General features: G+C 61.2%; 90 protein-coding genes, 2 tRNA genes and 5 rRNA genes (2 of these 97 cut by a window edge). 63 read left to right on the plus strand and 34 right to left on the minus strand.

Annotated elements, in window-relative coordinates:
• On the minus strand, window positions 1–379 hold the 5' portion of the coding sequence (locus GYH29_RS02395) for a type IV pilin protein (protein ID WP_052052272.1). The gene continues 53 nt to the left of window position 1, outside the view; only the first 379 of its 432 coding nucleotides appear in the window; the start codon lies at window positions 377–379; the stop codon falls past the left edge of the window.
• Between the two features lie 212 nt (window positions 380–591).
• Between GYH29_RS02395 and recC the strand changes: the two genes are divergently transcribed.
• On the plus strand, window positions 592–3801 hold the full coding sequence (gene recC, locus GYH29_RS02400) for an exodeoxyribonuclease V subunit gamma (protein WP_161523124.1): 3210 nt from the start codon (window positions 592–594) through the stop codon (window positions 3799–3801).
• A 16-nt stretch (window positions 3802–3817) separates the two neighbouring features.
• On the opposite strand, the gene GYH29_RS02405 is transcribed toward recC, so the two are convergent.
• The 4 genes from GYH29_RS02405 to GYH29_RS02420 all read right to left on the minus strand — a co-directional run bounded on the left by GYH29_RS02405 (window position 3818) and on the right by GYH29_RS02420 (window position 6305).
• Window positions 3818–4645, minus strand: a complete 828-nt coding sequence (locus GYH29_RS02405; RefSeq protein WP_019102697.1) for a substrate-binding periplasmic protein — start codon at window positions 4643–4645, stop codon at window positions 3818–3820.
• Between the two features lie 234 nt (window positions 4646–4879).
• Window positions 4880–4956, minus strand: a tRNA-Met gene (locus GYH29_RS02410).
• A gap of 35 nt (window positions 4957–4991) precedes the next feature.
• Window positions 4992–5068 (minus strand) — tRNA-Met (locus GYH29_RS02415).
• Between the two features lie 85 nt (window positions 5069–5153).
• The gene (locus GYH29_RS02420; protein ID WP_161523125.1) at window positions 5154–6305 is read right to left on the minus strand and encodes a class I SAM-dependent methyltransferase; all 1152 of its coding nucleotides are present in this window, start codon (window positions 6303–6305) and stop codon (window positions 5154–5156) included.
• 61 nt (window positions 6306–6366) lie between these two features.
• On the opposite strand from GYH29_RS02420, the gene GYH29_RS02425 reads away from it, so the two are divergent.
• The 19 genes from GYH29_RS02425 to GYH29_RS02515 all read left to right on the plus strand — a co-directional run bounded on the left by GYH29_RS02425 (window position 6367) and on the right by GYH29_RS02515 (window position 24975).
• The gene (locus GYH29_RS02425) at window positions 6367–6915 is read left to right on the plus strand and encodes a hypothetical protein (RefSeq protein WP_157222119.1); all 549 of its coding nucleotides are present in this window, start codon (window positions 6367–6369) and stop codon (window positions 6913–6915) included.
• Window positions 6916–6993: 78 nt separating this feature from the next.
• The gene (locus GYH29_RS02430) at window positions 6994–7755 is read left to right on the plus strand and encodes a pteridine reductase (RefSeq protein ID WP_114154907.1); all 762 of its coding nucleotides are present in this window, start codon (window positions 6994–6996) and stop codon (window positions 7753–7755) included.
• 102 nt (window positions 7756–7857) lie between these two features.
• Window positions 7858–8835 carry a tRNA 2-thiocytidine(32) synthetase TtcA gene (gene ttcA / locus GYH29_RS02435; RefSeq protein WP_019102701.1) on the plus strand — a complete coding sequence of 326 codons (978 nt, stop codon included), beginning with the start codon at window positions 7858–7860 and terminating at the stop codon, window positions 8833–8835.
• On the plus strand, window positions 8825–9625 hold the full coding sequence (locus GYH29_RS02440; protein ID WP_039755638.1) for a polyamine aminopropyltransferase: 801 nt from the start codon (window positions 8825–8827) through the stop codon (window positions 9623–9625). The genes ttcA and GYH29_RS02440 overlap by 11 nt, the downstream gene beginning before the upstream one ends.
• Before the next feature lie 350 nt (window positions 9626–9975).
• The gene (locus GYH29_RS02445; RefSeq protein WP_161524546.1) at window positions 9976–11280 is read left to right on the plus strand and encodes a nucleotide sugar dehydrogenase; all 1305 of its coding nucleotides are present in this window, start codon (window positions 9976–9978) and stop codon (window positions 11278–11280) included.
• A gap of 116 nt (window positions 11281–11396) precedes the next feature.
• Window positions 11397–12461: a Gfo/Idh/MocA family protein gene (locus tag GYH29_RS02450; RefSeq protein ID WP_019102704.1), complete on the plus strand. Its 1065-nt coding sequence runs from the start codon at window positions 11397–11399 to the stop codon at window positions 12459–12461.
• Window positions 12462–12470: 9 nt separating this feature from the next.
• A complete protein-coding gene (locus tag GYH29_RS02455; protein WP_019102705.1) occupies window positions 12471–12737 on the plus strand; it encodes a hypothetical protein in 267 nt (88 codons plus the stop codon).
• Complete coding sequence (locus GYH29_RS02460; protein WP_161523126.1) at window positions 12734–13312, plus strand: acyltransferase; 579 nt, start codon at window positions 12734–12736, stop codon at window positions 13310–13312. Before GYH29_RS02455 ends, GYH29_RS02460 begins: the two co-directional genes overlap by 4 nt.
• 103 nt (window positions 13313–13415) lie before the next feature.
• Complete coding sequence (locus tag GYH29_RS02465) at window positions 13416–14513, plus strand: DegT/DnrJ/EryC1/StrS family aminotransferase (protein ID WP_161523127.1); 1098 nt, start codon at window positions 13416–13418, stop codon at window positions 14511–14513.
• 4 nt (window positions 14514–14517) lie between these two features.
• Entirely contained in the window at window positions 14518–15786 is a 1269-nt protein-coding gene (locus GYH29_RS02470) for a lipopolysaccharide biosynthesis protein (protein WP_161523128.1), read from the plus strand.
• The gene (locus GYH29_RS02475; RefSeq protein ID WP_161523129.1) at window positions 15783–16364 is read left to right on the plus strand and encodes an acyltransferase; all 582 of its coding nucleotides are present in this window, start codon (window positions 15783–15785) and stop codon (window positions 16362–16364) included. Before GYH29_RS02470 ends, GYH29_RS02475 begins: the two co-directional genes overlap by 4 nt.
• The gene (locus GYH29_RS02480; protein WP_161523130.1) at window positions 16357–17451 is read left to right on the plus strand and encodes a glycosyltransferase family 4 protein; all 1095 of its coding nucleotides are present in this window, start codon (window positions 16357–16359) and stop codon (window positions 17449–17451) included. The genes GYH29_RS02475 and GYH29_RS02480 overlap by 8 nt, the downstream gene beginning before the upstream one ends.
• A 58-nt stretch (window positions 17452–17509) precedes the next feature.
• Window positions 17510–18604: a glycosyltransferase family 4 protein gene (locus GYH29_RS02485; RefSeq protein WP_161523131.1), complete on the plus strand. Its 1095-nt coding sequence runs from the start codon at window positions 17510–17512 to the stop codon at window positions 18602–18604.
• A 3-nt stretch (window positions 18605–18607) separates the two neighbouring features.
• A complete protein-coding gene (locus GYH29_RS02490) occupies window positions 18608–19837 on the plus strand; it encodes a glycosyltransferase family 4 protein (protein WP_043594542.1) in 1230 nt (409 codons plus the stop codon).
• Between the two features lie 70 nt (window positions 19838–19907).
• A complete protein-coding gene (locus GYH29_RS02495; RefSeq protein ID WP_081576315.1) occupies window positions 19908–20717 on the plus strand; it encodes a lysozyme inhibitor LprI family protein in 810 nt (269 codons plus the stop codon).
• Between the two features lie 76 nt (window positions 20718–20793).
• Entirely contained in the window at window positions 20794–21957 is a 1164-nt protein-coding gene (locus GYH29_RS02500; protein ID WP_161523132.1) for a DegT/DnrJ/EryC1/StrS family aminotransferase, read from the plus strand.
• Complete coding sequence (locus tag GYH29_RS02505; RefSeq protein ID WP_019103664.1) at window positions 21954–22619, plus strand: sugar transferase; 666 nt, start codon at window positions 21954–21956, stop codon at window positions 22617–22619. The genes GYH29_RS02500 and GYH29_RS02505 overlap by 4 nt, the downstream gene beginning before the upstream one ends.
• Window positions 22616–23083 carry a GNAT family N-acetyltransferase gene (locus GYH29_RS02510; protein ID WP_161523133.1) on the plus strand — a complete coding sequence of 156 codons (468 nt, stop codon included), beginning with the start codon at window positions 22616–22618 and terminating at the stop codon, window positions 23081–23083. Before GYH29_RS02505 ends, GYH29_RS02510 begins: the two co-directional genes overlap by 4 nt.
• The gene (locus tag GYH29_RS02515; RefSeq protein WP_373454782.1) at window positions 23080–24975 is read left to right on the plus strand and encodes a polysaccharide biosynthesis protein; all 1896 of its coding nucleotides are present in this window, start codon (window positions 23080–23082) and stop codon (window positions 24973–24975) included. The genes GYH29_RS02510 and GYH29_RS02515 overlap by 4 nt, the downstream gene beginning before the upstream one ends.
• A gap of 10 nt (window positions 24976–24985) precedes the next feature.
• Here the strand turns inward: GYH29_RS02515 and GYH29_RS02520 are convergent, their stop codons facing one another.
• Window positions 24986–25549 carry a hypothetical protein gene (locus tag GYH29_RS02520; RefSeq protein WP_146176157.1) on the minus strand — a complete coding sequence of 188 codons (564 nt, stop codon included), beginning with the start codon at window positions 25547–25549 and terminating at the stop codon, window positions 24986–24988.
• 39 nt (window positions 25550–25588) lie between these two features.
• Complete coding sequence (locus GYH29_RS02525; protein ID WP_107732916.1) at window positions 25589–26740, minus strand: GGDEF domain-containing protein; 1152 nt, start codon at window positions 26738–26740, stop codon at window positions 25589–25591.
• Window positions 26741–26872: 132 nt separating this feature from the next.
• On the opposite strand from GYH29_RS02525, the gene GYH29_RS02530 reads away from it, so the two are divergent.
• From GYH29_RS02530 to GYH29_RS02550, 5 genes are all read left to right on the plus strand, one after another.
• Window positions 26873–27781 (plus strand): LysR substrate-binding domain-containing protein, encoded by a 909-nt coding sequence (locus tag GYH29_RS02530; RefSeq protein WP_019103659.1) that lies wholly within the window; start codon window positions 26873–26875, stop codon window positions 27779–27781.
• Window positions 27782–27938: 157 nt separating this feature from the next.
• Window positions 27939–29342 carry an aspartate ammonia-lyase gene (gene aspA / locus GYH29_RS02535; RefSeq protein WP_019103658.1) on the plus strand — a complete coding sequence of 468 codons (1404 nt, stop codon included), beginning with the start codon at window positions 27939–27941 and terminating at the stop codon, window positions 29340–29342.
• Window positions 29343–29495: 153 nt separating this feature from the next.
• On the plus strand, window positions 29496–29852 hold the full coding sequence (locus tag GYH29_RS02540; protein ID WP_019103657.1) for a hypothetical protein: 357 nt from the start codon (window positions 29496–29498) through the stop codon (window positions 29850–29852).
• Between the two features lie 79 nt (window positions 29853–29931).
• Entirely contained in the window at window positions 29932–30171 is a 240-nt protein-coding gene (locus GYH29_RS02545; RefSeq protein ID WP_019103656.1) for a DUF2164 domain-containing protein, read from the plus strand.
• A gap of 77 nt (window positions 30172–30248) precedes the next feature.
• The gene (locus GYH29_RS02550) at window positions 30249–30848 is read left to right on the plus strand and encodes a YdcF family protein (protein WP_019103655.1); all 600 of its coding nucleotides are present in this window, start codon (window positions 30249–30251) and stop codon (window positions 30846–30848) included.
• 81 nt (window positions 30849–30929) lie between these two features.
• On the opposite strand, the gene GYH29_RS02555 is transcribed toward GYH29_RS02550, so the two are convergent.
• Window positions 30930–31286, minus strand: coding sequence for a 50S ribosome-binding protein YggL (locus tag GYH29_RS02555; RefSeq protein ID WP_019103654.1), 357 nt, complete (start codon window positions 31284–31286; stop codon window positions 30930–30932).
• A gap of 195 nt (window positions 31287–31481) precedes the next feature.
• On the opposite strand from GYH29_RS02555, the gene GYH29_RS02560 reads away from it, so the two are divergent.
• Window positions 31482–33224, plus strand: coding sequence for a M30 family metallopeptidase (locus tag GYH29_RS02560; RefSeq protein ID WP_161523134.1), 1743 nt, complete (start codon window positions 31482–31484; stop codon window positions 33222–33224).
• On the plus strand, window positions 33224–33535 hold the full coding sequence (locus GYH29_RS02565) for a hypothetical protein (RefSeq protein ID WP_019103651.1): 312 nt from the start codon (window positions 33224–33226) through the stop codon (window positions 33533–33535). Before GYH29_RS02560 ends, GYH29_RS02565 begins: the two co-directional genes overlap by 1 nt.
• A 52-nt stretch (window positions 33536–33587) precedes the next feature.
• Here GYH29_RS02565 and ubiD read toward each other — a convergent pair whose 3' ends face one another.
• Window positions 33588–35063 (minus strand): 4-hydroxy-3-polyprenylbenzoate decarboxylase, encoded by a 1476-nt coding sequence (ubiD, locus tag GYH29_RS02570; RefSeq protein ID WP_161523135.1) that lies wholly within the window; start codon window positions 35061–35063, stop codon window positions 33588–33590.
• Window positions 35064–35213: 150 nt separating this feature from the next.
• Between ubiD and GYH29_RS02575 the strand changes: the two genes are divergently transcribed.
• The 6 genes from GYH29_RS02575 (at window position 35214) to GYH29_RS02600 (ending at window position 41315) form a co-directional block, all read left to right on the plus strand.
• Entirely contained in the window at window positions 35214–35834 is a 621-nt protein-coding gene (locus GYH29_RS02575; RefSeq protein WP_043594562.1) for an OmpW/AlkL family protein, read from the plus strand.
• Between the two features lie 101 nt (window positions 35835–35935).
• A complete protein-coding gene (locus tag GYH29_RS02580) occupies window positions 35936–36991 on the plus strand; it encodes a PLP-dependent cysteine synthase family protein (protein ID WP_081556576.1) in 1056 nt (351 codons plus the stop codon).
• Window positions 36992–37264: 273 nt separating this feature from the next.
• On the plus strand, window positions 37265–38350 hold the full coding sequence (locus GYH29_RS02585; RefSeq protein WP_043636108.1) for an ABC transporter ATP-binding protein: 1086 nt from the start codon (window positions 37265–37267) through the stop codon (window positions 38348–38350).
• Window positions 38351–38356: 6 nt separating this feature from the next.
• Complete coding sequence (locus GYH29_RS02590) at window positions 38357–39250, plus strand: ABC transporter permease (RefSeq protein WP_174243631.1); 894 nt, start codon at window positions 38357–38359, stop codon at window positions 39248–39250.
• Window positions 39243–40037, plus strand: coding sequence for an ABC transporter permease (locus tag GYH29_RS02595; protein WP_039755527.1), 795 nt, complete (start codon window positions 39243–39245; stop codon window positions 40035–40037). Before GYH29_RS02590 ends, GYH29_RS02595 begins: the two co-directional genes overlap by 8 nt.
• Before the next feature lie 213 nt (window positions 40038–40250).
• Complete coding sequence (locus tag GYH29_RS02600; RefSeq protein WP_043594567.1) at window positions 40251–41315, plus strand: ABC transporter substrate-binding protein; 1065 nt, start codon at window positions 40251–40253, stop codon at window positions 41313–41315.
• Window positions 41316–41365: 50 nt separating this feature from the next.
• Here GYH29_RS02600 and GYH29_RS02605 read toward each other — a convergent pair whose 3' ends face one another.
• Window positions 41366–42001 (minus strand): pyrimidine 5'-nucleotidase, encoded by a 636-nt coding sequence (locus tag GYH29_RS02605; protein WP_161523136.1) that lies wholly within the window; start codon window positions 41999–42001, stop codon window positions 41366–41368.
• Between the two features lie 386 nt (window positions 42002–42387).
• On the opposite strand from GYH29_RS02605, the gene GYH29_RS02610 reads away from it, so the two are divergent.
• From GYH29_RS02610 to rrf, 3 genes are all read left to right on the plus strand, one after another.
• A 16S ribosomal RNA gene (locus tag GYH29_RS02610) occupies window positions 42388–43923 on the plus strand.
• A 302-nt stretch (window positions 43924–44225) separates the two neighbouring features.
• A 23S ribosomal RNA gene (locus tag GYH29_RS02615) occupies window positions 44226–47114 on the plus strand.
• Between the two features lie 126 nt (window positions 47115–47240).
• A 5S ribosomal RNA gene (gene rrf / locus GYH29_RS02620) occupies window positions 47241–47355 on the plus strand.
• Together the 16S, 23S and 5S rRNA genes form the textbook arrangement of a ribosomal RNA operon.
• 105 nt (window positions 47356–47460) lie before the next feature.
• On the opposite strand, the gene GYH29_RS02625 is transcribed toward rrf, so the two are convergent.
• On the minus strand, window positions 47461–47904 hold the full coding sequence (locus GYH29_RS02625) for a GNAT family N-acetyltransferase (RefSeq protein WP_043594288.1): 444 nt from the start codon (window positions 47902–47904) through the stop codon (window positions 47461–47463).
• Between the two features lie 121 nt (window positions 47905–48025).
• Complete coding sequence (dnaE, locus tag GYH29_RS02630; RefSeq protein WP_081576386.1) at window positions 48026–51475, minus strand: DNA polymerase III subunit alpha; 3450 nt, start codon at window positions 51473–51475, stop codon at window positions 48026–48028.
• 110 nt (window positions 51476–51585) lie between these two features.
• Here dnaE and GYH29_RS02635 point away from each other — a divergent pair, with 110 nt between their 5' ends.
• Window positions 51586–52194, plus strand: coding sequence for a flavin reductase family protein (locus GYH29_RS02635; RefSeq protein WP_043594292.1), 609 nt, complete (start codon window positions 51586–51588; stop codon window positions 52192–52194).
• Here the strand turns inward: GYH29_RS02635 and GYH29_RS02640 are convergent.
• From GYH29_RS02640 to GYH29_RS02670, 7 genes are all read right to left on the minus strand, one after another.
• Window positions 52169–53092, minus strand: a complete 924-nt coding sequence (locus tag GYH29_RS02640; protein WP_019104591.1) for a VirK/YbjX family protein — start codon at window positions 53090–53092, stop codon at window positions 52169–52171. The two genes, GYH29_RS02635 and GYH29_RS02640, sit on opposite strands and share 26 nt — an antisense overlap.
• A gap of 120 nt (window positions 53093–53212) precedes the next feature.
• Window positions 53213–54916 (minus strand): ArnT family glycosyltransferase, encoded by a 1704-nt coding sequence (locus GYH29_RS02645; protein WP_161523137.1) that lies wholly within the window; start codon window positions 54914–54916, stop codon window positions 53213–53215.
• A 176-nt stretch (window positions 54917–55092) separates the two neighbouring features.
• On the minus strand, window positions 55093–55347 hold the full coding sequence (locus tag GYH29_RS02650) for a PhaM family polyhydroxyalkanoate granule multifunctional regulatory protein (RefSeq protein ID WP_043594294.1): 255 nt from the start codon (window positions 55345–55347) through the stop codon (window positions 55093–55095).
• Between the two features lie 79 nt (window positions 55348–55426).
• Window positions 55427–57703, minus strand: coding sequence for an NADP-dependent malic enzyme (locus GYH29_RS02655; RefSeq protein ID WP_161523138.1), 2277 nt, complete (start codon window positions 57701–57703; stop codon window positions 55427–55429).
• A gap of 154 nt (window positions 57704–57857) precedes the next feature.
• Window positions 57858–59144, minus strand: a complete 1287-nt coding sequence (locus tag GYH29_RS02660) for a TRAP transporter large permease (RefSeq protein WP_043594299.1) — start codon at window positions 59142–59144, stop codon at window positions 57858–57860.
• Window positions 59141–59755, minus strand: a complete 615-nt coding sequence (locus GYH29_RS02665) for a TRAP transporter small permease (protein ID WP_043594301.1) — start codon at window positions 59753–59755, stop codon at window positions 59141–59143. Before GYH29_RS02665 ends, GYH29_RS02660 begins: the two co-directional genes overlap by 4 nt.
• 100 nt (window positions 59756–59855) lie before the next feature.
• Window positions 59856–60854: a TRAP transporter substrate-binding protein gene (locus GYH29_RS02670; RefSeq protein ID WP_019103477.1), complete on the minus strand. Its 999-nt coding sequence runs from the start codon at window positions 60852–60854 to the stop codon at window positions 59856–59858.
• A gap of 228 nt (window positions 60855–61082) precedes the next feature.
• Here GYH29_RS02670 and GYH29_RS02675 point away from each other — a divergent pair, with 228 nt between their 5' ends.
• The 3 genes from GYH29_RS02675 (at window position 61083) to GYH29_RS02685 (ending at window position 64486) form a co-directional block, all read left to right on the plus strand.
• Window positions 61083–63329: a PAS domain S-box protein gene (locus GYH29_RS02675; RefSeq protein WP_232060498.1), complete on the plus strand. Its 2247-nt coding sequence runs from the start codon at window positions 61083–61085 to the stop codon at window positions 63327–63329.
• A gap of 149 nt (window positions 63330–63478) precedes the next feature.
• A complete protein-coding gene (locus GYH29_RS02680) occupies window positions 63479–63811 on the plus strand; it encodes a hypothetical protein (protein WP_141113311.1) in 333 nt (110 codons plus the stop codon).
• Between the two features lie 168 nt (window positions 63812–63979).
• A complete protein-coding gene (locus GYH29_RS02685) occupies window positions 63980–64486 on the plus strand; it encodes a DUF1993 domain-containing protein (protein WP_043594305.1) in 507 nt (168 codons plus the stop codon).
• 12 nt (window positions 64487–64498) lie between these two features.
• On the opposite strand, the gene nadB is transcribed toward GYH29_RS02685, so the two are convergent.
• Both nadB and GYH29_RS02695 read right to left on the minus strand, forming a co-directional pair.
• The gene (nadB, locus tag GYH29_RS02690) at window positions 64499–66091 is read right to left on the minus strand and encodes an L-aspartate oxidase (RefSeq protein ID WP_043594307.1); all 1593 of its coding nucleotides are present in this window, start codon (window positions 66089–66091) and stop codon (window positions 64499–64501) included.
• Window positions 66092–66388: 297 nt separating this feature from the next.
• Complete coding sequence (locus GYH29_RS02695; RefSeq protein ID WP_043594308.1) at window positions 66389–66601, minus strand: hypothetical protein; 213 nt, start codon at window positions 66599–66601, stop codon at window positions 66389–66391.
• A 449-nt stretch (window positions 66602–67050) separates the two neighbouring features.
• Between GYH29_RS02695 and GYH29_RS02700 the strand changes: the two genes are divergently transcribed.
• The gene (locus GYH29_RS02700; protein WP_156187861.1) at window positions 67051–67374 is read left to right on the plus strand and encodes a hypothetical protein; all 324 of its coding nucleotides are present in this window, start codon (window positions 67051–67053) and stop codon (window positions 67372–67374) included.
• 344 nt (window positions 67375–67718) lie between these two features.
• Here GYH29_RS02700 and GYH29_RS02705 read toward each other — a convergent pair whose 3' ends face one another.
• From GYH29_RS02705 to tssJ, 13 genes are all read right to left on the minus strand, one after another.
• Window positions 67719–67973: a hypothetical protein gene (locus tag GYH29_RS02705; RefSeq protein ID WP_043594310.1), complete on the minus strand. Its 255-nt coding sequence runs from the start codon at window positions 67971–67973 to the stop codon at window positions 67719–67721.
• Window positions 67974–68812: 839 nt separating this feature from the next.
• Window positions 68813–69118: a hypothetical protein gene (locus GYH29_RS02710; RefSeq protein WP_043594312.1), complete on the minus strand. Its 306-nt coding sequence runs from the start codon at window positions 69116–69118 to the stop codon at window positions 68813–68815.
• 114 nt (window positions 69119–69232) lie between these two features.
• Complete coding sequence (locus GYH29_RS02715) at window positions 69233–69925, minus strand: hypothetical protein (RefSeq protein WP_161523139.1); 693 nt, start codon at window positions 69923–69925, stop codon at window positions 69233–69235.
• Complete coding sequence (locus tag GYH29_RS24960; RefSeq protein WP_267882023.1) at window positions 69922–70053, minus strand: hypothetical protein; 132 nt, start codon at window positions 70051–70053, stop codon at window positions 69922–69924. The genes GYH29_RS02715 and GYH29_RS24960 overlap by 4 nt, the downstream gene beginning before the upstream one ends.
• Window positions 70054–70215: 162 nt before the next feature.
• Window positions 70216–70632, minus strand: a complete 417-nt coding sequence (locus tag GYH29_RS02720; RefSeq protein ID WP_161523140.1) for an NTF2 fold immunity protein — start codon at window positions 70630–70632, stop codon at window positions 70216–70218.
• 340 nt (window positions 70633–70972) lie between these two features.
• Complete coding sequence (locus GYH29_RS02725) at window positions 70973–71836, minus strand: hypothetical protein (protein WP_161523141.1); 864 nt, start codon at window positions 71834–71836, stop codon at window positions 70973–70975.
• Between the two features lie 126 nt (window positions 71837–71962).
• Window positions 71963–72589 carry a hypothetical protein gene (locus tag GYH29_RS02730; RefSeq protein ID WP_161523142.1) on the minus strand — a complete coding sequence of 209 codons (627 nt, stop codon included), beginning with the start codon at window positions 72587–72589 and terminating at the stop codon, window positions 71963–71965.
• Complete coding sequence (locus GYH29_RS02735) at window positions 72586–77103, minus strand: RHS repeat-associated core domain-containing protein (RefSeq protein WP_161523143.1); 4518 nt, start codon at window positions 77101–77103, stop codon at window positions 72586–72588. The genes GYH29_RS02730 and GYH29_RS02735 overlap by 4 nt, the downstream gene beginning before the upstream one ends.
• A gap of 15 nt (window positions 77104–77118) precedes the next feature.
• Window positions 77119–80148, minus strand: a complete 3030-nt coding sequence (locus tag GYH29_RS02740) for a type VI secretion system Vgr family protein (protein WP_161523144.1) — start codon at window positions 80146–80148, stop codon at window positions 77119–77121.
• 19 nt (window positions 80149–80167) lie between these two features.
• Window positions 80168–80647, minus strand: coding sequence for a type VI secretion system baseplate subunit TssE (gene tssE / locus GYH29_RS02745; RefSeq protein ID WP_043594323.1), 480 nt, complete (start codon window positions 80645–80647; stop codon window positions 80168–80170).
• Between the two features lie 3 nt (window positions 80648–80650).
• Window positions 80651–81352, minus strand: a complete 702-nt coding sequence (icmH, locus tag GYH29_RS02750) for a type IVB secretion system protein IcmH/DotU (RefSeq protein ID WP_043594325.1) — start codon at window positions 81350–81352, stop codon at window positions 80651–80653.
• 7 nt (window positions 81353–81359) lie between these two features.
• A complete protein-coding gene (gene tssK, locus GYH29_RS02755) occupies window positions 81360–82706 on the minus strand; it encodes a type VI secretion system baseplate subunit TssK (protein WP_043594327.1) in 1347 nt (448 codons plus the stop codon).
• A 268-nt stretch (window positions 82707–82974) separates the two neighbouring features.
• Window positions 82975–83514 (minus strand): type VI secretion system lipoprotein TssJ, encoded by a 540-nt coding sequence (gene tssJ, locus GYH29_RS02760; protein ID WP_019101085.1) that lies wholly within the window; start codon window positions 83512–83514, stop codon window positions 82975–82977.
• Between the two features lie 390 nt (window positions 83515–83904).
• On the opposite strand from tssJ, the gene GYH29_RS02765 reads away from it, so the two are divergent.
• From GYH29_RS02765 to GYH29_RS02870, 22 genes are all read left to right on the plus strand, one after another.
• On the plus strand, window positions 83905–84561 hold the full coding sequence (locus tag GYH29_RS02765) for a M15 family metallopeptidase (RefSeq protein ID WP_019101084.1): 657 nt from the start codon (window positions 83905–83907) through the stop codon (window positions 84559–84561).
• 27 nt (window positions 84562–84588) lie between these two features.
• Window positions 84589–88356 (plus strand): type VI secretion system membrane subunit TssM, encoded by a 3768-nt coding sequence (tssM, locus tag GYH29_RS02770; RefSeq protein WP_019101083.1) that lies wholly within the window; start codon window positions 84589–84591, stop codon window positions 88354–88356.
• A 13-nt stretch (window positions 88357–88369) separates the two neighbouring features.
• A complete protein-coding gene (tagF, locus tag GYH29_RS02775) occupies window positions 88370–89389 on the plus strand; it encodes a type VI secretion system-associated protein TagF (protein ID WP_081576465.1) in 1020 nt (339 codons plus the stop codon).
• A gap of 81 nt (window positions 89390–89470) precedes the next feature.
• Window positions 89471–89983, plus strand: coding sequence for a type VI secretion system contractile sheath small subunit (tssB, locus tag GYH29_RS02780; RefSeq protein ID WP_043594331.1), 513 nt, complete (start codon window positions 89471–89473; stop codon window positions 89981–89983).
• A gap of 3 nt (window positions 89984–89986) precedes the next feature.
• Window positions 89987–91471, plus strand: coding sequence for a type VI secretion system contractile sheath large subunit (gene tssC / locus GYH29_RS02785; protein ID WP_081576466.1), 1485 nt, complete (start codon window positions 89987–89989; stop codon window positions 91469–91471).
• A 113-nt stretch (window positions 91472–91584) separates the two neighbouring features.
• Window positions 91585–92082, plus strand: a complete 498-nt coding sequence (locus GYH29_RS02790) for an Hcp family type VI secretion system effector (protein WP_019100067.1) — start codon at window positions 91585–91587, stop codon at window positions 92080–92082.
• Between the two features lie 142 nt (window positions 92083–92224).
• The gene (locus GYH29_RS02795; protein WP_019100066.1) at window positions 92225–92659 is read left to right on the plus strand and encodes an OmpA family protein; all 435 of its coding nucleotides are present in this window, start codon (window positions 92225–92227) and stop codon (window positions 92657–92659) included.
• A gap of 133 nt (window positions 92660–92792) precedes the next feature.
• The gene (locus GYH29_RS02800; protein WP_161523145.1) at window positions 92793–95411 is read left to right on the plus strand and encodes a type VI secretion system Vgr family protein; all 2619 of its coding nucleotides are present in this window, start codon (window positions 92793–92795) and stop codon (window positions 95409–95411) included.
• Window positions 95412–95441: 30 nt separating this feature from the next.
• Window positions 95442–96356: a DUF4123 domain-containing protein gene (locus GYH29_RS02805; protein WP_161523146.1), complete on the plus strand. Its 915-nt coding sequence runs from the start codon at window positions 95442–95444 to the stop codon at window positions 96354–96356.
• Window positions 96357–96435: 79 nt separating this feature from the next.
• Window positions 96436–99003 (plus strand): T6SS effector BTH_I2691 family protein, encoded by a 2568-nt coding sequence (locus GYH29_RS02810; protein ID WP_161523147.1) that lies wholly within the window; start codon window positions 96436–96438, stop codon window positions 99001–99003.
• 1 nt (window position 99004) lies between these two features.
• The gene (locus GYH29_RS02815; protein ID WP_161523148.1) at window positions 99005–100168 is read left to right on the plus strand and encodes a DUF6708 domain-containing protein; all 1164 of its coding nucleotides are present in this window, start codon (window positions 99005–99007) and stop codon (window positions 100166–100168) included.
• A 46-nt stretch (window positions 100169–100214) separates the two neighbouring features.
• A complete protein-coding gene (locus GYH29_RS02820; protein WP_161523149.1) occupies window positions 100215–101378 on the plus strand; it encodes a DUF6708 domain-containing protein in 1164 nt (387 codons plus the stop codon).
• A gap of 103 nt (window positions 101379–101481) precedes the next feature.
• Window positions 101482–102624: a DUF6708 domain-containing protein gene (locus GYH29_RS02825; protein ID WP_232060593.1), complete on the plus strand. Its 1143-nt coding sequence runs from the start codon at window positions 101482–101484 to the stop codon at window positions 102622–102624.
• Between the two features lie 514 nt (window positions 102625–103138).
• Window positions 103139–103834 carry a DUF6708 domain-containing protein gene (locus GYH29_RS24735; RefSeq protein WP_332087003.1) on the plus strand — a complete coding sequence of 232 codons (696 nt, stop codon included), beginning with the start codon at window positions 103139–103141 and terminating at the stop codon, window positions 103832–103834.
• Between the two features lie 86 nt (window positions 103835–103920).
• Entirely contained in the window at window positions 103921–105780 is a 1860-nt protein-coding gene (gene tssF / locus GYH29_RS02835) for a type VI secretion system baseplate subunit TssF (RefSeq protein WP_081548597.1), read from the plus strand.
• Complete coding sequence (gene tssG, locus GYH29_RS02840; protein WP_019103378.1) at window positions 105744–106769, plus strand: type VI secretion system baseplate subunit TssG; 1026 nt, start codon at window positions 105744–105746, stop codon at window positions 106767–106769. The genes tssF and tssG overlap by 37 nt, the downstream gene beginning before the upstream one ends.
• A 47-nt stretch (window positions 106770–106816) precedes the next feature.
• Window positions 106817–109450 carry a type VI secretion system ATPase TssH gene (tssH, locus tag GYH29_RS02845; protein WP_161523152.1) on the plus strand — a complete coding sequence of 878 codons (2634 nt, stop codon included), beginning with the start codon at window positions 106817–106819 and terminating at the stop codon, window positions 109448–109450.
• Window positions 109451–109462: 12 nt separating this feature from the next.
• Window positions 109463–110902 (plus strand): hypothetical protein, encoded by a 1440-nt coding sequence (locus GYH29_RS02850; protein ID WP_161523153.1) that lies wholly within the window; start codon window positions 109463–109465, stop codon window positions 110900–110902.
• The gene (locus tag GYH29_RS02855; protein WP_019103381.1) at window positions 110899–111162 is read left to right on the plus strand and encodes a PAAR domain-containing protein; all 264 of its coding nucleotides are present in this window, start codon (window positions 110899–110901) and stop codon (window positions 111160–111162) included. The genes GYH29_RS02850 and GYH29_RS02855 overlap by 4 nt, the downstream gene beginning before the upstream one ends.
• Window positions 111163–111196: 34 nt before the next feature.
• On the plus strand, window positions 111197–112288 hold the full coding sequence (tssA, locus tag GYH29_RS02860) for a type VI secretion system protein TssA (RefSeq protein WP_019103382.1): 1092 nt from the start codon (window positions 111197–111199) through the stop codon (window positions 112286–112288).
• Between the two features lie 380 nt (window positions 112289–112668).
• Window positions 112669–114204, plus strand: a 16S ribosomal RNA gene (locus GYH29_RS02865).
• 302 nt (window positions 114205–114506) lie between these two features.
• Window positions 114507–115343: ribosomal RNA gene (locus tag GYH29_RS02870) — 23S ribosomal RNA — on the plus strand (it continues 2052 nt past the right edge of the window).

Genomic DNA, 115343 nt, shown 5'->3' on the forward strand with positions numbered 1-115343 from the left:
CGCTGAGTTTCAGCACGCAGCCGGACAGCTGCGGGCCGACGCCGCTGGCGGTGAGCAGGAAGCTGCCGCTCTGCGGTTGGTAACCGTAGTTGAATTCCGTTTGAGCGGGTTGCCAGCTGTTGTTGCCCAGCGCGGCGCGGATGGCGCTGGCGCTGTCCGCGCTGGCGGCGGGATAAGCCAAGTGCAGAAGTTTGTGGTTTTCCAAGGCCAGACTCAAGGCCATCAGGTCGCTCTTGGCGGTATTGGCCTTGGCCGCCTGCACGTGGCGCTGGTAGGACGGCACCGCCACCAAGAGCAGGATGCCGACGATGGCGGCCACCACCATCATCTCGATCAGGGTGAAGCCGGAATGGCCTTGAGGCCGGACGAATGCGCTCACGACATCGCCTTGTTAAATAAATGTCATATTTTAGCGTTATTGGATCCATATTGGTATTGATTGGCATCAATATGCTTTGTAAATATCCTGTCGAGAAGCAAGCCGCCGCCGATGCGCCGCGGCTCGGCATAATCTGCCGCGCGCGGCGCATGCGGCCGATCCGGGCCGCGGATGCTACACTTGGCCTGATTTCACCACCCGTCGATTCCCTCATGCTGCTTCTTTACCAGTCCAACCGCTTGGAGCAATTGGGCCAGCTGTTTTGCGGCATGAGCCAGAGCTTGCCGTTGTCCGACCCGTTCGCGCCGGAAACCGTGATCGTGCAGAGTCGCGGCATGGGGCGATGGATCACGCTGGACCTGGCGCGCAGCAACGGCGTGGCCGCTAATCTGGACTTCGTGTTGCCGGCGGCCTTCGCTTGGAGGCTGATGCAGCGGGTGATGCCGGAGCTGCCGCGCAAGTCCTCGTTTGCGCCGGAAGTGCTGAGCTGGAGGCTGATGGAGCTGCTGCCAACCTTGGAGGGCGAGCCTTTTCTCGCTTTGTCGCGTTATCTTGAGGGAGGCGAGGCGGCCTGTTTCGAACTGGCCGGCAAAGTGGCGGACATCTTCGACCAATATCTGGTGTTTCGGCCGGACTGGATCCGCGCCTGGGAGGCCGGTCAGTTGCAGGACTTGGGCGAGGACGAAGCCTGGCAGGCCGCGCTGTGGCGGCGGCTGGCCGACAGCGATTCCAGCCGCCATCGCGTGCGCATGCTGGACGAGTTCTTCGCCGAACTGAAGGCCGAGCACTTGCCGGAACGAGTGACGCTGTTCGGCATCGCCAGCCTGGCGCCCATGTATCTGGCCCTGGTCAAGCGGCTGTCCCAACTCACCGACGTCTGCCTGTTCACCCTCAACCCCTGCGAGGCGTATTGGGGCGACATCGTCGACGCGCGCCGCAAGCTCAAGCTGCGGCAAAAGGGCGATTTGTTCGCCACCGAGGGCCATCCTTTATTGGCCTCCTTGGGCAAGCAGGGGCGTGATTTTTTCGAGTTGATCGCCGAAGACAGCGAACTGGATGCGCGCCCCTTGTTCGACGCTCCGCGCGGCGATGCGCTGCTGGCGCGGCTGCAACGCGACATCCTGCAATTGAACGACCCCAAGGACGCGCCGCGGCCGCTGGCGGCGGACGATGATTCGGTGCAGATCCACGCCGCTCACGGGCCGATGCGCGAATTGGAGGTGTTGAAAGACCGCTTGCTGGCGATGTTCCGCGACGACCCGGGGCTCAATCCCGCAGACGTGGCGGTGCTGACCCCGGACATCAATAGCTACGCGCCTTATATCGACGCGGTGTTCGGCGCCCGTCCGCAGGAGGACGCGGCGCCGGATATCCCTTACAGCATCGCCGACCGCCGCATTGCGCGGGAAGAGCCGTTGCTGGCCAGCTACGCCGCCTTGCTGGATCTGGCGGACTCCCGCTTCGCCGCCGATCAGGTGCTGGCCTTGCTGGACGCGCCGGCGCTGCTGCGCCGCTTTGGCTTGGACGACGCCGAGGTGCCCTTTGTGCGTCAATGGGCGCGTGAAGCCGGCATCCGCTGGGGGCGGGACGCCGCGCACAAGGCGGCGCTGGGCTTGCCGGCGGATCCTTTGTTTACCTGGCGCTGGGGGTTGGACCGGCTGTTGCTGGGCGCGGTGTTGCCGCCGGCCTTGGCCGGAGACGACAGCGGTCTGTACGCCGGCCTGCTGCCGCACAGCAGCGCTCAGGGCCAGCTGGCGGAAGCGCTGGGGCGTTTCGCCGCTTGCTACCGCGAACTGGAATGCACGGCGGAGGAGTGGGCGCGCCCGGCCAGCCCGGCGCGGTGGGCGGAGCGGCTGCAGCAAGCTTGCGAGCGTTTGTTCGACGCCGACGCCGACGACGAGAAAGCGTTGGAAGTACTGCGCGGCGCGCTGGCGGAATTGGCGGAGGACGCGGAGCTGGCCGGTTTTGAACAGCCGGTGGGCTTGCCGGTGGTGCGGGATTGGCTCAAGCGCAAGCTCACGCTGGCCTCTCCGCTGGGCTTTCTTTCCGGCGGGGTCACCTTCTGCGCGATGGTGCCGATGCGCTCCATTCCCTTCCGCGTGCTGTGTCTGATCGGCATGAACGACGGCGCTTATCCGCGCGACGAACGCCCGGTCAGCTTTGATCTGGTGGCGCGCCATCCGCGCCGCGGCGACCGCTCGCGCCGCTTCGACGACCGCTATCTGTTTCTGGAGGCCATCCTCTCCGCGCGCGAAAAACTGTACTTGTCCTATGTGGGGCAGTCCGCCCGCAGCGGAGAGACCCTGCCGCCGTCGCCGTTGATCGCCGAGTTGCTGGACTGCTTCTCCGCCATGTGCGGCCAGGATCTCGGCCGGACGTTGACGGTGCGCCATCCGCTGCAGCCATTTTCGCCCGCCGCCTACGACGGCACGGACCCGCGGCTGGCCAGTTTCGAGCCCACCTTCGCCGCGGCCTTGTCGCAGCCGGAGGCCGCGCCGCGCTCCTTCGCCGGCGTTTTGCCGCCGGCGGCGCCCAGCGGCGTGGTCAATCTGCATGACTTCATCCGGTTCTGGCGCAATCCGGTGCGCGCCTGGTTGGCGGACCGGCTTGCCATCCGTCTGTTTGGCGGCGACGAGGAATTGCCGGTGCGCGAGCCCTTCGCCGTGGACGGCGACGCCAGCCAGGCGGTGCGCAGGCAGTTGGTGGACGCCATGTTGCACCGCCGTCCACAAGCGCCGGTGCGAGAGCGCGTCGCCGCCGCCGGCCTTTTGCCGCCAGCCGCGCTGGGCCGGGCCTGGCTGGTGGAGGAGGCGCGTTCCAGCGTCAAGCTGGCGGCGCGGCTGCCGGCCGCTCTGAGCCGGGACGTTCTGCCGCCGCAGCCGGTCCATCTGCACGCGGCCGGTCTCACCCTGGTGGGCGAACTCACCGGGCTGCGTCCCGAAGGTCAGCTGGACTTTGTCGTCGGCAAGATCAACGCCGCCCAGCGCGTGGCCCTGTGGCTGAGCCACCTGATTCTGTGCGCGGCGCGGCCGCCGGGCGTGGCTTGCCGCACCGTCTGCTACGACGACACCGGCAGCCTGCTGCTGGAGGACGAGCCGGAGGCTCTGGCCTTGCTAGAGCCTTGGTTGGCGCGCTGGCGCCAGGGCCAGGATCAGCCCTTACCTTGGTTCGGCCGCACCAGTTGGGCTTACGCCGAGACCTTGGCGGCGGAGCCGGAGCGGCGCGACAAGGCGATGCAGAAGGCGCTGGAGAAGTGGGATCCAAGCTTTGTTCGCGAAGGCGGCATGGCGCAAAAGGACGAGGCCGCGATCGCATTGGCCTTTCGCAATCAGCAGCCGCTGGACGACCCTCTGTTCGCCCAATTGGCGGAAACACTGCTGCTGCCGCTGGCGGAACGGCTGCAGGGCGGCGGCGAGGATTGAGGCGGCCGACGCCGGCTTATTCCTCCGGATACGGCGCTTCGAAGTGCTGCTGGTACAGGGCCTGGATCGACCCGTCCCGCCACATGCCGGTCAAGGCCTGCTGAAAGGCCTCCACCACCGGCCGCGGCACGCTGCTTTTGCTGAAGATGAAATAAGCGCCTCCGGTATTCCAGACCGGAGCGAGCGGCACGATCTCCGGTTCCGTAGCCTGGGCCTGCAGCGCCGCGCGCATGGTGGCGCTATTGGCCAGCAACAGGTCTAGCCGCTTGGCCCGCAGTTTTTGGACATTGATGTCCAGCGTCGGCCCGATATCCACGCTGACCGTGGGCGGCGGCTGTTTCAGCCAAGCGTCTATATTCGTCCCGTAGCTATCGCCGCGGGTGACGCCGAGGATGAGCTTGCCGTGCTTGCCCAGGTCCTCCAGCCGGTGCGTCGGCCATTGCGCGACGCGGCTGCGCAGGCCCCACAAACGCACGGTAGTGGGGCTGTAGGCCCAGACGAAGCGGGCGAAAGACTCGCGTTCCGGCGTTTTCAGCGCTTCCATCGCCAGGTCCACCAATCCGTTTTTCAGGCTCAGCAAGGTCCGCGGCCAGGGCATTTGCTGATAGTTGAGCCGGCAGCCGGTCCGGCGAGCGGCTTCGTTGAGCACGGCGACGGAGTAGCCGTCCAGCTGTTGGCGCGCGGACAGGTAGTGGTATGGGGGCCAACTGTCCCACCCTACGCTCAGGCTGCAGACGCTCGGTGTTAGTGGAGGCGCGGCCAGGGCTGGGCCGGCACATAGCGCCGCGGCGCAGATCAATCCGTGGACAGCGGCGCGGAGAGTTCCGGCTTGCAGGCGGCGCATGGTTAGGCTCCAGCGGGAAATGCTTCACTATAGCTGGGCGGTTGGGGATAACTTGACGCTCTCGCTTCATCCTGTGGATAAGGCTCGCTCATAACACCCCTGACCCTGCGTTGCGCCTCCTGGGGGGAAGACTTGTACTGTTTGCGAGGCTCTCTGCGAGGTGCGGCTCTAGGCGGGGAGGGGGAAGGCGGCGGAAATGCGAAAAGGGTCAGCTTGCGCTGACCCTTTTCATTTTGGTGGCGAATCAGGGACTCGAACCCCGGACCTGCGGATTATGATTCCGTCGCTCTAACCGACTGAGCTAATTCGCCATGAAGACTTGTCGAAAACAATTCTTCGCAAACTGTGGTGGCGAATCAGGGACTCGAACCCCGGACCTGCGGATTATGATTCCGTCGCTCTAACCGACTGAGCTAATTCGCCACGTTTTTCGATGCACGAGTGCACCGAGACGCGAAATATACGCAGCCGAAAGCCGGCTGTCAACAAGATTCTCGCGGCGGCCGTCTCACAGTGTGTAGCAGCGATCGCCGCGCAGAAACCCGCTCCAGTCTATGCTCACGCCCTTGCCGAAGCCTATGGCTTTGAACAGCTCGCCCATTTCCGACGGAGACAGTAGTTTTTGGATCGCTGCGGCATGCGGCAGATAAGCGGCGGCGTCCGCCGGGTCCAGTTGCTCCAGCAATTGAGTGATGCCGGCGTTGATCAGGAACTGGGCTTGGGTGGTGTAGCCGATCAGGTCCAGGCCGGCGTCTATGCCGGCTTGGGCCGCCGCGCTGAAATCAACGTGGCAGGTCAGGTCCATCAGGCCGGGAAGGAAGAAGGGATCGTCCACGGTATGGTGGCGGTAATGGCCTATCAGCGTGCCCATATGGCGCTGCGGGTGATAGTACTCGGCGGCGGGGAAGCCGTAATCCAGCAGCAGCACGGCGCCGCGCGCCAGCTTCTGCGCCAGGGTGTGGATGAAACCGATATTGGCCGGGCTGATTTCCGACAGATAGTCGTTGTGACGCGGCTCAATGGCCTGGGCCAGTTGCAGTAGTTGCGGGTCTTCGATGGCGCGGTCCGCCCAGACGAAGCGTTCGCCGTCCAGCGCCACGCCGCGCTGTTGTGGTTCGGGGGTCCAGTGGATCAGCTCGCAGGGCATGGCGTCCAGCACTTCGTTGCCGATGATCACGCCGTCCAACTGCTCCGGCAACTGGTCCAGCCACTGCACGCGCTCGGCCAGATGGGGCAGAGCTTGGCGGATATTATGTTGCTGGCGCTCGATCAGGTCCGGGGACAGGTCGACGATGCAATAGCGTTCCGGCAGCGCGTTCAGCGCTTGCAGTTCGCTGAGAATGTCGATGGCGAGCTTGCCGGTGCCGGCGCCGAACTCGTAGAGAATATTGGCGGTTTGCGGCAGCAACTCCGCCAGTTGACGCGCCAGCGCGCGGCCGAACAAGGCGCTCATTTCCGGCGCGGTGGTGAAGTCGCCGGCCGCGCCCAGTTTACGGCTGCCGGCGGCGTAGTAGCCGAGGCCGGGCGCGTACAGCGCTAGTTCCATGTAATGGGAGAACGGCATCCAGCCGCCGCGCTGGCGGATTTCCGCCTGGATGGCGTGGACGAGGCGTTGGCTGATGGCCAGCGCGTCGGCGCTGGCGGCGGGTAAGGTGGTCATGGCGGGCATCCTGCTACAATGTGCCGCGATTGTGGTGGAAACTGGCGGACAGGAGAAGAGGGTGACGCTATTTTACCGTTGGATGGCCGGCTGCGCGGGCGGCCTGATGCTGGGACCGGCGCTGGCTGCGCCGCAGTGGACGGTGAGCAAGCCGTATCCGGACAAGCCCTTGCAGGTGGCCAGCCTGGACGGCGAGGCGACGGTGGGGCGCAGTCGTTTTCCAGCGATGCTGGAGCTGGCCTGCCGAGCCGACAGCCCGCCACTGCGGATGTCGCTGCATGTGTCCGACCAACTGGGCGGTTGGGACGTGCGCCCGTTCGAGGGGCCGGGCGGTCTGGGCGAGCGCCGCAAGCTCAAGCTGGGCATGGCGGGTTTGCGCCGCGGCACGGACAGCCATTTCGCGGGTTGGTACGAGGCGGACGGGCGCTTTGTCTTCGAGTGGCCGTCGCAGGGAGAATTCTTCGCCTGGCAGTCCTCCACGCACAAGGAACTGCTGGTGACGATAGACGGAGCTAGCCGCAAGCACGGCAAATTGGAGGCGCGCTTCACGCTGCCGCCGTCCAGCCAGGCGGCTTTGGCGGTGGCCCTGCCTTGCATGGGCAAGAAGTAGGCGTTGCGGCCGGCGTCATCGCGGCGCAACGCGTGTATGGGAGCCTGCGGCGGCAGGCGGAGATTCAGAGGAGCGGGAATGGCGGACCAGGGGACGACAGGGGAACAGAGAGTGGCGCTGATCAGCGGCGCGGCGCGGCGCGTGGGCGCGGGCATCGCCCGCCATTTGCATGCGCGCGGCCTGCGGGTGGTGCTGCACTATCGCGGTTCGCTCGGCGAGGCGGAGGCCTTGGCGGCGGAGTTGAACGCGGCGCGGCCGGACTCCGCGCGGCTGTTGCAGGGAGACTTGCTGGACACGGCGGCCTTGCCGGCGCTGGCGGCGCGGGCGGTGGCGGCGTTTGGGCGGCTGGACGGTCTGGTCAACAACGCATCCAGTTTCTTCCCCACTGAGGTGGGCCGGATCGACGAGGCGGCCTGGCATGATCTGATGGGCAGCAATTTGAAGGCGCCATTATTCCTGTCCCAGGCGCTGGCTCCCGAGCTGGCCAAGCGTCGCGGGGCCATCGTCGGCATCGCCGATATCCATGTGGAGCGGCCAATGGCTCGGCACGTGGTCTACAACCTGGCCAAGGCCGGCCATGCCCAACTGATTCGCAGCCTGGCGATAGAGCTGGCGCCGTCGGTGCGGGTCAACGGCGTCTCGCCCGGGGTGAATCTGTGGCCGGAGGACGACGCGTCTTTCGATGCGGCGGAGCGCGCGGCGATAGAGGCCAGTATTCCCTTGCGGCGCACCGGGGTGCCGGAAGACATCGCTCAGGCAGTGGCCTTCTTGTTGTTGGACGCCGGCTACGTCACTGGCCAGATTCTGGCGGTGGACGGCGGCCGCAGCGTGGTGTTGTAGCCGCGGGAGGGATCGGCCGCGCCCGCGCCATATTCGTCGTCATGGATTTCGCCGCGGAAAAACAGTAAAATCGCCTGTTTTTCAATTTCTTAGCCGTACTCCATGTCCGAAGCAAGCAGCGTCCTCGACGACAAGGCCAAAAAGGCCGTGTTTGAAGGCAATAAACTGGCCAAGCGCCTGCGCCACCATGTGGGTGACGCCATCAATGACTTCAATATGATAGAAGAGGGCGACCGCGTGATGGTCTGCCTGTCCGGGGGCAAGGACAGTTATACCTTGCTGGACATTCTGCGCGGCTTGCAGAAGTCCGCGCCTATCGATTTCTCCATCGTGGCGGTCAATCTGGACCAGAAACAGCCGGGCTTCCCCGAGCATGTGCTGCCGGAATATCTGGACTCCATCGGCGTGGAGTACCGCATCGTCGAAGAAGACACTTATTCCATCGTCAAGCGGCTGGTGCCCGAAGGCAAGACCACTTGCAGCCTGTGTTCGCGGCTGCGCCGCGGCATTCTCTACCGCGTGGCCGACGAATTGGGCGCGACCAAGATCGCGCTGGGTCATCACCGCGACGACATCCTGCACACTCTGTTCCTGAATATGTTCTACGGCGGCAAGCTGAAATCCATGCCGCCCAAACTGGTGTCCGACGATGGCCGCCACATGGTGATCCGCCCGCTGGCTTATTGCCGCGAGAAGGATATTGAACGCTACGCCGCGCTGCGCGAATTCCCCATCATTCCATGCAATCTGTGCGGCTCGCAGCCCAATCTGCAGCGCCAAGTGGTCAAGGAAATGGTCAACGACTGGGACCGTCGCTTCCCCGGCCGGCTGGAGAGCATGTTCCGCTCGCTGCAAAATGTGGTGCCGTCCCACCTGGCCGACACCGCGTTGTTCGACTTTGCCGGCCTGAAGACCGGCGACGCGCCGTTCGAAGGCGGCGACACTGCTTTCGACAAGGAAGAATTCCGCGATCCGCCGCCGCCTAGGGACGACGAGGCCGAAGCGGCGCCGAAGAAGCGCACCATCAGCATTCTGGATTCGCGTAATCCAGCGGGCGAGGGCTCCGGCTGTGGCGCGTAGGGCCTTGCATCCGTTCCGCCGCCGCGTGCGCGCCGCTGTGGATGAAATGCCGGAGGTCGAGATATCGGAGGCCGGCAATATCCGCTCGCTGCATCTGGGTTCGGAAACCATACAGAGTTCTATGGATCTGGATGACCCCGCCGAACTGGTGTTGTCGTATAGCCGGGCGATGATGGGTTTCCTGTTGTGGAACGACGAACCGCAGCACATTTTGCAGATTGGGCTGGGCGGTGGTTCGCTGGCGCGCTTCATCGATGAATATCTGCCGGACACGGTCAGCGTGGCGGTGGATATCAACCCTCAGGTGATCGCGGTGGCGCGGGCTTTTTTCCAGCTGCCGGAGGAAGGCGACTTTTTCGAGATCATCGAGGCCGACGGCGCGGACTACGTGAAAATTTTCCGCGGTTCCACCGATGCCATCCTGGTGGATGGTTTCGATGGCTTGCAGATTGTTGACGAGTTGACCACCGAGGACTTCTTTGAGGACTGCAAGCGCGCTTTGAGTCCCAAGGGGGTGTTCGTCACCAATTGGTGGAGCGGCGACAAACGCTATCAAAGCTTCGTCGAACGTTTGCTTAATGTATTCGAGGGCAGGGTGCTGGAGCTGCCTTCCGCCAGTCATGGCAATGTGGCGGTCATGGCTTTCCGTCAAAGCCCGACGCTGACTCAATGGGAGGCCTTGAAGGAGCGGGCCGACCGGATGGAGTGCCGTTTCGGGTTGGAGTTCGGAGAGTTCGTCAATCGCTTGAAGTTGACTAATCAGCACACAGCGGGCCATCTGCTGATTTGAACGATGTCGCCCGGCGTACATTTGCTTACTCAATGGCTGTGGGTAAGCGGCGTATAATGCCGGCATACATGCCGTCAGCGGGCGGTTAACTGCGGCCAAGGGTGTTTGCGGGATGGTTTGCACCCTCGCCTCAACTGCGAAGAGAATCCGCTTGAGCGGTTTCTGAGGCAGATCAGTACGGACAGAAACGGAAGGCGGCAAGCTGGCTTGCCGTTGAATGAACTTTATGGCGGTGGATCGGACAGTTTAGGGCAGGCACGGCGCGGGCGGTTTCGCTTTCGCGCCGCTTGTCGTGAACGTCGTCGGATCCGCCGCTATCGTATTTACATACTGTTGGGACTTATACCGTGATCAAGCAGCAACTGCTCAATCGGATTGCAGACAAATCCGCCGTCATCGGCATCGTGGGCCTGGGCTATGTCGGCCTGCCGCTGATGCTGCGCTTCGCCGAAGTCGGCTACAAAGTGCTGGGCTTCGATATCGACCAGGGCAAGGTGGACGCCCTGATGGCAGGCCAAAGCTATATCGAACACATCGGCGCGGACAGCATCGCCACCGCGCTGAGCCGCGGCTTCGAAGCCACCACCGACTTCTCCCGCGCGGGCGAAGCCGACACGCTGATTTTGTGCGTGCCGACGCCGTTGAACAAATACCGCGAGCCGGATCTGTCCTTCGTGCTGAACACCATAGACAGCCTGGTGCCCTATCTGCGCGAAGGCCACCTGGTGTCGCTGGAGTCCACCACCTATCCGGGCACCACCGACGAAGAACTGTTACCGCGCATGGAATCGCGCGGGTTGAAGGTGGGCGACAACGCCTTCCTGGTGTTCTCGCCGGAGCGCGAAGATCCGGGCAATCCGGACTTCACCACCCGCACCATTCCCAAGGTGTGCGGCGGTGTGACCCCGGCCTGCCAGGAAATCGGCGTGGCGCTGTACAGCGCGGTGATCGACAAGGTGGTGCCGGTGTCCTCCACCCGCGCCGCGGAAATGACCAAGCTGCTGGAAAACATCCACCGCGCGGTGAACATCGGCCTGGTCAACGAGATGAAGATCGTCGCCGACAAGATGGGCATCGACATCCACGAAGTGATCCGCGCGGCGGCCACCAAGCCGTTCGGCTTCGTGCCCTACTATCCGGGTCCGGGGCTGGGCGGCCACTGCATTCCGATCGACCCGTTCTACCTGACCTGGAAAGCGCGCGAATACGGCGTCAACACCCGTTTCATCGAGCTGGCCGGCGAAGTGAACAGCAATATGCCCGACTACGTGGTGTCCAAAGTGGCGGCCGCGCTGAACCTGCGCAAGAAGTCCATCAACGGCAGCCGCGTGCTGGTGCTGGGTATCGCCTATAAGAAGAACGTCGACGACATGCGCGAAAGCCCGTCGGTGTTCCTGATGGAGAAGCTGCGCGATCTGGGCGCGGAAGTGGCCTACAGCGACCCGCACGTGCCGGTGTTCCCCAAGATGCGCGAGCATCATTTCGAGCTGTCCAGCGTGGCCTTGAGCGCGGAGAGCCTGGCCGGCTACGACTGCGTGCTGCTGGCCACCGACCACGACAAGTTCGACTACGCGCAGATCAAGGCGCACGCGCAACTGGTGGTGGACAGCCGCGGCAAGTATCTGGAGCCGGCGGACAACATCGTCAAGGCCTAAGCCGCAACGCCGCGCGTCTTGTCCCTGCGCTTGCCGGGCGTGGTGAGACAAGTGCCCAAGCGGGTGCATCGTTAAGCGATGCGCCCGCGTGTTTTGAAGGAATTTGAGGCAGAACCATGCAAACATTGCACCTTCCCCCGATTACCGACCGCAAGATCCGCTTCGCGCTGGTGGGCTGCGGCCGCATCGCCCAGAACCACTTCGGCGCGCTGGAGCAGCACGCCGACCGCGCCGAGCTGGTCGACGTTTGCGACATCGACCCGGCCGCCCTGACGGCGGCGGTGGCGCGCACCGGTGCGCGCGGCCACGCCAGCCTGGCCGAGATGCTGGGCAAGACCGACGCGGACATCGTTATCCTGACCACGCCCTCCGGCTTGCATCCGAGCCAGAGCATCGCCTGCTCGGAAGCCGGTTTCCACGTGATGACGGAAAAGCCGATGGCGACCCGATGGGAAGACGGCCTGGAAATGGTCAAGGCCGCCGACCGCGCCAACAAGCATCTGTTCGTGGTCAAGCAAAACCGCCGCAACGCCACCTTGCAGCTCTTGAAGCGTGCGATGCGGGAGAAGCGCTTTGGCCGTATCTACATGGTCAACGTCAATGTGTTCTGGACCCGTCCGCAGGAGTACTACGACGCGGCCGGCTGGCGCGGCACCTGGGAGTTCGACGGCGGCGCCTTCATGAACCAGGCCAGTCATTACGTGGATCTGCTGGACTGGCTGATCGGCCCGGTGGAAAGCGTGCAGGCTTACACCGCGACGCTGGCGCGCAATATCGAGGTGGAGGACACCGGGACCGTCAGCGTCAAATGGCGCAGCGGCGCGCTGGGCAGCATGAACGTGACCATGCTGACCTACCCGAAGAACCTGGAAGGCAGCATCACCATCCTGGGCGAGAAGGGCTCGGTGCGCGTGGGCGGCATGGCGGTCAATGAAATCCAGCATTGGGAATTCGCCGAGCCGCATGCGATGGACGAAGACATCAAGCAGGCCAGCTACGCCACCACCAGCGTTTACGGTTTCGGCCACCCCTTGTACTACGACAATGTGATCAAGACCATGCGCGGCGAAGCCGAGCCGGAGACGGACGGCCGCGAAGGGTTGAAGTCGCTTGAGCTGCTTATCGCGATGTACCTGTCCGCGCGCGACGGCCGCCGTGTCAGCCTGCCGCTGGATTATTGAGACCTAGGCATGATGCGGAAGATTCTGGACGGCGTGCTGTGGGGCTTGGGGTTCTGGTTGGTCGGCGGCGGTTTGATGCTGATGTTCTCGTCCTTCAACAGCCATCAGCAGGCAGGACGCCAGTCTGACGCCCGAGCGGTCCAATCCGGCGACGTGGAAGATCAATGGTCGCGCAGCGAGAAATTACTGGAGCGCCAGGAGCACTCCATGGCGCACTCCGAACAACAACTAATCCGCCTGGATAAGATTTTGGACAAATGGGAGCGGCAAAAATGAGCCAGGTTCACATCCACCCCAGCGCCATCGTCGACGACGGCGCGCAGATCGGTGAGAACACCCGCGTCTGGCACTGGGTCCATATTTGCGGCGGCGCTCAGATCGGCGCCGGCTGTTCCTTCGGCCAGAACGTGTTCGTGGGCAACGACGTGCTGATCGGCGACAACGTCAAGGTGCAGAACAATGTGTCCATCTACGATGCGGTGACGCTGGAGGACGATGTGTTTTGCGGCCCGTCCATGGTGTTCACCAATGTCAACAATCCGCGCAGCCATGTCGCGCGCAAGAATGAGTACCGCCGCACCCTGGTGAAACGAGGGGCGTCCATCGGGGCCAACGCCACCGTGGTGTGCGGCCACACCATAGGCGAGTACGCCTTCGTCGGCGCCGGGGCGGTGGTGACCCGCGATGTGCCGGCCTACGCGCTGATGGTGGGCACGCCGGCCAAACGCATCGGCTGGATGTGTTCCTGCGGCGAGAGGCTGGCCAACGACATCGGCACCTACAGCTGCCCGGCCTGCGGCAAGCATTACGAGGTGGGCGGCAATCACTGCTCGCCGCTCAAGAACGACTGACAAGCCTTCCTGATGCGGCTTTGCTTCAGGGCGCTGCTCAGTTGTTCTACGTGTCGCTATTGATGCGATATCTTTCAAAAATTGATTTGGGGTTGATCCCGTTATGTCCATCCAGTTCATTGATCTGAAAGCGCAGTACCAGCACCTGAAAGCCGACATCGACGTCCGCATCCACGCGGTGCTGGACCACGGCCAGTACATCATGGGGCCGGAGGTGAAGGAGGTGGAGCAGGGGCTGGCGGAATACACCGGCGCCAAGCACGCCATCGGCGTCTGCGACGGGACCAAGGCGCTGCTGATCGCGATGATGGCTTTGGACATTGGTCCCGGCGACGAAGTGATCACCACCCCGTTCACCTTCATCGCCACCGGCGAGATGATCGCCTTGCTGGGGGCCAAGCCGGTGTTCGTCGACATCGATCCCGTCAGCTACAACCTGGACCCGGCGCTGTTGGAAGCGGCGATTACGCCCCGCACCCGGGCCATCATGCCGGTGAGCCTGTACGGTCAGTGCGCTGATTTCGACGCTATCAACGCCATCGCCGCCAAACACGGCGTCGCGGTGATCGAGGACGGCGCGCAGAGCTTCGGCGCCAGCCAGAACGGCAAGAAGTCCGGCAACCTGTCCACCATAGGCTGCACCAGCTTCTTCCCCAGCAAGCCGCTGGGCTGCTACGGCGACGGCGGAGCCTGCTTCACCAGCGACGACGCGCTGGCCAAGAAAATGCGCGAGATCCGCGTGCACGGCCAGGACCGCCGCTATCACCATCCCATCATCGGCCTGAACGGCCGCTTGGACACCATACAGGCGGCGGTGCTGCTGGCCAAGCTGCCCAGCTTCGCGGACGAAGTGGCGGCGCGCGAACGTATTGGCGCGCGCTACAGCGCGCTGCTGCGCGACGTGGCGCGGGTGCCGGTGATCGCCGAAGGCAACAGCCATGTTTACGCGCAGTACACCATTGAGGTGGATGATCGCGAAGCGGTGCAGGCCAAGTTGAAGGAGCTGGGCGTGCCCACCGCCGTGCATTACCCGATTCCGCTGCATCTGCAGCCGGCTTTCGCTCACCTGAACCTGCCGGAAGGCAGCTTCCCGCTGTCGGAGGCCGCCGGCCGCCGGGTGATGAGTCTGCCGATGCATCCCTTCCTGGACGAGGCGACGCAAGACGCCATCGTCGCCGCGGTCAAACAGGCGCTGGCCTGAGCGCATGAGCTTGTTGCTGTCCCGCCTGCCCAAGAGCGGCTTCATCCGTCACATCATCACCCTGGTCACCGGGGCGGCGGTGGCGCAGGTGATTCCGTTGCTGGTGTCGCCGCTGATCACCCGTTTGTATAACCCGCACGAGGTGGGGGTGCAGGCGGTCTACGTCTCATGGCTGTCCACGCTGGCGGTGCTGGCCACCGCGCGTTACGAGATGGCCATCGTGCTGCCGGCGGAGGAGAGGCGGGCCAGCAATCTGATGGGCTTGTCCATCGCCTGCGCATTGGCTCTGTCTTTGCTGGTGGGCGTGGTGGTGGCCTTTGACGGCCACGCCCATATCGCCCGCCATCTGGGCGCGCCGGAACTGGAGCCCTGGTTGCTGCTGTTGCCGTTGTCCGTGGCGCTGGCGGGCTTGATGCAAGCCTGGACCAACTGGAACAACCGTCATCGACGCTACCAGGCCAACGCGAACGGCCGCATGTTGCAGTCCTTGAGCATGGCGGCCACTCAAGTGGGGCTGGGCTGGATAGGAGCCGGCGCCGCCGGCCTAATTCTGGGCCAATTGGCCGGCCAGCTAGGCTCCCTGCTGGCGCAAACCTGGCAAGACATCAAGGCTCGTTTCGCTTGGCGTCATGAGCTCAGCCGCGTCGACATGCGCGAGGTGGCGCGCGCTTATATCGAGTTTCCCAAGATCAACGCGCCGCACGCCTTGAGCACCGCCTTGCTGGATTCAGCGACCTTGGTGGCGCTGACCATGCTGGCGGGCACCGCCTCCGTGGGCTTCTACGGCCTGATGATGCGTGTGTTGAAGCTGCCGGCGGCGCTGATCGGCCAGGCGGTGGCGCAAGTGGCCTATCGCGAGCTGGCCGACGCCCGCAATCAGCGCCAGCCGCTGCGGCCCATTTTGCGCAAGATGATGCTGACGCTGGGCGGTATGGCCTTGCTGCCCTTTCTGGTGATACAACTGGCCGGGGAACCCTTGTTCTCGCTGGTGTTCGGACAGAACTGGGCTACCGCCGGACGTTATGCGGAGGCGATGTCGCTCTATATCCTGTTCCACTTCGTCGCCTCGCCGTTGGGCATGGTGCCGCCGGTGATCAATCGCCAGCGCCAGGCTTTTCTGTGGTCCTTGCTGCAGGCTGTGTTGTTTCTGGGCACGATGTGGGCCGGTTTCATGCTGTGGAACGACGCGGTGGCCACCTTCCAACTGGTGTCGGTGGTGATGGCCGCGTACTTCCTGGCTTATTTTTCATGGCTTTACAAGGCAGCCCGATGAATTGGCACGCTCTATTCCGCCGCATCCGTTTCCGCCTGTCGGCATGGGTGCAGCCCAGAATGGTGTATGGATTCACCCGCGGCGACGGGGTGTTCCTCAAACGCACCCGGGTGTCCAACATGACCCGCATCGAACATGTCGGCAAGCTGATGGTGGACGACAACGTCTACATCGGCCATTTCAATCTGATCGACGCCTCCGGCGGGCTGTATATCGGCGAAGGTTGTCAGATCACCAACTATGTTTCGCTGTTGACCCACTCCAGCCATGTGGCCATTCGCCTGTATGGCGACCGCTACCTGGAGAGCAGCAATCATGTCGGCTATCTGAAAAAGCCCACCAAGCTGGGCCCGTACAGTTTCGTCGGCCCGCACTCCGTGCTGATGCCGGGCGTGGAGCTGGGCAAGGGCAGCATGGTGTCGGCTTACAGTTATGTGCCGGCCGGCGTTTATCCCGATTTCGCCATCCTGGCCGGCAATCCGGCGCGGGTAGTGGGCGATACCCGCGAGATGGACGCCAAATGGCTGGACGAGCATCCGGAATTGCTGTCCTTGTACGAGGCCTGGGCGCATGACTGAGCCTGTGAGAAGCAAGATCGCCAGCGTTGCGGTGGTGGGGTCCGCCTCGGTGCATACCTGGCGTTTCTTGCGCGGCATCGCGCCGCATGTGGATCAATTATTCCTGGCCTGCAACGGCGAGATTCCGGCGGACGTGGCCGCCTTGCTGGCCGGCAGCCTGAAAGTGGATTTCCGCCTGGCGGCGCTGGGCACGGCGGGGCGTTTGCGCGCTTGGCTGCGCGAGACGCGGCCGCGGCTGCTGCATATCCACCAGGCCAATAGCGTGGCCTGGCACGGCAGCCGCGCGGCCGCCAGCCTGGGCTTGCCCATGGTGTTGACCGCCTGGGGTTCCGATGTGCTGTTGCTGCCGGACAGCAACCCGCTGATGCGGGCGATGGTGCGCGCCAATCTGGCCGCCGCCGACGCGATGACCTCGGATTCGCTGCACATGGCGGCGAAGATCCGCGAGCTGGCCGGCGAGGACTGCCGTATCCGCCTGCTCAATTACGGCATGGACGCCATGCCGGCGCCGGCGGCCAGCGCGGGCAAGGGCAAGACAGTGCTGTCCTGCCGGCTGCACAAGCCCTTGTACCGCATCGACGCCATTCTGCGCGCCTGGGGGCGGGTGGAACGCGGCGATCGCTTTGGCGATTGGCGCTTGACCGTGGCTGCCAGCGGCAGCGAAACCGACTCGCTGCGGCGCCTGGCCGCCGAGCTGGGGCTGCAACGTGTCGACTTCGCGGGCTTCGTCGACAGCGCGACGCTGGGGCGGATGTACGCGGAGTCCAGAGTCTTCGTCAGCGTGCCGCGCTCGGACGCCACCAGCATCAGCCTGCTGGAAGCGATGGGCCACGGCTGCTTGCCCTTGCTGTCCAATCTGCCGGCCAATGGCGAATGGGTGATAGACGGCCTCAACGGCGTGATCGCCGAGGACGTGGGGCGTTTGGACGAGGCCTTGCTGCGCGCGATGGAATGGGCCGGCGAGGACGCGAAGCTGGACGAGGCCGCCGCGCTCAACCGCCGGCTGGTGGCCGACAAGGGGCTGCATCAGCCGAATATGGCCGGCTTTGCCCGGCTGTACCGGGAACTGCTGGGTTCCGACAACTAGGATTTTGCCGCGGGCCCGAGATCGTTGCGGGCCGGGCGGCCGCAAAACAGAGCTTAATATGAAAATTGCCCATCTCACTTCCGCTCATCCCCGTCACGACATCCGCATCTTCGTCAAGGAGTGCGCGAGCCTGGCCGCGGCAGGGCATGAGGTGACGCTGATCGTGGCCGACGGCCAGGGCGAGGAGATCAACCGCGGCGTGCGCTTTCACGATGTGGGCCCCAAATCCGGCGGCCGGCTGGCGCGGATGACCGGCACCGTCAAGCGCGTCTACCAGGCTGCGCTGAAGCTGCGCCCGGACGTGGTCCACTTTCACGACCCGGAGCTGATCCCCGCCGCGCTGCGCCTTAAGCAGGCCGGCATCAAGGTGGTCTACGACGTGCACGAGGACGTGCCGCGCCAAATCCTGGCCAAGCACTGGATACCCGGCGCGGTGCGGCCCCTGGTGTCCAGCGGCTTTGAAACGCTGGAGGACTGGGCGGCGCGCCGCTTCGACGCGGTGGTGACTTCGACGCCGCACATCCGCAAGCGCTTCGAGGAACTGGGCGCGCGCGCACTGGATGTGTGCAACTTCCCCATCCTGGAAGAACTGGTGCGAGACACGCCGTGGGAACAGCGCCGCAACGAATTGTGCTATATCGGCGGCATCTCGCGCATCCGCGGCATCGAACCCATCGTCGAGGCGCTGCCGGATACCGCGACGCGCTTGAACCTGGCCGGGCCGTGGAGCGAGAGTGACCTGAAGGCCCGGGTGTCGGCCCGGCCCGGCTGGGCACGGGTCAATGACCTGGGCGTGTTGGACCGCAAGGGCGTGGCCGAGGTGCTGGCCAAGAGCAAGATCGGCCTGGTGACGCTGTTTCCGACGCCGAATTATGTCGATGCCTTGCCGATCAAGTTGTTCGAATACATGGCCGCCGGCATGCCGGTGATCGCGTCGGATTTTCCGGTGTGGCGCGAAATCGTGGCCGACGCCGGCTGCGGCCTGCTGGTGGACCCGCAGGACCCGGCGGCCATCGCCGCCGCCGTCAACGAACTGATGGCTGACGAAGCGCGCATGCGCGCGCTGGGCGAAGCCGGCAAGCAGGCGGTATTGAACAAATACAGTTGGGCGGCGGAGGCCGACAAGTTGGTCAAGCTGTACGCGACCTTGTAAATCATGAAAATTCTCTACATCAACCACTATGCCGGCAGCCCCCGGCATGGCATGGAATTCCGCCCCTATTATCTGGCGCGGGAATGGGTGAAGGCCGGCCACGAAGTCAATATGCTGGCCGCCGATGTGTCCCATCTGCGTCAGACCCATCCGCAAGTGGACGGCAAATACCGCGACGAGGATATCGACGGCATCCGTTACACCTGGTGCCGCACGCGTCCTTACGAGGGCAACGGCGTGGGCCGCGTGCTCAATATCTTCAGCTTCCTGGCTCGGGTAATGGGCTTGTCCGGCCGCTATCGGAAACACTGGAAGCCGGACGTGGTGATCGCTTCGTCCACCTATCCGCTGGATACGGTGCCGGCGGCCTGGATCGCCGCCAAGACCGGCGCGCGCTTGGTGTACGAGGTGCATGATCTGTGGCCGCTGACGCCGGTGGAGGTGGGCGGCATGTCGCCCAAGCATCCCTTCATCCGTCTGCTGCAGTGGGCCGAGGATTTCGGCTACCGCAAGGCCGACACCGTGGTGTCCATGCTGCCCTGCGCCAAGGACTATATGGTGGCGCACGGCATGGACCCGGCCAAGTACGTGGTGATTCCCAACGGCGTCGATGTCGGGGAATGGCGGGGAGAGGCTGAGGCGCTGCCGGCCGAGCACCGGATGCGGCTGGCGGAACTGAAAGCGCAGGGGCGTTTCCTGATCGGCTATGCCGGCGGGCATGGCTTGGCCAATGCGTTGGATTACCTGCTGGAAGCGGCGGCGCTGATGCGGGACGCGCCGGTGACTTTCGTTCTGGTCGGCGACGGCCCGGACAAGGAGGCCTTGGCGGCACGCGCCGCCGAACTGGGGCTGGACAATGTGATGTTGCTGCCGGCCATCGCCAAGCGCGCGGTCCCGGGCTTCCTCGCTGAAATGGACGCCTTGTTCATAGGCTGGCGCAAACTGCGGATCTATCGCTTTGGCATCAACCCCAATAAACTGTTCGACTACCTGATGGCCGGCAAGCCGGTGATCCATTCGGTGGAGGCCGGCAACGATATGGTGAAGGACGCCGGCGCCGGCATCAGCGTGGGCGCCGAGGATCCGGCCGCGATCGCCGACGCGGCGCGGTGGATGGCGGCGCTGCCGGCCGAGGAGCGCGGGCGCATGGGCGCGGCGGGCAAGGCCTATGTGCTGGAACACCATGATTACGCGGTGCTGGCGCGGCGCTTCCTGGCGGCGGTGACGCGGTAACCGAACTGTAGCCAGGAAGCCTGTTTTCGGGCGTTCCGCTAGATGTGGCGATAAGAAGAAAGAGAACAATATGATGAAGAAAATCTGGATGGCAGGGGTGACCGTCTGCATAGGCTTGGTTACGCTGCCAGCCCAGTCTGCCGGCTTCAACTGCGCTTACGCCAAGCTGGAGGTGGAGAAAATGATCTGTGCCGACGCCGAGCTGTCGTCGCTGGATTCGGAACTGGCCAAGCGCTTCACCTTGATTCAGGGTGAGACTCAAGGCATAGACGGCGATACCGGCAAACGGCTTGATCCTTACGGCAAAGAGCAAGCGCACTGGCTGAAGCAGGTGCGCAACAAGTGTGAGGATGCCTTGTGCGTACGCGACGCCTACAAGAAGCGGCTGCAGTACTTTGGCAAGGTGGAAAAGGATCTAGGCTTGCTGGTCGCCGCATGCGTGACTCCGGCTTGTGCCGATGGTTTGGTGAAACAGAAAGTGGAGGGTAGCCAATATTTCTATTCCGGCTCGGTGCAGCTGGAGGGGGAATACGCTTACGCCCGTGGCGCAAGCGATATGGACATGGTGGGTGATCAATTCTGTTTCACGCCGACGAAATCGTCCGCGAAGCGGATTCCGCGAGAGCGAGGCGATGATAGAAGTCGTTGGTTCTGTTTTGAGAATACCGCTCAGGCCAAACGCATGTTTAATGTCTTACCCTTGCTGAAGCTGAAACAGACCTGCGAACTGAGGGGCAAAGCGACGGTACAGGTGGATCGTTATATCGCCGACTTGATGCCTAGCGACGTGAACGACACGGCGCGTTTGTTGAAAGTCGTGCGCTTGGGGGCTCCGCGAGTGTTGCCGTATGACGGCGATTCTGGAGATTGCCGACGCTAAGGCGCCGGGCGGGGCTAAAAGATTTCATATGACGGCAGGCGAGGCCCGCCGTGCTTACGATAGCGGAAAGAATGATATGAGCGAACAAAAATTCCTGCCGTTCGCCTTGCCGGACATCGGCGAGGAAGAGATCAACGAAGTGGTCGACGCGCTGCGTTCCGGTTGGGTCACCACCGGTCCCAAGACCAAGCAGTTCGAGTCCGACTTCGCGCAATTCATCGGCGACGGCGTCGAGGCGATCGCCGTCAACTCGGCCACCGCCGGCCTGCATCTGGCGCTGGAAGCGATAGGCATCGGCCCTGGCGACGAGGTCATCGTGCCCAGCTACACCTTCACCGCCACCGCCGAAGTGGTGCGCTATCTGGGCGCGCATCCGGTATGCGTGGACGTGGATGCGGCTACCTTCAACATCAGCCCGGATGCGATCCGCGCCGCGATCACCGCCAAGACCAAGGCGATCATGCCGGTGCACTTCGCCGGGCTAGCCTGCGAGATGGACGAGATCATCGCCATTGCCCGCGAGCATGGGTTGAAGGTTGTTGAAGACGCCGCTCATGCGCTGCCTACTTATTACAAGGGCAAGCTGGTGGGCACCTTGGACTCCGACGTCACCGTGTTCAGCTTCTACGCCAACAAGACCATGACCACCGGCGAAGGCGGCATGGTGGTGTCCAAGAATAAGGACTTGATCGCGCGTTGCAAAGTGATGCGTCTGCACGGCATCAGCCGCGACGCCTTCGACCGCTATGTGTCCAAGACCCCGGCCTGGTTTTACGAAGTGGTGGCGCCCGGCTTCAAATACAATATGCCGGACACCGCCGCGGCAATGGGTATCCACCAGTTGAAGAAGATCCGCCGCTTCCAGGAGTTGCGCGAGGGGATGGCCCGGCGCTTCGACCGCGAGCTGGCCGATCTGCCGCTGATCCTGCCGGCGCGGCCGAAGGACGCGGGCAGCAACCACGCCTGGCATCTGTATCCGGTGCGTATCAAGCCGGAAGCCGGCGTCAGCCGTGATGATTTCATCGCTCGGATGGCGGAAAAGGGCATCGGTTGCTCGGTGCACTTCATTCCCTTGCATCGCCAGCCGGTGTGGCGCGATGGCTATCAGCTGACGCGCGAGCAGTTCCCGGTGGCCGACGCCGCCTTCGAGGCCGAAGTGACTTTGCCGCTGTACACCCGGATGACGGATGATGACCAGACCCGGGTCATCGCCGCGGTGCGCGAGATTCTGAGCGCATGAGCGAGCGTGGTTCAGACCGCGGCGGCTTGCTGCCGCCGTGCTGCCGTCCGCGCCGCCACGGTTCGCGGCTGCTGAAGCGAGGTTTCGACATCGTCGCGGCGGGTCTGGGTCTGGCTGTGCTGGCGCTGCCGCTGCTCGCGGTGGCGCTGTGGGTGAAGCTGGATTCGCCAGGACCGGTGTTTTTCCGCCAGGTACGCGTGGGGCGGAACGGCACATTGTTCCGTATCCACAAATTCCGCACCATGCAGGTGGACACCGAGCGACACGGCCAGCTGACCGTCGGCGCGGACGCGCGCGTCACCGGCGCCGGCCGCTTGTTGCGCAAGACCAAGCTGGATGAACTGCCACAGTTGATCGACGTGCTGTTCGGCGATATGAGCTTGGTCGGCCCGCGGCCCGAGGTGCCCAAGTACGTCGCCCACTATCCGGACGAAGTCCGCGACATCGTGTTGTCGGTGCGCCCCGGCATCACTGACTGGGCGTCGATCAAGATGATAGACGAGAACGAAATCCTGGGCCGGGCGGAGGATCCGGAGCGCGCTTACATTGAGCAGGTATTGCCGGAGAAACTGGCGTATTACGTGCGCTACGCCGAAAGCCACAGCTTGTTTGAAGATGTCCGCATCATCGTCGCCACGCTGATGAAGATCGTCAGCCGATGACGGTTTCCATCCGCTTGGCCGGACCCGCCGATGCGGTCGCTTTAACGGACATTTATCTGGCCTGCCGTCGCGAGATGAATTACGCGCCGCTGGCGCATGCCGAGGCGGAGGTGAGGGCCTGGTTCGCCGGCACGCTGTTGCCGTCCGGCGGAGCATGGTTGGCGGAACGGAACGGCGATATCGCCGGCTTCGCCGCCGCGTCGCTGCAAGACGATGTGCTATGGCTGGATCAGCTATATGTCGACGCCGGGCATCGCGGCGCGGGCGTCGGCGGAATGTTGCTGCAACAGTTGTTGTCGCCCCCGGCGCCGGCCTGCCGGCTGTTCGTGTTCCAGGCCAATCTAAGCGCGCGCCGCTTCTACGAGACGCATGGCTTTGCGCTGCTAAGCCTGAGCGATGGCCAAGATAACGAGGAATGTTGCCCGGATGCGCTGTATCAACGGCCGCCGGACGCGAAAGAATGACCATGTTTGAAAAACTGCTCGCCTTCTCCCGCCACAACAAGATGGCGATGCTGGCGCTGATGGACGCGCTGCTGTTGCCGCTGGCGCTGTGGAGCGCGGTCTTCCTCCGCCTGGGCGGTTATTGGGACCCCAAGCTCAATCCGCATTTGTGGATTTTCATCGTGCCGCCGCTGTGGGCGATTCCCATCTTCATCAAGCTGGGCCTGTACCGCGCGGTGCTCAAATACCTGGACGACAAAATCATCCTGACCGTGTTCTCCGGGGTGACCTTGTCGGTGCTGGTGTTGCAGGCGGTGCTGCAGATGGCCCATATCTGGGCGATGCCGCGCACCTCGGTGATCATCTTCTGGGTGTTCGCCATGGCCTATATCGGCGGCAGCCGTTTTCTGCTGCGCGGCCTGGTGCGTCGCATCGACGCGGTGGACGCGCCGCGCGAGCACGTGATCATCTACGGCGCCGGTCGTGCCGGCGTGCAGTTGATGTTGGCCTTGCAAGCCGGCCGCGAATATCGGCCGATGGCCTTTGTCGACGACAATCCCGAGCTGCATCGCCGCACTTTCCGAGGCGTGGCGGTGCATCCGCCGCGCGATCTGCCGCAGTTGGTCAAAGATCTGGAGGCCAAGTGCATTCTGTTGGCGATGCCTTCGGTCAGCCGCAGCCGCCAGCGCGAGATACTGGAAACCCTGGAACTGCTGCGAGTGCCGATCAAGCGTTTGCCGGGCATGGCCGATCTGGTGTCCGGCGAGGCGCGGGTGGAGGAGTTGAAAGAGGTCGAGATCGAAGACCTGCTGGGCCGCGACCCGGTGCCGCCCAAGCAGGAACTGCTGGCGCGCAATATCCGCGGCAAGGTGGTGATGGTCACCGGCGCCGGCGGCTCCATCGGCTCCGAACTGGTGCGCCAGATCGCCAAGAACCAGCCGGCGCGCATCATCCTGTTCGAGCAGTCCGAATACGCGCTGTACGCGATAGACCAGGAACTGGGCCGCGTCGCCGCGCCGCCGGAGCGCACGCCGGTCCTGGGCTCGGTCACCGACTACCAGCGGCTGGTCCAGGTGATGCGCGCCTTCAAGGTGGACACCGTCTATCACGCCGCCGCCTACAAGCATGTGCCGATGGTGGAGCACAATCCCGTAGCCGGCATCGTCAACAATGTGTTTGGCACCGACACCACCGCGCGCGCGGCCGAGGATTGCGGCGTGGACACCTTTGTGCTGATTTCCACCGACAAGGCGGTGCGGCCCACCAATGTGATGGGCGCCACCAAGCGCATGGCGGAGCTGACGCTGCAGACCCGGCACGCGCGCGGCAGCGCCACCCGCTTCGTGATGGTGCGTTTCGGCAATGTGCTGGGCAGCTCCGGCTCGGTGGTGCCCTTGTTCCGCGCCCAGATCAAGGCAGGCGGACCGATCACGCTGACCCACGCCGACATCACCCGTTATTTCATGACGATTCCGGAAGCGGCGCAGCTGGTGATACAGGCCGGCGCGATGGGCGACGGCGGCGACGTGTTCGTGCTGGATATGGGGCAGCCGGTGCGCATCATCGACTTGGCGCGGCGCATGGTCCATCTGTCCGGCCTGGAGTTGAAGGACGCGAGCCGGCCCGGCGGCGACATCGAGATCCGCATCACCGGCCTGAGGCCGGGGGAGAAGCTGTACGAGGAGCTGTTGATCGGCGACAACGTGCTGGCCACGGATCACGAGCGCATCATGCGCGCTCAGGAATACTGTCTGCCGGAAGCGGAAATGCGGGATGTGCTGGCGAACATGGACGAGGCTTGCCGGCGTCTTGACGCGCCCGCGGCGTTTGCCTTGCTGCAAAAAGCGGTACGCGAGTTCCACGCCGCCAAGGCCACTCAGGATTGGGTGACGCTGGCGAACGCGGCTTCGTGAGGCTAGCGGCCTACCATTTGCAGCCGTCCTCGCGCGCGCTTTGCACTGCCAAAATAGGGATCGCCAGCAGGCCAAATGAGGAGTAACGGGTCTTGCAGTCCGGTTTTTCGGCCCGCTCAATAGAGCGGGCCAATTTCGTTTTGGCGGGGTCGGCCTGCAGCGGGCTGATTTTTTCTGGCGCGGCGGCCGCTTGTTCGCGCACTTGCTGGCGCAGGCCTCCCAAGGTTAAGCCCGGGCTCGGGGCCGAAGCTTCGCCTTGGTTTCGCTCGAGCCTGCCTTGATTGCGACCCTTGCCGGGGACGGGCGCGTGTATCCGCGCCGCAGCCGGCGGATGCCTCGGCGCCACAGCAGGTTTTCGGGAAGGGGACTCGGACCCGACGGCGCGCGCCGGGGGTGGAACAATGGCTGGAGCTGGCGGATTCAGTTGTATTCGTAGCGGCGGGGCCGCATCGGCGTTCGGGCCGCCGCTGGGCTTGGCCAGCCACAGCAGCGCGCCATGGGCCAACAGGCTGAGCAGCAGCGCGGCGGCGACGCCGCGAGGGCGGGGACGGGACGAGGCGGTAAGAACGGTCATGCCGTCAACGATAAGCAAACTCGCCGGGTGGGTAAAGCCTCAGTCGGAGATCACGACCTGGTTGCGGCCGGCTTGCTTCGCGCGGTACATGCGGGTATCAGCCAGATCCACCAGCGCGCGCCAGTCGGCGCAGCTGTCTTGAAACAACTCCGCCACGCCGATGCTGGCGGTCAGCGGCAGGCCTTCAGGCCGCTCGCCCAGGCCCTGGGCGCGCAGCCGGGCGATGACCTGGGCCGCGTGGGCCAGTTGCGCGCCGGGCATCAGCAGCACGAACTCCTCGCCGCCCCAACGCACCAGCACGTCGCTGCGTCGCAGCCTTCCTTCCATCAGCTCGGCGAAATGGCGCAAGACCTGATCGCCGGCCAGGTGGCCGTAGTGGTCGTTGATCGCCTTGAAGTGATCCAGATCGATAAAGGCCAAGCTCAGCGGCTGCCGGCTGCGTTGAGCTTGCAATTCCAGCAAGCCCAGCATCTCCTCGCCGCTGCGGCGCGAGAAGACTCCGGTCAGCGGGTCGCGTATTGCCTGGTGGACCAACACGATGATGAAGGCCAATTGGCTGACGCTGGCAATGGCGGAGACGCCGGCCAGCAGAGACAACAACCAGAATTCGCCGCCGAAGCCGGGCAGGTTGTCGCCGTTCAGGTCCAGCAGGCTGGTCAGCACGAAACCGAGCAAGGCCGGGCTGGCGAAAGCCAGGCTCTCCAGCAGCGTCAGCGGAAAGATCGCCAGCCCGGCCAGCAGCACGAAGGGGAGGAAGGCGTAGCCGGCGCCGATGGCGGCGGACAAGCCCTCCAGATGATAACGGCGCAGCATCAAGTGAGAGGCGATGTAAAACAGGGTGGGGATGGCGAACAAGAGCGCGATGCCGCGATAGGCCGCAGGCAGGCGGCCGTCCATCGGCTGCCAAACCGCCAGTGCGACGAAGGCGGCGGAGACCAGCAAGCGCAGCGCCGCCAGCTGCAGCGATAGCGGATAGGGCAGGGTCAGCAAGTCGATCACCGCCCAAGCCGGGGTGAGCGCGGAGAACAGGATGGCAAACAGCCGGCAGCGGTTGACCAGCATCAGTGCGCGTCGCTGGGTCAGCAAGGGCATGTGCTGGCGAGGGCTCAGCAGCCAGAGCGTGTCGCCGCTCTGGATCTCGCCGGGTGCCAGGCCCAGCAGCTTTTGCCAGATGAAGTGAGTAATATGCATGCGGATGGTGCCAGATAGTTGCGTTATTCTACTCCGGTTTATGACTTTGGGTTTGCAGCAGGTCAAAGTCGCCGGCTTGCGCTGCGTTTGCGCTACTATCGCAACTCCTGATCAACCTAGCGGAACAGCGCGATGGAAACCCGGTGGCTTGAAGACTTCCTGGTGCTGGCGGAAACCGGCAGCTTTACCCGCGCGGCGGAACTGCGCCATCTGACCCAACCGGCGTTCTCGCGGCGGATCAAGTCGCTGGAGAGCTGGCTTGGAGCCGACCTGATCGACCGCACCACTTATCCTACGCGTTTGACCGAGGCCGGCGCGCTGTTTCGCGAACAGGCGGTGGCCATGCTGTCCCAGCTCAACACCAGCCGCGCCCTGCTGCGCGGTTTGCAGCCCCTGGCTGACGGCACGCTGGAGTTCGCGGTGCCGCACACGCTGTCCTTCTCCTTCTTCCCCAAATGGCTGTCTCAGGCGCAGAGCGGTTACGGCGCCTTGCCCTGTAGGCTGCAGGCCAGCAATGTGCACGACGCGCTGCTGGCTTTCGTGGAAGGCGGCAGCGACCTATTGATGTGCTACCACCACCCCAAGCAGCCGGTGGAGTTGACCGACGCCCGCTATCAGGGACTAAAGCTGGGCGTTGAGCGGCTGAGGCCGTTCTCGATCGCAGACGCCGGTCGGCCGCGCTATCCGCTGCCCGGCAGCGCGCAGCAGCCGTTGCCCTTTCTAGGCTATGCCAGCAACGCCTATTTCCGGCTGATGAGCGATCTGATCCTGGAGTCCGCTCCACAGCCAGCCAAGCTGGCGCTGCGCTATGAAACCGATATGGCGGAAGGCCTCAAGCACATGGTGCTGGAAGGGCATGGCCTGGCTTTCTTGCCGGAAAGCTCTGCGCGCAGGGAGACGCAGGAGGGTTTGTTGGCGGCCGCCGGCGACGAGTCCTGGCAGGTGGAGATGGAAATTCGCCTTTACGTGGATCAGAAGCGTCAGCGCCCGGCTTTGCAGGCGTTTTGGCATTACCTGACGCGCCAATACCAGGCTTGTTGAGAAGGGGAGTCTGGCCGGTTCGGCCGCCGGCAAGGTTATGCGTTTCCTGCATGACCCCATCGGCATTTCGAATTGGCCAGCCGTCGCGGCATGGCATAAAGTGCGCAGCTTCAAGCCACGCGAGCGCGTGGCGCCATCCGTATCAGGAGAAGCATCCATGACGACTCGCATAGAACATGATCTGTTAGGCGATCGTGAAGTGCCCGCCGATGTCTACTGGGGCGTGCACACCTTGCGCGCAGTCGAAAACTTTCCCATCACCGGCCAGACCATCGCCGGCTACGGCGACCTGATCCGCGCCTTGGCCTGCATCAAGCAGGCCGCTGCCCAGGCCAACCGCGATCTGGGGCTGCTGCCGGCGCCCATCGCCCAGGCCATCATCGCCGCTTGCGAGGAAATCCGCGCCGGCCGCTGGCATGAGCAGTTTGTGGTGGATGCGATCCAGGGCGGGGCAGGCACCTCAACCAATATGAACGCCAATGAGGTGATCGCCAACCGCGCCTTGGAACTGATGGGGCACGCCAAGGGCGAGTATCAGCATCTGCATCCCAACGAGCATGTCAACCTGTGTCAGAGCACCAACGATGTTTACCCGACCGCCTTGCGGCTGGCGGCGTTCTGGGGCGCCAACAAGCTGCTGACCCGGATGGCGGCGTTGCGCGAGGCCTTCGCCGTCAAGGCCGACGAGTTCAAGGACTACCTGAAGATGGGGCGCACCCAACTGCAGGACGCGGTGCCGATGACGCTGGGCCAGGAGTTCATGACCTACGCGGTGATGCTGCAAGAGGACGAGCAGCGTTTAATGGAAGCCAGCGCGCTGATGCTGGAGAACAATCTGGGCGCCACCGCCATCGGTACCGGCATTACCGCGCACCCGGATTACGCGCGTCTGGCTTGCCTGCATTTGTCCGAGCTGAGCGGCCACACCTTGCTGACCGCGCCCAATCTGATCGAAGCCACTCAGGACTGCGGCGCCTTTGTGCAGCTGTCCGGCGTGCTCAAGCGCATCGCGGTCAAACTGTCCAAGACCTGCAACGACTTGCGTCTGCTATCGTCCGGCCCGCGCGCCGGCTTCGGCGAGATCAACCTGCCGGCGCGGCAGGCCGGTTCGTCCATCATGCCGGGCAAGGTGAATCCTGTGATTCCGGAAGTGGTGAGCCAAGTGGCCTACGAGGTGATAGGCAACGATGTCACCATCACCATGGCGGCGGAGGCCGGGCAGTTGCAACTCAACGCTTTCGAGCCGGTGATCGCCTACAGTCTGTTCCGCAGCATGGGCCATCTGGCCGCCGCCTGCGCCACGCTGACCGATAACTGCGTCAAAGGCATTACCGCGAATCGCGAACGCCTGCACGCCAGCGTGGAGAACTCCATTGGTCTGGTGACCGCGCTCAACCCCATCATCGGCTACGCCGCGGCCACTAATGTGGCGGCCCAGGCGCACGCCACTGGCGGCAGCGTGGCAGACATTGTGCTGGAACAAGGCCTGCTGAGCCGCGAGCAGCTGGATTTGCTGCTGAAGCCGGAAGAGCTGACCCGGCCGCGCTGGGTGACCGTGTAATTGATTTCCCTTGTATGACTTATCGTTGTGAGCGTTTCAACTTGATCAGGCCGCCTTTCGCGGCCTGTTTTTTTATCGGCGCCGGCGGCGCTTGCGGCGGGAGCGGAATGCGGGTATAAAAAATTGTGCACCGCACAATCGAAAGGGCGAAATATGCAAGCTGCGCTATGGTGGAGCTTGGAGTTTCCTCGCGGCCTGTGCGCGCTGAGCGCCGAACAGTGGCGTGTCAGGCGGCAATGGCTGCGCTCAGGCTGTTTTCACGGCGCCGCGGTGTGGCGCGGCAGAGCGCCGTGGCCGGATAAGCTGCGCCGCGTACTGACGCGCGCGGGGGCGGATTGGCTGACGCTGTGTTTCGACGACAGCCAGGCCGCGGAGGCCTTGCTCAGCGAGATGTGGGCGCATCCGCTGTGGCGCAGCGAGACTGGCGACCTGCTGCTGGCCTGGCAATTGGACGGCCAGCGGCAGTGGCGGGCGGGCCTGCTGCGATGGGGGCGGACGCTGTCCGCTTAGCCGTGGGCGGGGAAAGCGCTTCCAGCATCGGCGATTAGCCGCCATAATCGCGGCTTTCAATCGCACAGGGCGGTACGCCATGGCCAATCATTCGATGTTGACCCCCGCTCAGCTGCAAGCGCTGGCTCCTCAATTGCAACAGTATGCGCAAGATCAGTTCGGCATCGAGCTGGGGCAGTTCGACGCGCAATTTCTGCTGGACTTTGTTGCGGATAAAATCGGCAGAGACATTTACAACAAGGCGTTGGACGATGCGCAACTGGCGCTCACCGCGCGGATGGAGTCCTTGCAGGCGGCGATTTGGGAATTGGAGAAGTAGACGCAGCGCGCGCGGCCTTGCCGCTTGCCTACGGTTTGCGGGTACAATCGGCGTTCCACCCCTCTCTTGCGGTACCCATGCTCTACTTGCGTTTGATGTTGAAAGGCTTTGTGCTGGCGATTTTGCTGGTGGTGCTGGGCTTTAGCTACGTAGCCTGGAGCATTGTCGATTTCGGCGGCAGCGCAAATGAACCGCAAGCCGACGCGGCGCTGGTGTTGGGGGCGGCGGCCTGGGGCAAGCGCCCATCACCGGTGTTCCGCGAGCGCATCAACCACGCGGTCAAACTGTATAAATCCGGCAAGGTGCGCTGGATCGTGTTCACCGGCGGGACGCCGGAGCCGGGATATCCATCGGAAGCCGATGTGGGCCGCGACTTTGCCGCCAAGCAGGGCGTGCCGATGACGGCGATGCTGGCGGAAAACCAGTCGCGCACCACTTGGCAAAACCTGGAGAACGCGCGCGAGTTGAGCAGCCAGTTCGGCATCCGTTCCTTCCTCTTGGTCAGCGATCCGCTGCATATGCGCCGCTCGGTGCTGATGGCCACCGACATTGGCCTGACCGCCTATCCCGCGCCCACTCAATCCAGCCGCTACCGCACCCTGTCCAGCTGGTCCCGCTTCCTGGCCAGGGAAACATGGCTTTATATCGGCTACCGGGTGTTCCGTAAGCTGTCCTGACCTTGTTGGATAGATGCTCCATTGGACGCGGCATAAAAAAAACCGGCGATAAGCCGGTTTTTTCACGTTGGGCGGGGTGGATCAGTGGTTGTGCCACAGATCGATCAATTCTCCGCCTTCCACAGATTTCACTTCGGCGCGCGCTTGCAGCCAGGACAGCAGTTGCAGGCGCAGCTCGTCGCTGATCTTGACCTCGCCCACCGGGAAGGCCACGCCTTCCAGCTTGCCGGCGCCGTCGAAATGGCCGCCGAAGCTGATGCCGGCCTCGTCCACCTTGATCAGCCAGGCGTCCAGCAGCGCCTCGGAGTCCGCGCCGTCGTGCAGCAGGGCGATCAGATGGAAGCCCAGCTCGCGGAATTCGCCTACGCGCATTTTCTTGCGTTGGCGGGATTTCAGACGGCTCAGGCGGTGGGGGGAGTTGGGGTTGCGCAGGGACATGACTGCTCCTTATTCAAAGACCCGGCGATGATAGCAGGCTTGCCGGCTTTGCGCTGCGCCGGCTGTGCGTAGGTTTCTGTCACTCTAACTAAACAAATATCATATAAAAAGGTAATTATTTGCCGTAGTCATTGCCATTGGAATGGAATTAGTATTTTTTCTCATTCTCAATACATGAAATGGATGACTACAGGGATGAAAAGCACAAAAACAATATTGGCGGTATCCGTGATTTCGGCGCTGTTGAGCGCCTGCGGCGGAGGTGGCGGCGGCAGCGCCGGCAACAGCAGCAGCGGCACGGCCGTTGGAGCGTCGGCATCTGGCAGGATACTGGCGACGGACGGCGCGGAAGTGGCGGCGCTGCAGTGCTCGGGCAATGCGTGCCGTTTGCCGGCCTCGGCCGGCAGGGCGCAATCGGGCTCCGCCTACCAATACACCAATACCGGCGTATTGGCGCAAACGGTGTCGATCAGCGGCGCAGCCTTGAGCACGGGCTGGCAGATGGTGGTGTCGCGCGTCAGCAGCGGCGACACCTCCAGCCAGGCCAAGCTGGGCGCTTCCGGCCTGCGCGGCGGATCGGACGCCGCCGCGGAGCGTCTGGAGGCGGAAAGCCGGGCGGTGATGGCCGCGGTGGGCGCAGCGGCCCGCTCCGGCGCCTTGTCGCTGCGGGCCGTCGGTTCGCACCGGTTGCTGGCGGAGCAGGCCAAGCTACAGGCGAGCAGCTACGCGATCGGCGACAAGCGGGTCTGGCACGATATGGACAAGGACAGCGCCACCAGCCTGCAAGCGATGCGCGACCTGCCCAACGGCGGCGGCAAGGTCTATGTGTGGGCGCAGGACGGGCTGGACGTCAGCGTAGGCAGCGACCAAGCCGACGCGCTGGCCGAGCGCTTCGCCAACAGCGTATATCCACTGGAGGCCTCGGTGGTCAGCGAGCCCTGGGGCGACGACATCGATCCGGGCTGGCGCGCGCTGGCCCTGCCCGGCGACACCAAGGACGTGCATCTGGTGCTGAGCCGGTTGAACGATCCGAACCAGGCCGGCGGCGGCCGTCTGCTCGGTTATGTGCGCTGGACCAACGCCTTGCTGGCGTCGGCCGCGCCGACCGTGTGCGGCGCCGACCAAGAGTGCCGCGACGTGGTGGGCAAGAGCAACCAGGCGCTGGCCACCTTCGTGGACCTGGACACCTTCGCCCAGGCCGATCCGGGCCGCAACTGGACCATGAAGGGCAACGGCCCCAGCCTGGCCTTGTCCACGCTGGCGCATGAATACCTGCATGTGCTTTACGCCTACAACAAAATCCTGCGCAAGCCGCCGAGCTCCGGCAATCCCACAGTGTGGGAAAACGAGCTGGCGGCCCAGACCATGGGCTATCTGGTGTCGGCGGACACCTTCACCGGCGGTCGCGGCAGCGACGCCAACTCCCATCCGGACCTGCGCCGCGGCGGCGACTTCGAAAGCTTCCTGCGCCGGCCGGCTTGCAATCTGAAGGGCTGGAGCGTGGCGGCGTCGAACTACACTTGCTACCCGAAAGCGCTGGCGGCGGGCATGCAGATGCTGCACCAGTTCGGCGCGGGGGTGATGAAGCCGTGGGTGACCGGAGGCAATACCGGCGAGCGGGCCTTGAACGACGGCTTGCGCGCGGTGGGCGGCGGCGATTACAGCAGTCTGATGCTGCGCCTCAACACCACGCTGGCGCTGGGCGGCAATCCGGCCAGCGGCTACGGTTTCCCGGCCAAGACGCTGAACTTGCCGGCCAACCAGTACTTTCCCCAGGGCAAGAGCCTGCTGCTGCCGGCGGTGCCGTTCCAGGCGCAGGAAATCGGCTGGAGCGCGTTGGCCACGGCGGAAACCTATAAGCAGAGCCTACCGCTGTCCCGCGGCGTGGCGCGGGTGACGGTGCCGGCCAACAGCCACCTGATCCTGGTCAAGCCGTGATGCGCGGGCTGCTACTGTGGCTGGGCCTTTGCGCCGGCGTCGGCGCCATGGGGTTGCCGCCGTGGGAGGAGGGGACCCTGGTGGCTGTGGGCGCGCCGCCGCTGGTGCGCCTGGGCGTGGAGAAGGGGGATGGCGGCACCTTCGTCATCCAGCCCGCCGCCGACGGCAAGGGCTTGGGGGCCGCGGAAGTGGCCGCGTTGAAAAAGCGGACCGGTTCGCGCATTCGCTATCGGGCCGGGCCGTTCAAGACCCATCCGCTGTTGGGGCGCGAGGCCGTGTTGCTGCAGGCGGAAGTGCTTGAGCCGCGTTGAGTCGTGAAAACCGCCTGGCGTCTTGACGACGCCAGGCGCTTGTCTTCCGGGCCTACAGGCCCAAATCCCGCCACATCGAGTCGACGCGCTGTTTGACCATTTCGTCCATCACGATGGGCACGCCCCATTCGCGATTGGTTTCGCCGGGCATCTTGTTGGTGGCGTCCAGGCCCATCTTGCCGCCCAGGCCGGACACTGGGCTGGCGAAGTCCAGATAGTCGATAGGCGTGTGCTCGATCAAGGTGGTGTCGCGTACCGGGTCCATGCGGGTGGTGATCGCCCAGATCACCTCTTTCCAGTCCCGGGTGTTGACATCGTCGTCCACCACCACGATGAACTTGGTGTACATGAATTGGCGCAAGAAACTCCAGCAGCCCATCATCACCCGCTTGGCGTGGCCGGGGTACTGCTTTTTGATGCTGACCACGGCTATTCGGTAGCTGCAGCCTTCCGGCGGCAGGTAGAAATCGACGATCTCCGGAAACTGCTTTTGCAGGATGGGCACGAACACCTCGTTCAAGGCCACGCCCAGCACCGCTGGCTCGTCTGGCGGCTTGCCGGTGTAGGTGCTGTGATAGATCGCGTTTTCACGCATGCTGACGCGGTCCACGGTCAGAACCGGGAAGCGGTCCTGCTCGTTGTAATAGCCGGTATGGTCGCCGTAAGGGCCTTCCATCGCGGTGTCGTCGGGGTGGATATGGCCTTCCAGCACGATTTCGGCGCGCGCCGGCACTTGCAGGTCCGAACCCAGGCATTTCACCAACTCTGTGCGGCTGCCGCGCAGCAGACCGGCGAACTGGTATTCGGACAGGGTGTCCGGCACCGGCGTCACCGCGCCCAGTATCGTCGCCGGATCGCAACCCAGCACTACCGCCACCGGATAGGGGCGATCCGGGAATTGCTGGCGGAACTCGCGGTAATCCAGCGCGCCGCCGCGGTGGGCCAGCCAGCGCATGATGACGCGGTTGCGGCCAATCACCTGTTGGCGATAGATACCCAGATTCTGGCGTTTCTTGTTGGGGCCGCGGGTCACGGTCAGGCCCCAGGTGATCAGCGGCGCCACGTCGCCGGGCCAGCAGTGCTGGATCGGCAAGCGCTCCAGATCGACTTCCTTGCCTTCCCAGACGATTTGCTGGCAGGGCGCCTTGCTGACTTCCTTGGGCGCCATCGACAGCAGCTGTTTCAACAGCGGGAGTTTGTCCCAGGCGTCTTTCAGGCCTTTGGGCGGCTCCGGCTCCTTCAGGTAGGCCAGGGTCTTGCCGATCTCGCGCAGCTGCATCACATCGCTGGCGCCCATGCCCAGCGCCACCCGCTCCGGGGTGCCGAACAAATTGGCCAGCACCGGGTAATCGAAACGCTTGCCGTCCTTGACTGGCTGTTCGAACAGCAGCGCGGGACCGCCGGCTTTCAGTACCCTGTCGCCAATCTCGGTCATCTCCAGGCGCGGGGAGACCGGGGCTGCAATTCGCTTCAGCAGGCCTTGTTGTTCCAATTGGGAGACAAACTCCCGTAAATCTGCATATTTCATGACCATCTCATGATCTGGCGCAAAGTTTGATATTAGGTGCTTGGATAATCTGCCACCGGACGCCGAACGCTACTGCTGCCCGCAGTCAAAGTCAACGATGGCGGCAAGCGCAAGGCCTGCATTCGACCAAACATGACAGGAGAACCCTATATGAAAAAGCTCGCTCTCGCCGCAATGATCGGCCTGGTTTCCGCTAGCGCCTTTGCCGCCCAAGGCGACATTCTGGCGCGCTTCCGCGTGATCAATGTTAACCCGGACGCCAGCTGGAGCAACTCCGGCGCGGTGGCGGGCTTGAATGTCGACGCCAAAGATTCTTGGGCGCCGGAAGTCGACTTCACCTACATGATCACCAACAACATCGGCGCGGAGCTGATTCTGGGCACCACTCGCCACGAAATCACCACTAACGCTTTCGGTTCCGTCGGCAAAGTATCGGTGCTGCCGCCGACCCTGACCCTGCAATACCATTTTGCTCCGGACGCTACCTTCCGTCCGTATGTGGGCGCCGGCATCAATTACACCCGTTTCTACAATGATGGTTTGCGTGCGGCAGCCGCCAATACCAATTTGAGCGTGAAGAAAAATAGCTGGGGCCCGGCGCTGCAACTGGGCGCGGACTACGCGATCAACAAGAACTGGTTCGTCAACCTGGATGTTAAGAAAATCTGGATCAAGACCGACGTGACCGCCGATCAACTGGGCGGCGCCAAACTGGGCGAACTGAAGATCGACCCGTGGGTATTCGGCATCGGCTTCGGCACCAAGTTCTGATCGTAAAACCTTTACGAGCCCAAAACGCCCTACGGGGCGTTTTTTCTTGCTTGTCGCGTTAGAATGGCCGATTGAGAACTTTCCGACACTGGAGAAGCAAGATGACTGATTGGGTTGCCCAGGCAGTGCGCAAGATCGAGGCCGATTTCAATCGCTCCAGCGACACGCATCTGATTCCGTTGCCCATCCCCGGCGCGCCGGAGATACAGCTCTATTTCAAGGACGAATCCACTCACCCCACCGGCAGCCTCAAGCACAGGCTGGCGCGCTCCTTGTTTCTGTACGGTTTGTGCAATGGCTGGATACGCGAAGGCAGCACCATCATCGAGGCATCCAGCGGTAGCACCGCTGTGTCCGAGGCCTATTTTTCCCGCTTGTTGGGCTTGCCCTTCATCGCGGTGATGCCCAAGAGCACCTCTCAGGAAAAAATTCGCGCCATCGAATTCTATGGCGGGCGCAGCCACTTGGTGGACGATCCTGCCACCATTTACGACGAATCCAAGCGTCTGGCGCAGGAGCTGAATGGTCATTACATGGACCAGTTCACCTATGCCGAGCGCGCCACAGACTGGCGCGGCAACAATAATATCGCCGACACTATTTTCACCCAAATGGCGTACGAACCCAATCCGGTGCCGGACTGGATCGTCTGCGGCGCCGGTACCGGCGGCACTTCGGCCACTTTTGGCCGCTACGTGCGCTACCAGAAGTTGCCGACCAAGGTTTGCGTGGTGGACCCGGAAAACTCGGTGTTCTACGACAGTTTCCATACCGGCAGCATGGATTGCCGCTGTGAGGGCGGCTCCGGGGTGGAAGGCATTGGTCGGCCTCGGGTGGAACCCTCTTTCATTCCAACAGTCATCGACAGTGTGATCCGGGTGCCCAATGTCGCCAGCTACGCCGCCATCCACTTTCTGGAAGAAGTGCTGGGTCGTCGTTGCGGCGGTTCCACCGGCACTAATTTTTACGGCGTTTGCGAACTGGTGGGGCAGATGCGCAGTCAGGGCCGCAGCGGCTCCATCGTCACGCTGATCTGCGATGACGGCAACCGCTACCTGGGCAGCTACTACGACCACGACTGGCTAAAGGCCAACGGTTTTGACATCTCGAGCTGGGTGGAGCGCTATCGCCGTTTCTTTAATGAAGGGCAGTGGTAAGCATCGTTTGGCGGCTCGTAGACGGCGAGATGCCGACCGTTGTTGTCAAAAAGCATCAATTATTTGAATTGGAACCATGTTGCGCCGCACCGAAAACCAGCGGGCGGCGCGCGGTTTTCTGCTGAGAAAATAGCAACTTACCGCCCCAGTTCGAACGCTTGGCACGCACAATGGAAAAAATGCGCTGAGGTCTTGAATTTTCAAGGGATTTCAACGGCCCCAGCTTTATCTTTTTTGTTAAACTGGCGCCCTTTTTCTTGGGCGGGGAAGATAATGGCTCTCCTTGAAATCAAAAATGTCGTCAAGCGCTTCGGCGACTACACGGCGGTCAACAATGTCAGCTTGTCGGTAGAAGCCGGCGAGTTCTTCACCCTGCTCGGGCCCTCCGGTTGCGGCAAGACCACCTTGCTGCGCATGTTGGCCGGTTTCGAGCAGCCGGATTCCGGCCAGATTCTGTTGGACGGTCAAGACATGTCGCAGGTGCAGCCGGAAAAACGTCCGGTGCACACCGTGTTTCAAAGCTATGCCTTGTTCCCGCATATGACAGTGCGCGAGAACATCGCTTTCCCGCTCAAAATGGCCAAGTGGGACAAAGACAAGATCGCCGCCCAGGTGGATGAGTTGCTGGAAGACGTACGTCTGACCCAGTTCGGCGACCGCTACCCGCATGAGATGTCTGGCGGCCAGCGTCAGCGCGTGGCCATCGCCCGAGCGCTGGTGGACCGCCCGCGGCTGCTGTTGTTGGACGAGCCCTTGTCCGCGCTGGACGCCAAGCTGCGCGAAGAAATGCAGCTCGAACTGATCAATCTGCAAAAAGAAGTGGGCATCACCTTCGTTTACGTCACCCACGACCAGGGCGAAGCGCTGGCGCTCAGCCATCGCATCGCGGTGATGAGCCATGGTCAGGTGGAGCAATTGGACGCGCCGGAAACCATTTACAGCAAGCCCAAGAACCGCTTCGTCGCGGACTTCCTCGGCCAGTGCAATGTGCTGGAGGGCAAGGTCAAGAGCGTGGATGGCGACACGATGCTGGTAGACCTGAAAGGTTGCGGCGAAGTGCGCTGTCTGACCGTGCCGGACGTGCGCGAAGGGCAGACCGGCTGGCTGGCGTTGCGGCCGGAGAAGGTCAAACTGGACAAAAGCCTGCCCGCTCACAACGACGAGGCTTATTTCAAGGGTCGCGTCCATGACTGTCTGTACCTGGGCGACGTCACGCTCTACGTGGTGGAAGTGGGCGAAGGCGTGATGGTGGAAGCGATGCTGCCCAACAGCATCCCGGGCGTCGCCAAATTCTTTGACGACAACGACATCGTGGAACTGGCCTGGCGCTTCGACGCCGGCAGCTTCCTGACGGAGTAAACGCGCATGGCGATTCGAGATCGATTCGGCAAGTGGGCGCTGTCGTGGCCGCCGCTGGTCTACCTGATCCTGTTTTTCCTGGTGCCGTCGCTGATCATGGTGGTGGCGGCTTTCCGCAATCCGGGCGATTACGGCGGCCTCGCGCCGTTGTATTACCTTGAGGAAGGCAAGCTGGTCTGGGATCTCACCCTGGACAACTTCTACCGGCTGGTGGAGGAACCGCTCTATATTGAGCTGTTCATCAAATCCGCCGGCTACGCGGGAATCACCACCGTGGTCTGCCTGCTGATGGCTTACCCGCTGGCCTGGCTGATTGCCCGCTCCGGCAAGAAATACCGCGACCTGATGCTGCTGTTGGTGATCCTGCCGTTCTGGTCCAACTTTCTGATCCGCATCTACGCTTGGATGATTATCCTGGGTCCGCAGTCGGCGTTCACCAAGATGCTCAACGTGGCGGTAACTTCGCTGGGCTTCGAGCCGGTGCGCCTGCTGTTCACCCCGTTCGCCGTCATCGTCGGCCTGGTTTACGTGCACCTGCCCTTCATGGTGCTGCCGCTGTACGCCAATCTGGAAAAGCACGATATGGCCTTGCTGGACGCGGCTCAGGATTTGGGCGCCAACGCCTGGCAGCGCTTCTGGCGCGTGACCTGGCCGCTGTCGCTGCCCGGCGTGTTCGCGGGCTCCGCGCTGGTGTTCATCCCCGCGCTCGGCATGTTCGCCATCCCTGACATCCTGGGCGGCACCGATTCCATCATGATCGGCAACCTGATCAAGCAGCAGATTCTGGACACTCGCGATTGGCCGTTCGGCTCGGTGCTGTCCATCATGTTGACGGGCGGCGTGCTGCTGATCGCGGCCTTGGGCGCGATGGTGGGCAGAGGAGGTAAGAAACGTGGCTAAGAAACAATCCCGTTGGTTGTGGGCGTCGGCGCTGCTGACCTATCTTTTCCTCTACCTGCCGCTGGTCATTGTGGTGCTGTACTCGTTCAACGACTCCAGGCTCAACGCGGAATGGGTGGGTTTCACTCTCAAGTGGTACGACAAGCTGTTCCACAACGAGAAGATGCTGAGCGCGGCGGCCAACTCGCTGATCATCGGCATCATCGCCAGCGCGTGCTCCACCGTGCTGGGCACGCTGGCCGGTATCGCCATGCATCGTTACAAGCTGCGCCTGCTGCCCTTCCTGGTGCTGACGCCCATCGCCATTCCGGAACTGCTGATGGGGGTGTCGCTGGTGATCTTCTTCGTCATCGTCAACCAGCTGATCGGCATTCTGGAACTGGGCATGATCACCATCCTGCTGTCCCACGTAGCCTTCTGCATCGGCTTCGTCGCCATCGTGGTGCGGGCGCGGATGCAGGGCATGGACGACAGCCTAGTGGAAGCCGCGCGCGATCTGGGTGCGACGCCGTTCCAGGCCTTCCGTCTGATCACTCTACCGGTGATCAAGCCTGGCATCATTGCCGGCGCGTTGATGGCTTTCACCCTGTCCATCGACGACTTCGTGATCACTTTCTTCACCGCCGGCGCCGGCGCAAGCATGCTGCCGCTGGAAATCTACTCGATGATCAAGATCGCGGTGACGCCGGAGGTGAACGCGGTTTCCAGTTTGCTGATGTTGTTGACCTTGGTGCTGATCGTCATTGCTTCGCGCGTGTCGCCCAGCGCATTGCGGGCCAATGGCTAAAAGCCTGTTTTAAGAGCCGCAAACAAAACCGCGCAGCATACCTGAGCCAAGGCGCGCCGATGCAGACAGTACTCGTCGTACGACAAGTCGGCGCACGCAGGACCAGGGGTTTTGTTGGCGGGTCTAAGTAGTAGGGCCCCGGCCGGGCACAAGGGAGCCGGCCGGTTTTTCATGTAGTCGCAACGCACTCGTGCGAATAGAAGGAAAAACGCAATGAAAAAAGTCCTCGTGACGCTTGCCCTGGCCGTATCTGCTCAGGCGTACGCAGCGGAAGAACTGCACCTCTACAACTGGAACAACTACCTGTCGGAAAGCACCGCCAAGAGCTTCGAAGCCTACTGCAAGTGCAAGCTGGTGCAGGACTTCTACGGCGACAACGAAGAAATGCTGGCCAAGCTGGCCGCCGGCGCCAAGGGCTACGACATCGTGGTGCCTACCGGCTTCGCGGTGGAAGCGCTGATCAAGCAGGGTAAGGCTCAGCCGCTGGATAAAAAGCAGCTGCCCAATTTCAAGAACCTGAACGCAGGCTATCTGAACAGCTTCTTCGACAAGGGCAACCAGTATTCCGTACCCTACGCCTTCACCACCACGCTGCTGGGCTACAACGAAACCAAGCTGAAAGAGCTGGGCTTGCAGGACAAGGCCAATAGCTGGGCCTTGATCTTCGATCCAGCCGTATTGGCCAAGCTCAAGGGCAAGATCACTGTGCTGGATTCCCAGCGCGAACTGGTGTCCGCCGCCTTGATGTATCTGGGCAAGCCGGCCAATTCCACCAACCCAGCGGACTGGAAAGCCGCGCGCGACGTGATCCTGAAAGCCAAGCCTTACTGGGCGGCTTTCAACAACCAGAGCTATATCAAGGAGCTGACCGTGGGCAACATTTATGTTGCGCTGGGCTATTCCAACGATATGTACCAGGCACAGCAGGACGCCAAGAAGGCCGGCCGCAAGTTTGGCGTCAATTTTGGTTTGCAGAAAGAAGGCAACACCCTGTCGCTGGACAACTTCGTGATATTGAAGGATGCGCCGCGCAAGGACCTGGCTTACAAGTTCATCAACTTCATGCTGGACGGCAAGAACGCTTCCGGTCTGACCAACGAGATGGGCTCGGGCAATCCCAACGCCGCTGCTGGCAAGTTCGTCAAACCGGAACTGACCAAGGTGCATGCGATCTTCCCGACCGCCAGCGAACTGCCGCGTCTGCAGCAGCTGAAAGACCTGAACGCCAAGGACCGCCGCGAGCTGAACAAGGTGTGGTCCGAGATCAAGTTGAAGTAAGCGGGATACTCTCTATATAGGAAAGGCCGGGAAACCGGCCTTTTTTCATTTCAGTCCCAGCGTCGGCGCGCCAGTTCTCCAATGGAGGAGATGCGGATATCCACATGCGCTGGTCGCCGAACCTGCTTGCTGACCCAGATTGTTTTCATGCCCAGCTTCTTCGCCGTCAGCAGATTGGGCAGCGAGTCTTCCACCATGATGCAGTGCCGCGGATCCAGCTTCTCTCTGGCCAGCACTTTACGGAAGGCGCTCACGTGAGGCTTGGGTACATAGTCCAGTTGCTCGACGCCGTAAATGGAATGGAAATGCCGTTCTATCGCCAAACGCTGCAAGATGCCTTCCACATAGTGATGCGGCCCGTTGGAGAAAATCACCTTGCGACCGGGCAGGGCGCGCAGCGACTCAGCCAGATTGTGTTCGGCGAACAACCACTGCTCCAGCTCCTCCAATTTGTGGGTTTCCAATAGAAAGTCGTGCGGATCGATGTTGTGATGGGTCACCAGGCCGTGCATGGTGGCGCCGTACTGCGCCCAGTAACGCTCCCGCAACAAGCGCGCTTCCACGGCGTCCACCTGCAGATGTTTCATCATATAGGCTGACATCGCATGGCTGATGTGGGCAAAAATGCCGCCGCTGGCGTGGTGCAGCGTGTCGTCCAGGTCGAAAATCCAGGCTTTGTTGCGCATTATCGTGCTTCTAGAAGGGCGGACGAGGGGAGGAATTATCGTTTTTTCAATCCGAAAGCGACAGTCCTTATCAGTGCCGGCGGCGAGGCTCAAGTTTGTTTGCGCAGATGATTCAATATAAATCATGGAGATAGCTTACATGGGGCGGCTTTCGTCAAAAAACTTTCACAAAAGGTGTTGACGGGTGTGGGGGCGTGACGTATAGTTCGCCTCCTCAGCAGACAACGCAGCGACGGAAACGAAACGCAGCGATCTGCACTGATCTTTAACAGAACGAATAACCGATAGGTGTAAGTGCTCGGTCGATGACCAAACACTTGCACTGCAAGACGAGAAATGTCTCGATGTTTCTTTGATCTTGCGTGCCAGAAAATTTGCTTGGAATTGAACTGAAGAGTTTGATCCTGGCTCAGATTGAACGCTGGCGGCATGCTTTACACATGCAAGTCGAACGGTAACAGGGTGCTTGCACCGCTGACGAGTGGCGAACGGGTGAGTAATGCATCGGAATGTACCGTGTAATGGGGGATAGCTCGGCGAAAGCCGGATTAATACCGCATACGCCCTGAGGGGGAAAGTGGGGGACCGTAAGGCCTCACGTTATACGAGCAGCCGATGTCTGATTAGCTAGTTGGTGGGGTAAAGGCTCACCAAGGCTTCGATCAGTAGCGGGTCTGAGAGGATGATCCGCCACACTGGGACTGAGACACGGCCCAGACTCCTACGGGAGGCAGCAGTGGGGAATTTTGGACAATGGGCGCAAGCCTGATCCAGCCATGCCGCGTGTCTGAAGAAGGCCTTCGGGTTGTAAAGGACTTTTGTCCGGGAGCAAATCCCAGTGGTTAATACCTACTGGGGCTGAGAGTACCGGAAGAATAAGCACCGGCTAACTACGTGCCAGCAGCCGCGGTAATACGTAGGGTGCAAGCGTTAATCGGAATTACTGGGCGTAAAGCGTGCGCAGGCGGTTGTGCAAGTCTGATGTGAAAGCCCCGGGCTTAACCTGGGAACGGCATTGGAGACTGCACGACTAGAGTGCGTCAGAGGGGGGTAGAATTCCGCGTGTAGCAGTGAAATGCGTAGAGATGCGGAGGAATACCGATGGCGAAGGCAGCCCCCTGGGATGACACTGACGCTCATGCACGAAAGCGTGGGGAGCAAACAGGATTAGATACCCTGGTAGTCCACGCCCTAAACGATGTCAACTAGCTGTTGGGGGTTTGAATCCTTGGTAGCGAAGCTAACGCGAGAAGTTGACCGCCTGGGGAGTACGGCCGCAAGGTTAAAACTCAAAGGAATTGACGGGGACCCGCACAAGCGGTGGATGATGTGGATTAATTCGATGCAACGCGAAAAACCTTACCTGGTCTTGACATGTAACGAACGCCGCAGAGATGTGGTGGTGCCCGAAAGGGAGCGTTAACACAGGTGCTGCATGGCTGTCGTCAGCTCGTGTCGTGAGATGTTGGGTTAAGTCCCGCAACGAGCGCAACCCTTGCCATTAGTTGCCATCATTAAGTTGGGCACTCTAATGGGACTGCCGGTGACAAACCGGAGGAAGGTGGGGATGACGTCAAGTCCTCATGGCCCTTATGACCAGGGCTTCACACGTCATACAATGGTCGGTACAGAGGGTCGCGAAGCCGCGAGGTGGAGCCAATCTCATAAAACCGATCGTAGTCCGGATCGCACTCTGCAACTCGAGTGCGTGAAGTCGGAATCGCTAGTAATCGCAGATCAGCATGCTGCGGTGAATACGTTCCCGGGTCTTGTACACACCGCCCGTCACACCATGGGAGTGAGTTTCACCAGAAGTGGGTAGGCTAACCGTAAGGAGGCCGCTTACCACGGTGGGATTCATGACTGGGGTGAAGTCGTAACAAGGTAGCCGTAGGGGAACCTGCGGCTGGATCACCTCCTTTCTAGAGAAGGTTGTTGATCGAGTACTTACAGCCTATCGGTTATTCGCGAGTTTGAGTGTCGCGATCAGAGTGCTTAATGAGTACTGTGATCGCGTTGTTTAAACGCACTGATCTTTAACAAACTGAAGAAGCCGAATATATAAAGACGGCGAGAAGGACGATGGAGTTAACTCTTCATTGGCTGGATCGTCATCTTGGGTATTTGATTGTATCTAGGCTACGTCGCCATATCAAAAGGGGCGGTGTAGTCGTCGCACAAACACAACTTGTTGTTTTAGTGATCCAGGTTACTGAAATGATAGGGTCAAGCGACTAAGTGCATCTGGTGGATGCCTTGGCGATCATAGGCGAAGAAGGACGTGTAAGCCTGCGAAAAGCGCGGGGGAGCTGGCAATAGAGCTTTGATCCCGCGATGTCCGAATGGGGAAACCCCTCCGCAAGGAGATCCCGTGCTGAATACATAGGCACGAGGAGGCGAACGCAGCGAACTGAAACATCTAAGTAGCTGCAGGAAAAGAAATCAACCGAGATTCCGTTAGTAGTGGCGAGCGAACGCGGAAGAGCCTGTACGTGTTATGGATTGTGTTAGTGGAAGGTTCATGGAAAGGACCGCCATAGTGGGTGATAGCCCCGTACACGAAAACACATTCCAAGGACTAGGCGTACGATAAGTAGGGCGGGACACGAGAAATCCTGTCTGAAGATGGGGGGACCATCCTCCAAGGCTAAATACTCATGATCGACCGATAGTGAACCAGTACCGTGAGGGAAAGGCGAAAAGAACCCCGGGAGGGGAGTGAAATAGAACCTGAAACCGGATGCATACAAACAGTGGGAGCGGACTTGTTCCGTGACTGCGTACCTTTTGTATAATGGGTCAGCGACTTACGTTCAGTAGCGAGCTTAACCGAATAGGGGAGGCGTAGGGAAACCGAGTCCGAATAGGGCGTTTTAGTTGCTGGGCGTAGACCCGAAACCGAGTGATCTATCCATGGCCAGGATGAAGGTGCGGTAACACGCACTGGAGGTCCGAACCCACTAGTGTTGCAAAACTAGGGGATGAGCTGTGGATAGGGGTGAAAGGCTAAACAAACTCGGAGATAGCTGGTTCTCCCCGAAAACTATTTAGGTAGTGCCTCATGTATCACTTCCGGGGGTAAAGCACTGTTATGGCTAGGGGGTCATTGCGATTTACCAAACCATGGCAAACTCTGAATACCGGAAAGTGCGAGCATGGGAGACAGACGGTGGGTGCTAACGTCCATCGTCAAGAGGGAAACAACCCAGACCGCCAGCTAAGGTCCCAAATGATCAGTTAAGTGGTAAACGAAGTGGGAAGGCCTAGACAGCCAGGATGTTGGCTTAGAAGCAGCCATCATTTAAAGAAAGCGTAATAGCTCACTGGTCGAGTCGTCCTGCGCGGAAGATGTAACGGGGCTCAAACTGATAACCGAAGCTGCGGATTTGCACGTAAGTGCAGATGGTAGGGGAGCGTTCTGTAGGTCTGAGAAGGTGTCTCGTAAGGGATGCTGGAGATATCAGAAGTGCGAATGCTGACATGAGTAGCGATAAAGCGGGTGAAAAGCCCGCTCGCCGAAAGCCCAAGGTTTCCTACGCAACGTTCATCGGCGTAGGGTGAGTCGGCCCCTAAGGCGAGGCTGAAAAGCGTAGTCGATGGGAAACGGGTTAAAATTCCCGTACTTTTATGCAGTGCGATGTGGGGACGGAGAAGGTTAGGTCATCAGACTGTTGGAATAGTCTGTTTAAGCCGGTAGGCTGGGGAGGTAGGCAAATCCGCCTTCCCTTAAGGCCGAGACGTGATGACGAGGGTCTACGGACCTGAAGTGACTGATACCACGCTTCCAGGAAAAGCCACTAAGCTTCAGCTGCATAAGAACCGTACCGCAAACCGACACAGGTGGGCAGGATGAGAATTCTAAGGCGCTTGAGAGAACTCAGGAGAAGGAACTCGGCAAATTGATACCGTAACTTCGGGAGAAGGTATGCCTCTTAGAGTGAATCCCCCGCGGGAGGAGCTTTGAGAGGTCGCAGAGAATCGGTGGCTGCGACTGTTTAACAAAAACACAGCACTGTGCCAACACGAAAGTGGACGTATACGGTGTGACGCCTGCCCGGTGCTGGAAGGTTAAGTGATGGGGTGCAAGCTCTTGATCGAAGCCCCAGTAAACGGCGGCCGTAACTATAACGGTCCTAAGGTAGCGAAATTCCTTGTCGGGTAAGTTCCGACCCGCACGAATGGCGTAACGATGGCCACACTGTCTCCTCCTGAGACTCAGCGAAGTTGAAGTGTTTGTGAAGATGCAATCTCCCCGCTGCTAGACGGAAAGACCCCGTGAACCTTTACTGTAGCTTTGCATTGGACTTTGAACAGACTTGTGTAGGATAGGTGGGAGGCTATGAAGTGGGAACGCTAGTTCTCATGGAGCCGTCCTTGAAATACCACCCTGGTGTGTTTGAGGTTCTAACCTTGGTCCGTGATCCGGATTGGGGACAGTGCATGGTAGGCAGTTTGACTGGGGCGGTCTCCTCCCAAAGTGTAACGGAGGAGTTCGAAGGTTACCTAGGTACGGTCGGAAATCGTGCTGATAGTGCAATGGCAAAAGGTAGCTTAACTGCGAGACCGACAAGTCGAGCAGGTGCGAAAGCAGGACATAGTGATCCGGTGGTTCTGAATGGAAGGGCCATCGCTCAACGGATAAAAGGTACTCCGGGGATAACAGGCTGATACCGCCCAAGAGTTCACATCGACGGCGGTGTTTGGCACCTCGATGTCGGCTCATCACATCCTGGGGCTGTAGCCGGTCCCAAGGGTATGGCTGTTCGCCATTTAAAGTGGTACGTGAGCTGGGTTCAAAACGTCGTGAGACAGTTTGGTCCCTATCTGCAGTGGGCGTTGGAAGTTTGACGGGGGCTGCTCCTAGTACGAGAGGACCGGAGTGGACGCACCTCTGGTGTACCGGTTGTGACGCCAGTCGCATTGCCGGGTAGCTAAGTGCGGAAGAGATAACCGCTGAAAGCATCTAAGCGGGAAACTCGCCTGAAGATGAGACTTCCCTGAGGGCTTGACCCTCCTGAAGAGTCGTTCGAGACCAGGACGTTGATAGGTCGGGTGTGGAAGCGCTGTGAGGCGTTAAGCTAACCGATACTAATTGCTCGTGAGGCTTGATCCTATCATTTGAGTGTCTTGGGTAACCGAGAGACGATGAGATAGTGGTTGTGCGACACAATTGAATACCGAATATATGTGGGTTGATGAAACATCAACTCAGGCTTCTTCTAGTTTGTACCAGTTTATGTCTGGTGGCCATAGCGAGGTGGTCCCACGCCTTCCCATCCCGAACAGGACCGTGAAACGCCTTAGCGCCGATGATAGTGTGGCATTCGCCATGTGAAAGTAGGACACCGCCAGACGCCCGATTGCGAAGCCCAGCTCATACGAGCTGGGCTTTTGCGTTGGTGCTGCTGAGACGGCGCTACAACAAGCCTCCCCATGGGAGGCTTTCGCGCGTCTGGAAACTAGAAATCCACGCGCATGACCAGGCGTGGATCGCTGTGGCCGAAGTAATGAGGCTGATGTTCGATAACGGAGAAGCCCTGGCTTTGGTACAGCCTGACCGCGGAGTTGTCGGGGTGGACCGTCAGTTTCGCGTGGCTGGCCTGGCGCGCCCGCAGCGCCTGCAGCAAGGCCTGCAGCAGTTGCTTGCCGAGGCCCTGTCCGCGGCAATGCTCATGGACCGCCAGCGACATAATCCAGAATTCTCCTTGCCCGCTGCCTGGAGCGCCGATGATGTAGCCGCCCAGTTCTCCGTCTTGAGCGCCTGGCGCGACGAAGAATAGGTCCGGCCACAGGTCGTGAGCCTGGCGGAAGAAAAAGTCCGGGTAGACGTGATGACCGAATACCGCTTGTTCGATCTGGAAGACCGGGGCGATGTCTTGGAGTTGCGCCGGGCGTGCCGTCATCTGAAAACATCCTTTTGCGTGTGCGTTTGAGCGGGGAAGCCTACTGCAATGTCCGGCGCTTGCAAAGGCGCGGGACAAGAAAAAAGCCGCGCTGGGCGCGGCTTGCAGCGAGCGCGGCGGCTCACCACATCACTTTGACCTTGTCGTTGCCCAGCCAGTCCTGCAGCGCCAGCAAGAGGCCGTCGTCCAAGCGGACGCCCCAGGGCGGGGGCAGCATCAGATCGCCGCTGGCCGCGCCGTTGTTGTAATGGATGCGCACCGGGCAGCCGGCGTCCTCGCTGCGGAACGGATGCAGTTGGGACTTGAGCTTGCTAACGTCCACCTTGCCGGCAAGCTTCAGCGACAGGCTGCGTGCGTAGCGGCTGCGCGCCTCGCCCAATTCATAGACTTTATCGGCGACGATGCGCAGGCCGCCGGAGAAGTTGTCCTCGCTTACTTTGCCTTCTATCACCAGTACTACGTCGTCTTTCAACCGGCTGCGGTTGGCTTCGAAGCTTTCAGCGAACAGGCTGACTTCCAGCTTGGCGCTGCCGTCATCCAACTGGACGAAGGCCATTTTGCCGCGGTTGCCCACTTTGACTCGGATGCCAGTGACGAAACCGGCCAGGAGTTGCGGCTCTTTACGCGGGCTGAGCCGGGACAGCGGGGTTTTGATGAAGCCGCGAATTTCCTTGGCGTACGCGGCGAAGGGATGGCCTGACAGATAGAAGCCGATGGCCAGCTTTTCCTCCGCCAGTTTGACTGCGTCGCTCCACGGCTTGATTTCCACCATTTCCACGCTGGGGGCGACATCGTCGCCGAACATGTCGAACAGGCCGCCCTGATTGGCGTTGGCGTGTTCTTGCTCGGCGGCGTTCATCGCCAGGCCGACATTGCCGAACAACTTGGCCCGGTTGGGTTCGATGCTGTCGAAGGCGCCGGCGCGGATCAGCGCCTCGATCACGCGCTTGTTGACGATTTTTTTATCGGTGCGGCGGCAGAAGTCGAACAGGTCCTTGAACGGGCCGGATTCCGCGCGTACCGCGACGATGTGGTCGACAGCCGCTTCGCCGGTGCCTTTGATCGCGCCCAAGGCGTAGCGGATGTGTTTGCGGTCTACCGGCACGAAGCGGTAGTAGCTCTGGTTGACGTCCGGCGGCAGGAAGATCAGGCCGTTTTTGCTGTCCACGCTGTCGTCGTAGAACACCTTGAGCTGGTCGGTGTTGTCCAATTCAGAGGACATGGTGGCCGCCATGAAGGCCGCGGTGTGATGGGCCTTGAGCCAGGCGGTCTGGTAGGACACCACGGCGTAGGCGGCGGTGTGCGACTTGTTGAAGCCGTACTCGGCGAACTTGGCCATCAGGTCGAACAGCATCTCGGCCAACTTGGGATCGTAGCCCTTGGTGGCCGCGCCCTGGGCGATCTTGCCGCGGTGTTCGGCCATTTCCTCGGGCTTTTTCTTGCCCATCGCGCGCCGCAGCATGTCGGCGCCGCCCAGGGTGTAGCCGCCGATGATCTGCGAGATCTGCATCACTTGTTCCTGATACACGATCACGCCGTAAGTCGGGTCCAGGCAGGCCTGCAGGTCCGGGTGGTAGTAATCGACCTCCTGCTTGCCGGCTTTGCGCAGGATGAAGTCGTCCACCATGCCGGAGCCGAGCGGGCCGGGTCGATACAGGGCCAGCACAGCGATGATGTCTTCGAAACGGTCTGGCTTCAGTTTTTCCAGCAGCCGTTTCATGCCGTCCGATTCAAGCTGGAATACGGCGGTAGTGTTGGCCTGTTGCAGTACTTTGTAGGCGGCGGGGTCGGTGAACTCGAGCAGGTTGAGATTGGTGTCGAAACTCGGGTCCAGGTTTTTGATGTAGTTGACCGCCAGTTCGATAATGGTCAGGTTGCGCAGGCCCAGGAAGTCGAACTTCACCAGGCCCACTTTTTCCACATCGTCCTTGTCCAGCATCGATACCGGCACCGCGCCGTCGGCGCTGGCTTGGTACATCGGGCAGAAGTCGGTGATTTTGCCCGGCGCGATCAAGACGCCGCCGGCGTGCATGCCGATGTTGCGGGTCAGGCCTTCCAACTTCTTGGCCAGTTCCCATAGCTCGCGCAGCTCTTCCTCGTTTTCCAGTCGCTCGCGCAGCACCGGCTCCATTTCTACTGCGTCGTCCAGTGAATACTGCTTGCCGGGCGCGGCCGGAATCAGCTTGGATACGCCGTCGCAGAACATATAGGGCAGGTCCAGCACCCGGCCAACGTCGCGCACTACCGCCTTGGCGGCCATGGTGCCGAAGGTGGCGATTTGCGATACCGCCTCGGCGCCGTATTTCTGGCGCACGTACTCGATCACGCGGTAACGGTTGTCTTGGCAGAAGTCGATGTCGAAGTCGGGCATCGATACCCGCTCGGGGTTGAGGAAGCGTTCGAACAGCAGCGCGTAAGCCAGCGGATCGATATCGGTGATGCCTATGCTGTAGGCCACCAGCGAACCGGCGCCGGAGCCGCGGCCCGGCCCCACCGGGCAGCCATTGTTTTTTGCCCAGTTGATGAAGTCGGCAACGATCAGGAAGTAGCCGGGGAAGCCCATCTGGATGATGGTGTCGCACTCGATCTTCAAGCGCTCGTCGTAACGCTGCCGCTCTTGGGCGCGGACTTCCGGGTCGGGGTAGAGCTTGGCCAGCCGTTCTTCCAGGCCTTCCTGGGACAGGTGCACCAGGTAGTCGTCCAGTGTCATGCCGTCCGGGGTGGGGAATTGCGGCAGGTAGTTTTTGCCCAGTTGCACGCTGATATTGCAGCGGCGGGCGATTTCCACTGAGTTTTCCAGCGCTTCTGGAATGTCGGCGAAGCGCTCCAGCATCTGGTCAGTGGACAGGAAGTACTGGTTTTCCTCGAAGCTGCGCGGCCGGCGCTTGTCGCCCAGGGTGAAGCCCTCTGCGATGCAGACGCGGGCCTCGTGGGCCTTGAAATCGTCCGGGTCCATAAACTGGATCGGGTGGGTGGCCACTACCGGCAGGCCGATCTCGCCGGCCAGCCACAGCGAGGCTTGCACCGCGTTTTCCACCTGCGGGTTGTCCAGGCGTTGCAGTTCCAGGTAGAAATTGTCCGGGAAGCAGCGTTCCCAATATTCGGCGCGGCGGCGCGCTTCGTCGCGCTGGCCCATCAGCAAGGCTTGGCCAACGTCACCCAGGTGAGCGCCGGACAGGCAGATCAGGCCGCTGTTGTCGCCGTTTTCCAGCCAGGCGCGCTTGAGCTCGGCACGGCCGCGGTACTGGTTGTGGGTATAGGCGTCGGCCAGCAGTTCGCACAAGCGCCCGTAGCCCTGACGGTTCTTGACCGTCAGCATCAGGCGATAAGGCTTATCGCGGTCTTCCTCGTTTTCCAGCCAGACATCGCAGGACACGATGGGCTTGATGCCTTTGTCCCGGCAGCCCTTGTAGAACTTGACCATGCCGAAGATGTTCATCAGATCGGACATGCCCACCGCGGGCATATTGTCCTTGATGGCGCGCTTGATGGCGTCATCCAGGCGCACGATGCCGTCGGTGATGGAGAACTCCGAGTGGAGGCGCAGATGGATAAAACGAGGTGAGTTCATCACGCCATTTTACCTGCCGAGCGGTTGCGACACCATCGCCGGGCGCATTTGGCGCGCTAGTATTTTGCTGCTTTGCAGCATTAGAATGATGGCATCAGAGAGGAGTTGATATGGACTGCGACATCAAGATGCTGCCGCCCGAAGCGGTGTATCCCTTGCTGGTGGGCAGCGTGCTGCCCCGGCCCATTGCCTGGGTCAGCACCCAGGATTTGCGGGGCGTGGCCAACTTGGCGCCGTTTTCCTTTTTCACCGTGGCCAGCGTGAAGCCGCCGGTGCTGGCGCTGAGCATTCTGACGCCGGCCGACGGCGGGGTGAAGGACACCTTGGCTAATATTCGCGCTACCGGGGAGTTTGTGGTTAACGTGGTGCCGGAACGCTTGGCGGAAGAGATGAATCTGAGCTGCGGCCCTTACGCGCCGGATGTGGACGAGTTCGATCTGGCTGGTGTAGCCAAGGCGCGCAGCCGGCAGGTGAGGGCTCCGGGTGTGGAGCAGGCGCCGCTTCGCTTCGAGTGCGTGTTGACCCAGTGCCTGGCCTTGGGCGATGGCGCGGGCGCCGGCAACCTGGTGTTGGGCGAGGTGCGTCACGTGCATGTGGCGGATGAGGCGTGGCGCGATGGTCGCGTGGCGGGCGAGGTCCTGGCCTTGGTGGGCAAATTGGGAGGCGACGAGTTCAGCCGCGCCGAGCCCGCCTTCAGTTTGCGGCGGCCGGGAGCGTGACGGCGCGGCGGCTTTGGCTGTTCAGTTCGTCCAGCAGCGCGTAGCGCCGCTGATATTCCGCGCGCTTCTTGCTGGCGATCTCGGTCAGGGGCTTGCGCGGCAATTGCAGAGGCAGGCTGAAGAAACGTTTGCAAGCGGTGGGCTGGGCATCGAAGGTGTCCCAGAAGCTATCATAATCGGCGAAGAATTCACGACGATAGCGCCAAGAGCTGTAGATATGCTGCCATTTGCTGACCGCCAGTACCTGGCTGGCGCCTATCTCCCGAGCCAGCGCGATCAAGGCCTCCACTGCCAAGCGCTTGGGAAACAGCCCATGACTTTGCTTGGTCAGCTGGTGCACGGCTTCCGCGCCATGGGGTTTGCGCGGGCCTTGCAGGCCGCCGATGATGATGGCGGTTTCGCCCTGGCGGCGGGTGATGGTGAAAGTCAGCGTGGCGATGGCGACCCGCTCCTCCGAGCAAATTTGCAAGGATAGTTCGCCCTCTTTGTCGAAGCTGTGGCGGTGCGTCAGCACCGCCGTGATCGCGGCGTCGTTTTTGCCGAGCAACTCGGCCAGCGTCAGGCCTGCGTCGCAGAGCAGGCTGCGGTAGGCGGTGGGAGACACACGCTCGGCCAGCGTCTGATAGTGTTCGCGTAAGGCCGCCAGTTTGCCGCTTGGGCCAAGAGAACGATATAGGTAGGGGCGATGGAGCTTGCAGGCCAGCCTAGGATTAGCCTGCAGGTGGCGGCGTAGAGCGGGTTGGCCCCAGCTATCCAGCCAGCGTAGAGTCCATGGCAAGGTCAGCAGTCCGCGTAGCGCGAATTTACAGCGGTTCTTCCCTTCGTCGAATCCGTCCTCGCGGGAGAAGCGCCCACTGGCCAGGGACCAGAACAAATCCACTGCGTTCAGCGCCGACATACCATAACCTCAAGAAAAAAAGGGTTAAGGCTACGTTATCCCGGCGCTGTGATTGTTAAGGAATATTGGGCAAAATGTGACGAATTGTGACGGTTTCGCCTGAAATTGATTCCTTTGTAATTATTTCTTGGCCTTCAACAGCAGGCCCAGCGGCTGCTCCAGCCGGTAAAGGCGGAAGCGCTCCTTGGGGTCGCCCGGACGTTGAAAACTTTCCGCGGGCTTCAGGCCGGCCAGGTAGGGCGGCAACTGGTCGTGCAGGGACTGGACCAGCAGCCAGCGGCAGTTTTTGGCCTGCGGCGTGCTTTCCAGCCGCAGCGTGCGGTAGTCGGCGTAGTAGTCCAGCAGCGCGCGTTGCGGCTCGCCCAGGCCGACGCTGGCGACGCACTCGCCCTGTCGGCCGATGTCGGCGAGGACGGGGCGCAGTGGAGCGAAAGTTTCGCGATAGCGCATACCGTGATCCAGCGCCGGCAGCCACAATGTGGCTAGACCACCCCACAACAGCACGATGGTCAGGCTCCAGCGCCAAGCAAAGCCGGGAGCCGTGTTTGATGGGAAACGCCGCCATAAGCAGGCCACGCCGCCGGCAATCAGGCCGAAGGCCATCCAGGTCCACGGGTGCCATTGCGGATGCCAGTCGGTGAATTTGCGGTGCAGCAGGTGGCGGGCGAATTGCGCGGGCTCGCCTGTGGAGAGCACCCAGGCGATCGCCAGCACGACGGCGCCCAGCGTCAGGCAGAGCAGAAGGCTGAAGCCGGACAGCGCGCGCCAGCCGCGGTGGGCTTCGCCGGCGCGCAAGCCGGTGATGGCCAGCAGCGCCAGCGGCAGCAGCAGGGGCATCGCATACAGTTCGCGGGCGTCGCCCGCCAGCGACAAGACCGTCAGCGTCACCAGCCAGAGCAGGGCAGGCGCGGCGGGCCAGGCTCGGGTCCATTGCCGGCGGCCGCGCCAAAGCCCCCACAAGGCCAGTGGCAACACCGGGATGCCGTACCAGGGCAGGGTGCGGCCGTAGAAGAGCCGCGGCGCCTTGGGACCCAGATGGGCGCTGCCGTCGAAACGGCCGAAGTTGTTCACCTTGAACCAGAGCTGGAACAAGGCCGGATCGCGCAAGTACAGGCTCAAGCCCCACAGCGCGGCCAGCGGCAGGCCGATCAGCGCGGCCAGCAGCAGACCGCCGGCGTAACGGCGGTTGCGGTAATCGGGGTGCAGCGGCAGTAGCAAGGCGGTCAGGCCCAGGCAGCCGGGGCCCAGCAGGCCCTTGCTCAAGAAGGCGGCGCCTCCGCCCAGGCCCAGCAGCGCGCCGCCTAACCAGGCGCGCCGGCGCAGCAGCACCAGTCCGGCCAGGCCCCAGGCGACGCCGGCCAGCAGCGCGGTATCGGTGATCATTTGATGGGCGCGCATCGGCAAGCCCAGGCAGCCCAGCAGCAGCAAGGCGCCCCAGGCCGCGGCGCGCCGGCCGTACAAGGCGCCGGCGGAGACGGCGGTACCGGCCAGCGCCAGCGCCATCCAGCCGCCGGCGGCCAGGCGGGCGGCGTCCGGCGCGCTGAGCCAGCCGCCGAACAATTGCATGGTGAAGGCGGCGCTGATGAAGAACAGCGGCGGCTTTTCCATGAAGGGCTCGCCGGCCAGCGTCGGCACGATCCAGTCGCCGGTCTCTGCGATATGGCGGACCAGGCCAAAGGTATAGGCTTCGTCTGGCTTCCAGGGCTCGTGGCCTATCAGGCCGGGCAGCAGCCAGGCAACGGCAATGAGCAAGAACAGCCAAGCGGGGATGGGCGGCAGGCCGGAGTCAGCGGGCTGCTCGGCGGGTGGGGTGGAAAAACGCATGGAGTCCGCGGAAAAGTCGTTGTTATGGGAAAGGGGAGGGCGCGCCGTCCCGTTCATCACGATAATGCGTAGCGGCCACGGGCTTCTGCCAGGAAGGTCCGCGGCCGGACGGTAGAGTGTAGCGTTGTTTGCGCTTCAAGCAAACTTGAGCTTGGCCGCATGGGAAGGGGGCTGCTTCAATTGTGCGGCGGGTCTTTTGGCCGCATCGAGTGCAGCGCGGACCTCTGCATTTCCAGGGCTTTTATCTGCATGCTGAGCATGCCCATATTCATGGTCAGCCAGCTTTCCACCACGCGCAATTCGGCCAGCTTGCGGTCTATCTCCTCCTCGCTCATCGGCGGTAGAAACGGCTGCATGCCCGGCGGGGTGGCGGTTTGCCAGAACTGGCGGAACAGGGCGAAGGGATCGTTGGGGTTGAATTCGTTGCTCATGGGCTGCTCCCTCGGCGAAGAAAAAACGGGCAATCTGCGCTTGCCCGTTCAGTATATGCCTTTACATCCAGGCCGACGCTTACTTGCTGTTCTGCGCGTCCACGGCGGCCAGGGCCACCATGTTGACGATGCGGCGAACCGAGGCGATCGGGGTCAGAATGTGGGCCGGCTTGCTCATGCCCATCAGGATAGGGCCGATGGTCACGCCGTCGGAGGCGGAGACGCGCAACAGGTTGTAGCTGATGTTGGCGGCTTCCACGTTAGGCATGATCAGCAGGTTGGCGGAGCCTTTCAGCGTGCTGTCCGGCATCGCCTGGTTGCGGATGCTTTCCACCAGCGCGGCGTCGCCCTGCATCTCGCCGTCGATTTCCAGGTCCGGCTGCGCGGAGCGGATCTGGTCGAAGGCGGCGCGCATCTTCTGCGCCGACGCGCTGTTCAGAGTGCCGAAGCTGGAGTTGGACAGCAGCGCGGCCTTGGGCGCGATGCCGAAGCGCTTGATCGACTCGCTGGCCATGCGGGTGATGCTGGCCAGTTGCTCGGCGCTCGGGTCGGCGTTGACGTAGGTGTCGGCGATGAAGATGTTGCCGGTGGGCAGGATCAGCGCGTTCATCGCGCCGGCCACTTGCTCCGGGTTGTTGTAGCCGAGCACGGTTTCAACGATGTCGAAGTGCTGACGGTACGGCCCGTAGGTGCCGCAGATCATCGCGTCGGCGTCGCCGCGGCGCACCATCATCGCGCCGATCAGCGTGGTATTCCCGATCACGCGGCGGCGAGCCTGTTCCTGCGACACGCCCTTGCGCTTGGTCAGCTGGTAGTACTCTTTCCAGTACTCGGCGAAGCGCGGATCGGATTCGTTGTTGACGATCTCGAAGTCCTTGCCGGCCACCAGCTTTAGGCCCAGCTTCTGGATGCGCATGTCGATGACGCTGGGGCGGCCGATCAGGATTGGTTTGGCCAGACCCTGGGTGACGATTTCCTGAGTGGCGTGCAGCACGCGCTCGTCCTCGCCCTCGGTCAGCACCACGCGTTTCGGGTCCTTCTTGGCCTGGGCGAACACCGGCTTCATGAACAAATTGGTCTTGTACACGAACTGGGCCAGTTGATCGGCGTAGGCGTCGAAGTCCTGAATCGGGCGGGTGGCGACGCCGGAATCCATCGCGGCCTTGGCCACGGCGGGGGCGATCTTGACGATCAGGCGCGGGTCGAACGGTTTCGGAATCACGTATTCCGGGCCAAACGACAGTTCCTGGTCGCCGTAGGCGGTGGCCACCACGTCGTTCTGCTCGGCCAGCGCCAGATCGGCGATGGCGCGCACCGTGGCCAGCTTCATCTCTTCATTGATGGTGGTGGCGCCCACGTCCAGCGCGCCGCGGAAGATGAAGGGGAAGCACAGCACGTTGTTGACCTGGTTAGGGTAGTCCGAACGGCCGGTGCCGATGATGGCGTCCGGGCGAACTTCCTTGACCAGCGGCGGCAGGATTTCCGGCTCCGGGTTGGCCATGGCCAGGATCAGCGGTGCGCGGGCCATGGATTTGACCATGTCTTGGGACACAAGCTTGGGACCGGACAGGCCCATGAAGATGTCGGCGCCGGCCATGGCGTCGGCGAGCTTGCGCTGGCCGTTGTCCTTGATCGCGTAGCGCTTTTTGGAGTCGTCCAGCTTCTCGTCGCGGCCTTCGTAGATCACGCCCTTGGAGTCGCAGACGGTGATGTTCTCGCGTTTCACGCCCAGGGCCACCAGCAGGTCCAGGCAGGCGATGGCGGCGGCGCCGGCGCCGGAAGCCACCACGCGCACTTGAGCGATGTCCTTCTCCACCAGGCGCAGGCCGTTGAGCACTGCGGCGGCGGCCACGATGGCGGTGCCGTGCTGGTCGTCGTGGAACACCGGAATATTCATGCGTTCGCGGCACTTCTTCTCGATATAGAAGCACTCGGGCGCTTTGATGTCTTCAAGGTTGATGCCGCCGAAGGTGGGCTCCAGCGAACAGATGATGTCCACCAGTTTGTCCGGGTCCAGTTCGTTGACCTCGATATCGAATACGTCAATGCCGGCGAACTTCTTGAACAACACGCCCTTGCCTTCCATCACCGGCTTGCCGGCCAGCGCGCCGATATTGCCCAGGCCCAGCACGGCGGTGCCGTTGGAGATCACCGCGACCAGATTGCCGCGCGCAGTGTATTTGTAGGCGTTCAGCGGATCTTCCACGATGGCGTCGCAGGCGGCCGCCACTCCAGGGGAGTAGGCCAGGGCGAGGTCGCGTTGGGTGGTGAGAGGCTTGGTCGGGGCAACCTGGATTTTGCCCGGGTTGGGGTACTGGTGGTATTCCAGTGCGCTCTGGCGCAATTGCTCGTCCATTCTCTGGGACTCCTGAGGTTGATCTTTAGGTGGTTGGTTGGTGTAAGAGAGTAACTACACATTATACGGGCTTAACGGCGGGCGGGGCTATCGTCTTGTCGGACAAAAAACGCGATGGCGTTGGCCATCGCGTTTTCATGTCCGTCGGACGCCGCTAATTCAGCATGCCCAACGCGCGCGGCAGCCACAGCGAGATTTCCGGCACATAAGTCACCGCAACGAGGAAGCCCAGCATGGTCAGCAGCCAGGGCCATACTGCCACCGTCAGTTCGGTGATGCCCATCTTGGTGATCCCGGACGCGACGTAAAGGTTCAATCCCACCGGCGGGTGGCACATGCCCACCTCCATGTTGACGACGATGAGAATGCCGAAGTGAACCGGATTGATGCCCAGCGCGGTGGCCACCGGGAACAGAATGGGGGCCAAGATCAAGACGATAGAGGAAGGTTCCATCACATTGCCGGCCAAAAGCAGGAGGATGTTGACGACCAGCAGGAAGGCGATGGGGCCGAGACCGGCGTCGATCAGCCAGCCGGCCATGGCCTGGGGGATGCCCTCGCTGGTCATCAGGAAGGAGAACAGCACCGCGTTGGTGATGATGTAGAGCAGCATGGCGGACATGCTGGCCGAATCCAGCAACACCTTGGGCACCTGCTTCAGCGTCATATCCTTGTAGACGAAGACGGCCACGATGAAGGCGTAGACCGCGGACATGGCGGCGGCCTCGGTGGGCGTGAAGATGCCGCTGTAGATGCCGCCTATCACCACCACGATCAGGAAGAGGCCCCACATGGATTTGCGGAAGGCGCGCCAGCGCTGGCCCCAGCTGGCTTTGGCCAGGCGCGGATAGCCGAATTTGCGCGCGCGGTACCAGGTGGTGAAGCCCAGCAAGGTGGCCAGCATCAGGCCAGGCACGACGCCGGCCATGAACAACTGTCCCACCGAGGTGTTGGTGGCCACGGAATACATCACCATCACAATGGAAGGCGGGATCAGGATGCCCAGCGCGCCGGAGGTAGTGATCACCCCGGCGCCGAAACGGTTGGGAAAGCCCTGCTTGACCATGGCGGGCAACAGGATGGAGCCGATGGCCACCACCGTGGCCGGGCTGGAGCCGGAGACCGCGGCGAATAGCGCGCAGGCCAGCACCCCCGCCAGGCCCAGGCCGCCGTGCCAATGGCCCACTAGGCTGGTGGCGAAATTGATCATGCGTTTGGCCACGCCGCCATGGGTCAGAAAGTTGCCGGCCAGGATGAAGAACGGAATCGCCATGATCTCGAACTTTTCGATGCCGGTGAACAGCTTGAGCGCCACCGCCTCAATCGGTACCTGGGTCATGGTGAACAGAAAGGTCAGCACCGTCAGGCCCAGGGAAATCGAGATGGGCATGCCGGAGAGCATCAGGACGAGCAGCAGGCTGAAAATGATGAGCGCGTTCATTTCTTGTCTCCTCGACGGGAGATGTCGTGCGGATGGAGGTTGTCGTCCAGGGCGTACCAGTTGTCCACCCCGCCCTCATCGTCCATGCCTTCCACGTGGGCGTGGTCGTGCTTGGGGAGGATGCCGGTTTTGACGAAGGCCCAGGCTACTTGCAGGAAGCGAAAGCACATCAGCAGCGAGCCGCAAGGCACCGCCAGGTACACGATCCACATCGGCATTTCAAGGTCGGCTGAGGTTTGGTCCGTGTGGGCGATCTCCCAGACGAAGGCGGCGCCCAAGGTGCCGACGATGGCGGTGAACAGCGCGCCGGCCAGCAAGCCGAACACGATGAAGCGAGCGCGGTTCTTGTCTTGCAGCTGGTTGATCAACACGTCCACGCCGACATGGATACCGGTGCGCACGCCGTAGGCCGCGCCGAACTTGGCCATCCACACGAATAGGTAAATGGTCAGCTCTTGCGACCAGGCCAGATTGATGTGGCTGACCAGTGGGTGTAACAGCTCGGTGCCTGCGGCGTAGCGGTGCGTCACCGCGACAAAGGTGATGAGGGTGGCGGCGGCCATGAAGCTCGCAATCAACCACTCTTCGAGGTGATCCAGGAATTTCAGCATCGGGCGTCTCCGGGAAAAGAAGGACGGACGGCTGCGCGCCGACCGCCGCGACGGCGCGGGGGGCGCGCAGCCGCGGGGCGGTGTCTCAGTCGCAGCGCTATTAGTTGGCGGAGAAGCCGGTTTGCTGGTAGATGGTCTTGATCAACGCCGGGCCGACCCGCTCCGCCATCTTGGTGTGGACGGGGAGCATGGCCTTCTTGAACGCCTCGCGTTCGGTCGGAGTGGGGTTGTAGATGGCTGTCTTGCCGGATTTGGCGATCTTGGCCAAGTCGGCGTCGTTTTCTTTCTTGGCGATGTCGTTGGCGTACTTGGTCGCGTCTCGTATCGCGCTGTCCAGTTGGCCGCGCACGTCGGCGGGCAGGCCGTCCCAGAAGCGCTTGTTGACGATCACCGCGTAGCCCAGATAACCATGGGCAGTGGTGGTCATATGTTTCTGGACCTCGTACATTTTCTGGGTGTACATATTGGACGGCGGGTTTTCGGTGCCGTCCACCACGCCGGTCTGCAGTGCCTGATACACCTCGGAGAAGGCCATCACCTGCGGCAGCGCGCCCAGAGCGCGCATTTGCTCGTCCAGCACCTTGGACGACTGAATGCGCATTTTCAGGCCTTTGAGGTCGGCCGGGGATTTGAGCGGCTTATTGGCGGAAAAATGTTTGAAGCCGTTGTCCCAGAATGCCAGCCCCTTGATGCCCTTGCTGTCCAGCTTGCCCAGCAACTGCTGGCCCACCGGACCCTGGGTGACTTTGTGCAACTCGTCGTAGTTGTCGAAGATGTAGGGCAGGTCGAAAACTTCGAACTCCTTGACCCCCAGCGGGCCGAACTTGGCCAGGCTGGGCGCTAGCATCTGCACCGCGCCCAATTGCAGCGCCTCCAGCTCTTCCTTGTCCTTGTACAATTGGCTGTTGGGGTAAACTTGCACCTTGACCTTGCCCTTGGTGCGTTCCTCCGCCAGCTTCTTGAAGTACTCGGCGGCCTTGCCCTTGGGGGTGTCCTGAGCGACAACATGGCTGAACTTGATGACGATTTCCCCGGCGGCGCAGGCGACGCCGGACAGACTGCCGGCCAGGATGGCCAAGGCGGCGATTTGCAGTTTCATCTCTCTCTCCAAAAGCTGTATTGCGTTTAGGTGTGATGGCGCGTTGTGCAATGGCCACTATATTGTGCCGCCGGCTTCGCGCTCTGTTATGCCATCCTTCTGGACAGTCGAGTTTTACAGTGTAAAGTAGGAGCAGTTTCTTCTCCCGGCCATTAGGGACTTCAGCATCAGGATTTTCCCTAACATTCCATGCAGATAAAAACCACGTTCTCCCGCCGCTCTCCCCGCATGCTTTGGCTCAGCGTCAGCGCCTTGCTGTTGGCCCTGCTGCTGGCGCTGGGCAGCCTGTTCTATCTGGTGTACCGCGACTGGCGCGACGAACAGCAAGACAACCTGATCCAGGAAGTGCTGTGGCTGGAGCAGTCTTTGCGCATGTATCTGGAGGGGCAGCAAGAATGGGCTGAAAACCTGGGCCGGGAAATAGAGAGCGGCAATATCGACAGTCAGCGTTTTGCTCGGCAAGCCGCGTTTTACCTGCGGGGCAACCCGGAACTGTTGAACATCCAGCAGGTAGACCTGGACGGCAAGGTGCTGCGCGACCAGCACGGCACCCGCCGCGACGGCAGCGTGCTCTCCGGCGAAACCTTCGACGCGTTGTGGCGCGCCAACCGATTGTTGCGCCCCAGCTACGGCGCGCCTTATCAGGGCAGCGACGGCAAATATCGTTTCGACCTGGCCGTGCCCATCGTCCACGACGGCAAGGCCCTGGGCGGGCTGCGGCTGACCTACCAACTGGATCTGCTGCTGTTCAACCAAGTGCCGTGGTGGATCGCCTCCAAGAACTACATCAGCATCCAGGACCTGAGCGGCAAAACGCTGGCCAGCAAGTTCGACCCGGCGGAGCGCCCCGGCACCATCTCCCACCAGACCAGCTTCGACCCCCCCGGCTACGGCCTCTACCTGCACGCGGTCAGCTACCGCGCCGGCCTGGGTCTGACCCTGCCGGTGTTGTCCGGCCTGATCGCGCTGCTGCTCAGCGCGCTGCTGTACGCCGCCTGGCGCATCCGCCGCCACGTGCGCGAGCGCGCGCACGCCGAGCAGGCGCTGGCCAAGGAAGTGTCGCTGCGCCAGGCGATAGAAGACTGCATGAAAAGCGGCCTGGTGGCCTTGGAGGACGAAGGGCGCATCGTGCGCGTCAACCGCGCCTTCTGCGACATGCTGGGCTTCAGCGCGGACGAACTGGTGGGCCAGGCGCCGCCCCATCCATTCTGGCCGGCGGACGACCACGAGGCCATGACCGCGGCGATCGCCGCGGTGCGAGACCATCGCCAGCCGGCGCAGGGCTTCGAACTGCGCTTTGCGCGCAAGGACGGCGAATTCATCGAAGTGCGGCTCTACGCCACCCCGCTGGTGGAGGCCGACGGCAGCCAGCGCGGCTGGATCGCCTCCTTGTTCGACATCACCGAACGCAAGCGGCAGCGGCTGGCGCTCAACGCCTCCCACCAGCGCTTTCTCACCGTGCTCAACGGCCTGGTGGCCGGCGTTTGCGTGATGGAAGAAAGCGGCGGCCTGCTGCTGTACGCCAACCCCGCGTTTGCCCGGCTGTGGCTGGCGGAAGAACCGGACGGCCCCTGCTGTGTGCTGCTGCCCGGCCTGCAGGACCAGCCGGAACAAGACGAATACGGCTTGGAATTCACCACCGACGGCGGCGGCAGCTGGTTCCAGATGCACCGCCGCCGCATCGACTGGGTAAACGGCGAATCCGCCTGGCTGGCCATCCTGGCCGACGTGAGCGAAGACAAAGCGCGCGAGGGGCGGGAGCTGGCGCAGCAGGAACGGCTGCAAAACACCTCTCGCCTGATCGCCATGGGCGAGATGGCCTCCTCGCTGGCGCACGAACTGAACCAGCCGCTGACCGCCATCAACACCTACGCCGCCGGCGTTAGCCGTCGGCTGCCGGCGGAACTGGAACTTCCCGCCGGCGTGCGCGAGGCGATTCAGGAAATTGCCGGGCAGGCCAAGCGCGCCGCCCAGATTGTCAGCAGCATCCGCGCCTTCGTCAAAAAACACGAGCCGCAATTGCAACGCGTGGAGCCGGGGCCGGTGGTGCTGCGCGCCGTCGGCCTGGCGGAAGGCCTGGCCGTCAAGGCCGGGATCAAGCTGCAGGTGGAGCAAGACCCGGCAGGCTGCCTGCTGGACATGGACCCGGTGCTGATTGAGCAAGTGCTGCTCAATCTGATGAAAAACGCCATCGAAGCGATGCAAGAGGCCCAGACCAAGCGCCCCAGGGTCAAGGTGCGCACTTCCATCGGCACCGCCTTCTGGCGGGTGGAAGTGGTGGACAACGGCCCCGGCCTGTCCGAGGCCATGAAAAGCAATCTGTTTACTCCGTTCTACTCCACCAAGCCGGAAGGCATGGGCATAGGCCTGAACATCTGCCGCTCCATCGTGGAATTCCACCGAGGCGAGTTTGGCGCCAACAGCACCGTGGCCGGCGGCTGCGCCTTCTGGTTCACCTTGCCGCTGGCCAAGTGAGGCCTTGAATCCAGCAGGGTGGAATGACAAGTGGCTGATGGGTCAGGTGAACGACGGGCGCTTCAATCACTATTGTTTGTCATGAGGCCTGGACCGACATGCGTCGCCCGCCAGCGCCGCGCATCCATTCACTCAGGCAGGAGAGGCTCATGAGAACCACAAGCGCGATGTGTCTATTGGCAGGTTTGCTTGCCGCCTTGACGATGGGGGCCGCCAATGCGGCGATCACTTTCAAGAAAGGCTGGAACGATCCCGACAACAGCGATGTGAAAACCTACACCCAGGCCGAGGCCACCACCTACCTGCGCAATAAAAGCGATTCGCTGAAGGAAATGATCGACAAGCCCGCCTGCCAGCTGAATGTGTCCAAAGGCTGCCATCAGAAGAGCGATCCGCATTTCACCCTGGACGGCATCGGCTCCAAGGCGTCTTGCAAAAATGTTTACGCCGGTTCGAAAAGTATCCACATCTCCTGCCCGTGAAGCCTTGAGGGCGCGTGAAACCGCTGGGCTCGCCGGTTTCCGGCGGGTCGTGCCGAATGGGCCGTGGCCGGGCTGGCGTCTGTTTCCTGGCGGCGGATTGGCTTATGCTGTGGCGGCGCGCCGGCATGTCCGTCGCGTCCGCCTTTCCTCATCCGACAGGAGCCCGCCATGTCCGTTTCCATGTACCAAGCCTCCGTCCCGGCGCTGATCCGGGGCCTGAACAATCTGTCCGCCATCCTGGACAAGGCCGCCGCCGACGCCGCCGCGCGCAATATCGCGCCGGAAGTGCTGCTCAACGCCCGGCTGGCGCCGGACATGTTCGCGCTGACGCGCCAGGTGCAGATCGCCAGCGACAGCGCCAAGGGCTGTGTCGCGCGGCTGGCTGGTGTCGAAGTGCCGAGCTACGCCGACGATGAAGCCAGCTTTGCCGATTTGCAACAGCGCATCGCCAAGACCGTGGCGTTTTTGCAGGGTTTCAACGCCGCCCAGATCGACGGCAGCGAGGCGCGGGAAGTAGTGCTGAAAGTGCGCGGCGATGAAATCCGCTTCAGCGGACAAAACTATCTGCTGGACTTTGTGCTGCCCAATTTCTATTTCCACCTCACCGCCACCTACGCCATCCTGCGCCACAACGGCGTGGCGCTGGGCAAGATGGACTACCTGGGCGGCGTGTAGCCGCCCGGGCGATTAGCGCTCAGCGGCCGGCGCCTCCGGCGTCAGAATGGTCTCCTGCGCCTGCTCCAGCTTCTCCGGATAGTCGCGGCTGTAGTGCAGGCCGCGGCTCTCCTTGCGCAGCAGCGCCGAACGCACGATCAACTCCGAGGTTTGCACCAGATTGCGCAGCTCGATCAGATCGTTGCTGACGTGGAAATGGCGGTAATACTCGTTGATCTCCTCGGACAGCAGACGGATGCGGTTTTGCGCCCGCATCAGCCGCTTATTGGTGCGCACAATGCCCACATAGTCCCACATCGCCCGGCGCAGCTCGTCCCAGTTGTGGGAAATCACCACCTCCTCGTCCGGGTCCGTCACCTGGCTGTCGTCCCAGTCCGGGATCTTGGGCAGCTTGATCTCCGGCGCGGCCAGGATGTCCTCCGCCGCCGCCTTGCCTATCACCAGGCATTCCAGCAGGGAATTGCTGGCCAGCCGGTTGGCCCCGTGCAGGCCGGTGCAGGCCACTTCGCCCACCGCGTACAGCGCGTCCACATCGGTGTGGCCGGTCAGGTTGGTGACCAGGCCGCCGCAGGTGAAATGCACCGCCGGCACCACCGGGATGGGCTGCTGGGTGATGTCTATGCCCAGCTCCAGGCAGTGGGCGTAGATATTGGGGAAATGCTCGCGGATGAAATGGGCCGGCTTATAGGAAATGTCCAGGTAGACGCAGTCCAGGCCGTGCTTCTTCATTTCAAAGTCGATGGCGCGCGCCACCACGTCGCGCGGCGCCAGCTCGGCGCGCGGATCGTGCTCCGGCATGAAACGGGTGCCGTCCGGCAGCTTCAGGATGCCGCCCTCGCCGCGCACCGCCTCGGTGATCAGGAAAGACTTGCTGTGCGGGTGATACAGGCAAGTGGGGTGGAACTGCATGAATTCCATATTCCCCACCCGGCAGCCGGCGCGCCAGCCCATGGCGATGCCGTCGCCGGTGGCGGTGTCCGGATTGGTGGTGTACAGGTAAACCTTGCCGGCGCCGCCGGAGGCCAGAATGGTGTGCTTGGCGGCAATGGTCACCACCTGGTCCGCCTGCTTGTCCAGCGCGTACACCCCGTAAGCGCGGTTGCCCGGCAGGCCCAGCTTGCGCGAGGTGATCAGATCGATGGCGATATGTTCTTCCAGCTCGGTGATATTGGGGTGAGCCTTGATCTTCTGCCCCAGCGTGCTGGTCACCGCCGCGCCGGTGGCGTCCGCCGCGTGGATGATGCGGCGGTGGCTGTGGCCGCCCTCGCGGGTCAGGTGATAGCCGGTGCGGTGGGTTTCATCCTTGGTGAAGGGCACGCCCAGCGCAATCAGCCAATCAATGGCCTCCTTGGAGTGCTCGACAATGAAGCGCGCGGCCTCCTCGTTGCACAGCCCTGCGCCGGCAATCAGCGTGTCGCGGATGTGTTCTTCCACCGAATCCTCGGTGTCCAGCACCGCGGCGATGCCGCCCTGGGCGTAAGTGGAGCTGCCTTCCAGCAAATCGCGCTTGGTAATCAGGCCCACCTTGCGGCTTTCCGCCAGGTGCAAGGCCAAGGTCATCCCGGCCAGACCGCTGCCGATGATCAGAACATCAAACTTGAGCATGATGAAATCCTGCAGGACGCAGAGTCGAAATGGATAGGCAGCGTAGCAGACTTCATGCTGGTGTGACAGATAGGGGGCTGGCAAGCACTGCTCAAGTGGAGTGTGCTTGTGGGAGTTTATTACGTCGAAGCGGTCAGCACTTGTCGTGCAGGCTAGGTGCCTTTTCTAGCCCTGAAGATGGGGGCCTCGTTTGCCGCACAAGGAGGGGTTTTCCACATCTAGCCCCATGTCTGGTAGGTCGTCTTTCCTTGTGGGCATGAGGTGATATTGCCAACGATCGAGTATCAAAAGAACGACTTACTGATTCTCTATTATTCTGTTTTGGTTTTCTTCGGATAGCCAGTTCCAAATAATCTTGTAATAAGCTTCGTGAATTTCTGAGTAGTTATTCTCGCCAAATTCCTGGAAATTTTTCAGGGTGTAACTGTCCGGCTGATGAAATAATTCGTGAATTTTTTCAATTAAAGAAAATACTCTTAAGACTTCATCTTGATCAATTTGCTCTGTCATGTCTTTTGACTTCCATATGAGTGCGAGGGGCCGGGTTAGACGGAGGGATAGTAGTGCACCGTTGTGGCTTTGTGCAGTAGGCCGGAGTCTGAACGGTTGGCCTCATGTTGCTTCCTACGGGCACTTTGACGGCACGCATGGCTTCGGAAAGGGTCAAGGGGACGCTGCAGAACGGCCCCAGCCCTTGTCTCCCAGCTCCAAGCACGTGATAATCCGACCGTGCTGTGCATCAGCACCGGAATTAGCGTTCCGAGGCAAGAAGGCGGACAGCCGCACATGCGGCATCTCATGTCCGAACACACCATAGATACGTCTACTCTTGGGCGGGTCATGGTGGGAGCGTGCTTGCACGCGCCGGATCCTTCTTGCCGGTAACGCTAATCCTGCCATGTTCCCGCCGCCTCCGCTTAGCGTCGGAGGGCGGGCATAATGCTCAAGAAGGAGTCGCCATGACTAGCGCCACTCAAGTTTCCCACATCCCGTCACTATCAACCTTGCTGTTCCAACTGAAAAGCTTGCGTCAGCAAAATCCCTCGTTGAACCCGATTGACCCATTGTTGCAGCAGCTCGACGAATACGGCGAGCACTTCCATCACAGCGCTCAACTGATCTGTCTGGAACTCGGCCAGGTCAGCAGCGCTTTGAGCGCGTTGGCGGCCATGCTGGACCAATCCAACCTGGACACGCTGGAGTGCGAGCAGATGTATTGCCTGCTGGAACCCTTCGCCCGCCGCTTGCAGCAGACCACGGTGCAAATGCAGGAACTGGCTTAACTCTCCCAAACGACCAAAGCCCCGGGCGGGGCTTTGAGCTGGTTGCTACTTGGCTTTGAGTCGGCGTTGTTGCATCAGGCTGAGCAGGACAAGTTTGCTTTTTGCGTCAGTGGATTGATGCCGCCGCTACAACTCCTTGTGTCTGGTTCCTGGCTCGGTAGTTCATAGCCAAGATGGTATGCCTTGTTCGTTGGGCTGCGCCTGCGGGGTGCTTATGGCCGGTGTGGTGGTTGTGCACTACTGTCCGGTTGCTGAGTTCCGGAGCGGATTTGCGCAGCGTGTCCATCTCGGGGTTGTAGGATATGCCCCCTACTTTCTCGCCGTATATGGAGTAATGAACCCAATTAGTTGGTGAACACGTTTGCAACGATACTGTCTTCTAAATCTTTGATCTCCTGAGGAGAAAAACTATCAACAGGACAGATCTCCGCTCCATAAGCCAAGTCGATTTTGATATTTAAGTTTTTCCCTTTGTATCTGCAGATCAAGATATCTGCTTCAGGCATTAACCCTTCCTCTATTATTTCGATAATGTTAGAGGTGCCTATCTTTTTGATTGCACTTTTGACTTGAGTTGTTTCTAAGTTGATGAATTTCATTTAAGAGTCTTTGCTGGTACACCCTGTTTGTCAGTTCAGAGTCTGTGAGGTGCTCAGGTGCTTGGTGTGGCAATAGTACCCCGCCGTCGGTTCACAGGGTTTCGGTGTGGTGCTTTGGTAAGTGCATATTTCAAAGTAGACCTGGCCATTAGGATTTTTGCCCGAGACTAACAAGATTTCTGATTGAACTTTAAAACCATATTGAGTAGTAATTACGTGTGAGAAGAGGCTTTAAAAGTTATTGGTGGCAAGTTTGCTGTTAAGCTAAATGCTTACTTTGAAATTACTTATTCCACTTCAAAGTCGAGTAATGAAAATGATATTTCTGAAATGGGTGGTGTTTTGTAAGCAGTAAAGTTTTTGCAAATAATGGATAGTTGATGGTCGTGACTGTTCACAATGTAGTGATGATAGTTTTCTTTTGCCAAATCCTCATGCGACCATTCTTTGATGGATTTTATGTGTTCTGAGACCCAGTCAGAGTCGATGGCTTCGTATATGGATGACCTATATTCAAAATCATCAGGGAGGTAGGGTTTGGTTTTACTATGTACTTGCGTTGCAATAACGTCGGTAAATTTGACGCATCCGGAGTGGTGTAGCTCTGGTTCAGCATCATCATCCCAGCATTGAAAAATAGCGTAAGCTATATCTTTTTGGTGTGCAGTAATGATGTGGAATTGATGGTTTTGCTAAAATGGAAGCTCTATTTCAATGATTTTCATGAGTTTTTTAATTTTTCATGTTCTGTTTCTTATTTTGGTGAATTTAGAAGGTGACGGATTGAGTAGGTTCTTTGGGGGGGGGTAATCAATTGGTATTTGTGATGTTTGTTGTGTTTAAACAGTAATATCCCTCGCCAGATCGGAGAGGAGTAAGGCGACTTTGTATATGGTCTCCGACATTGCAGTTTGTTTTTTCTCATTTTTATGCCAGTCCGCACTTGTTATCAGGCTGGCTTGCATGTCAATAAGAGTATTTACGATCGCCATCGGCAAAGATTTTTTGCCTTTATATTTTGTAATTAACTGATTTGTGCTGCTAATGGCTTGATTTATTTCTATGTCTGTGATGCCGGCACTTGATCTGGCTTTTAATATTAAGGTGGAGATGTGATCAACCCAAACCTCATCTATATTGGCCATGGGCTTTCCTCGATGGCTGCACACACAACTCATCTGGTTCGTGCGTACGGGTTTCCGAAGCGGTAGTACTTAAACATAGAAATGCGTTGGCCTATTTTTTCTGTGCATTAAATTTTAAATATGCTTATTTCTCCATGTGATGATGTCTGGGTAGCCATCTCTTCCCTTGGTTGTAATGCTTTCTAATTGATCATCATCAGTGTAGTGTAAGTCATAACGGATAGTGCTTTGATATCTGGATCCCAGTACGTAAATATGCTCGACTAAATTTTTTTCATTAAAGGAGAAGGCCTTATAACCGTAGTCGCCCCGTGTTGATATGCCTACGCTTATTTCAATGTTTTCTGATAATTTCTTGATTGTAGTCAGAGAAACAAGCTCGGGCTTTTTGCCTGGCTTGTCAGTAAAATCATAATGATGTGTTCGGCGAATAATGATTTCAGAGTTTTTGTATGATATGAAGTTTGCAGTTAACCTTACAAAGTCAGGATCTTCTTTCTCAGAATCTATTGTTAACACAAGCCTGTCATCGATGAAACCCGCGCTTTCAACGCCATTTCTTCTAGCCTCTAATGGCGATGTGTACTTTTTTTGCAGCGGTTTTCCAGGGCTTTCTTCTAAGAGTTCGTTGAAGAAACGTTCTGGAGTATAGAGTATGCCGCGGGAGTACTTCCATTCAGTGATATTGCTTACTAAGTGAATGGCAGCGTTAAGTGCATCTGTGTCGTTTTTTAATGAGGCTAGTTCGCCGATGAGATTTTGCCTCATACTGATAGCGTGCTCAATGCCTGGAAAGGTGTTCTTCATGTCTGCGGCTCCAGGTAGGCGTTGTAGAGATGGTACTGCCTCCAGCGCGGCACTTTGACGCCGCGTACGGATTCAGTGTGGACCTGGGCCAGCGGTACAAAGCTGTCCGGTTCAAACAGATAGTGCACCGCTTGTTCGCCCCGAGTTTCGAAGGCCCGCAGCTCGCCGTCCCAGCTGTAGAGTGTGGTCTGGCTAACCGCACTCTTAATTGCCCTGAAGCCTAAGCAGAACTCTTTTTTAGATAGAAGAGGCGCTTGAGGGATAGGAGGTGATTGTGAAAAAAACCTCTCTTAAAGTGACTCTGCAAGCTTCCATTTTTTCCCATCAGTAGAGAAGTGTAATTTTTCAATCAGCCATTTTGAATCGTTTTCTTGAAGAGTATATTTGAAAAAATTTTCAAATCCACTGTTTTGTTTTGTTTTGACATAATTGTGTGTGGAGGATGTTTCTTCAATAATGGTTTGTTCGTAAGCCGGGGGGCGACCCACCGCCATAGTAGTTAAAGCGGCGTCGGCAATTTTATTGTGTTCGCCATCTTTGACATACTTCTCAAATATGATGCGCAGTTTTTCTCTTGCTATCTTTTTTGATTTTTCACGCTCAGTGGGATCGGTTTTATAAGCTTCACTTCTTTGCTCTTTGTAGAAGCTTATTTCCCAATCGAGCATCTCTTTTAAGTATTGCCCTATGGTTTCTTGGGGGGTCATTTTTTTTCTCCGCAACAGCATGTTAAAGGATTGTCAAAGACTCTCGTAGTGGTGCGGGGTGCCCAGGTGGTCAGTAGTAGTACACCGCGATCGGTTCGCTGGGTTCCGGCGTGGGTTTGCGCAGCGGGTCCAGATCCGGGTCGTAGGGGCGGTACTGGTTCCAGTTGGGGGCTTTGACGCTGTGCGTTGTGTCAGTGTGGGTCGAAGCAACAAATAGTTAAGCGGAGTAGTAAAACAGGCTGTGCTGTTTTTGCTAGGAGGCCTCACGATTAGATCAATAGTATATTAGTCATGAGTTAAGGCTGTCGTTGTGCAATATTCTAGCAGGCTGCCGGTTAAATTATTTCTTCCAGATGATCCTTTCAGTTCCATCTTTTGATGGGGAGCTTATGTTAATTAAATCTCCATTTTGATTGTAATTGAAATTTCTTACCCCTTGATTCGACCATGTATTGCCCCATAGCAAAACTTCTTTGATTTTCTTGTCACTATATTTGTAGACAGTGATTAAGTATTCATCTAAGTCACTGACATTTATGAAAACGGAGTCGCTCTGGTTTTGAAAGCAGCCAACAAGCCCCTGTAGGGTTGTTTTTTTTGTTTGCTCATCTTTTATAAGATATTCGATATTTAAATGGAGCTTGAATTTTTCGTCATGTAAAAAATAGGTTATCGGAATGACGGATTTAATTTCGGATGGATGGATGGTTAATTTTAATATGCTTTTTTCAAAGCCATGACTGTAGTATCCATCTAACTTGGCTTCAAATGGGTCTGAGTATGTTTTTTTTAAAATCCGTCCTGGCTTTCTTCCATTGATTTCGTTTAGGTATGGTTGAGGATCAAGATTGTCAGCCGTGGAATAAACCCACTCTTTAATAGAGTGGATTTCTTCCGGGATGCGATTCAGTAGTGAGTCTTGCGTTTTGAATTGATGGAAAATGTTTCTTAATTGATTCGTTGCCAGCAGTAGCTCAGGAGTTTCTTTGATATTCATTGTGCCTCCTAAGCAGCAACAAACATTTGGTTTGCTTTTATGTGCGAATTGAATTTTAAATGTGCCTATTTCCCATGTGATGATAGCTAGGTGTTCGTTCCTCCCGCTGGCTGTAATTCTTTCTGCTTTTTCATCATCCGTGTAATATATATTACAACGGATAGTGCTTTGATATCTGGATCCCAATACGTAAATGTGTTTGGCCACATTTTCTCATTAAAGGGGTGTGCTTTGATACACTTCCTCTCTGTTTGCCACAATTATTGTATGAGCTGTGTTTAGGTGGAGTAGTTGATTTTATGCCGCAGCTGAGTCTTTTGTGAATTACTGTAATTAATATTTTGCGAGTTTTGAGATGTTGTCAATGGCAATGATTTTGAACTTTCCATTGGCTAAGGTGCTTAGTTCTTTGAGAAAATAGTCAAGATCATTGGCGAATACATCAAAAGCGCCATGGCCATATTCCCCTGATGTTTTTGCTATGCAAATGTAGTGGCACGAATTTGTAAGTAGCTCGTAGGTGTCGCTATCAATGCTTAGTATTGGATCGTCTAAAAAAAGGGTAAGACCTGGTTTTGTCGGAGGAGAGATTGTGCGGTGACGAGATAATATTTCGTATTTTTTTAAATCGCTTTTATATTTTTGGTGTTCATCATATAGTTTCTCAAATTTCCCATCGTTATCTTTGAATAGAAATTGGGGTACATAGGCAATTGGTGTGTCCTGTGGAGGACAAAGCTCATTTTGTATGTTTAAGAAATAACAATTTGCAATCATGGATTTGATGAAGGCATGGCCTTCTTCACTTTGATCAAATCCAATATTGCCGTTTTTGTTTTTAGCCATGACCAAGGAGAACTCAGCCGTCTCTGGTGCGCAGATGTTGTCAATTCTAGTGCTGGAAAACTTTTTGAATTGATGGAATTGAGCTTTGTGATAAAGAATCGTGTTTTCTGTCATTTTTTGGCTCCAGGGTAAGTTACAATAACTTTATTTCCCCGTTTGTCTTTCGCGTGCACATGCGGGCTCTCGTGATGTTCAGGTTGGTCCCCTCCAACCATATTGGGGTGGCCATCTGGGTGGTCAAAGACTTCTGAACCATCAATACCTCTGCGACCTAGATCTTTTACCCCGTGTTTCTTGAGGCAAGCACAATTTGGTCCTTGGCTATCTTTGTTTAGTTCATCTATAGAAATGTTTTGTCCACCTCGGCCAACTCGTGGAACTTGGGCATGTTGTTGCGCTTTCCTCAATGCAGATGTCCGGCTATTGGCTGAAATAACCGTTGTCAAGCCTAATGGGTCCACCCACTCAACTGGGTTTGGCGCATAACTGTGGATATTAATCCCACCCATCAACCCAATCGGATCCCGCGAAATAAACCGTCCGATCTCCGGGTCATAGTAGCGATAACGGTTGTAGTGCAGCCCGGACTCCTCATCCTGGTACTGCCCCTGGAAACGGAAGGGGTTGCGGATGCCGGCCTTGTTGGCGGCGTCGGCGATGACTTCCCGTGCTTGCCCCCAGGCCTGGTAGTCCATTTCCAGCGCCAGCGTGCCTTGCTCGTCGGTCAGCGCTTGCGGGGTGCCCAGGTGGTCAGTGTGGTAGTAGTACACCGCCGTCGGTTCGCTGGGTTCTGGCGCCGGCTTGCGTAGCGGGTCCAGGTCTGAGTCATAGGGGCGGTGCTGGCTCCAGCGCGGCACTTTGACGCCGCGCACGGCTTCGGTGTGGACTTGGGCCAGCGGCACGAAGCTGTCCGGTTCAAACAGATAATGCACCGCTTGTTCGTCCCGGGTTTCGAAGGCCAGCACGTCGCCGTCCCAGCCGTAAAGCGTGGTCTGGCCGGCCTGGGTTTTGGCGATGCGGCGGCCCAGCGGATCGTAGTGGTAGTCGGTGCGTTGGCCGTCCGGCGCGGTCAGGCGGGACAGGCGATTGTGGCTGTCCCATTCCAGCTTGGTGAGCGCGCCGTTCACGCGTTTTTCCACCAGGTTGCCGCGGCTGTCGTAGCGGTAGTGGCGGCCAGCGTACTGGCTGGGCAGGTTGCCCAGCAGGCTGTTGTCCTGGTGGCCATCGGCGGCCGGGGTGTTGTCCAGCAGGTTGCCGGCCGGGTCGAAACGGAAGCTTTCCACGCCCTTGGGGGTGGCGGCTTCCAGCAGGCGGCCCACCGGGTCGTAGCGGTAGTTGAGCTGGCCGGCGCGGCTGTCGGCGATGCCGGTGAGCTGGCCGGCGACGTCGTACTGGTATTGGCGGTTCCACTGGGTGTTGCCCAGCAGCCGCTGGCTGGCCAGGCGGCCGGCCTTGTCGTAGGCCAGGGTCTGCTGCAAGGCATTGCCCAGCACGCGCTGGGTTTCGCGGTGCAGCTTGTCGCGCTCCAGGTTGATGATGTCGCGCTGGCCGAACAGCAGGCCGTGCACGTGGCCGCTGCCGTAGCTGAGGATGTCCACGCGGCGGCCGTCCGGGCGCACGGTGGCAATGCGGTTGCCCAGCGGGTCGTGTTCATGTTGCCAGCGGTAGGTTTCCTTGACGCCGGCCACGCTATAGCCGTGGTGTTCTTCTATTACATTGCCCACCGGATCGTAAATCCAGCGCAGGCTGGCATAGCGGTTCTTGGCTTGATACAGCCGGCCGGCGGCGTCGTAGCCAAAGCTTTCCAGGCTGCCGGGCGCGCTGCGCTCGATCAGGCGGCCGGCGCGGTCGTAGCGATAAAGGGTGGCGACATCGCCTTCCTGTTGTTTTTCCAGCTGGCCGGCAGAGTTGTAGTGGTAGCGGGTGGCGCTGCCGTCAAATCCGGTTTCCGAAATCAGCTGGCCGCCGGCATCGTATTCAAACAAATACTGGCGGTGGTTTTCATTGCGCAGCGCGGTCAGCCGGCCCAGCTTGTCGTATTTGTAGGCCAGGCTATGGCCGTTGGCGTCGGTGCGGGTTTGCAGCCTGCCGGCTTTGTCGTAGTCGTAATGGGTGGCGCGGCCCAGCGGGTCGGTGAGTTTGAGCAGGCGCGCCTCGGCGTCGTGTTCCAGCTGGGTGGCCTGGCCGTCTGGCTGGACGATGGCTTGCAGGGTGCCGTTGGCCGCGTATTGGTAGCGGGTGGCGTTGCCCATCGCGTCTACGATCAACTGCGCGCGGCCGCGTTCGTCGTACTGCCATTGGGTGGCGCTGCCGGAGCAGTCTGTATAGCTCTGCAGCAAGCCGTCCGGACGGTAGGCAATTTGCTTCTTGCCGCCCTTGGCATCGGTGATGGCCACCGGCAGGCCCTGTTCGTTGTAGGCGTACTTGGTCTTGTGGCCCAGCGGGTCGGTTTCCTCGATCAGCTGGCCCTTGTCGTTGTAGGCGCGCAGCCATTTTTCGCCCAGCGGATCGGTGATCTCCACCAGATTGTCCTGGGCGTCGTAGGCGAAGGCCACTTCACTGCCGTCGCGGCGCTCGTGCAGCACCATATTGCCCTTGTCGTCGTAGGTGAAGCTATCTTGCGAGCCGTCCGGGTAGATGTGGTTGACCAGGTTTTTCTGGGCGTCGTAGTCGAACCATTCTTCCTTGTGGTCCGGGTAGATGATGCGGTAGTTGTAGCCCTTGTCGTCGAAGTAGTACTCGGTGGTGCGGCCGTAGGCGTCGGTGACGTAGGTGAGGTCGATATTGTCGTCCCAGGCCAGGCGGATGTCCTGGCTGCCGTCATCGGCGTATTCGCGCACGGCTCGCGCGTCCAGGTGGCTGCCGTCCCACTCCAGGTGGATGCCGCGGCCGGTACGGTCGGTGTAGCGGGTCAGCAGGTGGTGCTGGTACTGGTAGCCCCAGCTTTGTCCGTTTTCATCGCTGGCGGCCAGCAGGTCGCCGGCATCCGCGGCCAGCGGCGTGATCTCGCTGTATTGGTATTGCGCCAGCGTGCGCAGCGGCAGGCCGGTTTCCGGGTTTTGCAGGCTGATGCGGACAATGCGGCCGCGCGCGTCGTGGCTGAGGTCCGCCACGTAGCCGGCGCTGCTGACCAGCTGGATCAGCCGGCCGTCGCGGAAGTTCATCGCGATGCTGTTGCCGGCGCGGTCCTTGATCAGCGCCAGGCGGAAGCTGTCGCCGTGGCGTTCGTATAGTTGCACCAGATCGTGGCCGTAGGTCTGGGAGATCAGGGTGTCGGACAGGCGGCTGAGGGTGAAGCCTTCCAGCTCGTCCTTCAGGGATTCGCCCACCGGCAGCAGCGGGTAGTCCAGGGTGCGGCAGCTGTCGTCGTGGAGCTTCAGCGCTTCGCCTTCGATGTCGAAGCGCGCGCCGTAAGCCACGCCCCAGCGCGCGCCCAGATCGCCGTGGGCGTCGTTGCCGTCGAAATTGGAGCGGTATTGCCGGGTCCAGACGATGGGCAGCACGCCGGGCAGGCTGAAGTCGGTATGCTGCAGCGATTCTTCGCCCAGCACATAGCCTATGCTGTTGGGCGAGGCGGCGCAGGCGCATTTGGGCGGCGGCTTGATCTTGCCCTTGAAGCGGCTGGTGACTTCCTGGTAAAGCTGCTGGGTGCCTTTCTTGGCCTTGTTGGTGACTTTGTTGGCCACCGCGGCGGCCTTCTTGGGCAGGTGCTTGAGGAAAGCTGCCAGCAATTTGTTCAGCAAGGGCTTCAGGTGGCTGGAGTACATGGACAGCAGCTTGGCGGTGAGCTGGCCGGCCCAGGCCAGCAAGGTGCGGCCCAGGCTCAGCATCATGCGAGCGGCGGCGCTGCCTTTCAGCGCCATGTCTATGCCCTTGGCCGCGGCTACGGTCATGCCGGCGGCGGCTTCTTTCTTGGCGTTGGCGGCGGCGCGGTTCAGTGCGTCCAGTTCCGCTCCCACCGATGCCCAGAAGCCTTGTTTATTGGTTTTCTCCAGGTGGTATTTGACCGGCGCTTGCGGCACGTGTTGTTTGACGTAGCCGCTGAAGTTGCCGGAGCCCAGGCTGATCAGCAGATTGGCCAGGTCCGAGATGATGACCTTGCCCTTGCCGCCGCAGGTTTCCAGCGTGCTCTGCATTTTGCTGTCCACGTGCTTGACCCACTGGTCCGGCATATTGCGGAAGTCGGCCGGCAGCATATTGGCCACTTTTTGGGTCAGCGAGGCGGACAGCTCCATTTTCAGCCAGTCGCCGCCGGCGCGGCGCACGCTGCTGGCGCACAGCTTCAGCGTGGGGCGCGCGCCCATTTTGAACAGGCCGCCTGCAGCCGGCACCACGCCCACCAGGTCCACGCCCAGAAACAGCCAGTCGAAAACGTCGACTTCCTGTTTTTTCTTGCTCTTTTCTGACATCTCCATCAGATCGACGATGACGTCGCCCACCGAGATCAGGTTGCCGACGATGGGCACCGCGCTGCCTATGGTTTTGAGGCTGTCCACCGACAGATGCCCGTCGCTGATGCTTTGCAGCCATTGATCGAAGGTCTTGCCGGTTTGCTGGATGACCTGGGCTGCGTTTTGCGGCGTGCCGTTGATCACGGCGACGGGTTTGGCTTGGGCTGCGGTGCTCATGTTGGAGAAGGGCTCTTAAACGATATTCTTGATCATGCCGGCGGCGGAAGGGAGGGACGCGCCGGAGGCAAGTTGTTTGATGTCGCGCGCTTGTTGCAGCGCGGCCTGGGCTTGGGAGGCCATGGCTTTGGCCTGGTCCACCGCGCCTTTGGCCTGGGCCAGGTTTTGCGCCAGGCCGGCGGCGCCGGGCGGCAGCGCCTTGCCCACCAGGCTGCCTAGCTGGCTCATGGCCTGCTGCTGCACCGCGGCGCCCATTTTTTGCAGCGCCGCTTCCGGCTGCGGCACAAAGGGGAAGATGTCCGCCTCGCTCTTGTGCGGGCGGCCCAGGAACTGTACTTGCGCCGGCCCGGTGGGCAGGCCGTTGACCATGGCCTTGCCGGCGGCGTCCAGCACGCCGCTGTGCTTGACGCCCAGCGCGTCGGTGACCACGAATTTGCCTTGGTCCATGGAGTAGCCGTTGGCGAAATCGTGAATGACTTGCAGATTGCCCATGCCCGGTTTGTTGAAGGTGGGCGTGGGCGTGCTGAGGCTGGCCGGGCCGGTGAGCGCGTGGCTGGCGCCCTTGACGCTGACTTCACCCGGGCAGTGCACTTCGATATTGCCGCCCTTGAGCCGGATGTAGCCGCCGCCGCTGGTGAGCAGGATTTCCTGGCCGGCGGCGATTTCCACCTTGCCCTTGCAGGCGGTGACGGTCACATCCTTATCCGCGGTCACCTCAATGCTGTCGCTCTGCGCTTGAACCTGCACCTTGCCCTTGGCCGCAATCAGCTTCAGTGCAATCTGGTCCTTGACCCCGGCGACGAACAGGCTGATGTGCTGGCCCACGTTATGGAGCCAGCGTCGGCCGCTGGTCTGGTTGGTGTCGCGCTGCGCCACCAGGTCCAGATTGGTGCCCGCCGCCACGGTCTGGCTTTGCTGGCTCAGGCTGGCGATGCCCGCCGGCGCGGACAGTACAATCAACGGTTGTTGGCCGGCTTGGTCTTTTGCGGTCTTGCCGTCTTTGTCGGTGTTGGAGCCGGCTTCCCAGGCTTTCAAGGCGGCGGCTTGGTGTTGCAGATGACCTTCGGTTTTCTTGGCGGCTTTGGCGTTGTCCGCGCCGATTTCTTCCGGCCCGGCTTCCATGGTGTCGGCCTGCTGGCCAGTGGCGGTGTCGGCCAGGCTTTGGCTCAGGCCCAAAGCCGCGTCCAGCTGGCTTTGCGCCTGTTCGCGCGCCAGTTGTTTGCCGGACGCGCCGTTCTGCGCTTCGGTGCTCAGCAGCAGGCCGTGGCCGGCGCGGATGGCGCCGTGGCTGTCGGTTCTGAGTTCGAAGCCGTCGCCGCGCGGCTCGGCCTTGCCGTTGCTGCGCGGGTGGGTGAGGAAGCCCTGGTTGAGCTGGGTTTTGCCGGGTTCGGAACTGAGTTTGGCGCGCACTTCGCCGGGGGTGTCGTCGAACAGCAGTTCGTTGTACTGGCCGCCCTGGTGTTCCTTGGATTTGATGCCGGACAGGGTTTTGTTGGCCGGCAAGGCGCCGGCGCCGCTGAAGTCCGGCGGCGGGTGGCTGCCGTTGTAGAGCACGCCGGTGATCACCGGGCGGTCGATGTCGCCTTCGATGAAGTCGACCAGCACTTCCTGGCCGATGCGCGGAATGAATTGGTGGCCCCAGCCGGCGCCGGCGCTGGGCATGACCACCCGCAGCCAGCAGGAGGATGTGTCGTCCAGGTTGGCGCCGATGCTCGGGTGTTCGTCCGGCCGTTGCCAGTGGAATTGCACTTTGATGCGGCCGTGTTGGTCGGTGTGGACTTCCTCTCCTTGCGGCCCCACCACGGTGGCGGTCTGCACGCCGCGGGATTTGGGCTTGGCCAGCTCGGTGTGGGCGTAGGCCGGGGTCAGCGGCACGCCGCGGCGCTGGGCGTCGAAGTCGGCGCGGAAGGGCTGGGCGTCCTCTGCTTTTGCCAGCGCTTTGAGGTCCGCCGGCAGGTTGTTGCGCGCGCTCAGGGTTTGGCGGGTGACGACGAATTCGCGCTGTTCGCTGCTGTCGCCGTCGTGGGCCGGGTGGTCGTCCAGGCGGAACCACTGGCCGGCGGCCAGGCCGCGCACGCTGCCGCCGCCGCTGAATTGCTTGGCCTTGAGGTCATGCGCCTGCTGGCGCAGTTGGGCGTAGTGGCTAAGCTGGTCGGCGTCGCCGGCGTAGTACAGCGATTGCGGGTCGTAGTCGTGCAAGGAAGACTGCAGCGCCTTGCCGTTCTGGCCTTGATCAATGCGGCTGTCGTCGCCGCTGTGCTGGGTAGAAACAGGCTGGTAGTCGAAGCTGGCCAGCGCCACCGCGCCGGGGACGATCTGGCGCAGGGCGTTCCATTCGGTCAAGCCGTCCTCGGCCTCGGTGGCGTCGCTGCGGTGGAAACGCACCCGTTCCACACTGGCCGGCGGCAGGCTGTAGGGGTCGTCGAAGGCGACCAACCGCACTTGTGGTGTGTCGCCGTCGAGGTGATCGAAACGCCAGGCATAACCCTCTTCGTGCAGCAGCCGCACGATGAAGTCGTAATCGCTCTCGCGGTATTGCAGGCAATAGCTGCGCGGCGAGGCTGGGCCGGTCTTGAAGTCCAGCGTCTGCACCCGGGCGAACACCGGGTTGGCCTGCTGATGCTCGGCCAGGATCTGTTTGACGATGTCCGGCACCGACAGGTCCTGGAACACCCGCGAGCTGACGCGATGCCGCAGCAGCGCGAACGGCGGCTCGATGGTGAGCTGATAACGGCTGAAACCGCCGTCGGATCCCAGGCTCTCCACTTTGGACACCACGCCGCAACGCAAGCTCTCCGCGCCGGCGGCGTCGAGGATGCCGATGCGGGCCGGCAGACCGAGCAGGGTCTTGAGTTCGATGGCCCCGTCCGGGGACAGACAGGTGAGCTGGTAGGCGTAAGGCCGGGACACGCCTTCCTCGCCGGCCAGGCTCAGCGGCAGCAGTTGCTCGGCCGCCACGCTGCCGTCGCCCAGGCTGAGGGTGAGCAGGCGTTGGTCTTGATTGAAGGCGGAGGCGAAGCTGGCGAGCAGGGTGCTGAGGTCCATGGGGCGCTGTCAGGCTGGGTCAGCCTTGTACCTTGTATACGTTGGAGGAGAGTTGCAGGGTGGCGTCGAAGGTGACCGGCGGCCGGTGCGGATGTACTTTCAGCACCGCGTCGACGCGGAAGCGCAGGTGGCGCTCCATCTCGCGCGGCGCGTCCAGATTGACCCGCACGCGGGACAGGCGCGGTTCGTGCACTTCGATGGCGCGGCGCAGCTGTTCGCGCAGCAGTTCCCGGTCGTGGGGATTGAGCAGGCTGATGCCGGACAGGTCCGGGATGCCGAAGCTCAGCATGCTGTCGTGCGCTTGCGGATACATGTCGAACAGTTCCTGGAGCGGCGCGAGCCGGGTGTTCAGCAGCGCTTCCAGATCCCGCGCCAGCGAGCGCTTGATCTGCGGCAGTTCGTACAACATGGTTTCCGCGCCGTGGCTGTTGTCCGGCTGGTCGTCCAGCAGCCGGTCCAGCACCGACGGCAGGATCTGGGCGTGGCGGCTGCTGTGCATAGCTTACAGGCCGAAAATGGATTGGAGCTGGTTGGACAGCAGCCAGCGGTAGGCCACGAAGATACCGGCGCCCACCACCGCCAGCAGCGCGAAGTACAGCCACAGCGGCAGTTCATGGCGGACAAAGGCCTGGAAGCGTTGCGGCAGCTGCCAGTTGGGCGCGAACTCGGCCTTGCCGCCGCGCACTTGCTGGATTTCCTGGCCCAGCTTGTGGGTCAGATAGCCCAGCTTTTCCTGGCCTTCCAGCAGGTATTTGCCCTGGAAGCCCAGCAGCAGGCAGGTGTAGAACACTTCCAGCGGCTCGATATGGGCGGCCGGGTCCAAACGCAGCTGCTCCAGGCGGTTGAAGAAGCCTTCGCCGGCCAGGTGCTCGCCGAACAAGCGCAGTTGCAGAGGCATGCGCTCCCACTCGTCGCGGATGTCGAACTCCGAGGACAGGATAATCTCGTCCATCAAGGCGCAAAACGCGTACTTGGAGTGGTTGATGGCGTTCTGGTCCTTGCCGAAGTTGCGCGCGTTGCGCTCGTACTGGTTCAGGAACTGGTCGACGCGGCGGTTGAACTCCACCGCGCTGCTGGGGGCGTTGCCGTCCCGCAGCAGGAACAGCAGGTAGATGCCGTCTTCCAGCATTTCGCGCAGGGTGGGGGCCGAGGCGGCGGCTACGGCCAGCGGACGTTCTTGGAGAGTTGCGGCGGTTTGGTTCATGGCGGCCTCAGCGGAATACGGCGATCAGTTCAAGCGTCAGGTTGGAGAGCGTTTGCGGCATATAGATGCAGATGCTGCGCGATTGAAGCATGCGGCCGAAGATCTCTCCATGCGGTTCCAGCGCGAAATAGTGGTTGCCCACCCGCACCGGAATGGCGGACGGGGTTTGCGCCGCATGGCTGAGCGCCACGCCGCGCATCGCGGAGTTGAGGATTTTCTCCACGTCGTCCGGCGCGCCGATTTTCATCTTTAGCGGCACGCTGTCGATGATCTGGCTGGCCGGCAACTCGCTCTGCACCGACAGGTAGTAATCGACGTTCTCCAGCAGGCGGTCGCTTTCCAGCCGGCCGATGTAGAAGGACGGCTTGGGCGAATGCAGCGGGATGATGGCGTAGCGCGAGGAGATCACGGTTTCCAGCAGTTCGCGGATCTGCGTGTCCAACGCCGCCAGCACGGCGTGCAGGTCGTCGTGGCGATAGGCCGGGATGTCGGACAGGGTGTAATGGGTGGAGAAGGTTTGCAGCTCGCCGCAGAATTCGGCCAGCGCCAGGTACAATTCTTCCGGGTGCAGCGGGCTGGACAGCGACAGGTGGCGCAGCTTGGCGAAATTGCGGTTGACCGTGTGCAGCAGCCAGAAGGAGCTGATGTCGCTGGAGCTGTACTCCATCACGTTCTTGGCGCGTTCGCGCTGGCCGCCGGACAGCGCCTGGTTCTTGACCAGCAGGATGTCCAGCAGGCGGCGCAGCATATGGCTGACCTCGCGCGAGCCTTCCACGGTGGCCAGCGGCGGGATGAAGCCGCCGCCCAGCGCCCACTGGCCGGTGGCGTCTTTCTCTAGCCGGCACAGCGGAATGGCGTCGTAGCCGTCGCGGTTCTCTTCTTCGATCATCAGCCGCACGTCCAGCTCCAGCGTGGACAGGTCGGCGTCCAGCGCCTGGGTGTAGAGGTCGGCCACTTCCGCGCTGGCGCTTTGAAAGCGGGTGGGACGGGACATGACTTCGCCGTTGCGGGTATTGCCGCCGTAAGGCTGCATATGGGCGAGACAGGCGTAAAGCGTGGTCTTGATGCCGGCTTGCGGCAAGGTGTTCAGGTCGCGGGACAGCGGCAGCGGCGCACTGGCCGGCGCCTGGTACAGCGTGCCGTCGCGGAACAGGATGGACAGCGCGTCGATGCGGACGGTGCCGCCCTTGAGCGCCTGTTCGTCCAAGGCAATATGCTGCAGGCCCCAAGCGTGGCGCTGGCTCAGTTGCTGCCGCGCGGCGACATGCTGTTCCAGCAAGAGGGTTTGCTGCTGAAAGTGCTGCGGGCGCAGGAACATGCCTTCGCCCCAGAGCACTCGTTTGGCTTGTTGCATTACTGATACACCTTGTCTGGATACCTACGTCAATTTCAATTGCGCCTGAAAATTCATCGGCTTGTCAGCCGGGCCAGGCCGCGGTGGGCGAAGGAGCGAACGGGCTTTGAGCCACGTCATGGCCAAGACTGTCCGCATCCGGTAATAACACCCTGTTCAAACTGTGTACACGATCGCTAAAATGCGCGACATTTTGCAGCAAGAGCGCCGCCCTTGTCATGCAAAAGAGTTTGTTAATTTTCAGCGTTGCCCGGCGCCGCGGCGGGCCTCAGTTTCGGCTGGCGGCGCAGTCCGCCTTGGCGGACGCAGGCTGGCCGGGCATGGTCAAGGACTTGGGCTTGATGGCTTCCAAGTGGCAATCCGCGGCGCGGAAGCTCAGGTCTTTGCTGCGGACGGCGTCGGCGTCGTACAACAAACGCCAGAAGTGGGCGTCCGGCCGGCGGAAAAAACCGACGACGCCGATGAATTGAGCGTCTTTTTCAATGGTGACGTCTTCTAGTGTCACTTTGCCACCTGGCAAAAAGGTCAGTTCTTTACTGCTGATCAGGCTGTCGCCCAGCAGTTCTGATTCAGGCTTGCCGCTGGACAGCGCCTCCATGGTCAGACGGTTGAAAGCCTGCTGGTTTTTCAGCTGGTAGACGTGCACCACTACGGACAGCGGTTTGCCTTTAGCGTCGCGGTTTAGCGATGGGCTGCCCTCAGCTTTGATGTCGATGGTCTTGGTGCTGGAACAAGCGGTCAGAGAGGCTATGGCAATGGCGTAAAACAGGGTGCGGACCTGTTGCCAGCGGGGGCGTTTTTTCATCATGACGGCGGTTCCTAACGATTGGATTTGTGACTATCTGCTATCGAAAGTATCCCAAATTTTTGGTTTAATTGGAATGCATGCCCAGCCGCAAATTGATTTGCATACGGTTGTTAAAATTCAAGATCGGGTAGCTCAAGCTATTGATTTAAATTGTAATGTCATTTATTGTCTCGCGTCAAAATGCATTTGAACTATATATTGCCGATTCTGGTGCTTAGCATCGTTTTGCTCCTGTCTTGGCTGGGCTGGAAATTCTTCTTGGGACAGCCCCGCATCTTGGAAGGAAACCGCTCTCCAAAGCCTGTGTTGACAGGGGCGGAGGCCTTGGGCGGGCTTGTGGCCGGAAGACCTGAAAAACGAAATGAAAAGCGGGCGGTAAGCGCCGCTTTTTTGCGTCTGTCGCGCCGTGCGCCTAATGTAGCCGCGCGTTACTGGCGGGTGTGGCTGCCGGTGGTGTCGCTGCTGTTGGTGGCGCTGGCGGTGGCGATCACGCTGAAACTAAACCGTTTTCACCGCAGCCCGGAGTTCGAGGCGGCGGAATATGCTCAAGGAATAAGAATTAAGCAAACGCTGTTGGAAGAAAAACTGGTGCCTCCGCCACCGCTTCCACCTGAAGCTTTTGTCAATGTCATAGCTGAGCGGCCCAGCCTGGGACATGCGGACCGGGATTGGAGCAAGCTGAATCCCGAGTTTGTGCAGGTGGTGCTGCGGGTGATGGAAAAAATGAAGGCCAGGGGCTTCCCCATGGTGTTGCTGGAAGGCTACCGCAGCCCGGAGCGCCAGGACTCGCTGGCCGGCCAGACCACGCTGGTGACCAAGGCCAAGGGCGGACAGAGCAAGCACCAATACGGGCTGGCGGTGGACCTGGCGCCCATCCGCGAAGGCAAGGTAGTGATATCGGAACGCGATCCCTGGGCGATGCAGGCTTACAACGCGCTGGGGGAAGAGGCGACGGCGGCCGGCCTGACTTGGGGCGGCAACTGGAGTTTCAAGGATTTCGGACATATCGAGCGCTCAGGCTCGCTGAAATCCCTGCTCAAAAAATAACGGTTTTCAAGAAGGTGGTGGGTGTTTATGAAAGGTTGGCTGCGTCACGCCAAAGTGGCTTCGGCAATCGGGTTCCTGATCCTGATCGCTTTGATCTGGTTCCTGGGACCGTGGTTGGGCCTGGAGTCGCTGGAAGCTCGTTTGGGCTGGATTATCGGCGTCATGTTGTTATGGGTGCTGACCCTGCTGGTGGGCCAGGTCTTGGCGCGCCGCGCCGGCGGTCTGCTGGAGCGCATGCTGCGCAAGCAGGCGGACGAGGCGGTGATCAACGCCAGCTCCGACAAGCGCGCCGAGGTCACCCTGCTGCGCCAGCGGCTGCTGGGCGCCATCGACACTCTGAAGAAATCCAAGCTGGGCAGCGCCAGCGGCAGCGCCGCGCTGTACGAGCTGCCCTGGTACATGATCATCGGCCATCCGGCGGCGGGCAAGAGCTCGGCCATCCTGCAATCCGGTCTGACCTTCCCGTTCAGCGACAAGAGCGGCATCCAGGGTGTGGGCGGCACTCGCAACTGCGACTGGTTCTTCTCCACCGAGGGCGTGCTGTTGGACACCGCCGGCCGCTACGCGACTCAGAGCGAAGACCGGGTGGAGTGGCTGGAATTCCTCAAGCTGCTGAAAAAGCACCGCGCCAAGGCGCCGGTCAACGGCATCCTGATCGCCATCAGCCTGCCGGAACTGGCGCAGCACCATAGCGAAGGCTTTACTCTGTACGCGCGCCAGATCCGCGAGCGCATCCACGAGGTGTGCAACACCTTCGGCCTCTTGGTGCCCATCTATCTGGTGTTCACCAAGCTGGACCTCTTGGGCGGTTTCGCCCAGTTCTTCCAGGATGCCAGCGACGAAGACCGCGCCAGAGTCTGGGGCGCGACGCTGAGCGCGGACCAGGGCACCGGCTTCGACGTGGCCAATGTGACCGGCCAGCAGTTCGAACTGCTGTACCGCGGCCTGGTGCAGGCCGGCGAGGAAAAGCTGATCCAGTACCGCGGCGATCAGGTCAAGCCGGCGCACTTCGCTTTCCCGATCGAATTCCACGGCCTGAAAGAGGCGGTGGTCAAGTTCGTCAAGCTGCTGCACGAAGAAGACCCCTATCACGCGCGGCCTCTGCTGCGCGGTTTCTATTTCACCAGCGCGCTGCAAGAGGGCGTGCCGCGCATCGTGGCCGCCAACCGCGTGCAAGGCCAGTTCGACCTGAGCCAGGGCGGTCAGGAGATGAAGCAGGCGCCGGCGTCCTACAGCTACTTCCTGCGCAATCTGTTCCGCGACGTGCTGTTCCAGGATCAACATCTGATTTCGCGGCAGACCAAGCCCAGCGGCAGCCGCTGGCGTTTGTTCGGCATGGCCGCCGGGGTGTTGTCGCTGGCCGCGCTGGCCAGCTTCTGGACCTGGTCCTTCATCGGCAACCAGCACCTGCTGGACGAGGTGAAGGCCGAGCGCGCGCAGGCGCAAAAGCTGGCCGCCAGCGGCCAGCTGTACGACAAGCTGCGCTCGCTGCAGATCTTGCAGAAGCGTCTGGAAGAGTTGCAGTCCTACCGCAAGAACGGCGCGCCGTGGCAAGTGGGCCTGGGCCTGTACCAGGGCAAGGAGCTGGAGCCGCAACTGCGCCGCGAATATTTCGCCGGTCTGAAGGAGGTGATGCTGCGCCCGGTGCAGCGCAATCTGGAAACCACGCTGGTGGCGCTGAAGCCGGAGCCGCCGGCTCCGACGCCCGCCCCGGTGGTGAGCGAACCGCCCAAGCCGGCGGCGCCGGCGCCCGCGCCGTTCAAGCCCAAGCCTAAAAAGCACGCGCCGCGCGGCGGTCTGCCCAATATCAAGCTGAGCGCGCTGGACTGGCCGCAACGCGCCACCACCGCCAAGCTGGTGGCCTCCGCCGCGCAAGGCGAGGCGGCAGCCGCTCCGCAGCGCAACCCGCAGCAGCTGGACGCCAGCTACAACGCGCTGAAAACCTATCTGATGCTGCACGAACAGAAGCGCATGGACGAGGCGCATCTGATCGACCAGCTGCCGCGCTACTGGCGGCCTTATCTGGAAAGCCAGCGCGGCCAGTACTCGGTGGAAGAAGTGATGGCGGTGGCCGAGAAGCTGGTGGCCTTCTACGTCAGCCAGATCAAGGAAGCGGACCTGCCGCTGATCGACAACAACGCCAAGGTGGTGGGCGAGGCGCGCGACGTGCTGCGCGGCTCCTTCAAGCGCCTGTCCGCGCAAGAGCGGGTGTTCAATGAAATCAAGGCGCGCGCCAACACCCGTTTCGCGCCGCTGACCGTGGCGCGGATTCTGGACAACCGGGATCTGGACGTGATGGCCGGCAGCCAGATGGTTGAGGGCGCCTACACCCGCGAAGCCTGGAACGGCTACGTCAAAGCCGCGATCGACGAAGCCAGCAAGGGCGAAATCCGCAGCGACGACTGGGTGCTGGCCTCGTCCACTCAGGACAATCTGGGCCGGGACGGCGACGTGGAGAAAAACCGCGCCGCGCTGGAAACCCTGTACCGCGGCCAATACGCCGCCGCCTGGAAGAAATTCCTGATCGGCGTCACCACCCGCGACTTCACCAATCCGGCCCAGTCCGCGTCCGCGATGGCGCGGCTGTCCGACAAGCAAAGCTCGCCGATCAAGCTGGTGCTGGCGCGCGCGGCGATGGAAACCGCCTGGGACAACCCGTCGGAGCTGAACCGCTCGCTGGAAAACGCCAAGCAGTCGATGCTGGAAAAAACCGCTGAATTCCTCAAGGGCGGCAGCGCGCCGGCCCAGGCGGATAAGGCCAAACTGTACGGCGAAGTGGGCCGTCAGTTCGCCGGCGTGGCGCAACTGGTCAAGGGCGACAACCCGCCGATCAACGCCTACCTGGACCAATTGGCCAAGCTGAAAGCCAAGCTGGCGGCGATCTCCAGCACCGACGAACCCGGCCCGCAAGCCCGCGCCGCCTTGCAGGCGACCCTGGGCGGTTCCGGTTCCGAGCTGGGCGACACCGCCTCCTTCGTCGACAACACTCTGCTGAGCCAGGTCACGCCGGAAACCGGCGAGATGGTGCGTCCGATGCTGGTACGCCCGCTGACCCAGTCCTACAACGCCCTGCTGGGGCCGGTGGCCAACGACATCAACCAGGCCTGGGTCAATGAAGTGTTGCCGCAGTGGAAGCAACTGGCCGGCAAATACCCGTTCGCGGACTCCAGCAATAGCGCCTCGGTGGCGGAGATCAGCCGCTTCGTCAAAGCCAACGACGGCACGCTGGACAAATTCATCAACAAATACCTGAACGGCCTGGTGCAGAAGAAGGGCGACCAATTGGTGCCGCGCGCCTGGGGCAATATGGGGGTCAAGTTCAACCCGGCCTTCCTGTCCAGCGTCAGCAGCCTGTCCGCGCTGGCCAACGCCCAGTTGCAGGACGGCGAGAACACCCGTTTCGAACTGCAGCCGACGCCGACGCCGGGCCTGTCCGAAATCGTGTTCGAGGTGGACGGCCAGGAATTGCGCTACCGCAACGGCCCGCAGGCCTGGCAGCCGTTCACCTGGCCGGGCAACGGCCAGAACGCCGGCGCCCGCATCCAGGTGGTGTCCTACAGCGGCGCCAGCAGCGTGGTGGGCAATCAGCCGGGCCGCATGGGCCTGATGCGCTTGCTGTCCAGCGCCAAGGTCAGCCAGGACAGCCCGGACTCCGCCCAGCTCACCTGGAACCTGCGCAAGCCCGACGGCGAGGCGCAGACGGTGAAATTCAATTTCCGCATGGTTGGCGGCGTCAATCCGCTGCAACTGAACAAGCTTTACAAGCTGACCTTGCCTGAGCGCGTGACGCTATAAGGGAGACACAGTCATGGCGTTCAATTTCAAGCGGGCGCAGGAAACGCCCCCGCAATTCTGCATTTTCGGCAAATTGCCGCGTCGCGGCGACTTCGTCCGCGTCAACGCCACCCACCCGGCGGCCACCCAGCTGGACCAGCTGCTGGCGCAAAGCCTGGGCGGGCTGGAAGCCGGGCCGGAAGCGGTGGAGCGCTACCGCGCGATGCCGGGCACCAGCTTTGTGCTGCGCAGCCGGGACCAGATGTGGCTGTCGCTGGGCGTGATGCAGCCCAGCCGCGATGAAAGCGGCCGCAATTACCCCTTGGTGGCGGCCTCGCTGATGCCTTGCGACGCGGCCTTGCCGCCGCTGTCCGTGCTGATGCTGGCCAACGAGCTGTTCTTCTCCGGCCTGAAGGAGCAATTGAGCAGCGCCATCGACAACGCGGTGGAAATGCTGGCTTGCCGCCAGTTCCTGGAGGAGCAGTCCTTGTTCGGCATCTCTTCCGTGGCGGATCTGGACTTGGCGCAGCAACTATTGGAGCGACATCTGAGCGTGACGCCGGCTTCCCATCTGAGCCGGCTGCTAAGCGGCCGGGGCCTGCCGGATCTGGAAACGGTGTTGCTGGCCTTCACCTTCCACCACCAGCTGTTGCGCAAGTTCCAGGGCAGCCTGACGGCGCAGACCTATCTGCTGCCGCTGCCGGACAGCGACGGCGAAGACATGTTGGCCGCGGCCACTTGGCTGTCGCTGTACCAGGCGGCCACCGCCGGCCAGGCCGGCCAAGCGGAGCAATGCCTGCTGATTCAGCGGCCGGAAGGACGTTTCCTGGCGCTGCTGCCGGGGGACTTGAACGAGCAGATCGTCGCGCAGTGCTGGGGCGGGCAGCTGGACGCCCGTTTCATCGTAGACGTGGCAGAGCCGCAGGCGCCGTGGCGCAGCCACCAGGCCTATGCCGAAGCGGCCTACATCCTGGGGCGGAGGCTGAACGATCCGTCCATTTCGGTGGCGCAGCTGCGCGAGGTGGCGTCCAGCCTGTCGCGCAGCGTGGCCTGAGTAGTGGCGTAACACCGGAACGGCCGGCCATTCGCGCAGGCCGCTCCCATCAGAGCTTTGTGAACTTGAGAGAGAACCATCATGGCCAAAGAAAGCACACAGAAAAAACTGTCGCGGGTACGCCCGCCGCGCGTGCAGATCACTTACGACGTTGAAATCGGCGACGCCATCGAAACCAAAGAACTGCCCTTCGTGCTGGGCGTGCTGGGAGACTACTCCGGCCACAGCAAGGAGCCGCTGCCCAAGATGAAGGAACGCAAGTTCGTTCAGATCGACCGCGACAACTTCGACGAAGTGCTCAAGGGCATGGCGCCGCGTCTGGCCATCAAGGTGGACAACAAGCTGAAGGACGACGGCAGCCAGCTGGCGATGGAACTGAACTTCGAAGAACTGGCGGATTTCGAGCCGCAGAACGTGGTGGGTCAGGTCGAGCCGCTGAAAAAGCTGCTGGACGCGCGCAAGCGCCTGGCCGACCTGCGCAACAAGATGGCGGGCAACGACAAGCTGGAAGAACTGTTGGACGAAGTGGTGCGCGATACCGAAAAGCTGAAGGCAATCAGCCAGGCCGCGCATCCGGACAAAGCGGGAGAGTGATAGATGAGCGCAGAACAACAACTTGAGGCCGGCGCGGCCGCAGCGCCGGCGGCCGCCGGCAGCCTGCTCGACTCCATCATCGAGCAAAGCCGCGTCGCCACCAACGACAACGAGAAGGGCCACACCCGCGATCTGATCGGCGAACTGGTCGACCAGGTGCTGGAAGGCAGCGTCAGCGTATCGCGCGACCTCTCCGCCAGCATCGACGCGCGCATCGCCGAGATCGACGCGCTGATCTCCTCCCAACTGAACGAGATCATGCACCACAACGACTTCCAGAAGCTGGAAGCCTCCTGGCGCGGCCTGAAATACCTGGTGATGGAGTCCGAAACCAGCACCATGCTCAAGATCAAGGTGCTCAACGCCTCCAAGAAAGACCTGGTCAAGGACTTCAAGGCGGCGCCGGAATTCGACCAGAGCGCGTTGTTCAAGAAAATCTACGAAGAAGAATACGGCACCTTCGGCGGCGCGCCTTACGCCGGCCTGGTGGGCGATTACGAATTCACCCGCCACCCGGAAGACTTCTACCTGCTGGACGAGCTGTCCCACGTGGCCGCCTCCGCGCACGCGCCGCTGATCACCGCCGCCGCCTCCGGCCTGTTCGGCCTGGAAAGCTTCACCGACGTGGGCAAGCCGCGCGATCTGGCCAAGATCTTCGACACCGTCGAATACGCCAAGTGGAAATCCTTCCGCGAATCCGAAGACTCCCGCTACGTCGGCCTGGTGTTGCCGCACGTGCTGGGCCGTCTGCCTTACGGCCGCGATAACGTGCCGGTGGAGGAGTTCGACTTCGAGGAAAACGTGGACGGCAGCACCCACGAGAAATACCTGTGGACCAACGCCTCCTACGCCTACGCCGCGCGTTTGACCTCCGCCTTCGCCCAATACGGCTGGCTGGCGGCCATCCGCGGCGTGGAAGGCGGCGGCCTGGTGGAAGGCCTGCCGGCCCACACCTTCAAGACCGACGACGGCGAAGTGGCGCTCAAGTGCCCCACCGAAGTGGCGATCACCGACCGCACCGAAAAACTGTTGTCCGACTTGGGCTTTATCTCGTTGGTGCACTGCAAGAACACCGACTACGCGGCCTTCTTCGGCGGCCAATCGGCGCAGAAGGCCAAGACTTACAACACGGACTCGGCCAACGCCAACGCGCGCCTGTCCACCCAGCTGCCCTACATCTTCGCGGTGTCGCGCATCGCGCATTACATGAAATCCATCATGCGCGACAAGATCGGCAGCTTCGCCTCGCGCCAGAACGTGCAGGACTTCCTGAATACCTGGCTGGCGCAATACGTGCTGCTGGACGACTCCGCCAGCCAGGAAGCCAAAGCCAAATACCCGCTGCGCGAAGCGCGCGTCGACGTGGTGGAAGTGCCGGGCAAACCGGGCGTCTATCGCGCCGCCGCCTTCCTGCGGCCGCATTTCCAGCTGGATGAACTGACCATTTCCCTGCGTCTGGTGGCGGAACTGCCGCAACCGGCGGGCTAAAGCTGGAGAGTCCGCGTTTGCCCGCCGCGTTCCGGCGCGGCGGCGGAGGCGGGCGTCTTTTGGAATGGGAGGGAGCGCCCTCCGATTTTTGACCTTTGTTTAAGGAGAAGTAAATGGCTTTTGATGCATTCCTGAAAATTGACGGTATTCCTGGCGAAAGCAGCGACGAGAAGCACGCCGACTGGATCGAGATCCAATCCTTTGCCCACAAGCTGGAACAGCCGGCGCAAGCCACCGCCAGCTCCGCCGGCGGCGCCACCGCCGAGCGCGTGAACCACGGTGCTTACGAAATCACCCACTTCCTGGACAAAGCCAGCCCGAAGATTTACGAAGCCTGCTGCAAGGGCCAGCACATCAAGGAAATCACCATCGAACTGTGCCGTGCCGGTGGCGACAAGGTGAAGTACATGGAGATCAAGATGGAACAAGTCCTGATCGCCAAGGTTGAGCCGCACGGCTCCGCCAACGACAGCGGCTTCCCCAGCGAAAAAGTGAGCTTCACTTACGGCAAGATCAAGTGGACCTACACCCAGCAGAAGCGCGAAGGTGGCGGCACCAGCGGCAACGTCAGCTCCGGTTGGGACCTGACCGCCAACAAGGCGATCGCCTAATTCCCTAGCGGTGCTGTAAAGCTGACCCGCCCGTCTTTCGGGCGGGTTTTAGGCATCCGGGAAACTGCCGCGCGCCGGCCCGGCGCAGCGGTTTCCCGGCTGTTCTTTGCCCATGTTTAAAGTCAATCCGGGAAGTAATGCTATGAAACGTTTGCTGATGGTCGCCGCGCTCGCCTTGTCGCTGGTGGGCTGCAAGACCAATCCTAACGCTCAACAAGCCTCCAACGACCCCGCCGTGATCAAGGCGGCGGAAGAAAAGGCCGCGCTGGACAAGGCCGTGGCCGCCAATATGGCCATAGACCCCAACCTGATCCCGTTTGAAAAAATGAGCCCCAAACTGTCCCCGGTGGGCGAGGCTCAATTGCAATTGCTGCTGCCCAAGCTCAAGACCGCCAAATCCATCCTGGTGCGCGGCCACTGCTACCGCGGCGACATCGGCAACGCCCGCGCCGCCGCGCAAACCCGCGCCATCGCCGTCAAGCAGTTCCTGACCGATGCCGGCGTGCCGGCCAATAAAATCACCGTGCGTTACGACACCGAGCGCCAGCTGCATGCGGTGCGTCTGATCGCCAACTGAATTCCGGCGCCTGGCCGCTCCGCGTCAGCGGGCGGCCGGGCGTTTTCGGGTGTTTAAGCAAACCCGGTGTGGCAGCGCGGGGTTTGCTTAAGGACTCGCCAATTGCGCAGTCGATTTGAATTAGGTTAACGCCATGGACCTCAGCACCCTGCTCGCCAGCTTCGCCTCCGCCTTCAATCAAGACCAACGCCTGCTCACCCTCAGCCTGGGCGACGGCAGCGTGGCGGCCGAGCAACTGCTGCCCCTGAGCCTGGCCGGCGAGGAAGGCGTGTCCCGGCCTTACGCCTACCAGCTCACCTGTCTGTCCCCGGACGGGGCCATCGAACTCAAGACCCTGCTCGGTCTGCCGGCCCGGCTCGGCATCCTCGACGCCGCCGGCGCGGAGAGCTTGCGTTGCGGCGTGGTGTCCAAGGTGGAAAGCCTGGGCTCGGACGGCGGTTTCAGCCGTTATCAGCTCACCATAGAGCCGCCGTTCGCGCTGCTGCGGCATCGCGTCAGCTCGCGGGTGTTCCAGGACCTGTCGGTGCCGGACATCGTCAAACAGATCCTGGCCGAGCATCAGCAGGCCAACCCGGTGTTCGCCCGGGTGCAGACGCTGGACTTCAAGACCGGCCCAGCCTCGCCGCGCAGCTATTGCCTGCAATACCGCGAGAGCGATTACGACTTCATCGTGCGGCTGCTGCACGAAGAGGGTTATGCCTGGCGTTTCGATCACCTCGACGGCGACACACCACAAGTGCGGTTGGTCGCCTTCGACGACCCCTACAGCCTGCCGCCGGCCAGTGTGGAACGGGTGCGTTTCCACCGCAGCGACGCCACCGAGGCCGAGGACGGCTTGACCGAATGGAACGCCCTGCGCCAGATCGTCCCCGGCGCGGTGGCGCTGGCCAGCTTCGACTACCAGCCTGTTTCTACCCAGCACAGCGGCGACGACAGCCGCATTGATCAAGGCCAGAACGGCAAGGCGCTGCAGTCTTCCTTGCACGACTACGACCCGCAATCGCTGTACTACGCCGGCGACGCCGACCAGCTTAGCCACTACGCCCAACTGCGCCAGCAGGCGCATGACCTCAAGGCCAAGCAATTCAGCGGCGGCGGCAGCGTGCGCGGCCTGGCCGCCGGCCAGTGGTTCCGCCTGGACGACCACCCGGCCCACGACGGCGACAGCAGCGAACAGCGCGAATTCGTCGTCACCCGCCAAACCCTGAGCGCGCGCAACAACCTGCCGGCGGACCTCAAAGCGCTGGCAAAAGCAGAGGACGCCCAGCCCTTCCGCGCCGACTTCGACGCCCAGCGCCGCGGCGTGCCGCTGACCCCGGCCTACGCCCACACCGAGCTGGCCAAGCCCAAATCCCGCGGCGTGCAGACCGCCACCGTGGTGGGGCCGCAAGGAGAGGAAGTCCACACCGACCAACACGGCCGCATCAAAGTGCAATTCCACTGGCAACGGCCGGACGAACACCCGAGCATCGGCGCCAACCTGGACGACACATCCTCCTGCTGGCTGCGGGTGGTCATGCCCAGCGCCGGCGCCGGCTGGGGCCACCAATTCATTCCGCGCATCGGCCAGGAAGTGCTGGTCGACTTCATCGAAGGCGACATCGACCGCCCGGTGATCACCGGCGTGCTCTACAACGGCAGCCACCCGCCGCCGGACTTCAGCGGCGCCGGCGCCTTGCCGGCCAACAAAACCCTGTCCGGCATCAAGTCCAAGGAACACCAGGGCGGCCAGTACAACGAACTGCTGTTCGACGACACCCCCGGTGAAGTCAGAGCCAAGCTATCGAGCGAACCGGGCAAAACCCAGCTCAACCAAGGCTTCCTGACCCAGCCGCGCAGCAACGGCAAAGCCGAACCACGCGGCGACGGCTTCGAACTCAGAACCGACAGCCACGGCGCCATCCGCGCCGGCCACGGCCTGCTGCTGAGCACCGAAGCGCAGAACGGCGCTGGGGGCAAACAACTGGCGCGTGAACAGGCGCAAAGCCAGCTGGACGCGGCCCTGGGCCTGAGCCAGAGCCTGGGCGAGACCGCCACCGGCCAGCAGGCGGATACGATGGAAACCGGGCCGGAGGAAATCGGTCCGGACAACGCCAAAGCCGCCAAGAAAACCGAAGGCCACCTGCAACACCAGGCCGCCGCGCTGAAAGCCTGGGAAGCCGGCAGCAACACCGACAAAGACGGCAAGACCGCAAAAGACCAAGCCGGCCAGCAACCGCTGATCGTGCTGTCCGCGCCGGCGGGCATCGCCAGCCTGAGCCAGCAAAGCCAGACTCTGGCGGCCGGCACCAATCTGGACCTGGTGGCGCAGCGCGACACCAACCAAACCTCGGGCCGGCGCTGGCTGCACAATGTGGGCCAGCACATCAGCCTGTTCGTCACCGGGGTCAAGGACCAGATCGCGCTGAAGCTGATCGCCGCCAAAGGCAAGATCCAGGTGCAGGCGCAGAGCGACAGCATTGAAGTCACCGCGGACAAGGACGTCAAGATCACCGCCATCAAGGGCCAGCAGCTGTGGAACGGCAAGAAGGAGATTCTGCTGACCAGCGGCGGCGCTTATGTGCGGATCAAGGACGGCAAGATAGAGCTGCATGCGCCGGGCACCGTCAGCTTCAAGGGCGGAAGCCACGATTGGAGCGGGCCGGCCAGCACCAGTCTGCCCACCCCTTCGTTCAAACCTCCGCAACCCTGCAACTACCAGGCCGCGGACGCCGCGCACGCCGGCGCGGCGAGCGCGCCGTATCCGGATTGAGCGTTGCGGCCAGGATGAGAGATTGGAACTATGCAGGCTTTGCATGAAATTTTGCAGGCGGATGCGCCGGAAGGCTGGTATCTGCTGTTGGACCGGACTCCGGGCGACCCGCTGGCGTCGGAGCAGTTGGCGGCCTGTTTTCCGGAGCCCGCGGTCACGGTGTTGAACGACGCGTTTTTTGCCCATGCGCCGGAACAGGCGCCGCTGCTGATAGACCTGGCGCAAACCGTGGACTTTGGACCGGAGGAGCGCCAGGCCTGGCTAAGTCGGGGGACCGACGACATCGGCGACTCGCTGCGCAAGGGCGGCGCCGTCATGGTCAGCGCCTGGCTTCGGTCCGCGCAGCCGGCGGAGCAGGTGGCTAGGCATTTGAAGCGCCTGTTCGCCCAGCCGCATCCCGATGGACGGCAACATCATCTGCGTTACTACGACCCCAGGATTACGAGCCTGTTGGACCAGAGCCTGAGCGGCGAGGACAAGAATCAGTTGCTGGGGCCTATCGATCATTGGTGCTATCCGGCCCATCCGGCCGCGTATCGGCATATGGCGATAGACGAAGCCAAGGGCCGCGCCAGCGCGGTGTCGCTGCGCGCCGAGCACTGGGCGCGGCTGGACTGGGCCGCGCATTACCACAAGCTGTTGCGCACGGTGGCGGGTTTGAGCGAACTGCACCCCGACGCGGTGGCGGCGCAGTGGCCGGACTTCCCGCTCGCGCTGAGCTGGCTGCGCGAAGCCGCGGCCTTGCCCTGGGTGGACACCGAGGATGAAGCCGCGGGCTGCGTCGCGCTGTGGTGGTTGTTGGGAAGGGACTGCGAAGAGCGCTACCCGGACGTGGCGGCGGAGCTGGAGCAGTACCGGCAAGACAGAGCCCCGGCGTTGACGGAGTGGCTGCTGTTCGCCGGCGCGGAGTTTTGGAACAAAGCAAGGCAGCAGCCGTTTGCGTGATGTCGGCGGCCAATATCGTCGGTTTAAGGCCTGAGGCAAGTTGGCGCAAGGCAGCGTCGGAAAACCTGGAATCAATCAAGTGAGCACTAAAACCCCCTGCGGTAACAAATTTTGCGGCAAGACCGGGCTGATGCTGCTGCCGCTGCGCTATGCGGTGGCGGCGAGCGAGGAGGGGCACGCCGAGTTTCCGGAACTCAGCGGCACCCTGGGCCAGGGCGTGGCGGACAAGAAGCTGCGCACCGCCGCCTACACCGTCCGCATGCTGCGCCAAGGTTATCTGTACGTGATGACCAAGCGTTCGGGCAAACTCAAATGGGAGAGCGCCTGGGCGGTCAATCACCAGGGCTACATCGCCAGAATCGCCTTGGGCGACGCGGTGCAGCCCCCGCCGTTCACCTGCACCACCAAGGGCGACGACATCAACGCCTCGATGATCTCCATCGAGAAAGCGCAGGATGTCAGCGAATTCCGCGTGCTGTTCCTGCCGGACCCGCTGTCCAAGGCCGCGCTGAGCAAGATCGAATCCGACAGCAAGCTGCATAACAAGCTGCAAAAATTCCAGGCCAAGGCCGTGACGCAGCCGCATGCGCTGCAGCCGGGCGACCTGCGCTCCAAGGTGGTGGAATTCCGCTCCATCGAAGGCGGCGAGCGCAAGCTGGCCCCGCGCTTCAACAACCACATGCACCCCTTCTTCGGCGCGGAAGCCAAGCTGGTCAAGAATGAGCCTTACCCCTATACCGGGCGGCTGAAAAACCTGGGCGTGGAACTGCTCAATAAAAAGGGCATGGCCATCGTCTTGCACGACCCGCTGGGTCTGGCCCAGGAACTGAACAGCTGGCGCAATCTGTCCATCGCCCGGCTCTGCACGGTGATGGCGGCGGAGAGCACCGTGTTCGCCAATTACAAGAACGAGCAACTGATGGCCATCATCCGCTCGGTCAACAATGCCGAGGAACTGATTCGCAACGGCGCCATCAGTCGGCGCGAACCCAAACTGGGGGTGGCCCTGGATGACTTGGCCAAGGAGGCGAAAACTAATCCGAATTTCCGGGCTCCGGATTTGAGAGGCATTCCGTATGACAGCATCTACAAGAACCGGGAAGAGTACGAAAGCAAAAAGCAGGAATGGCGGCGCAAGTACGCCAAGGGTATAGGGGATGGTGCCTGGGAGAAATACGGCAAACGCTTGTGGCCCAAATCGTCCTACAACGCGGTGCTCAAGAGCTTTGAGGCGCTGGGCGACGTTTGCGACCAGAAAAACCAGGAGCGGGCGCAAGACTTGATGCAGTGGCTGAACGCGCCGCTATTGCACGACACCCTGGGGTTTTACGATGACCAGCACTTTGAGAGCGGCGTCGCTTTCGCCGGCCAGGTCGGTTTTTGCGTGCACGGCCTCAATAGCTGCGACATTGGTCAGGAATGGCTGATCAAGCAGGTCGAGCAAAAAGACCTGAAGCCCAGCGCGATGGTGTTCAAAGCCGCAATGCTGAACTTTAAGACCGCGACCGAGGCCTATGTGGCGAAAGGCGGGCTCAGCGACGCGCTGTCCCCTTATGAAAAAATACAGGAGGCCGGCAAGGGCATCAGCGATGTCTGGTCCAAGGTCAAGGACCTGGCCGAGAAGCTGGAAACCGTCGCCCATGTCAGCGGCGTCAGCACCGCCCACCTGGGCGGCGTCAACCTGCTGCTGCTGCAGCTGGGCCACGCCGGGCTGGCCCGGATGCCGGGCGGCAAGCTGCTGGACAAGCAGGTGCTGCGCGCCGGCGTGGTCCACCGGCTGCTGTCGCTGTCGCTGGGCAAGATCATGAACAAGGATCTGGCGGCGGCCTACCCCAATCCCAACGCCTTCGATGCCAAGAGCGTGGCGGCGGCCAAGGCCCAGCGCAATCAGATCAATAAGCTGCTGACCGCGGCCAGCAAATCCAACAGCATGAACGGCCTGCGTTTCGGCTCGGTGGTGGCGATGCTGGAAATGATGAATGTGATGATGAAGGCCGGCAAGCTGGGGGAAAAGCCGGCGCAGCGCGAGGCCTGGGAGCTGACTGCGGCCGCCTTGGGCCTGGGCGCGGTGATGCTGGAGCTGACCGGCAGCGTCTGCGAGAAGATAGGCGAGAGCCGCAACCCGGCGCTGATCAGCGGTAGCAAGGTGGGCGTCGGCGCCTTGAAGCTGGCTTCCGGCAGCTTGGGTACGGTGGCGGGTGTAATTGGCGCGTTTGTGGATTTTGACAATGCGAGTGATCAGTTAGGAAAAAATTCAAAATTGATGATTGCCTATGTTTTACGAGGTGTTGTATCAACTTCAGGGGCAATTGTTGGCGTTGGTATTGCATTGGGGGCTTCCGGGCCATTTTTAGAGTGGTTGCTAAAGCGTGCGACCAGCAGTTTTGGTCGGACTTTATTGCAAGGAGCGCTTACCGCTAGTGAGTTCGTTGCAGGGGAGCGTATCGCGTTGCTGTTATTACGCGGGGCGCGCTTGTTTACTGTGGCAGGCATAGGTTTGACCGTGGCGATCTGGCTGTTTAGCGATAATGCGTTGGAAAGCTGGTGTGACAAATCCTGCCTGCGTAAGGATAGAAAGGCCGCTGGCTTCGGCAGTGCGGCGGAAGAGGGGGCGGGCTTGGACGCCGCCGTCTTGGAGGTAAAGTGAGATGTATCTGATGGAGTGGATGGTGGTCTTGGACCACAAGCGCTACAAGCCTGGATCGATATGGGATGAGCAGCAAAAGAAAAATGCCGATCGTGAAAAAAAGCATGAGAAAAAGCTGTCCGCACAAGGCTTGGGGCATTTGCTGACAACGAAGGAGTCGGATATTCGTGAAAGTCGTTCAGAGGTGGTAGATGACAATTGCTCTATCTACCGAAAAACGAGTACCTATTTGGATGTCTGTACTTACAATGATGATAAGAGAGGCTTGCTGACCCTTCTGTTTAGCGTGATTTGCTATGGATTATATACCTGTACTTATATTTTAGGCTTTCTCATTTTTCAGCTAATAACTGGTAAAGATAGTTTTGGGTTCGACTTTGAGCCAGATTTGGATTTTTGGATTGGTTTTGTAGGGTTTGCAGTTATCACTCCTGTAGTTTGGGGCTGTTTCTTTCGTTATTTGCTAAAGGCTTGGCGTTTAGAAGCCTTTACCAAACGTCGATTGGTAGTCCGTTTCAATAGGGTGACGCGCAAAGTCTATTTGTTGCGACCTAGTTTTTTGGGCGGGGTCAAGGCCTATGACTGGGAAGAGGTTGACGCCATTTTGCCAAAAAACATGCCGAATCATGAAGGCATAGGCGGCATGCTGGTATTGGCGGTTAAGACTAAAGAGAACGAAAATCCTTATCGGGATTTTGGCGTGGACGGCGCCTTCCTCGGTTTGCCGAGCCGGGACTACCAGCATTTGCTGTCGTTCTGGGAATATATCCGCCGCTTCATGGAGGACGGCGCGGACGCGGTGCCGGCGCCGAAGCGGCTGCGCAGCAAGTGGCCGAATCCCTTGAGCAGCATGTGGACGGTGTCGCGGCTGAGCCTGCCGGGCGGTTTCGATCTGGGTCGCAGCTTCTTGTGGTTGCGCCTGGCGTTGACGCCGGTGTTCGTGATTTGGGGCCTGGGCCATTACGCCTCGCTGCTGTTGAGCTACGAGGGCCGCTTCCCCAAGGCGATCCGGCAAGCGAGCGGGGAATCGGAACTGCGTTCCTGGCTGGAACTGCTGGCTTACAACCTGCTGCCGCTGCTGTATACCGCCGTGGGCTTGTGGCTGTACTACGCCTGGCGACACGGTCTGGACTGGCGTTTGCCGCTGTCTTATTTGGGGCTATAGGCAAAGCCGGATGATGATGGCGGTTTGAAAACAGGAAGAGAGGCTTATGTATTTTTTGGAATGGTCGCTGGCGATGGGACGGCGCAAGCATAAGCCAGGCTCCTGGTTTGACGATATCCAGAAAGACATTGCCGAAGAAAATAAGGACGACGCCAAGAAAATGCTGGCGCGGGGTGTACGCTATGACCCGGATTTCCGTGAAATTGATGTGAAAGAGAGCCGGTCTGAGTTATTGGATGATAATGGTTCTCTCTATCGAAAAACGAAAACCTATTTGGATCTTTGTACTTACAATGATGAAAAGAGAGGGCTGATTACATTTCTTATGGGAGTAGTTTGCCTTTATCTTGTTGGTGGCGCTGATTTTTTGATTGCTATTTTAAGGGAAGCCATAACAGGGGTCGATGCGAGTGGTCGGGCCTCTTATTATGATGCGGATTTGTTTTTTCCTCTAACCGTCTTGGTGTGCATTGTCCCACTTATTTGGTTCATTTTTTTTCGCTACTTACTAAAGGTTTGGCGTCTGGAAGCTTTTACCATGCGCCGACTGGTGGTGCGTTTCAACCGTCAAACGCGCAAAGTCTATTTATTGCGGCCCGGTTTTTTGGGCGGGGTCAAAGCTTATGACTGGGACATGATTGATGTTGGCCTGCCCAAGGACATGCCGAATCACCAGGGCATAGGCGGCATGCTGGTGCTGGCGGCGCGGGCGGAGTCTACCGACAATCCGCACAGCCCGCTGGGCGTGGATGGCGCCTTCCTCGGCTTGCCGAGCCGGGATTACCAGCACTTGCTGTCGTTCTGGGAATATATCCGCCGCTTCATGGAGGACGGCGCGGACGCGGCGCCGGCGCCGAAGCGGCTGCGCAGCAAGTGGCCGAATCCCTTGAGCAGCATGTGGACGGTGTCGCGGCTGAGCCTGCCGGGCGGTTTCGATCTGGGACGCAGCTTCTTGTGGTTGCGCCTGGCGTTGACGCCGGTGTTCGTGATTTGGGGCCTGGGCCATTACGCCTCGCTGCTGTTGAGCTACGAGGGCCGCTTCCCCAAGGCGATCCGGCAAGCGAGCGGGGAATCGGAACTGCGTTCCTGGCTGGAACTGCTGGCTTACAACCTGCTGCCGCTGCTGTATACCGCCGTGGGCTTGTGGCTGTACTACGCTTGGCGGCACGGTCTGGACTGGCGTTTGCCTTTGCAGTACTTGGGCGTTTAAGTGGTTGGCCCTTTAAGGCTGTGGCGCTCAGTGATGGGCAAGCTGTCAGCTAGTTCGCGTGTGTCTCAAGCATGGGGCGAGAGTTGTGTATTTATTGGAATGGATGGTGGTCTTGGACCACAAGCGCTACAAACCTGGATCGATATGGGATGAGCAACAAAAGAAGAATGCCGAGCGTGAAAAAAAACATGAGAAAAAACTGTTCGCTCAAGGCCTAGGGCATTTGCGGACGGCGAAAGAGTCGGATATCCATGAAAGCCGTTCAGAGGTGGTGGATGACAATGGATCTATCTACCGTAAGACAAAGGCTTACTTGGATGTTTGTACTTACAACGATGATAAACGAGGTTTGATCACTTTACTTATGGGAGTAGTTTGTCTTTATCTTATAGGTGGAGTTGATTTTTTGGTTTTTATTTTGCGGCAAGCTGTAACAGGACTTGATGAGAGTGGAGAGGTCGTTTCTCTCTCTAGTTTGATTTTTCCTTTGGTAGCATTTAGTGTCGTTGTTCCATTGTTGTATTTTGTTTTTTTTCGTTATTTAATAAAGGCTTGGCGTTTAGAGGCTTTTACTGTGCGCCGATTGATGGTGCGATTCAATAGAGAAACGCGCAAAGTCTATTTGTTGCGACCTGGTTTTTTGGGCGGGGTCAAAGCTTATGACTGGGAGGAAGTTGACGCCATTTTGCCAAAAAATATGCCGAATCATGAGGGTATAGGCGGCATGCTGGTATTGGCGGTTAAGACGGAAGAAAACGAAAATCCTTATCGGGATTTTGGCGTGGATGGCGCCTTCCTGGGCTTGCCGAGCCGGGACTACCAGCATTTGCTGTCGTTCTGGGAATATATTCGCCGCTTCATGGAGGACGGCGCGGACGCGGTGCCGGCGCCGAAGCGGCTGCGCAGCAAGTGGCCCAACCCCTTGACCAGCATGTGGACGGTGTCGCGGCTGAGCCTGCCGGGCGGTTTCGATCTGGGGCGCAGCTTCTTGTGGTTGCGCCTGGCGTTGACGCCGGTGTTCGTGATCTGGGGCCTGGGCCATTACGCCTCGCTGCTGTTGAGCTACGAGGGCCGCTTCCCCAAGGCGATCCGGCAAGCGAGCGGGGAGTCGGAACTGCGTTCCTGGCTGGAACTGCTGGCTTACAACCTGCTGCCGCTGCTGTATACCGCCGTGGGCTTGTGGCTGTACTACGCCTGGCGACACGGTCTGGACTGGCGTTTGCCGCTGTCTTATTTGGGGCTATAGGCAAAGCCGGATGATGATGGCGATTTGAAAACAGGAAGAGAGGCTTATGTACTTTTTGGAATGGTCGCTGGCGATGGGGCGGCGCAAACATAAGCCAGGTTCCTGGTTTGATGATATCCAGAAAGACATTGCCGAAGAAAATAAGGACGACGCCAAGAAAATGCGGGCGCGGGGTGTATATTATGACCCGGATGCCCGTGAAATTGATGTGAAAGAGAGCCGGTCTGAGCAGTTGGATTGCAATGGTTCTATCTATCGGAAGACGGACATCTATTTGGATGTCTGTACGTACAATGATGATAAGAGGGGATTGCTGACCTCTCTATTTGGTGTGGTTTGTTATGGGTTATATACCTGTACTTATATTTTAAGCTCTCTAGTTTTTCAGTTGGCCACAGGTAAAGACGATTTTGGATTCGACTTTGAGCCAGATTTAGACTTTTGGATTGGCTTTGTCGGGTTTGTGGTTATCACTCCGATAGTTTGGTATTGTTTCTTTCGTTATTTGCTAAAAATGTGGTGCTTAGAGGCTTTTACCATGCGCCGACTGGTGGTGCGCTTCAACCGTCAAACGCGCAAAGTTTATTTATTGCGGCCTGGTTTTTTAGGTGGAGTTAAAGCCTACGATTGGGACATGATCGATGTTGGCCTGCCCAAGGACATGCCGAATCACCAGGGCATAGGCGGCATGCTGGTGCTGGCGGCGCGGGCGGAGTCTACCGACAATCCGCACAGCCCGCTGGGCGTGGATGGCGCCTTCCTCGGCTTGCCGAGCCGGGACTACCAGCATTTGCTGTCGTTCTGGGAATATATTCGCCGCTTCATGGAGGACGGCGCGGACGCGGTGCCGGCGCCGAAGCGGCTGCGCAGCAAGTGGCCCAACCCCTTGAGCAGCATGTGGACGGTGTCGCGGCTAAGCCTGCCGGGCGGTTTCGATCTGGGGCGCAGCTTCTTGTGGTTGCGCCTGGTGCTGACGCCGGTGTTCGTGATTTGGGGCCTGGGTCATTACGCCTCGCTGCTGTTGAGCTACGAGGGCCGCTTCCCCAAGGCGATCCGACAAGCGAGCGGGGAGTCGGAACTGCGTTCCTGGCTGGAACTGCTGGCTTACAACCTGCTGCCGCTGCTGTATACCGCCGTGGGCTTGTGGCTGTACTACGCCTGGCGGCATGGCCTGGACTGGCGTTTGCCGCTGCGGTATTGGGTCGGCTGAAGACTTGGCCGGGCACAAACACTAAAACAGGGCGGGCGGCGCTCGCCTGCTGAAATGAATATTTGATGAATTGCGCGTGAGCCTTAATGCTTGAATCCTTATTGCCGTATTACGAACGCGAACTCGGACACCTGCGCCAGCTGTCCGGCGAGTTCGCGCGCCGCTATCCCAAGATCGCCGGCCGCCTGCAAATGGAAGGCGACCAGTGCGAAGACCCGCACACCGAACGGCTGATCGAGTCCTTCGCCTTTCTGGCCGCGCGCATCCACAAGAAGCTGGACGACGAATATCCGGAGGTGGCGGCCAGCTTCCTCAATGTGCTGTATCCGCACTATCTGCAACCGATTCCCTCGGCCACCATCGTGCAGTTCGAATGCGATCCGCAGCGGCCGGAGATCGCCAAGCGCTACCGGGTGGAGCGCGGCCAGCCGGTGCACGCGCCGGCGATGCAGGGCGTGGTGTGCAAATTCCGCAGCGCTTATCCGGTGGATCTGTATCCGCTGTCGCTGACCGAGGCCAAGCTGGAGCTGACCAGCGGCTCGCCCTATCTGCGGCAGCTGGCGCCGGACGCGGCGGCGGTGCTGACGCTGGAGTTCCACACCCACGGCGGCCTGGCGGTCAACGCCATCGGTCTGCAATCGCTGCGCTTCTTCCTGGACGGCGAACCGGCGCTGATGCACTTGCTGTACGAGATGCTGCTGTCCAATGTCCAGAGCGTCAGCGTGGGCGACGGCAGCGAAGACCCGGCGCGCACGCGCAAACTGCCGGCGAGCAGCCTGCGGGCGGTGGGCTTCGGCCGCGACGAGGGCCTGCTGGACTACGATGAGCGCTCCTTCATGGGCTATCGGCTGCTGACCGAGTACTTCTGCTATCCGGACAAATTCCTGTTCGTCGATCTGCTGCAGCTGGACAAGGCGGCGGCGCGGCTGGACGGCGAGAAACTGGTGCTGCGCTTGCTGCTGGACGAATACCCGGACAGCGAGCGCCACAACCGGCTGCAGACCCAGTTGCAGGCCCAGCACCTGAAGCTGGGCTGCACGCCCATCGTCAACCTGTTCACCCAGCCGGGCGAGCCCATCCGCGTGACCCACCAGAAAGCCAGTTACCCGGTGCTGGTGGACGCGCGCAAGCAGCAGGCTTACGAGGCGATCCAGATCAAGCGCGTGGTGAGGGTGGAGAAATCCGGCGACGGCGAAAGCAGCGAGGAGGTGCCGCCGTTTTACGCGATACGCCACGGCAGCGAAAAGAAGGCGCCGCGCTTTTATTGGCACGCCAGCCGGGAGCCGTCGCCGCGCCAGAGCGACAAGGGCACTGATTTGGAGCTGCATCTGGCGGACCTGGAGTTCAACGCGGTGCGGCCGGCCACCGAGGTGCTGAGCCTGGAGCTGCTGTGCAGCAACCGCGATCTGCCGGAACAGATTCCGTTTGGCGGCAGCCAGTCCACCCAGCGGACGGATTTTTCCCTGCCCGGCCATTCCGTGGTCAAGCGCGTGCGCTTGTTGCGCAAGCCCAGCGCCAGCCAGCGCTGCCCGCTGGGCCGCGCGGTGCAATGGCGGCTGGTGTCGCATCTGTCGCTGAACTACATGTCCATCGTGGATTCCGGCTGCGCCGCCTTGCAGGAAATGCTGGCCTTGTACAACCTGACCGATTCCCCGGTGAATGTGCGCCAGATCCAGGGCGTGGTGGGGATTGAAAGCCAGCCGGCGGTGGCCCGCGTGTCCGGCCGCGATTTCAGCGGCTTCGTGCGCGGCAGCGAAATCCGCCTGACGCTGGACCCGGATTACTACGTCGGCGGCAGCGTCTATCTGTTCGCCGCGGTGCTGGAGCGTTTCTTCGCGCTGTATTGCGCGCCCAATAGTTTCACCCGCCTGCGGGTGCATGCGGTTCAACAAGACGAGGAGGTAGCCTCATGGCCAGCCCGAGCCGGCGAAGCCCTCGTGATCTGAAGCTGGAGCTGGCGCGCGACGCCAGCCAGTTCGGCTTCTTCCAGGCGGTGCGCATCCTGGGCCTGTCCGCGCGCAAGCGCGGCGAGCGCCGCGGCCGGCTGCCGGCCAGCCTGCGGTTCCGCTCGCTGGCCTCGCTGTCCTTCCCGCCCAGCGAACTGAGCCGTTATCAGCCGGCCAAGGAGCCGGAGCAGCTGGACGCCACCGACGAGATGACGGTCAGCTTCATCGGGCTGACCGGGCCCAGCGGCGCCTTGCCCACCAGCTACACCGAGCTGCTGCTGGAGCGTCGTCAGCAGTACAAGGACGGATCGCTGCACGCCTTCCTGGACATCTTCAGCCATCGCGCCACCGCCTTGTTCTTCGGCGCCTGGCGCAAATACCGCTATTGGCTGGAAGTGGAGGCCGGCGAGCGCGACGGCTTCACCCGCAACCTGCTGGACCTGGGCGGCCTGGGCCTGTCGCAGCTGCGCAAGCAGATGGGGCCGGACGCGAGCCTGGACGAAAATCTGTTCATCTATTACGCCGGCCTGCTCAGCCAGAAGCCCTTGTCGGCGCAGGCGCTGGAAACGCTGATCCAGGGCTTTTTCGGCGTGGACGCCGCGCTGGAGCAGTTCGTTGGCCAGTGGATGCAGGTGCCGGCGGCGGAACAAAGCCGGCTGGGCGACAGCGAGAGCGAGTTGGGCGTGTCCTTGTTCGCCGGCTCCCGGGTCTGGGACCGCCAGACCAAGCTGCAGCTGCGGCTGGGCAGCATGCGCCGCGCCCAGTTCGAGGCCTTGCTGCCCGGCGGCCCCGGTGCGCAGGCCTTGCAGGCGCTGCTGCAATTCGCCGTCGGCCACAATCTGGCGGCGGACGTCAGCCTGGTGCTGGACAAGCGCGACGTGCCGGCGGCGCAGCTGGGCGGCCCGGCGGATTTGCGCCTGGGCGGCAATTGCTGGCTGGGCCCGCAGAAACAAGACCCGGAAGACATGCGCTACGCGCTGCTGCATTGAGCGGCGCGGGCGGAATCGACTTTTCATTTTGAGCGTATTGGAACGATATGTCCGTATCCCTGAAAGCCCTGATCGACAGGCTGACCCCCACCGCCCGCCAGGCGATTGAGCAGGCGGCCAGCCGCGCGCTGGCGCGCACGCATTTTGAAATCGAGATCGAACACGCGCTGCTGGCGATGTTCGACCAGGACAACAACGCCGCGCTGGCGGCGCTGCACGCGCTGGGCGCGGACCTGCCGCGCATCGAGCGCGAGCTGGAAGCCGCGCTGGACGCCTTCCGCAGCGGCAACACCCGTAACCCGGTGCTGTCCGCCTGGCTGCCCAAGTGGCTGGAGAAGGCCTGGCTGCTGGCCAGCGCTGAGCAGGGGCAGGACGATGTGTCCACCTTGGACCTGCTGCTGGCGCTGTGGCAGGACGAGGCGCTGCGCGGCGCGCTGCAATCCGGATCCGCCGCGCTGGCGCGTCAGGACGCCGGCCGCCTGCAAGGCGCTTACGCCGCCTTGCGTCAGCACGGCGGCGAGGCCTCGGCCAACGCGCCGGCGGCGAGCGAGGACGCCGCGCCGGCGATGGCCGCGCCCGCGGCCGGCAAGCGCGGCAGCCCGGCGCTGGACAAATACACGATAGACCTGACCGCTCAGGCCAAGGCCGGCAAGATCGACCCCATCCTGGGCCGCGACGTCGAAATCCGTCAGATGATAGACATCCTGATGCGCCGCCGGCAGAACAACCCCATCCTCACCGGCGAGCCGGGCGTGGGCAAGACCGCGGTGGTGGAAGGCCTGGCGCGCAAGATCGTGCACGGCGAAGTGCCGCCGGTGCTGGCCGGCGTCACCCTGCGCACGCTGGACCTGGGCCTGTTGCAGGCCGGCGCCAGCGTCAAGGGCGAGTTCGAGAACCGCTTGCGCCAGGTGATAGACGAGGTCAAGGCCAGCCCGGTGCCCATCATCCTGTTCATCGACGAGGCTCATACCTTGATCGGCGCCGGCGGCGCGGCCGGCCAGAACGACGCGGCCAACCTGTTGAAACCGGCGTTGGCGCGCGGCGAGCTGCGCACCATCGCGGCGACGACCTGGGCCGAGTACAAGAAGTACTTTGAAAAAGACGCCGCGCTGGCGCGCCGCTTCCAGGTGGTGAAGGTGGAAGAGCCGGCGCCGGAAATCGCCGTGCAGATGGTGCGCGGCCTGACCCCGGCGATGGCCGAGCACCACAAGGTGGAAATCCTCAACGAGGCGGTGGCCGCCGCCGTGCACCTGTCCAGCCGCTACATCGCCGGCCGCCAGCTGCCGGACAAGGCCATCAGCGTGCTCGACACCGCCTGCGCCCGCGTCGCCTTGTCGCGCGCCGGCAAGCCGGGGCCGATCGAGGACGTGTCGGTGCTGATAGACAATATCGACCGCGAAGTGACCGCGCTGCAGCGCGAAGAAGGCCACGCCGAACGCATCGCCGAACTGGAAGCCCGGCGCGCCGAACTGCAGGCGGACCTGGAGAAGCTGCACGCCGCCTGGGACGAGCAGCAAAAGCTGATCGCGGAAATCGACGAGCTCAAACAGCAGCAGGCCGAGGCCAAGCCGGCCAAGGGCAAGAAGTTGAGCCCGCTGCAGACCAAGCGCAAGGCGCTGCGCGAATTGCAAAAGCACCAGCCGCTGGCTTTCGAGTGCGTGGACGAGAGCGTGATCGCCGACGTGATTTCCGGCTGGACCGGCATCCCGCTGGGCCGCATGGTCAGCAATGAGCTGGAGCAGGTGCAGAAGCTGGCCTCGCTGCTGGGCGCGCGCGTCATCGGTCAGGACCACGCCTTGGAGCAGATCGCCGAGCGGGTGCAGATCGCCAAGGCCAATCTGGAAGACCCGGGCAAGCCCAAGGGCGTGTTCCTGCTGGTGGGGCCGTCCGGCGTGGGCAAGACCGAAACCGCGCTGGCGCTGGCCGAGGCTCTGTACGGCGGCGAGCGCAATCTGATCACCATCAATATGTCGGAATACCAGGAAGCGCACAGCGTGTCCGGCCTCAAGGGCTCGCCGCCGGGCTATGTCGGCTACGGCGAAGGCGGGGTGCTGACCGAGGCGGTGCGGCGCAAGCCTTACTCGGTGCTGCTGCTGGACGAGGTGGAGAAAGCCCATCCGGACGTGATGGAGCTGTTCTTCCAGGTCTTCGACAAAGGCCTGCTGGAAGACAGCGAAGGCCGGGAGGTCGATTTCAAGAACACCATCATTCTGCTGACCTCCAACGCCGGCACCGATCTGGTGATGCGCGCCTGCGAGCACGGCGTCACCGTCGAGGGCGAAACCCGCGACCCGACGCCGGAAGACCTGGTGGAGATCCTGCGGCCCACGCTGCAAAGCGTGTTCAAGCCGGCCTTCCTCGGTCGCCTGACCATCGTGCCCTATCTGCCTATCAGCGATGAAGTGCTGCGCGCCATCGTCGGCCTCAAACTGAACAAGATCCGTCAGCGCATCGCCGACAACCACGGCGCGCAAGTGGAGTTCCCTGAGGAACTGGCGGAACAGATGGCGGCGCGCTGCCTGGACGTGGACAGCGGCGCGCGCAACGCCGACGCCATCCTGACCCGTACCCTGCTGGCGCAGATCTCCAGCGATCTGCTGGCGCGCATGGCCAGCGGCAAGCCGGTGAAGAAGATCGCCGTCTCGCTCAAGGGCGAGCAGGTCAAAGTGCGGCTGAGCTGAGGAATCGTGTCCATGTGGAAAATGTTGGGCCTGTTCGGCGTCAGCACTGTCGCCTGGTGGGGGCTGCTGTGGCTGGTGTTGCCGCAAAGCTGGCAGCGCATCAGCCCGTCGGCCATCCTGCTGCTGCATCTGGGGCCGCCTATGCTGCTCAGCGCCGGCGTCAAGCTGTGGGGCTATCTGAAGGAAAAGCGCGCCAAGCAGGAAGAGGCGGACCAGGAGGCCGCGGCGGAGGCCGAGCGCCAGTCCGCGCGCGACGCCGCCCGCGAACGGCATTTGGCCGAATTGCGCGAACGCCAGGCGGCGGTGGACTGCCGCTGGCTGTGGGCGCGCGCCGTCCCGGCCAACGGCGAGCCGAGCTGGCTAGTTGAAGCGCCGGACGGCTGCCTGTGGTCGTGTCTGGATGCGGCGGACATCGACGCCGACGAAGCGCTGCAAGCCTTGCGGCCGCATGTGGTCGAGGCGCTGCGGGAGCTCTATGCGGTCGCGCCCGGCGCGGCCTGGCTGCCGTTGATGATGGAAGTGCTGCCCAGCGAGTCCGGCATCGAGCAGATCGCCGCGGCCAAGGAATGGCAGACGGAGGCGATGGCCGACACGCTGGAAGACGATTGGCCGACGCCGGAGGCTCGCTTCCTAGCGGGGGCCGGCACCGGCACGGTGGCGGACCGCGCGCGGCAGCTGCTGCAACAGGAGCCGGAACTGCCGGGCGTGATCGTGCTCGGCGCCGACGCGCCGCTCTTGCTGCAAGGCGCCGACGAAGACGACTCGCAGGATGCCGCGGCTACGGCGCGCCGGCGCCGCTTGGGCAAGTCCGGCTTGGCGGTGGCGGCTTTGCTGTTCCTGCGCGAGCAGCTGCCGGAGCCCGAGCTCGGCCCGGTCGCCGTGGCCGAGGGCGCCGATCCTTACCAGCCTTACTGGGAAAAGGACTTCAGCCGTTCCAGCGGCAGCTGGGGCATGGTGCCGGTCCGTCATCAGGCCGGGCTGGCCCAACTGCCGGTGCTGGCCCAGGTGGGCCAGTCCAGCGCCGTCGCGGTGCAGGAGGAGCGCGCGCTGCAATTGGCGCGCCAGCTGCAAGCGGTGCTGGACAACGCCTTGGTCAACGCCGCGCTGCTGGACTACCCGTTCAGCCCGGAGGAGGCCAAGCCGGAAAACGACCAGGCGGCCAAGCTGGCCTGGCTGACCCACAACAGCGGCGACGTCGACGGCGGCGGCGTGCGCCTGGCGGCCATAGCCAGCGCCTTGAGCCGGCACAAGGTGGAACTGCACCCCATCGAGGAGGCCAGCAATCTGGCGCGGGACTGGGGCGACGTCGGCGTCGCCGCCGACGCCATGCTGGCCGCCGCCGTCGTCAGCCACAGCGCGCGGCTGGCCGCGCCGGCCGTCCTCACTCAATTCAGCAACGACCACGTGGCGCTGGCCATGGCCAGGCCGCCGCGCAAGGAGACTACCGCATGAAACGCGTGATCCGATTGGGCGACCCCACCGATCATGGCGGCAACGTCGTCAGCGCCGCCTCCAGCACCACCTTGTTCGGCAAGCAGGTCGCCTGCCTGGGCGACTCCGTCACCTGCCCGCAGCAGGGGCACGTCAACTGCACCATCGTGGAAGGCGACCCCACCTGGGTGGTGGGCGGCAAGCCGGTGGCCTTGGAAGGCCATAAAGTCAGCTGCGGCGCCTCGCTGATCTCCACCATGCCGGAAGTCGGCAAGGGCTGATCGCAACCTCTCTATATATAGAAGCCACACAAGCATGGAAAACATCGAACAAACCGTGGAGCAACTGCTGGCTCCCATCCCCGGCTCATCGTCGGCGGGCGAGGACCTGGCTTACTCCACTCTCTTCGACCAGATTCGCGAAGCCCGCCGCAGCGACGACCCGGGCTTGTCGCAAGGCGATTGGGAGCAAACCCTCAAAACGGCGGAATGGCCCAAAGTCATCCGCCTGTGCGAAGACGCGCTGCGTCAAAGCAGCAAAGACCTGCAACTGCTGGCCTGGTACGCGGAAGCCCAGGTCCAGGCCAACGGCATCTCCGGCCTGGCCCTGGGCCTGGCCGCGCTGGACGGCTGGCTGCGTCAATACTGGGAGAGCGGCTATCCGGAACTGGACCCGCACGATCTGGACGAACGCGTCGGCAAGCTGGAATGGCTGAACCAGCAGCTGGGGCTGGCCATCCGCAACGTGCCGTTGCTGAAGCCCGAGTTCGGCGCTTACGGCTGGAACGACTGGCAGCAATCGCGCGACGTGGAAAACCTGGGCTTGAAAGACGCCGACGCCAAGGCCGCCGCCATCGCCGAGGGCAAGCTCTCCGGCGACGAGTTCGAAAAGAACGCCAACCTGTCCGGCCACGCCTGGTTCCAGAGCCAGGCCGAAGCGCTGGTAGAGGCGCTGGGCCGCTATGAAGCGCTGGACGAGCAAGTGGACCAGCGCTTCGGCGGCGAAGCGCCCAGCCTGGCGGATATCCGCAACGGCATCTACGCCTGCCAGGACCTGGTGCTGCGTTACCGTCAACAAACCGCGCCGGCCGGCGTTGCGCCGGCTCCCGTCGAACCCGCCGTGGAAAGAAAAGCCGTGACCCAAAGCTATAGCGCGCCCACCCCCGCCGCTTCGACGGCCCCCGTCGCCTTCAACGGCCAGATCCGCAGCCGCCAGGAAGCGGTGCTGATGTTGAGCGAAGTCGCTCGTTACTTCCGCAGCAACGAACCGCACAGCCCGGTGGCCTTATTGGCCGAACGCGCGGCGCGCTGGGCCGAGATGAGCCTGGAAGAGTGGCTGCAGCATGTGGTCAAGGACGATTCCACGCTGAATCAGCTGCACGAACTGCTGGATGTGCGGCGGGAATAAGCGGTTTCAGGCCCTCGCAACGGTACGGGCCGGCGTTTCGCCGGCCCGCTTTTTATGGATAGTCGGGTCATGGGGCGGGAGTTGGCAAATACTCTTTATGGATATTCATTGCCGCATCAAGGGTTTGCCCGGCCTGGCCCGCTTTTGTTGAGGTTTTTGTCGCAAAAGGTGTTGACGGGTGTGGGGGCGTGACGTATAGTTCGCCTCCTCAGCAGACAACGCAGCGACGGAAACGAAACGCAGCGATCTGCACCGATCTTTAACAGAACGAATAACCGATAGGTGTAAGTGCTCGGTCGATGACCAAACACTTGCACTGCAAGACGAGAAATGTCTCGATGTTTCTTTGATCTTGCGTGCCAGAAAATTTGCTTGGAATTGAACTGAAGAGTTTGATCCTGGCTCAGATTGAACGCTGGCGGCATGCTTTACACATGCAAGTCGAACGGTAACAGGGTGCTTGCACCGCTGACGAGTGGCGAACGGGTGAGTAATGCATCGGAATGTACCGTGTAATGGGGGATAGCTCGGCGAAAGCCGGATTAATACCGCATACGCCCTGAGGGGGAAAGTGGGGGACCGTAAGGCCTCACGTTATACGAGCAGCCGATGTCTGATTAGCTAGTTGGTGGGGTAAAGGCTCACCAAGGCTTCGATCAGTAGCGGGTCTGAGAGGATGATCCGCCACACTGGGACTGAGACACGGCCCAGACTCCTACGGGAGGCAGCAGTGGGGAATTTTGGACAATGGGCGCAAGCCTGATCCAGCCATGCCGCGTGTCTGAAGAAGGCCTTCGGGTTGTAAAGGACTTTTGTCCGGGAGCAAATCCCAGTGGTTAATACCTACTGGGGCTGAGAGTACCGGAAGAATAAGCACCGGCTAACTACGTGCCAGCAGCCGCGGTAATACGTAGGGTGCAAGCGTTAATCGGAATTACTGGGCGTAAAGCGTGCGCAGGCGGTTGTGCAAGTCTGATGTGAAAGCCCCGGGCTTAACCTGGGAACGGCATTGGAGACTGCACGACTAGAGTGCGTCAGAGGGGGGTAGAATTCCGCGTGTAGCAGTGAAATGCGTAGAGATGCGGAGGAATACCGATGGCGAAGGCAGCCCCCTGGGATGACACTGACGCTCATGCACGAAAGCGTGGGGAGCAAACAGGATTAGATACCCTGGTAGTCCACGCCCTAAACGATGTCAACTAGCTGTTGGGGGTTTGAATCCTTGGTAGCGAAGCTAACGCGAGAAGTTGACCGCCTGGGGAGTACGGCCGCAAGGTTAAAACTCAAAGGAATTGACGGGGACCCGCACAAGCGGTGGATGATGTGGATTAATTCGATGCAACGCGAAAAACCTTACCTGGTCTTGACATGTAACGAACGCCGCAGAGATGTGGTGGTGCCCGAAAGGGAGCGTTAACACAGGTGCTGCATGGCTGTCGTCAGCTCGTGTCGTGAGATGTTGGGTTAAGTCCCGCAACGAGCGCAACCCTTGCCATTAGTTGCCATCATTAAGTTGGGCACTCTAATGGGACTGCCGGTGACAAACCGGAGGAAGGTGGGGATGACGTCAAGTCCTCATGGCCCTTATGACCAGGGCTTCACACGTCATACAATGGTCGGTACAGAGGGTCGCGAAGCCGCGAGGTGGAGCCAATCTCATAAAACCGATCGTAGTCCGGATCGCACTCTGCAACTCGAGTGCGTGAAGTCGGAATCGCTAGTAATCGCAGATCAGCATGCTGCGGTGAATACGTTCCCGGGTCTTGTACACACCGCCCGTCACACCATGGGAGTGAGTTTCACCAGAAGTGGGTAGGCTAACCGTAAGGAGGCCGCTTACCACGGTGGGATTCATGACTGGGGTGAAGTCGTAACAAGGTAGCCGTAGGGGAACCTGCGGCTGGATCACCTCCTTTCTAGAGAAGGTTGTTGATCGAGTACTTACAGCCTATCGGTTATTCGCGAGTTTGAGTGTCGCGATCAGAGTGCTTAATGAGTACTGTGATCGCGTTGTTTAAACGCACTGATCTTTAACAAACTGAAGAAGCCGAATATATAAAGACGGCGAGAAGGACGATGGAGTTAACTCTTCATTGGCTGGATCGTCATCTTGGGTATTTGATTGTATCTAGGCTACGTCGCCATATCAAAAGGGGCGGTGTAGTCGTCGCACAAACACAACTTGTTGTTTTAGTGATCCAGGTTACTGAAATGATAGGGTCAAGCGACTAAGTGCATCTGGTGGATGCCTTGGCGATCATAGGCGAAGAAGGACGTGTAAGCCTGCGAAAAGCGCGGGGGAGCTGGCAATAGAGCTTTGATCCCGCGATGTCCGAATGGGGAAACCCCTCCGCAAGGAGATCCCGTGCTGAATACATAGGCACGAGGAGGCGAACGCAGCGAACTGAAACATCTAAGTAGCTGCAGGAAAAGAAATCAACCGAGATTCCGTTAGTAGTGGCGAGCGAACGCGGAAGAGCCTGTACGTGTTATGGATTGTGTTAGTGGAAGGTTCATGGAAAGGACCGCCATAGTGGGTGATAGCCCCGTACACGAAAACACATTCCAAGGACTAGGCGTACGATAAGTAGGGCGGGACACGAGAAATCCTGTCTGAAGATGGGGGGACCATCCTCCAAGGCTAAATACTCATGATCGACCGATAGTGAACCAGTACCGTGAGGGAAAGGCGAAAAGAACCCCGGGAGGGGAGTGAAATAGAACCTGAAACCGGATGCATACAAACAGTGGGAGCGGACTTGTTCCGTGACTGCGTACCTTTTGTATAATGGGTCAGCGACTTACGTTCAGTAGCGAGCTTAACCGAATAGGGGAGGCGTAGGGAAACCGAGTCCGAATAGGGCGTTTTAGTTGCTGGGCGTAGACCCGAAACCGAGTGATCTATCCATGGCCAGGATGAAGGTGCGGTAACACGCACTGGAGGTCCGAACCCACTAGTGTTGCAAAACTAGGGGATGAGCTGTGGATAGGGGTGAAAGGCTAAACAAACTCGGAGATAGCTGGTTCTCCCCGAAAACTATTTAGGTAGTGCCTC

This window comes from Chromobacterium haemolyticum (assembly GCF_009936155.1).
In the GTDB taxonomy this organism is placed as follows: Bacteria; Pseudomonadota; Gammaproteobacteria; order Burkholderiales; family Chromobacteriaceae; genus Chromobacterium; species Chromobacterium haemolyticum.

What these genes read in the sequence shown, in the direction of transcription:
- GYH29_RS02550 (WP_019103655.1), top strand. Translation starts at nt 30,249, where the DNA reads ATGCTCTACTTGCGTTTGATGTTGAAAGGCTTTGTGCTGGCGATTTTG.
- GYH29_RS02520 (WP_146176157.1), bottom strand. Translation starts at nt 25,549, where the DNA reads ATGACCGTTCTTACCGCCTCGTCCCGTCCCCGCCCTCGCGGCGTCGCC.
- GYH29_RS02825 (WP_232060593.1), top strand. Translation starts at nt 101,482, where the DNA reads ATGGTGGTCTTGGACCACAAGCGCTACAAACCTGGATCGATATGGGAT.
- GYH29_RS02800 (WP_161523145.1), top strand. Translation starts at nt 92,793, where the DNA reads ATGGACCTCAGCACCCTGCTCGCCAGCTTCGCCTCCGCCTTCAATCAA.
- GYH29_RS02710 (WP_043594312.1), bottom strand. Translation starts at nt 69,118, where the DNA reads ATGGCCAATATAGATGAGGTTTGGGTTGATCACATCTCCACCTTAATA.
- GYH29_RS02525 (WP_107732916.1), bottom strand. Translation starts at nt 26,740, where the DNA reads ATGCATATTACTCACTTCATCTGGCAAAAGCTGCTGGGCCTGGCACCC.
- GYH29_RS02805 (WP_161523146.1), top strand. Translation starts at nt 95,442, where the DNA reads ATGCAGGCTTTGCATGAAATTTTGCAGGCGGATGCGCCGGAAGGCTGG.
- GYH29_RS02600 (WP_043594567.1), top strand. Translation starts at nt 40,251, where the DNA reads ATGAAAAAAGTCCTCGTGACGCTTGCCCTGGCCGTATCTGCTCAGGCG.
- GYH29_RS02590 (WP_174243631.1), top strand. Translation starts at nt 38,357, where the DNA reads ATGGCGATTCGAGATCGATTCGGCAAGTGGGCGCTGTCGTGGCCGCCG.
- GYH29_RS02555 (WP_019103654.1), bottom strand. Translation starts at nt 31,286, where the DNA reads ATGTCCCTGCGCAACCCCAACTCCCCCCACCGCCTGAGCCGTCTGAAA.
- GYH29_RS02430 (WP_114154907.1), top strand. Translation starts at nt 6,994, where the DNA reads ATGGCGGACCAGGGGACGACAGGGGAACAGAGAGTGGCGCTGATCAGC.
- icmH (WP_043594325.1), bottom strand. Translation starts at nt 81,352, where the DNA reads ATGAACCAAACCGCCGCAACTCTCCAAGAACGTCCGCTGGCCGTAGCC.
- GYH29_RS02420 (WP_161523125.1), bottom strand. Translation starts at nt 6,305, where the DNA reads ATGACCACCTTACCCGCCGCCAGCGCCGACGCGCTGGCCATCAGCCAA.
- GYH29_RS02730 (WP_161523142.1), bottom strand. Translation starts at nt 72,589, where the DNA reads ATGACAGAAAACACGATTCTTTATCACAAAGCTCAATTCCATCAATTC.
- GYH29_RS02670 (WP_019103477.1), bottom strand. Translation starts at nt 60,854, where the DNA reads ATGAAACTGCAAATCGCCGCCTTGGCCATCCTGGCCGGCAGTCTGTCC.
- aspA (WP_019103658.1), top strand. Translation starts at nt 27,939, where the DNA reads ATGACGACTCGCATAGAACATGATCTGTTAGGCGATCGTGAAGTGCCC.
- GYH29_RS24735 (WP_332087003.1), top strand. Translation starts at nt 103,139, where the DNA reads ATGTGGTGCTTAGAGGCTTTTACCATGCGCCGACTGGTGGTGCGCTTC.
- tssE (WP_043594323.1), bottom strand. Translation starts at nt 80,647, where the DNA reads ATGCACAGCAGCCGCCACGCCCAGATCCTGCCGTCGGTGCTGGACCGG.
- GYH29_RS02815 (WP_161523148.1), top strand. Translation starts at nt 99,005, where the DNA reads ATGTATCTGATGGAGTGGATGGTGGTCTTGGACCACAAGCGCTACAAG.
- GYH29_RS02565 (WP_019103651.1), top strand. Translation starts at nt 33,224, where the DNA reads ATGCGCGGGCTGCTACTGTGGCTGGGCCTTTGCGCCGGCGTCGGCGCC.
- GYH29_RS02490 (WP_043594542.1), top strand. Translation starts at nt 18,608, where the DNA reads ATGAAAATTCTCTACATCAACCACTATGCCGGCAGCCCCCGGCATGGC.
- nadB (WP_043594307.1), bottom strand. Translation starts at nt 66,091, where the DNA reads ATGCTCAAGTTTGATGTTCTGATCATCGGCAGCGGTCTGGCCGGGATG.
- GYH29_RS02450 (WP_019102704.1), top strand. Translation starts at nt 11,397, where the DNA reads ATGCAAACATTGCACCTTCCCCCGATTACCGACCGCAAGATCCGCTTC.
- GYH29_RS02465 (WP_161523127.1), top strand. Translation starts at nt 13,416, where the DNA reads ATGTCCATCCAGTTCATTGATCTGAAAGCGCAGTACCAGCACCTGAAA.
- GYH29_RS02625 (WP_043594288.1), bottom strand. Translation starts at nt 47,904, where the DNA reads ATGACGGCACGCCCGGCGCAACTCCAAGACATCGCCCCGGTCTTCCAG.
- GYH29_RS02650 (WP_043594294.1), bottom strand. Translation starts at nt 55,347, where the DNA reads ATGAGCAACGAATTCAACCCCAACGATCCCTTCGCCCTGTTCCGCCAG.
- GYH29_RS02530 (WP_019103659.1), top strand. Translation starts at nt 26,873, where the DNA reads ATGGAAACCCGGTGGCTTGAAGACTTCCTGGTGCTGGCGGAAACCGGC.
- GYH29_RS02545 (WP_019103656.1), top strand. Translation starts at nt 29,932, where the DNA reads ATGGCCAATCATTCGATGTTGACCCCCGCTCAGCTGCAAGCGCTGGCT.
- GYH29_RS02485 (WP_161523131.1), top strand. Translation starts at nt 17,510, where the DNA reads ATGAAAATTGCCCATCTCACTTCCGCTCATCCCCGTCACGACATCCGC.
- ubiD (WP_161523135.1), bottom strand. Translation starts at nt 35,063, where the DNA reads ATGAAATATGCAGATTTACGGGAGTTTGTCTCCCAATTGGAACAACAA.
- GYH29_RS02460 (WP_161523126.1), top strand. Translation starts at nt 12,734, where the DNA reads ATGAGCCAGGTTCACATCCACCCCAGCGCCATCGTCGACGACGGCGCG.
- GYH29_RS02665 (WP_043594301.1), bottom strand. Translation starts at nt 59,755, where the DNA reads ATGCTGAAATTCCTGGATCACCTCGAAGAGTGGTTGATTGCGAGCTTC.
- GYH29_RS02660 (WP_043594299.1), bottom strand. Translation starts at nt 59,144, where the DNA reads ATGAACGCGCTCATCATTTTCAGCCTGCTGCTCGTCCTGATGCTCTCC.
- GYH29_RS02790 (WP_019100067.1), top strand. Translation starts at nt 91,585, where the DNA reads ATGGCTTTTGATGCATTCCTGAAAATTGACGGTATTCCTGGCGAAAGC.
- tssA (WP_019103382.1), top strand. Translation starts at nt 111,197, where the DNA reads ATGGAAAACATCGAACAAACCGTGGAGCAACTGCTGGCTCCCATCCCC.
- GYH29_RS02700 (WP_156187861.1), top strand. Translation starts at nt 67,051, where the DNA reads ATGACTAGCGCCACTCAAGTTTCCCACATCCCGTCACTATCAACCTTG.
- tssC (WP_081576466.1), top strand. Translation starts at nt 89,987, where the DNA reads ATGAGCGCAGAACAACAACTTGAGGCCGGCGCGGCCGCAGCGCCGGCG.
- GYH29_RS02715 (WP_161523139.1), bottom strand. Translation starts at nt 69,925, where the DNA reads ATGAAGAACACCTTTCCAGGCATTGAGCACGCTATCAGTATGAGGCAA.
- dnaE (WP_081576386.1), bottom strand. Translation starts at nt 51,475, where the DNA reads ATGAACTCACCTCGTTTTATCCATCTGCGCCTCCACTCGGAGTTCTCC.
- tssM (WP_019101083.1), top strand. Translation starts at nt 84,589, where the DNA reads ATGAAAGGTTGGCTGCGTCACGCCAAAGTGGCTTCGGCAATCGGGTTC.
- GYH29_RS02795 (WP_019100066.1), top strand. Translation starts at nt 92,225, where the DNA reads ATGAAACGTTTGCTGATGGTCGCCGCGCTCGCCTTGTCGCTGGTGGGC.
- GYH29_RS02735 (WP_161523143.1), bottom strand. Translation starts at nt 77,103, where the DNA reads ATGAGCACCGCAGCCCAAGCCAAACCCGTCGCCGTGATCAACGGCACG.
- recC (WP_161523124.1), top strand. Translation starts at nt 592, where the DNA reads ATGCTGCTTCTTTACCAGTCCAACCGCTTGGAGCAATTGGGCCAGCTG.
- GYH29_RS02475 (WP_161523129.1), top strand. Translation starts at nt 15,783, where the DNA reads ATGAATTGGCACGCTCTATTCCGCCGCATCCGTTTCCGCCTGTCGGCA.
- GYH29_RS02505 (WP_019103664.1), top strand. Translation starts at nt 21,954, where the DNA reads ATGAGCGAGCGTGGTTCAGACCGCGGCGGCTTGCTGCCGCCGTGCTGC.
- GYH29_RS02740 (WP_161523144.1), bottom strand. Translation starts at nt 80,148, where the DNA reads ATGGACCTCAGCACCCTGCTCGCCAGCTTCGCCTCCGCCTTCAATCAA.
- GYH29_RS02655 (WP_161523138.1), bottom strand. Translation starts at nt 57,703, where the DNA reads ATGGACGAGCAATTGCGCCAGAGCGCACTGGAATACCACCAGTACCCC.
- GYH29_RS02705 (WP_043594310.1), bottom strand. Translation starts at nt 67,973, where the DNA reads ATGAAATTCATCAACTTAGAAACAACTCAAGTCAAAAGTGCAATCAAA.
- tssJ (WP_019101085.1), bottom strand. Translation starts at nt 83,514, where the DNA reads ATGATGAAAAAACGCCCCCGCTGGCAACAGGTCCGCACCCTGTTTTAC.
- GYH29_RS02500 (WP_161523132.1), top strand. Translation starts at nt 20,794, where the DNA reads ATGAGCGAACAAAAATTCCTGCCGTTCGCCTTGCCGGACATCGGCGAG.
- GYH29_RS02640 (WP_019104591.1), bottom strand. Translation starts at nt 53,092, where the DNA reads ATGTCGGCGCTGAACGCAGTGGATTTGTTCTGGTCCCTGGCCAGTGGG.
- GYH29_RS02405 (WP_019102697.1), bottom strand. Translation starts at nt 4,645, where the DNA reads ATGCGCCGCCTGCAAGCCGGAACTCTCCGCGCCGCTGTCCACGGATTG.
- GYH29_RS02855 (WP_019103381.1), top strand. Translation starts at nt 110,899, where the DNA reads ATGAAACGCGTGATCCGATTGGGCGACCCCACCGATCATGGCGGCAAC.
- ttcA (WP_019102701.1), top strand. Translation starts at nt 7,858, where the DNA reads ATGTCCGAAGCAAGCAGCGTCCTCGACGACAAGGCCAAAAAGGCCGTG.
- GYH29_RS02675 (WP_232060498.1), top strand. Translation starts at nt 61,083, where the DNA reads ATGCTTTGGCTCAGCGTCAGCGCCTTGCTGTTGGCCCTGCTGCTGGCG.
- tssK (WP_043594327.1), bottom strand. Translation starts at nt 82,706, where the DNA reads ATGCAACAAGCCAAACGAGTGCTCTGGGGCGAAGGCATGTTCCTGCGC.
- GYH29_RS02510 (WP_161523133.1), top strand. Translation starts at nt 22,616, where the DNA reads ATGACGGTTTCCATCCGCTTGGCCGGACCCGCCGATGCGGTCGCTTTA.
- GYH29_RS02820 (WP_161523149.1), top strand. Translation starts at nt 100,215, where the DNA reads ATGTATTTTTTGGAATGGTCGCTGGCGATGGGACGGCGCAAGCATAAG.
- GYH29_RS02645 (WP_161523137.1), bottom strand. Translation starts at nt 54,916, where the DNA reads ATGCGTTTTTCCACCCCACCCGCCGAGCAGCCCGCTGACTCCGGCCTG.
- tssB (WP_043594331.1), top strand. Translation starts at nt 89,471, where the DNA reads ATGGCCAAAGAAAGCACACAGAAAAAACTGTCGCGGGTACGCCCGCCG.
- GYH29_RS02575 (WP_043594562.1), top strand. Translation starts at nt 35,214, where the DNA reads ATGAAAAAGCTCGCTCTCGCCGCAATGATCGGCCTGGTTTCCGCTAGC.
- GYH29_RS02585 (WP_043636108.1), top strand. Translation starts at nt 37,265, where the DNA reads ATGGCTCTCCTTGAAATCAAAAATGTCGTCAAGCGCTTCGGCGACTAC.
- GYH29_RS02580 (WP_081556576.1), top strand. Translation starts at nt 35,936, where the DNA reads ATGACTGATTGGGTTGCCCAGGCAGTGCGCAAGATCGAGGCCGATTTC.
- GYH29_RS02680 (WP_141113311.1), top strand. Translation starts at nt 63,479, where the DNA reads ATGAGAACCACAAGCGCGATGTGTCTATTGGCAGGTTTGCTTGCCGCC.
- tssG (WP_019103378.1), top strand. Translation starts at nt 105,744, where the DNA reads ATGGCCAGCCCGAGCCGGCGAAGCCCTCGTGATCTGAAGCTGGAGCTG.
- GYH29_RS02720 (WP_161523140.1), bottom strand. Translation starts at nt 70,632, where the DNA reads ATGACCCCCCAAGAAACCATAGGGCAATACTTAAAAGAGATGCTCGAT.
- GYH29_RS02470 (WP_161523128.1), top strand. Translation starts at nt 14,518, where the DNA reads ATGAGCTTGTTGCTGTCCCGCCTGCCCAAGAGCGGCTTCATCCGTCAC.
- GYH29_RS02540 (WP_019103657.1), top strand. Translation starts at nt 29,496, where the DNA reads ATGCAAGCTGCGCTATGGTGGAGCTTGGAGTTTCCTCGCGGCCTGTGC.
- GYH29_RS02685 (WP_043594305.1), top strand. Translation starts at nt 63,980, where the DNA reads ATGTCCGTTTCCATGTACCAAGCCTCCGTCCCGGCGCTGATCCGGGGC.
- GYH29_RS02455 (WP_019102705.1), top strand. Translation starts at nt 12,471, where the DNA reads ATGATGCGGAAGATTCTGGACGGCGTGCTGTGGGGCTTGGGGTTCTGG.
- tssH (WP_161523152.1), top strand. Translation starts at nt 106,817, where the DNA reads ATGTCCGTATCCCTGAAAGCCCTGATCGACAGGCTGACCCCCACCGCC.
- GYH29_RS02560 (WP_161523134.1), top strand. Translation starts at nt 31,482, where the DNA reads ATGAAAAGCACAAAAACAATATTGGCGGTATCCGTGATTTCGGCGCTG.
- GYH29_RS02635 (WP_043594292.1), top strand. Translation starts at nt 51,586, where the DNA reads ATGGACTGCGACATCAAGATGCTGCCGCCCGAAGCGGTGTATCCCTTG.
- GYH29_RS02480 (WP_161523130.1), top strand. Translation starts at nt 16,357, where the DNA reads ATGACTGAGCCTGTGAGAAGCAAGATCGCCAGCGTTGCGGTGGTGGGG.
- GYH29_RS02495 (WP_081576315.1), top strand. Translation starts at nt 19,908, where the DNA reads ATGATGAAGAAAATCTGGATGGCAGGGGTGACCGTCTGCATAGGCTTG.
- GYH29_RS02605 (WP_161523136.1), bottom strand. Translation starts at nt 42,001, where the DNA reads ATGCGCAACAAAGCCTGGATTTTCGACCTGGACGACACGCTGCACCAC.
- tagF (WP_081576465.1), top strand. Translation starts at nt 88,370, where the DNA reads ATGGCGTTCAATTTCAAGCGGGCGCAGGAAACGCCCCCGCAATTCTGC.
- GYH29_RS02515 (WP_373454782.1), top strand. Translation starts at nt 23,080, where the DNA reads ATGACCATGTTTGAAAAACTGCTCGCCTTCTCCCGCCACAACAAGATG.
- GYH29_RS02695 (WP_043594308.1), bottom strand. Translation starts at nt 66,601, where the DNA reads ATGACAGAGCAAATTGATCAAGATGAAGTCTTAAGAGTATTTTCTTTA.
- GYH29_RS02850 (WP_161523153.1), top strand. Translation starts at nt 109,463, where the DNA reads ATGTGGAAAATGTTGGGCCTGTTCGGCGTCAGCACTGTCGCCTGGTGG.
- tssF (WP_081548597.1), top strand. Translation starts at nt 103,921, where the DNA reads ATGCTTGAATCCTTATTGCCGTATTACGAACGCGAACTCGGACACCTG.